The following is a 111,305-nucleotide window of genomic DNA, read 5'->3' on the forward strand; positions in this document are numbered from 1 at the left end:
ACAGGCGCTCATTACCTGGTGGATGGGGCCTATACTGCTCACTAGAGTAACCAGGAAAGGCTCTAGATGTGAGCTTTCGGGAGGTTGTCCGTTCATAGCCCGGCAAAGGTTTGCGGGAATTACCCAAGCTTGCCAGTTCGGCAGCTTACCCTAGATTGAAGTTGCGCGGGCTTCTCGCGACCGATGTACATGCCGTTGTTCTCAACACAAAGGGCTTCCATCATGTCGGACAAATCGAAGAAGGGCATCGATCGCCGCGATCTCCTGATCGCATCCATTGCCACGGTCGGCGCGTCGGCTGCCCTGGCCGTCAGCACCGGTGCTGCGAATGGCCAGGACGCAGCGAAACCCGCTGCCAATCCAGCCTCGGGAACGGTCTATACCGGCGATGTCATCCAGGGGAAAAAGGTCGTCAGCGCGCTCGACGTCGACGACCTGGAGCCCGGGCAGAAGCACCTCCTGTATTTTCAGGGTGCGCAGATGCCCACGGGGCAGCACTGGTACGTGTCGGTGACGGTCGCCAAGGGGGCAAAGCCGGGCAAGCGCGGCATCCTGACCAGCGGTGTGCATGGCGATGAAATGAGCAATATTCACACGGTCCAGACCGTGATGAACCAGCTCGATCCGGCGCAGATGTCGGGCACGGTCATGGCGGTCACCGACGTGGCACGCCCGGCCCTTGAAAGCATGCAGCGCAGGTGGCCCAATCAGGGCAGGGGCGTAGATCTGATCGATATGAACAGGGAATGGCCGGGGAACGAGAACGGTGCCTCCGCGCCCAGCCGGCATGCCGGGCTGCTGTTCAACCGGCTGCTGCGGCCGAACGCCGACTTCGCGATCGACTTCCACACCGGAACAACCGGGTTCGAAGTCACCGCATTCAATATTGGCGGCATGGATGTGCCCGAGGTCAAGGCCATGGTGGAGCTCTATCCCGTCGGCCAGATCTTCGACAACCATGTCTATCCCGGTGTCCTGCACAACGCGTTCATGGATGAGGGCATCCCCTCCTTTACGCCGGAGATCGGCGCAGCCCGCGTTCTGGACATCGAGATGATCGCGCTGTTCGTGGAAGGCACGATGAACGTCCTCAAGCATCACGGCATCGTTGCCGGGCCGATGGGCCGGACAGGCAAGGACGTGAATGTCTTCGTCGGCAACAGTGCATTCCCGATCCTGGCAACCCAGGGCGGGATCGTCGAGCATCTGGTCAAGCTCAACGACAAGGTCGAACCCGGACAGAAGGTGGCCATCCAGCGCAACAGCTTCGGCGAAGTGGTCGCGGAATATACGAGCGCCGTGGCCGGAGAGATAACGGGCCAGCGCAGTGATGCAATGTCCGAGCCCGGCAACCCCCTGGTCTTCATCCTCTTCCACAAGGCGGCGCTGGAGGGCGCTGAGGCCTATCCCGAGTAATCCGCGGTCACGCGGCGATCCGGCACCATTCCAGCATTGCGCTACGGCCTGTCTTTGCTGATCCGTTCGCCGCTTGCGCTTTTTTTCTCGCGGTATGCATGGCGTAACCGCGGTCGGCGGGCGATGGCGTTATCGCTAGCGGCGCTTCCGCTTTATGCGGGGCGGCATAGGGGAAGTGATATCAGGAGCCTGATTGAGGACACACGATTCCTGCCGGTTCCTAGCTGAAAAGACCTTGCCAATCCTGCCGACCGTGCAGGACGCGAACAATCAGAATGCCGTGCTCCCGGATTGTGTAGGCAATCATGTGTGCCTGATAGGGATGAAGCCGCATGGGCGGGTTCAGTTCCCGGCGCTCCCGGGCCATTTGCGGATTATCGGCAAGCAATTCGAACGTGCCGAACAACTCGTCCACATATCGCTCGGACTGCGCGACGCCGAACTGTTCGGCGCCGAGAACGTAGATATCGATTATATCCCGATCCGCTTCAAAGGTTGTGCGGTATTTCATGCCCGGCTGGCGGCCAACCGTTCACGCGCAGCCTGGAGAATATCTTCCTTCGTGCGGTCGCTGACGCCACTGTCCAAACCTTCGGTAACAAGCCGCTGCAGCTCTGCCAGCTTGTCCGATCGCTCCTGATCGCGCCGGATCAGATCACGGACATAATCGCTTGCGTTGCTGTAGCGCCCCGTCCTGGTCTGGGCTTCCACCCACTCCTTCATCGGGTCGGGAAGGGAAACATTCATGGTTGCCATATCAATCACCTCACTTGGATAGAATGGCATATTTTGGCAAGGATTGCCAATATTTGAAAGATGGCAACCGGCGATGCGTGCAGCCCTCCAGCATCGGCCCCAAAATCGTCCTTTGTGCATCCGAATGGACGGGCGGCGCTCACCCAATGGTCAGGTCGAGCGCAGAAACCGCACGATCAAAGAGATGCCTGCCAATCAAAATCGGTTATCGGATGCTTCCAAAGCAAACAAATTCGCCGGGATGATCAACTTATCCGTTTACTTGGGTCGGAATTGCGCAGAATATTAGCAAATGGGAGGATAAGCCTTCGGCCCCACTCTCGATACATTGCGCCCGACGGCTTTCCTCCCTTGGTTTCAAGGGAGGACCAATCATGAGGCGGGTATTGTTCTACGCGGCATCAGCCGCGATACTATCGCTCGGTGTCTCGCATGCATTTGCGCAGTCGGGCGGCGTCGAGAAAGCGGTTGGCGGCTACAACTTCGAGGAAGCCGCAAAAGAGGCCCCCGGCACGAAGGATTTCCATTCGGCTGACGGTCATCTGACCTTCGCGATCGTAACGCATACGGCAGGCAACGGCTTCTTTGACCCTGTCTATGTCGGCGCGACCGTCGCCGGCAATATGATCGGTGCCAAGATATTGCTGCTCGGTTCAGAATCGCCGGTGGACGACCCCGCCCGCGAGCTCGAGATCCTGAACCAGATCATTCAGGACCCGACGATCGACGGCATCATCATGACGACGCCGCAGGTCGGCGCCTATAACGACATCGTCAAGGCTGCCGAGGCGGCCGGCATCCCGATCGCGACGACCAACTCGTTCGACGGCAACATTCTGCACCGGAGCGCGATCAGCCACACCGGCCAGGATGCGTCGGCGGCGGCAATCGGCGGCGAGGCGCTTGCAAATTGCGTGCTTGCCAGTGGCGCGACCAGCGGCTCGATCGTGCTGCCGTCCTCCACGGCGATGGGCAATATCGAGGTGAACAACCGTGTCACCGCCGCCTTCAATGCCATCGTCAAGACGTTGAAGGACGCCGGCAAGCTCGATGCCTTCAAGGTTGACGCCGGTCCGGAGAATGTCGGCATCGACACGAACCCGAACGACCCCGTCAATGCACTTGTTTCGCTCTTCGAGTCCCGCGGCGACGTGGTCGGCGCCTTCACAGCCAACAACGTCTTTACGCCGCCGCTCGTCAAGGCGGTTGCCCAGATGGGGAAGACCGGCAAGTTGTGCGCTTATGGTTTCGATCTCGGCCCGGCACAGCAGGAAGGCATCGCAGCGGGGAATCTGACCGGCTCGCTCGGCCAGCAGCCCTTCCTGCAGGGCTTCTGGCCTGTCATGCAGCTCTATCTCCAGATCGATCGCGGTATCGCAGCTGCCAATCTCGACACGCGTGCCCAGCTCGTGACGAAGGAAACGGTCGCCAACGTCGGCAAGCGCTTCGAGAACTGACTGCCGTTCGAAACGTCTGAAATCAAGGCGGGAGGGTGCGAGCCGTCCCGCCACGTCAAAGCAAGGATCGGTCGGTAGAACTCATTCGGTAGAAACTCATGGAGCCCGCCACGACGACATCGCTCGGCCGTGCGCCGCCCCAGCTCGTCGGCGGCTGGGAGGCGGGGCTCCTCATGTTTCTTGCGCTGCTCTACTTCGGCGGGGCCATCGTCAATCCGGCCTTCTTCGGATCGACAGAGGCCCTTCACGCGCTTCTGCGCGATACGTCCCGTGTGGGGATCATCGCGGTCGGGATGACTTTCGTCATCGTCAACAGGGATCTCGATCTTTCGGTCGGTTCGACCTACGGTCTGATCGCCGTCGTCTTCGCCAGGCTTTTTTCCCCGAGCTTTCTCGATTTCGGCATGATCCAGTCGGCGATCCTCTGCGTGCTCTTGGGCACAGCGATCGGCCTGATCAACGGCGTGCTCGTCACGGTCCTGAAAGTGCCGGCCTTCATCGCGACGCTGACGATCCTCTTCATCGGTCGCGGCTTCGTGCTGGCGCTGACGCACGGTCAGGCAATCTATTATTCCGACAAGGCGAAAGACCATCCGCTGTTCTTCCACCTGGGAGAGACGAATATCCTCGGCTTCAACAACCAGATCGCGATCTTCTTCCTCATCGCCATGGTGGGGGCCCTTGTGCTTGCCAAGACCCGCTGGGGCTATGAGACTTTCGCCACCGGCGGAAACGAGCAGGCGGCGGTCTATGCCGGCATTCGCACACGCTGGGTGCGCATTCGCGCCTATCTGCTCTCCTCGCTTTGCGCGACCCTTGCAGCTCTCCTGTCGGCCGCGCAGGATAAGGGTGTCACCCCTCTCTATGGTGTCAGCTGGGAACTCACCGTTATCGCATCCGTCGTCATCGGCGGCGCATCGATCCTGGGCGGGCGCGGGCGCGTCATCGGGTCTTGCCTGGGTGCTGCGGTCGTCGTGCTGATCGACAAGGTGCTGCGCGAGGGATGGCCGATCACGCGCATCGTCGTGATCGACGGTGAAAGCATCGCAGTCGGCGCCAAGTTCACCCTGCCGGCCGGCGCCGTGCTGGTTTTCCTGGGTCTTCTTCTCGTCATCGCCGTGCTGATCGAGCCCTTCCTTATCCGGCGCCAGGTTGCGGCCCGGCTATGGGCATGGCTGCGCCGCCGGCCGCCCCCGCCGGCCTATGAGATGGGCGGCGTGGCGATCGAAGGTGTCCAGACCAAGGGGGCGATGGCGGCCGACATGGCGCTGTCTGCCACCGGGCTCGGCAAGTTTCTCGCCCGCCGCGACGCACTGGCCATCATCCTGACCGTCGTGTTGTGGCTGACGGGCCTCGCGCTCAGGCCGGATTACTGGTGGAACCTGCCCAATACCTTTGCCATCCTGCTCAATTACACGGAACTGGCCCTCATCACGGTCGGGCTCACCTATGTCATCGCAGCCGGCGATATCGATCTCTCCGTCGGCGCGGTGCTTGCCCTTGCCGGCAGCACGGCGGCCTATTTCCTGAAGGTGCTCGGCGCCGACCCGCTCACTGCCGTGGCGATGGGCCTGTTTGCAGGGACGTGTGCCGGCGCCGTCAACGCCATGGTCGTCGTCGGCTTCAAACTGCCTGCCTTCATCGCCACGCTCGGCATGTTCTACATTGCCCGGGGGCTCGCCGCCTGGTTCGTCGCGGGACAACAGCTGACCGGCTGGCCCGAGGGCTATAACCTGCTCGGGCGCAAGGTGAATGACGTTCTCCTGCATTTCGGCCTTGCGCTGCCGCCGGGGATCATTCGCTCGGTCGCCGAGGTCGTCAGCGTCCAGACGATCTGGATGTTTTTCATCGCCGTGATCGCCGGTATCGTGCTTGCCTATACGCCGTTCGGGCTGAAGGTCTGTGCGGCCGGCGGCAACGTGCGCGCCGCAGCCTATGCCGGTATCAACACCAACCGCGTGCGCTTCATCTCGCTCATGCTGTCGGCGCTCTGCGCAACCATGGCCGGGATCATCAATGTCGCCTACTTCCGCAGCTTCAACCCGGTCGCCGGCCAGTTTCGCGAGCTCGATGCGATCGCTTCCGTCATCATCGGCGGCGGATCGATCTTCGGCGGTTACGGCACGATGATCGGTTCGCTTGCGGGTGCCGCTGTCATCACGCTCGTCCGCGCACTGCTTCAACTCAACGTCCAGGGGTTCAGCATGCCGCAGCACTGGATCAACGTCTTTATCGGCGTCATCCTCATCGTCGCGGTGCTGATCGATATATGGGTGCGCCAGGCCAATATTTTCGGACGCCTGCGAGCCCGGCTGAGAAGAGGGGCGTCAACAGGGGACAGCAGTCATGGCTGAGGCGACACCATCCGCGCCGATCGTGGAAATGCGGGGCATCGAAAAAGCCTTCGGGGCCGTGCAGGCGCTTCGCAAGGTTGATCTGACGCTTTATCCCGGTGAGATTCTCGGCCTGGTCGGCGACAATTCCGCCGGCAAATCGACGCTCATGAAGATCCTGACCGGTGCTTACCAGCGCGATGCGGGTGATATCCTCGTTGCCGGGCAACCGGTGCGGTTCAAGAGCCCGCACGAGAGCCGCGGCGTCGGCATCGAGATGATCTACCAGGATTTCGCGCTCTGCGGCAACATGGATGTCGGCCAGAACATCTTCCTTGGCCGCTGGCCGCTCAAAGGCCCTTTCGTTAACAGGCGGAAGATGTATGCGGAAGCCGACAGCGTGCTGAAGCGGCTCAAGGTCGACGTGAACTCCGTCTATCAGAAGGTCGAAAGTCTGTCGGGCGGCCGACAGCAATCCGTCGCGATCGCCCGCGCAATCTCGTTCGAGCCGCGCGTCGTGATCCTCGACGAGCCGACCGCCAACCTTTCCGTGATGGCGACGGAACGGCTGCTCGAAACCATGCTGGAACTGAAGAGACAGGGCGTCGCCCAGATCATCATCTCACACCGCCTGGTCGATATTTTTGCCGTGGGCGATCGCGTCATGGTCCTCAAGCGCGGCGAATATGTCGGCGATCGTTACATCAGGAATACCGACGAGCATGAAGTGCTGGAGATCATCGTTTCCGGCACGCGAGAGAGCGCGCGGACAGCCGACGAGGCGAGAAAGATCTGATCGCTCGACCGCTCCGCTTGCGCCAGAGCGGACATTGCGGCCCTCAGCTGATCTCAGCGCATTTCGACAGGATATCGTCGACGACGGAGGCGAGCGGCCGGGTGGCGTCGATGGTCGTCGCATTCCCGGGAATGTCTTCCTTCGTCGCATGCAGGCGCAGGACCAGGTCCCGTTCGGCCGGTTTTCCGCCAAATTCGTCTTCGGCCCTGCCGGCGAGCCGGTTCTTCAGCGTGTCCGGATCGACATCGAGAACGAAGACCCCGTCAAACAGATCGATGAAGCGATGGAAATTCCGCGAGCCGCCGCAGAAGAAGGAGATCGGGTGGCTTTTATCGACCGCGAGCGACCTGACTTTGTCGACATGCCAGAGATGGTGCCTCTGCACAAAGGCCACATCGTTCTGCTCATGCCGAGAACCATCCAGCGGTTCACCCGTATGGGGATCGCCTCGATAGGCAAGCTCGCGGTCACCATGAATGACGTGATAACCGCGCCGCTGCAATTCGGTGGCGACCGAGGTCTTGCCGGTTCCGGAAACGCCTTCGATCAAATAGTTCCTGACGCCCATTTCGCTCTCGTTCGGTGAACCGCAGACCTTATGGCGCGGAATTGTAACGGATTTCCGACGCGCGATTCCAAGAGCTTGCATGAACCGGAAGCCCGGCAGCGCCGCGCATTCATCCAGCGCTGCTTAAGCGCGTTCAATGCAGGATCGATGCCTTCGCCTTGCGGTCGACCAATGCTTCCACCGTGCCGATGAGGCGTGCTGCGCGCCTCAGGATTTCGACGCCCGCATCGTTGATCGCGATGTCGTAGCTCATCCGGTCCATGCACCCGGCAATCTCCATCAGCTTCTCGCCGAGATCGCCGTGGCGCAGCCGGTCGGCCGAGCGCGAGAGCCGGCGCAGGCATTCCGCATATCTCGACGCGAGAACGAGCCTGTCGGTGATCGGGTTGCCTTCCGGAGCGGATGGAGACTGTGACGCCTTCTGTCGCATTCCGCCCTCCCTTATTCCAGCATGGTGCAGACCGGCTTGCGGGTCTGCCTTCTCATGGCGAAATCCCGCCGGCTGCCATCCAGGGCCTTCAAGGCAGAAAGGATGTCCTGGTAGCGGATGGAGCAGGCGACACCCGGAGGATGGCGCAACTCGGGACAGGATTCGACCGCGTGAAGGTCGGATGCCCAGGAGGCGAGGATCGCGCGCTTCTCTTCGGTCGTCATCGTGTCCGAGACAACCACTTCGTCCGGATGGGAAAAGTGCCGATGGGGATGCAGGATATGCGACGCCGAAATGGCGTCGAGGACATTGGCCGGGCCGGCTGTCGTCTTGCCTTCGATTGTCATGTTGGATCTCCTAAAAACTTTCGACGGTTGAGGAAAATCTCCAGGCGGATAAGAGATTGTTTCGCTGTTTTCGGCGTTCAAGTGGGCCGCTGCCGAACGTTCAAAAAAATTTTCGAAGCCTCTTGAAAGGCAAAAAAAGCCAAACCAAATCGATATTCGCCGGCAGCCCAAAGGGGGCCGGAAGCCGGGGACGCAGTTTCCGACGCGTCTCCTTTCCAACTCGCTTTACGGAGGATTTGGTCATGAGAAACGAATTCGACTTCGCACCCTTCTACCGCTCGAGCATCGGCTTCGACCGTGTGTTCAACCTTCTGAACAATCCGCAGCGTCTGCAGGCCATCGACACATGGCCGCCCTACGATATCGTCAAGTCCGGCGAGGACGACTACCGCATCCAGATGGCGGTCGCAGGTTTCGCCGACAGCGACCTCGACATCACCCAGGAACGCAACGTGCTGATCGTGAAGGGTCAGAAGGCGGAGGAGAAGCAGGGCGACTACCTGCATCGCGGCATTGCCGGCCGCTCCTTCGAACGGCGCTTTGAACTTGCCGATCATGTTCGGGTCGAGAATGCGTCGCTGACGAACGGCCTTCTGACGATCGAGCTGAAGCGCGAGATCCCTGAAGCGATGAAGCCGCGCAAGATCGCGATCGGCAGCGCCGAGGGTTCCGAGGCGCCGATGCAGATGATCGAGGGCGAAAAGAACGTCGCTTGATCGGAGGGGAGGGAGGAGCCGGCGCCACCGACGGCGCCGGCTTTTGAACGACATGAAGACCATCGATGTCCGAAAACCGCAGCCATTCGACGCCCGCGATCTTTCCGCGTGCCAGCCCGTTTTCGACACGCTTCTGAAAGAGGCGGGCGTCGATAAGGCTTCCGAAGAAGCCGCGCGCATTGCCGCAATCACCGTCGAGCTTTATCGGCAAGGCGTGCGCGACCCGGAGCATCTGCGTATCATAGTGGAAGCCGCGCGGGGGCTCTTTAACCGCGCGGTATAGTGCCTTCGGCGTGCAGCTTTCCGAAAATCCTGACGAGCGCCTCCAGATCGTCTGCCGACAGGCTTGCCAGTTCCGGCGGCGGCCGATGATAGGCCGCCAGCAATTCGGTCTTCGTTTCAGTCCCCTTTTCGGTTGCCCGCACGAGCTTCACACGTCGATCGCTGGGCGAGGGAATGCGATCGGCCAGGCCGGATCGCTCCAGCCGGTCTACCAGCCATGTTGCGGTCGAGGGATCGCAGCCCCATTCGCGCGCCAATGCCCCGATCGGCTTGCCGTCCGCGCCGAGCGAGAAAAGGGCGCGGGAATCGTTCGGCGTCAGCCCATATTTCTGCTGCGCAGCCAGACGCTGCGGCGCCGAACCCATCAGAAAGTTGAACATCAAGCGCCAGGCCTCATCGGCAAGGTTGGGCGCATCGCGAGGGGGTGTCATGTCTCGGCTCCGGTGCTGCTATCTTGACATATTTTGAGTCATCAAATATTTTTGTCAATCAAAGTAATAAACCTCCATTTGCAGCCTGGCTTTGCCGGGAGCGGACCTGTCGTGTCCCAAACATAGGAGAAACGCATGAGCACGCATATCCCGGTTCTGATTATCGGCGGCGGCCTGAACGGCCTCACGGCCGCTGCACTCCTTGCCCATCAGGGTGTCGGCTGCATGGTGGTGGAGCGTCATGCTGGCACCTCGATCCAGTATAAGTTCACCGGCATCTCGCCGCGCAGCATGGAGATATTCCGCAGTCTCGGGCTGGAGACGGAAATCCGCGCCAAACGCACCGGCGACCAGCAGGGCGGCGGTATTGCACGGGCAAGAAACCTTGCCGATCCGGATATTCGATGGAGCGATGCTGCATGGCCTGACGCCAGGCCCTACAGTCCCACACAGCCCGCGACCTGCGACCAGCATGTGCTGGAACCGATCCTGCGCAATTACGCGGAGAGGGCCGGCGCGGACATTCGCTTCAATACCGAGTTTTCATCCCTGGAGCAGGACCCCGCCTCGGTTCGTGCTGTCATCCGCAATCGCGAAACCGGAGAGGAGGAAACTGTTGTCGCCGACTATCTGATCGCCGCTGACGGCGCCAATGGCACGCTGCGCGAAAAGCTCGGTATCGACCGGAAGGGCCCAGGCGTGTTGCAGCACTGGATGAGCATCATCTTCGACACGGACCTGTCTCCCGAGATCGATGGCAGGCCGCTCACCTCCTGCTTCGTCAGCGATCTCAACGCCACCATCACGCCGCGTCCAGGCGGGCGTTGGCTGCTGGCGTTGCAATATTTTCCGGAAAGGGGCGAGCGACCGGAGGACTTCGACCGCGACCGTTGCCGGGAACTCGTCGAAAAAGCGGCCGGCCGATCCGGCGTCCAGGCGGAGTTGGTCGATGCGCGGTCCTGGGAGATGGCGGCGTTCGTTGCAGACCGTTTCTGTGCGGGCCGCTGCTTCCTGATCGGCGACGCTGCGCACCTCATGCCACCGACCGGCGCATTCGGGGGAAATTCGGGCATCCACGATGCGCACAACCTGGCCTGGAAGCTCGCGATGGTCGTTCGCGGCGAGGCGGATGCCAGCCTGCTCGACAGCTACGACGCGGAGCGCCGGCCGGTGATCGCCGCAACGCTGGCGCAGGCGCTCGCCCGTCTGCAGCAATGGTTCAAGGACCCTGCGGGGCGGTTGCCGCCTGCCGTCGCCATCGTGGATGACTACGATGTCGTGTTCGGACAGCGCTACGACGCCGGCGCATTGGTGTTCGAGGCTGCCGCTCGCGACCGGTCATTCGAACCGGTCGCGGAACTCGCCGGCGTTCCCGGCACCCGCGCGCCGCATCTCGTCATCGAGCGTGAAGGCGAAAGGCTCTCGACGCTGGATCTGTTCGGACGCGGTTTCGTGTTGCTGGCAAACGATGCGAACTGGCGCGCTGCGGCGGATCGCTTGCGCAAGGACGGCGGCATCCCGCTCGCTTGCCATGTCTTCGGCGCGCACGGCGATCTCGGCGACCCGGAAGAACGCTGGCCTCACGCTTATGGCGTGGGCGATGGCGGCGCCGTGATGGTTCGCCCCGACGGCTTCGTTGCGTGGCGTGCGCCAAGCGCGGAGATCGACATCGAAGGCCGGCTTGTCCAAGTTCTGGATGGGATCGGTATGCGTGTCGACCACCTCGAGGGCGTGTGTCGATGACCTGCTGAACTCAATTGCTCAACGTCCGTCGTCGCCCAGCATGTGATCCGCCAGCCTGTAACAGTGGCTCGCCTGATAGGCGTTCCGGCCACGGTTCATGTGCGTCAGGTTGAATGCCCGGATAGCCTGCAACGCAAGGGGTGTGGCGAGAAATTTGCCGATTGAGGAGAAGCCGCGGACCTTGACGCCGAAAATGTCCTCGCCCCTGGGAAAGAAATAGCTGACGTCATCAGGCATCATGACACAGGACCCGAGGAAATCCTCGTCCACCTGGCCGTGATCGAGCGAGTGGTCGGTGGTGAAATCGGAAAGATGCACCAGGAAGAGCGCGCGGATGTCCTCATCATCAGCATAGAGCGAGAAGAGCTCCATCCAGCTCGCATTGACGCGAACGAGGGCTTTGCCCGGTGTCGACGGCAGACAGGAAACCGACCAGTAGTCCCGCTCCGTCCGGCGCGGGATCGGAATGCAGTCGCTCCCGTAGCGCCTGACAATGTCCAGAACCGCTTGTGCCTGCGGCCGGCGCAGCAGCTTCTCAAACCTGGGGACGTACTTGAGACGCAATTCCAGGGACTCCGAGCGCTCGTCGGCATCGTGCAGGATCGTCTCACCGTGCATCCAATCGCGCTGCTGCTCAAGGTCGAGGAACCGGCGCAGACCGGCGGTGTTTTGGCGGCGCCCCGCGCTCACGTCATGTACCATTGAAGCAATCCCAGGCTCCGCTTCTGGACAGCTCTTCACCTTGTCGCGGCGACAGAGCTTTACGAATGTTTCCCTCTAGCAGCATATATCCATCATTTGCTGCGGGAGAACTACGGCCCCTATGCCGAGACACTTGTCGGACCTGCCGCTCAAGCGAAGCCGCAGACAGCCAGAAGCGGGTGTGGAACCACTCTATCTCTTTGTTTTTACGCAATTCCGGACGCAACACCGCTATGCACTTTTGCTGGAATTGCTCTAACCAGACAGGGTTCGAAAACTGTGATCGACAGGCCGGTTTCCCGAACCCATCGGTGGATCAGCTCTCAATGGAAATCAGCAGCTACTAATAGCCACCGATATTGCCGCGAACGGGACCAATCCCCAGTGGAGTTGCGTAGGTCGTGTTGTCGCCGCCGGTGCCGGTGGTCGCGCACCCTGAAAGGCTCAGAAGCGCGATCGTTACCGCGGCCAAAAGGTATTTTACAGGCATGACATTGTCCCCCTTATCAGTCACCGCGCAGGCCTTCAGGGCCAGAGCACGAGTATTCCCCAAACCATCGGCATCGGCAACTGCGGCGAGTACCTATTCGACGCAATTGCCTCAAGATATCGGGGCTGGGAATAAGCCCGTTCACTCTCGGCCCGATGGGCCTCTTCGGAAGGCGTGGAACGAATTCATTTCCAAGCTGGGGCCTGCCCGGTGGCGGTATTGAAGCCGTGGACGACGGCGTTTAGCGCCTGACAATCGTTTTTGATCGTGCACCCGGGACGGTCGAGCTATACCGGCGGATCGCGGCGCTTTCAGGAGCGTGCCCTAATTTTCAGCAGCGTACCCTGGGTTGAAGCCGTGCGGGACTTCGCGACCGCTGTGCATGCCATTGTTCGATATCCTCGTTTCCGGCACGCGAGAGCGCGCTGACCGCTGATGAGGCGAGAAGGGGCCTGACTGGCCGGCTATTCCGCCATCCACTTCGCCTTGGAGGCGTCGAACCCTGTCTCGCAGCGCGATTCTATCTGCCAACCGTTTTCCGAATAGGTCTGGCGACGTTCGAAACAGTCCACGTCGCCTTCTCTCCAGCGGGGGTCGAGCCACGGGTCGCGACCCGTCCTTCGGACCCCCGCCGGGGAGAAGGGAACGCCACTTCACCCTACGCGGAAAATCTCATGCCACATATGACCGCACACGAGCCGCCGCGCGACTGGCTCGCCATGCTCAAGACGAATGACAAAGGCAATCCCCATCCGGGACTCACGCTCAATTGGACCGTGATGCTGGAACACCATCCCGACGCGCGCGGAATGCTCGCCCTTGATGAATTCAGCGGCCAGACGATGTTGCTTGCCCGCCCGCCGTGGGATTTGCGCCAGGGCGACTGGAAGCCTCGTCCCGTCGGCAACAATGACCTTGCCGAAGCGGTGGAATGGCTGGAAGGCTTTGGCCTGACGCCGAAGGTTTTCAACATCAATCCAGTTATCGACAAGGTCGCCAGCCGGCATCCCTATCACCCCGTGAAAGGGTGGCTGTCATCGCTGCCGGCGTGGGATGGAATGCGGCGCGTCGATACTTTCCTGACCTGTTATCTCGGCGCCGAGGACACGCGCCTGAACCGCGCCTTCGCGCGCAAATGGCTCTCAGCGCTGGCCAGACGCGTGTTTCAGCCAGGGTGCCAGTTCGACCACGTGCTGACCCTGCAGGGCAGGCAAGGCCTCGGAAAATCATCCTTCGGCCGGGCTCTCGTTCCGATCGAGGAATGGGTGACCGACGGCGTCACGGTGGGCGATGGCGCGCGCGAAGCGATAGAGAACACGCGTGGGCGATGGCTTGTCGAGCTTGCGGAGCTTGCCGGCAGGTCGAACCGGGAGATCGAGGCGATCAGGAAGTTCATCACGGTTCGCACGGATACCGCGCGCGGGGCGTATAAGCAGAGGGTCGACGACGTGCCGCGCCAGTTCGTGTTCTACGCCACGACGAACGCCGACGAGTTTCTGACGGATACGACGGGCAATCGCCGCTGGTGGCCGGTCAAGCCGACGGCGATCGATATTGCGGCAATCCGGGCTGATCGCGCGCAGGTCTGGGCCGAAGTCATGACGATCTACGAGCGCGAGCCGCTGTGGCTGGATGACCCGGCATTGCGGGCCGATCTTGAAGCCCTGCACCAGGGCCTGATGGATTTTGGCCCCACCTACGAGATCATCCGCGACCTGATCCCCGATGGCGACATGATGGTGCCGTGCGCGGACGTGCGCAAGCTGCTGACGGGCGGAAGCGAGGATGCCAGCCGGTTGCCGGCAGGCTGGCGCGCCAATCTGCAGAGGGCGCTTGTCGGGCTGGGGTTCGAACCTCAGGCGGTGGTTTCCAATCGCGGGCGGGAAGCTGTGCGTGTCTATGTTCGCGGCGATGTGAGCAGCAGGCACTGGTCGAGATGGGTGGATGGACGGATTGAATTCGAGCACGGCCGGCGAGGGCGGGAACGGGTCTTCTGAAGTGTGCGAGCGTAACGCCTCGCAGACGCTGGCCTTCCGGCGGCTCTGTCGTGCCGGCCGACCTACAGATTTGCTTACGGCGCTTACGATTGCACACATAAACTTCGTAGGCGCGTTTCTCCAATGGTTTCAATGATTTATTGCTTCGCTTACGGACTTACGGAGATAATTGCGAAACACAGGTGCGGAGACAGACCGGTATTCCAGGACTGTCGGCTGTCCGCATGAGAGTTGGAGACATGCCGAAATATCGTAAGTTCGTAAGCGTAATTGTTAAGATACTGATTTTGCTTTTGGATCTTGCTTACGAAATTTGCGGATGAATGGCAGCGCTTACGAAATTCAGGCGTCAAGCCGTCGTTGTCGCGAAAGCGAAGGTTCAGTGAAGTACGGCGATAGCGGTAATCCCGGCCTCGTCTGCAGCGCGAATAATCGCCGCTCTCAATTCCCAAGGGACAGCGTTGCCGTGCACGACATCAAGACAGGTCTTGATCGCCGCAAGAAATTCCTCCTCGCAGTGGCGGTGCCGCCTGCGCCTGGGCCGGAAAGCACGCTGGCCTGTCGATGGCGACAGGTGTCACCCGGTACTGCCGGGTGACAGATCGTCCTGATGACGTTGGGTGACGGCCGCGGTCCGGTCGATGTCGTCAAGACCTGATGAACGAGAGCAGGTCGGGGTTGAGGACATCCGCATGTGTGGTCAGCATGCCATGGGGGTAGCCCGGATAGGTCTTCAGCGACCCGTTCTTGAGCAGGTCGACCGCACGCGGTACGGAACTTGCGAAGGGGACGACTTGATCGGCCTCGCCATGCATCACCAGCACCGGCACGGTGATCTTCTTGAGGTCTTCGGTATAATCTTCCAGCCAAGAGTCGACAGTCGCGTAGTGAGCCAGGGCACCACCGGCCATGCCCTGGCGCCACCAGTTCGCAATGATCGCCTCCGAAGGCTCGGCCCCGTCGAGGTTGTAACCGTAGAACGGGTTCTCAGGGACGAACCGGAAGAACTGCGACCGGTTGCCCAGCACACCCGCGCGGATCGCTTCGAACCACTCCGGCGGCTGACCGGACGGGTTGTCTTCGCTCCGGTACATGTTCGGCGTCAGGGAAGCGACCAGTACCGCCTTTGCGACCCGCTCCGGGTGGCGGGCGACATAGCGAGCTACCTCACCGCCACCCGTGGAGTGGCCGATGTGGATCGCGTCGCGCAGGTTGAGGTGCTCGGTCAGGGCCGCGAGGTCAGCAACCCAGTGGTCCATGTCGTTGCCGGTGCCGGGCTGGTCGGACCGGCCGTGGCCGCGCCGGTCGTGGGCGATCACCCGGTAGCCGTGGTGAAGGAAGAAGGTCATCTGGGCGTCCCAGTCGTCCGCCGACAGCGGCCAGCCGTGGCTGAAAACGATCGGCTGGCCTGAGCCCCAGTCCTTGTAGAAGATGTTTATGCCGTCAGTGGTAGTGATTGTAGGCATCGAGTCTCTCCATCTGCGCTGTTAAACATTCCTTTGAAGGTCAAAATAATCAATTAGAGCCATTCATCCACGCGCTACTGCAATAATCAACGCAAGATTGCCACGCATGCCTCATCTTTCTTTTCGACGTGCAGGCGAAATACTCCGGTGAGGCGCGTTCGATTATATCCCGAAATTGCGACGTTAATTAAATCCCCCTTCTATCGAAGACAAATACCTTGTACGTTCGAGCTATGCCTTAAAGGTATAGCGAGGACCCGATGGAACTGAGGCATTTGCGCTATTTTGTTGCTGTTGCGGAGGAGGGAAGCTTACTGACCGCAGCAGAGCGGCGGCTTCACACGTCCCAGCCCTCACTCAGCAGGCAAATTCGCGATCTGGAAACCGAAGTCGGTGTAAAGCTGCTGGAACGGCAGTCGCGCGGCGTGACGCTCACCGCCGCCGGTAAAGTGTTTCTTGATCACGCGCGGCTGGCCTTATTGCAAGTCGAGGCGGCTGCGGAAGGGGCCCGGCGGGCAGAACGGCCGGAAAAGCAGTCGTTCACTATCGGTTTTCTCGCAGGGCAAGAGATTGTGTGGCTACCCCATGCATTGCGTATTATTCGTGAGGAAGCGCCGGAGGTTGAAATCATATTGTCCAGTCAGTCTTCCCCGGACCTTGCTCTGGCACTGATGCGAGGCAAGCTGGACGTCGCTTTCCTTCGCCCCGAGACGCTGAGTGTTGGTGTGTCCTTCAAGTTTTTAGCCAAGGAGCCACTGATCGCCGTGCTGCCGGCGGACCATCGCTTGACGTCGCGCAAAAAGATCCAGCCGCAGGACCTTGCCCGCGAAACTTACGTCAGTGCGGCTAAAATTTCTCCCGTATTGCAATCCGTGATCCAGGATTACGCGTCGAACGTTGGGATCACGCTGAAGGCAGAGTACGAAGGTGACGGTCTACCATCAGCAATGTCGCTCGTCGTGTCTACAGGTGGAATAACGCTTATTCCGCTTTATGCGCAAAATATGCTGACGCCAAATGTCGTTGCTAGAGCACTTGAGGGTGTGCCTCCGACAATTGATCTCACCTTAGGATATAACGATTCAAATTCCTCACCCTTGCTCCGCCGATTTTTGTCTCGTTCTGATGAACTGGTCGCCAACGTCCAAAATCAGAGCATCATCCGCTATGCTGAAGTTCCATAATAGGGACCCCTTTACAAAGAAAAGCAGGCCCCCCCTTGCGGCAGCCGTGAAGAGTAGCGTCGCGGCGTTCACATCCTCGCCCCCGTGTAACCATAATCCATGTGTGGCGAACGCCCCTGTGATGTTGGGTGCTGCAGAATGCTTTCCCTGTTTTGCGACAAATCACTTTAAGCGGGCCGTCTGTGCGACATGCGCCCTGAAAGGCAAGGAGGCCTGTAAGGGGCGCTCGATCCCGATGGACAGGCTCGACAGGCTGGTGACGGAGCGCATCGTCGATCAGCTTCTCACAGCCGAACGGATCGGTCGCCTCCTGGGCGGTCTGATGGATCGGCAGGCAAAGGGGCGGTTTCCCGCTCCGTGGCTTCCGCACGCGCCGCATTCTATCTGGTCAAGAAACGGCCGGCTCAGTGCAATATGGCGATGGCGGTAATCCCGGCCTCGCCTGCGGCGCGAATAATCGCCGCTCGTAGCTCCTCGGGCTCAGCGTTGCCCTTCACGACATCGATACAGATCTTGATCGCCGCAAGAAATTCCTCCCCGTCATCGCAGGGGAATTCCTTCATGAGCGCATTGGCTGCTCCAATAGCCGTGCGGACGGACAGGAGCCTATCCGGATCGTGAAACATCAGGATCACGGGATCGAATTCGATTGGGGTGTCCCATTCCACTACACAATACTCCCGATGGGATGGCGTAGTGTTAACGAAGCAAGAGGCGTGCCAGGGGCGGTCGGGGGATGGCAACGCACTCGGCAAGACCGAAGGCGATAGAAGCCACGGTTCGCCGGCTTACGCCCTTTGCAAGCCTGCCTTATGGGCGCCTGCTGATGAATTGGACGCTTTTGCCGGAAGTGAAAGAGTCGGCGGGCGATTGAATCCGGCGCTCACAACTGCGACTAGCAGACGCTCGCCAACAGCTTTTGCAAAAGCCATTCCATGAAGTCACCCGCTTTCGTCAGACGGGTCGGTCGGGCTACGCACCCACACTGTCCAGCGTTTGCCGAAAGCGTCAGATATGTTGTTCGGAATGATCTGTTTGGGGAGTCTCTCATTAGGCGTCGTATGTGTTGGAGATCCCAACCCGGAATCTGGAAGTGACAGGTCATCTGTGGGTCGATCCAGGTAAGTTACTGCCTTTAAGCTCACTTCAAATCATGTAAAGCAGAAACGCTGAGCCCAAAAAAGCTATTAGCACGCCGAAAGTCGCGCGAACGTACCTATTGCCGATGGTTTTGAATAAATCGGTTACGATCCAGCGCCATACATACCAAACGATGACTAGCGCGATCGGGGCGGCAAGCACGACAATTGCGAACTTGTTGTAGCCAGAGAAGGCAAAGCGTATTGCCGCGCATGCCGTCGCAGCCCACACCAACATGAACGCATCTAGCGCCATATTAAACACCGTTTCGAACGCACGGACAGACCAGTCGACATTGAAGGCGAAATTGATACCCGTGGCGAAGCATACCGCCGCTGCGAGTATGATTAATAGGCTCGGGTCCGAAAGAGCCGTCAGCTTTTCGGTAAGGGGAGCGCCAGTCACGCGCTCGCAAGCCAATGCAACTACCCAAAGCACGACGCACACAAGAAGCGGTGGCCAGAGGCGTCCAAGCGGGGATGCTGCTGGAGACTTCGAAGATTCATTCATGATCAACAATCCTTTTAGTGAATGTCGTTGCTATTAAATCTTGCAAGTAAAAAGGTCGTATCGATATTCGGTCAAACACTACCGGACGCTTCCAGTATCTGCGGCCTCGCTCATGCGCGAAAGCTATAAACGGCCTTCTCGATATGAGCCTTGGGATCAGCAGGTTCGGAGCCGTTGACAGACTGTGGCATGGTAGTAACACGCATCCGGCCGACAATATCGCCTCCGATTCGACGAGCCGCTCGAGACATTGTTTGGCGGTCACGCTGCCGTACTTTCTTCGCTTGCATCGTTTGAATTTCCCCTTATAGTTGCAGTTCAATGAAGATATTCTGGCTCGTTATCGTATCCATTGTGATCATCATCGTGCCGGTGCTGGCGGTGTTCCAACCCGTCGGCATTGACTGGCCCGGTCGCTGGTGTGCAGCAGGTGAAATTCCGGGTCGCTGCTTGAGGGACTGGCTCGCAAGCTATTCTGGGTGGGCCGCAGCGGTTGGCGCCCTGGCCGCCGCCCTTATGACGCTCGATCCGCTCAGGGAGCAAGTTCGCGAGGCGAGACGCCAATCGGATTTCTTGGTCGGCGACGCGCAGCCCGAGTTCGTGCTTTTGCGAAATCGCAAAACAAAACGGGTAACACTTCAGGCTAACAACTGGAACCGAAGAACAGTGATGATCGAGGAAGTCACTTGTTTACATCCACAAGATGCAAAGGTGTTCAAGTTTGCCGAACGTATCAAAAGGCAATCTTGGGAAGAAGTCGCTGCCCCAAAACCTTGGGAGAACTATCGTATGAAAGGGTGGATCGATCGGACAGAACCCGCTCCAAGCCGCACTTTCAACGTGGTTCTTGAGCGGGGCGGTAAGGTTGACCAGTCAATTGCTGCAAATGGTGACAAGATCACTGTTCGCGTCAGATATCGTGTCGTCGGCCAAATTCATGAACGAACCTCCGCTGTAGCTACGGCTCTGGAAATCACCGACGAATCCGATGAGGAACCGTGATCGCGGGTCTACGACGGCCGGGCAAGCGATCGTTGCCTGCATAGCACGGCAGTCCTAGCCGCCCTGACCAAACTGGGGCGACCAGTTGCAAAGGAAGCCGTGGCCGACAGTGTCGACCACGTTCCAGAGCGGCTCGATGCTATGGAGCAAGCACGAAGTTCACCAGCCGTCCAGGGACAACGATTTCCTTCAGCACCGTCTTCCCCGTCAACCTCGAGCGAACGTCAGGATCTTCCGCAGCCAGTCTGACGAGTTCATCAGCGGCGAGCGTCGAGGGAGCCTGAATCCTGCCACGCAGCTTGCCGTTCACCTGAACGACAAATTCGCGGATATCATCGTCGGCGAGGGTGGGGTCGTATGTCGGCCAGGGTTCATGCGACAGACTTTCCGGATGCCCCAGCATTCTCCAGAGTTCCTCGGCAATGTGCGGCGCGAACGGTGCCAGCAGCAGAACGAAGGATTCGACCGCCGACCGTGGCTTGATGTCCAGCCCCGTCAATGCGTTTGACAGCTCCATCAGCTTTGAGATCGCCGTGTTGAAACGCAGGGCCTCGATGTCATCGCCGACAGCCTTGATCGTCTTGTGAAGAACGCGCGCGATCTCCGGGGACGGCTTCGCATCGATAATTTTGCTCGACAACATGCCATCCTCTCCAATTGCGATCCGCCATACGCGATGGAGGAAGCGGCTGACCCCGGCCACGCCGGACATTTGCCACGGCTTGGCAACGTCCAATGGCCCCATGAAGAGTTCATACAGACGCATGGCGTCTGCGCCGTATCGTTCGACCACCTCGTCAGGATTGACGACATTGAACTTCGACTTCGACATCTTCTCGACCTGGCGCTCGACCTCGATTTCTCCGACATGCCAGCGACCGTCGCGCTCGGCCGCGTCCTCGGGTCGATAGTACCTCCCAGTCGCATCCTTGTAGCTGAAAGCCAGGATCATTCCCTGGTTGAACAGCTTGCGGAACGGCTCTTTGGACGTCACGACGCCGATGTCGAACAGGACTTTGTGCCAGAAGCGCGCGTACAGCAGATGCAGCACCGCATGCTCGGCTCCTCCCACGTACAGATCCACGGGCAGCCAGTATTTCTCCTTCTCGGGATCGATCGGCGCGGTCACGTTCCAGGGATCGGCAAAACGCAGGTAATACCAGCACGATCCCGCCCATTGCGGCATCGTGTTGGTTTCCCGCAGAGCTTCCATGCCGGACTTCGGATCGGTCGTCCGAACCCAATCGTCCGCCCGTGCCAGCGGCGGCTCCCCGTCCGGCGTTGGCCTGTACTCGTCCAGTTCAGGAGGCAGCAGTGGCAGGGCGTCCTCTGGCAGGGGCACGACACTGCCGTCGGCGGCATGCAGGATAGGAAAGGGTTCTCCCCAGTATCTTTGCCGCGAGAACAGCCAGTCGCGCAGCTTGTATTCGACGCGCCCCACACCAACGCCCTGCTCGGTCATCCATGAGATCGCTGCCGTTCTCGCCGCTTTCGTCTCCATGCCATCCATGAACCCGGAGTTGACCATCAAGCCTTCCCCAGTCTGCGCAGCGGGCGGCACATCGCCGGAGGGGGAGCCAAATGCCGACACGACTTCGACGATCGGCAGCCCGAACTCCTGCGCGAAATCGCGGTCGCGGTCGTCATGAGCGGGAACGGCCATGATTGCTCCGGTGCCGTAGCTCATCAGTGCGTAGTCAGCGGCCCATACCGGAATCCGCGATCCATTCGCCGGATTGATCGCATAGGCTCCGGTGAATACTCCGCTTTTCGACTGGGATTGCGACTTCTCTATCGCGCTCATTGCCGCCGCGCGGGCGCGGTAGGCGTCGACTTCTCCGCGTTGGCCGACGGTGGCAATGGCATCGATAGCAGGGTGCTCAGGGGACAGGACCAAGAAGGTAGCGCCGAAGATCGTTTCCGGACGCGTGGTGTAAACCGTCAGGGAGCTCTCTCTATCCTCGACGTCGAAAGTCAGTTCAGCGCCTTCCGATCTGCCAATCCAGTTGCGCTGCATCGCCTTGATGCCTTCCGGCCAGTCCAGCTCGTCCAGATCCGCGAGCAGGCGGTCGGCATAGGCGGTGATTTTCAGCATCCACTGACGCATCGTGCGACGTTCCACCGGGTCTCCGGTTTCCACGTAGCGGCCGTCCTTCACTTCCTCGTTGGCGAGGACCGTACCTTGTGCCGGGCACCAGTTGACGGCAACTTCTGCCTGGTAGGCCAAGCCAGCCTTGTACATTTGCAGGAAGATCCATTGCGTCCATCGTACGAACTCGGGATCGGTGGTCGAAATCTCCCGACTCCAATCGTAGGAAAAGCCCAGACGCTGGACCTGCTTCCTGAAATTCGAGATGTTGCTCCGCGTGGTGATCGCTGGATGGACGCCTGTCCGCACTGCGTATCGCTCGGCGGGCAGCCCGTAGGCATCCCAGCCCATGGGATGCAGGACATTGAAGCCCATCATGCGCTTGTACCGAGCCACGACGTCGGTCGCGGTATAGCCTTCCGGATGACCTACATGCAGGCCGTCGCCGGACGGATAGGGAAACATGTCCAGGACATAATATTTCGGACGGCTTTGGTCGTCCTCGGTCCTGAACGTCTGGTTTTCCTCCCAGTATCGTTGCCATCGCGGCTCGATCGTCTTGGGGTCATATGGCATTGCGACTTCCCTTCTGTCTCGAAATCCGACCGAAGAGGAATGGCAACAAAAAACCCGCCTCTTCGGCGGGTTGCTGCATCTTTGAAACGCAAGCGCGTGCTAACCCACCATCGGAATGATGGCGAGTAGGAGCTTTGAATTGGTGCGCGCGGGGTTCATGCCTTTTTTGATGACACGGAACCGCTTTCCTGTCCAGACGCCGGCAGCGCGGTCAGTTTGACAATGTGCCAATGGACTATGCCGAGCGTGTTCCTCACGAGCTCTGTGTCTTCGGTATGGACATTTGAAAAATGGCGCACCCGACAGGATTCGAACCTGTGACCTTTGGAATCGGAATCCAACACTCTATCCAGCTGAGCTACGGGTGCATCCCTGACGATGTGACTCGTCGTCCGATGACGTGGTTCTTAGCCTAGCTTTGGCTCTGCTTCAATCGCGAAGTTCACGGAAATTCTGGGACTTGGCTTTTAAAGCGATTTCCGGCCAAGCTGTTGCCGAAATGAAAACTCCGCCGGTCCTTTCGGGCGGCGGAGTTTCCTTGTCGAGCTATCGGTCGATCGGACCTGCATGGCGCCGGGGCCGACCTTCGCCGTTTCCTGCGGACCCAGCGCTGCTGTCGGCTCGTCCATGATCAGGATGCGGGCGTTGAACAGGATGGCGCGGGCAATGGCGACGGACTGGCGCTGGCCGCCTGACAGTGCCTTGACCGGCTCCTTGAAGCGCTTAAAGTTCAGGTTCAGGCGGCCCATCACTTCGTCCCCGACGGTGCAACGGCCCGCAACGCGGTCCTGACGATCGCATCGCCGAACTCCGGCGAGACCGGGCGATGGCCGACCAGCAGCCGGAAGAAGACCGGTCCGTAGATCATGTCGAGCAGCGCCTCCATATCAAGCGGCGGAACGATCTCTCCCCGAGCCAGCGCCCCCTCCAGGATGACGCGACCCGCGTTGCGGCTCGACAGGATCACCTGATTGCGGAAGGCCTTGGTGAATTCGCTTTCCGGGTCGGCGGCAGCGAGTGCCATGGTGATCTGCCGCCCGCGCGTGCTCGCAAAGGCAGTCACCAGTCCGCTCATCTGCGCGCCGAGAGCCGCCTGCGCCGTGCCCCCTCCGACCTCCGCTTCCGGTAGCCGGTTGACCAGAAGGGCGGCCATCGCCAGTTCCTGCGCGTTGGCCCAGGAACGGTAGATCGTCGGCTTGCCGACACCGGACCGCGCCGCCACGGCTTCGATCGTCATGCGGCCAAAACCTTCGGCCATCAGGATTTCATGGGCGGCCTCCAAGGCACGCCTCTGCGCAGCAGCGCTTGGCGGCCGCCCTCGTTTCTTCGGTGTTGCGTTATTCTCTTGACTCATATCTTTACGATACGTAACGTTAATATAAGAACCAGTCAAGGAGGGTCATCCATGCCGAGTTTTGCCCGAAAAGTGAGCTCCTACTTCATCGTCAAGGATGCGGCGCGGGCCATCGACTTCTACAAGGAGGCTTTCGGCGCCACGGAAGTCTTCCGCATGACCGATCCTTCGGACGGGCGGATCGGCCATGCCGAGCTGCGTTTCGGAGAGACGCTGATGATGTTGGCAGACGAGTATCCGGACTTCGGCGCCCTGTCTCCCGATACCGTCGGAGGCTCTCCGGTGACCTTCCACATGGACACGGTGTCGACCGACGCAGCACTGGCGCAGGCGCTGTCGGCCGGGGCGACGATGTTGCGCCCGGCTACCGACCAGAGTTTTGGCGAGCGGGTGGCGCAGGTGCTTGATCCCTTCGGTTATCGCTGGATGCTGTCGCAAACCATCGAGCAGGTCACGCCTGAGGAGATGCAGCGCCGCTGGAACGAGGACATGTCGGCGTGAGTGCCGCAGCCCTTGAAGCGCTAGAGGAGGCTGAGCGCGCCTTCAACGCGGCGATGGTTTCCAACGATCCCGTCAAGATCGCCGCCTGCATCACGAAGGACTGGGTGCTGGTGACGCCTGAGCGTGGCCCAATCCCTGCACAGGCTATTCTTTCGGCGATCGGATCCGGTGTCCTGAGCCATGACACGATGACCAAGACGACGCATCACGTCCATCTGCTCGGCAATGTCGCCACGGTTACCGGTCGCGGGCAGAACACGGGAATGTTCCGTGGCGAACCGATATCAGCCGACGAATGGATCACCGACGTCTATCACCGGGAGGGCAACAGGTGGCGGTGCGTACTGACCCACCTCTCCCCGGCCAGGAGCGGTGCCTAGCGTCCCTTGCGGCGGATGCCGCCTGTCTCACTGATCCACGAAGAGGTCATGCGCGACGCCCGCAGCCCTTTCTTAGAGCCACGTAATCCATAAAAACTCCGCCGGCCTTGCGGGCGGCGGAGTGTGATTGTCGCAGCGCTGGTCGCCTTGCGGCGGTCAGACCTGCATGGCGCCAGGGCCGGGGATGGCCTTGGGGGGCACCTTGCCGAGGATGATCATGCCGAGGACTTCGTCCTTGGTGACATCTTCGGTGCGGGCGTGGCCGACGACCTGGCCGTTTTTCATCACCGAGACACGGTCCGCGAGGTCGAAGACGTCGTGGATGTCGTGGCTGATCAGGAAGATGCCGATGCCTTCCTTCTTCAGCTGCTTGATGAGCTCGCCCACCTGCGCCGTTTCCTGCGGACCAAGGGCTGCCGTCGGCTCGTCCATGATCAGGATGCGGGCGTTGAACAGGATGGCGCGGGCAATGGCGACGGACTGGCGCTGGCCGCCGGAGAGTGCCTTGACCGGCTCCTTGAAGCGCTTGAAGTTGGGGTTCAGGCGGCCCATCACCTCGCGGGCGGAATGTTCCATCGCGACGTCGTCGAGCGTGCCCCAGCGGGTCTTCAGCTCGCGGCCGAGATAGAGGTTGGCGGCGGCGTCGACATTATCGGCGACGGCCAGCGTCTGGTAGATCGTCTCGATGCCGAACTTCTTGGCATCGCGCGGATTGCGGATGTCGGCCGGTTCGCCATTGATCAGGATCTCGCCCGAGTCACGCTTGTAGGCGCCGGAGAGGATCTTGATCAGCGTCGACTTGCCGGCGCCGTTATGGCCGAGAAGGGCCACGACTTCGCCGGGATAGAGGTCGACCGAGGCATTGTCGACCGCGTGGATACCGCCGAAGGAGATCGAGATATTCTTCAGTTCGACAAGGGGAGTGCGTTGTTCAGCCATGGTTCGTACTCCTCTTACTTCGCACGGGAGCGATAGACAGTGTCGAGCCAGACGGCAATGACGAGCACCGCGCCGACGACGACGTTCTGGATGGGCGTATCGACATTTGCGAGACCCATGCCTGACTGGAGCGACTGCATGACGAGCGCGCCGAGCATGGCGCCGGCAATCGTGCCGGTACCGCCTGCCAGAGACGTGCCGCCGATGACGGCTGCTGCGATCGTATAGAGTTCGTAGGTCGTGCCCTGCGAATTGGCGGCGGCGTTGAGGCGTGCCGTGGAGATCGCGGCGGCCACCGCTGCGAGGAAGCCCATCAGCGCGAAGATGCGCACCGTGACCCAGCGGGTCTTGATGCCGGCGAGTTCTGCCGCTTCCGGGTTGCCGCCGATCGCGAAGACGTAGCGGCCGAAGCGCAGGCGCGTGGCGATGAAGGTCATCACGATGCCGACGAGGATGGCGATCAGCACCGGCACGGCGATGCCGTAGGGGATCATCAGGCCGGTTTCCGGCATGGTGATGTTATTGGCTTCGGCATAGCGCTTGGCGATGGCCGGCGGCCAGTAATAGATCGTGGAGACCCAGATGGCGCCGAGCACCATGGCACAGCCGAGCACGCCGAGGACATATTCGGCCCAGAGCGGACGGCGCGGGAAGTTGAAGCGCCGGCGCTGGTGACGCGAGCCGATGATGGAAATGACGATCAGCACGCAGGCAGCCGCACCGATGATCCAGCTCCAGGTGGCGCCGATTGCGCCTTCGGCGCCGCCGCCCATGATGCGGAAGGTGGTGTCGAGGGGGGCGACCGTCTGGCCGCTCGTGACATACCAGGCAAGGCCGCGCCAGGCGAGGAAGCCGCCGAGGGTGACGATGAAGGAGGGAACGCCCATGAAGGCGATGATGACGCCCTGGAACAGGCCGATCGCCGAGCCGACGATGAGGCCGCAGATCAGCGTGATGACCCAGGTGAAGGAATTGTCGAAGCCCAGATATTGCGGCAGGAACTTCGCCTGGACCACACCCATGATCATGGCGACGAAGCCAAGGATCGAGCCGATCGACAGGTCGATGTTTCTGGTGACGATGACCAGCACCATGCCGGTCGCCAGAACCGCGATTTCGGTCGTCTGGACGGAGAGGTTCCAGAGGTTTCTGGGCGTGAGGAACAGGCCGCCGGTATAGAAGTGGAAGCCGACCCAGATGACCAGCAATGCGCCGATCATGCCGAGAAGGCGGGTGTCTATTTCCGTTGCCCTGAGGAAGCGCGTGAAGGGGCCTTCAACTGCCGTGCGCGGGCCGGAGGAGGTCGATTGGGTGATGTCTGCCATGGGTTTGCCGTTTCCCCCATTTGTTTGGGCGCAGGCCTGCTCCTGAKAGGAATAGCTGGCCGATGACCGCCTGTTCTTGTTGTGACCACCGGGACGCTTCCGAAAATAGCCGATCACAACGGCACTATTCTGGCAGGGAATCAAAGCATCCGCGATGTGCGCGAGAACGGAGAAGCACCACTGAGCGGGCTTCATCCGCATCCGGCGCCGCAGCGGATGGCCGCTGCGGCGCCGGTATTTCAGATCGTCAGGCGAGGATTAGTCGCAAGCCTTGACGGAGCCGGCCTTGACGCCCTGGCAAGCTTCAGCCTTGGAGATCCAGCCGGCGTCGATGACGACGTTCAGGTTGTCCTTGGTGATGGCGAGCGGGGTCAGGAAGATGGACTGCATCTTCACCTTCTTCGGGCCGCCTTCGAAGGTCTGCACACCTGCAACCTTGTCGAGGGCCGTGCCGCCGGCGAGATCGAGAGCGACTTCGGCAGCGCGCTTGCCGAGTTCGCGGCTGTCCTTCCAGACGGAAACCGTCTGCGTGCCGAGAGCGATGCGGTTGAGTGCTGCCTTGTCGGCGTCCTGGCCGGAAACCGGAACGGTGCCGGCGAGGCCCTGTGCGTCGAGAGCGGCGACGGCGCCACCGGCCGTACCGTCGTTGGAAGCAACGACAGCGTCAACCTTGTTGTTGTTGGCGGTCAGGAACTGCTCCATGTTGCGCTGAGCGTTCTGCGGCAGCCAGCCGTCGGTATAGGCTTCGCCGACATTCTTGATCTTGCCGGCGTCGATTGCAGCCTTCAGGACTTCCTGCTGACCTGCGAAGAGGAAGTCAGCGTTCGGGTCGGAAGACGAGCCCTTGATGAAGACGTAGTTGCCTTCCGGCTTTGCCTTGAAGACGCCCTGAGCCTGCAGGCGGCCGACTTCCTTGTTGTCGAAGGTGATGTAGAAGGCAGACGGGTTTTCGATCAGGCGGTCGTAACCGACGACCGGGATACCTTCGCTGGCGGCCTTTTCAACCGCCGGACCGATGGCGTCGGAGTCCTGAGCGAGAATGATGAGGGCGTTTGCGCCCTGGGAGATCAGCGACTCAACGTCGGTGAGCTGCTTTGCAGCCGAAGACTGTGCGTCAGCGGAAATGTACTTTGCGCCCTTGGCTTCCAGAGCCTTCTTGATGGCGGCTTCGTCCGTCTTCCAGCGTTCTTCCTGGAAGTTGGACCAGGAAACGCCAACGACGAGGTCGGCAGCCATGGCAGCCGACTGCAGCGAAACGAGAATGGCAGCACCTGCCATCAGCTTATAAATAGACTTCATAATGTCCTCCCGAGTGAATTGCAGCCGGCCCAGCCTCTGCTCCTCCGGCCACCGCGAAAGCCTGTCCAGAAAGGTTCGGATTTTTTTCTCGACAGTCGAGAAATTTAGTGTCAGAGATTTTTTCAACTGTCAACACCGCACTACCGGCTTAATTTCCTTTGACTGGAGGGGCTGGAGATGCTGTGGCAAACCAAGGGCGGAACGAACGGGGAAGAGGCGGCGATAGATGCTGACCAAGTCGAGCACGGAGCTCGTACGGCAGAGAAACAGCGTGCTTGTGCTCGCCACTCTTCGCCGCCACGGGCCACTTGCTCACACTGAAATATCCGATTTCACGCGGCTTTCGTCCGCGACCGTTTCTGCGATCACGGCCGATCTCGAAAAGGCGCAGGTGATCGAAAAATCCGAGCACCAGGCAGCGAGCGGGCGAGGGCGCCCGCGCGTGCTTCTGCGCCAGCGCCGCGACTGCGGCTATCTCATCGTCGTCATCATCTCCTCGGACGCCGTGCAATATTCGCTCGTCGATTACTCGGGCAAGCTGATCGACCGTTTCAGCGAGGAAAGGTCGCATGATCCCGATGGGGCTGGCCGCTTCGTGAACGGGGTGCGGGCGGGGCTTGAGCGTATCCTGTCGCGCTCGCGGATCGAACGGGAGAAGGTGCTGCTCATTTCGATCAGCAGCAAGGGGCTGGTCAACTCATCCGAACCGGTTCTCGTCTGGTCGCCGATCTTCGGCAGCGACCAGATCGATTTCGAACTGGCGCTCAAGCCGGAATGGAAGGCGAAGGTCATTCTCGACAACGAGACGCTGCTGGTCGCTGCCGCCCTCGGCGCGCGTGAGGAGAATGTCAAAGGCGCGGATTTCCGCTCGCTGGCCGCCCTTTCGCTCGGCCACAGCATCGGGCTTGGGATCGTGCGGCGGACGACCCATGGCGGGCATGAAGTCTCCGCGCCCAATTTCGGGCATATGCTGCATATGGCCAATGGCGGGCTTTGCCGGTGCGGCACGCGCGGCTGCATCGAAGCCTATGCCGGTTTCTACGCGATCCTGCGCACCGCCTTCGAAGTGCCGCTCGATACGATCCCGGCAAAGTTCGTGCCAGTGGCCGAGCTCGACAAGATCGCGGCGCGGGCCCGGCAGGGCCATCGTATCTCGGGCTTTGCCTTCCGGCAGGCGGGGCTGGCACTCGGCAACGGGCTGTCGCGCATGCTGAGCCTGACGGAGCGCATGCCGATCGCGATCACCGGACCCGGCACGCGCTATTACGATCTGCTGCGGCAGGGGATCGAGGAGGGGCTCGGCCAATCTCATATGGTGCGCATGGAGGGCATGCCGGAACTCAGGGTCGTCGCGGACGAACAGATTCTCGTCTTCGAAGGACATCTGAACCGGGCGCTGGCCGTCATCGATGAGGATATCGTCGTGGCCGGTCTCCAGGGAACGGATTGAAACGCAGGATACTGCTTAAACGAGAAATGGCCGGGCAAGAGCCCGGCCATCTCATTATGGCGACCGTCGGGAGAGGGCGGTCAGCCGATCTTGATGAGCTTGCCTTCCTTGACCGACTGGACGGCGGCATCTGCGAGCGCGAGAGCAGCCAGGCCATCGGCGCCGGAGGGGGAAATCTTCGAGCCCTTTTCGATCGCGGCGATGAAGCTTGCGATCTCGTTGGCATAGGCTTCGGTGTAACGGGTCATGAAGAAGTCATGCAGCGGCGGGCGGGTATAGCCTTCGCCATTGGCGACTTCGATCGAGACCGGACGCTGGTTTTCGGCCGAAACGAGACCCTTGGAGCCGTGAGCCTCGATGCGCTGGTCGTAGCCATAGGTGGCGCGACGCGAGTTCGAGATCACGGCCTGCTTGCCGGATGCGGTCTGCAGGATGACGGAGACGCTGTCATAGTCACCGGCTTCGCCGATCGCCTTGTCAACGAGCACTGCGGCCGTTGCAAAAACGGAGACCGGCTCTTCGCCGAGCAGGAAGCGGGCCATGTCGAAATCGTGGATCGTCATGTCGCGGAAGATGCCGCCCGAACGCTTGATGTAATCGACCGGCGGGGCGCCGGGATCGCGCGAGGTGATCGTCACCATCTCGACATCGCCGATCTTGCCTTCGTCGATGACCTTGCGCACCGCCATGAAATGCGGGTCGAAGCGGCGGTTGAAGCCGACCATCAGCTTGGCGCCGGTTTCTTCCACGACCTTGATGCAGGCTTTTACGCGCGCAACGTCGAGATCAATCGGCTTTTCGCAGAAGATCGCCTTGCCTGCGCGGGCAAAGCGCTCGATCAGGTCGGCATGGGTGTCGGTCGGCGTGCAGATGACGACGGCGTCGATATCCTTGGCGGCCTCGATCGCTTCAATGGTGCGCACTTCGCAGCCATAGGCGGAAGCGATCGCTTCGGCAGCCTGCGGGAAGGCGTCGGCGACGGCCACGAGCTTTGCATTGGCATCGCCGCTGACGGCCTTTGCATGGACCTTGCCGATGCGGCCGGCGCCGAGAAGACCAAATCTCACTGTCATTACTGCCTCCCTATATTCGGAACAAATAAACCGAATTGATATAAGTTTGGAATTTTCATTCCATTTTCCAATCGCCGCGTCAAGTCCGCGGGCCTTTCACATTTGTGAAATCCATCCTAAAGACAAGTGACGTCATCACAACAGTGAGACGTGCGTCATCACAAGAGTGAGACGGCGTTATCACGACAATAGGACAGAGATGCAGCTGATCGATCCTAACCATCCGACCTATCGACACCTTTGGGTTCGTGTCCTCATCGTCGTGGTCTGTTTCGGATGGGCGATCTTCGAATTCATCGGCGGCGACCCCTTCTGGGGCGTGCTTGCGGGCGGCGCCGGCGCCTATTCCTTCTATATGCTGATCTGGACCTTCGATCCGAAGCCGCCGGAAACGGCAGCAGTTGTCACACCCGATGATGAGGACGGGGACAAGCCGGCAATAGAAGAAGAGAAGAAGGCCGAATAATTAAGGCGTGCCGCGATCTTTCGGATGCGCGGCACGCTTCAGGTCCTTGTTTTCACGCATATCGTGCTTGCAAAACCGCTGCACAGTTTTGCGTGACACGAGTTCTCCGGCCCTCCGATTCGGCGCGGAAGGCCCGCAGCTGGTCAGAGCGACAGCTCTTTGGCTTGTGCGTCGATCTTTTTGCAGGCATCCCCGAACGGATCGCGCATCGGCACCAATGGCGAAGCACCAAGGAGGAGAAGCGCTTTCAAGTGTTTCCAGCCGCCTTCCTCGCCCAGCACCGGCGCATAGGACGTCATCGTGGTGCGTTCCTCACCGTAGAGGCGCTTGTATTCCGCAAAATTGGAGAAGTCCTCGTGATTGCTCCCCAGGAGATGGAAGGTCTCGGCCGCGGCACCTTCGGCAAGGATGACTTCATGCGTGTCGAGCAGAACGGCATAGTACTCGATCGACATGTCGTCGGCCGGGGTGACCGGTGCAATGGTGGTACCGTTCACGAGATCGTTCACGCGGATCAGAACGCCGTTCAGATACAGCGCATGGTCCGGTGACAGGTAGAGATCGGAATGTGGTGTGCGGCTATCCAGCGCGTGGCGGGAAACCCGGATCGGCACGACGCCTTCATGCCAGCGTGCGCCGCTCTTCTTGAAGACCTGGCGGCCGACCCATTTGATGGGACGGGTGCTCCCGTCCGGAAGGGCAACGCGATCGCCGATGCGCAGATCCTCGACGGGCTTTTCACCGCAATCCGTGAGGATCGCCGTCCCGCGTAGGAAACACTGCGGGCCGCCGCCACCGCCACCGTTTCCGCCAGAGCCTCCGTGTCCACCGGAGCCGCCGTGTCCGCCAGAGCCTCCATGTCCACCGGAGCCGCCCCGCCCCCAAAGCCGCCCCAATGCATTCGCGGGAGAGGTGGAAATTGCCGTCGCCAATGCCGCAACGCCGGCAAGCCGGGCACCGGCCGCAGCGGCAACACCTAGAAAATGTCTGCGCGCGGTATTGCGTGGCAGCTTAGGATCTTGCGTGGATGACATGCTGGTGTCCTTCGATAACATTAACACCGGCCTATGTTACAAAAGGTTGTATCGCATTCAATTTCGCTAAATAGCGTTGAGGCCTAATGAAAAGGGAGTAGGCACGGTATGTTGGCGTGCCGAAATATGCTGTCGCCTGTACCAAAAAGCTGAGGAATTATCTGCTACTAAAACGCGAAATATTCAATCGGGCTGCTATCAGTACCGGTTGAGTTGTCAGAAAAAAGCAGTGTAGACAAGCCGCAAAGCGAGCCGGAAACGCCAGCCGTCCAAAGCCTGGAACGCGTCAGATCGTTCGACGGCGGACAGGGAAGCTTCAGCTGCGCGGCAGGCGGCGCATCGCCTCGTCGATCAGCAGGTTGGCGATCATCATGCGTCTGTTGGCATTGGCGCGGAAAGGCTCTGCGACACCATCAGGATGATTGGCCTTGGCGAAAGCGCGCCGTTTCTCGTTCAGCGTCTGTTGCGTATCGGCAGATGAAATCGACAGGTCCGCGGCAATCTCTTCCGGTGCAATGCGGGCGAGGTGATCGGGCATGATCGGTTCGGGCGCCAGCGGGGGAGGCGCCGCAATCGCCGGCTCGGGGCGGAGATTGTCGAAATAGGCTTGCCCGACCCGCTGCGAAGCAGCCGAAACACCCTCCATCACATCGAAGGCGAGGCCTGTCGGAAAGCCGGGAACGCGATGGGCGGCCGGCTCTTCCGCTTCCCCGGCGTCTTCCTCTTTCAACCGTTCGAGAACGGATTGGAATATCGATTGTCCGAACAGCATGCGCCTTCCTTTTCGAGCGGCGCATTAGACGGCGCCAAGTTGGCGCCGGGCTGGATTTCGATACACGATCCTGAGCCTGTCCCGGTCAGATTGAAGCATTCTGGTGGCCACAGTAAATCTTGGCGTGGTGCCGGCCTGGTGAAATCCCATGCCTGGCGAACTGTCCGCAATGTATTGTGTCCAGAGCCGGTCGCCACGACAGGGGCAGTATTTGTGGACAAGGAAATGGGGGCGCGTATGACAGCGTGGAAGCGGACAATACAATGGACCGATTGGGACGGAGACGGACTTGAGCGTCTTTCCATCCTCCACAATGATGAGGGTGTGCTTGCGGAAGGTGTGGTGACCGGACAGTTCGAAGCCGGCAAATATGATCTGACCTACCGGTTGGTGATCGACCCGCATTGGCGGGTGCGCGAAGTTGGGGTTCAGATCGCCAAGGGTCCAAGACTGCACATTCTGTCTGACGGCCGCGGTCGTTGGGTCAACGGGAATGGCTCGGAGATTTCCGATTTGGCCGGGTGCATCGATGTCGATATTGCAGCAACACCCTTCACCAACACCCTGCCAATCCGGCGGCTTGAACAAAGAATAGGTGTCGCCGAGGGCATCAATGCTGCCTATGTTTCCTTGCCGGACCTGATCGTCGAACCCGTCAAACAGCGCTATACCAAACTTGCCGAGAACCGTTTTCTCTATGAGGGCCTATCAACCGGATTTTCCGCTGAACTCGAGGTCGACGGCGACGGCATCGTGCTGGATTACCCGGGCGTTTTCAGAAGATTGTCGTAGCATGCGTGTCGTTCAGTCCGGGTATCTTGAAGGCCCCAGCCCTCAGCCTGCCGGATGCTCTCTTCCAGAATGAGATCGTAGAGCAGCCGGGCGCTCGGCGGCAGGGCGCGCTCGCGGACGGTGATCAGGCTGTAGGGCTTGACGTTGATCTCGAAATCGATCGGCAGGATGCGCACGTCGGAGGCGTTCGAGCTCTGAGAGGCGAGAAACTGGGCGACATCGACGGCGACGGGGGCAATGGCATCCGTCTCGCAGATGATCGCGCAAGTCAGCAGCAGCGAAGAGGTGTTAACGATGTTTTCCGGAAGCCGAACGGCGCGCGACAGGAAGATATCCTCTATCGTGCGGCGTAGCAGCGTGCCCGGCGGCTGGAACACCCAATCGTAATCCTTGATCTCCGACAGGCTGCTTGGGCTCTTCTTCTTTAAGAGGGGATGGCGGCTGCGCACGATCAGGCAGGCTTTCTCGACGCCGATCTCGCGGACCTCGAAAAGGCGCGGGTTGAGGTCATCGGGGATGSGGCTGATGATGAAGTCGTGGCGGGCGGCGAGAAGTTCGCGCGCCAGCACATTGCTGGTCTCGACCTGGATGTTGACCTCGATGCCGGGAAAGGTCTTGCGCACCGTGTTGATGGCGGGAACGACGAGGCTCATGGCGGGCGCGGTGACGGCGCCGATGAAGACCGAGCCGCCCTTGCCGCTCTTCAATTCGCCGATCTCGCGGCTTGCCTCACGCAGCTCCAGAAGGATCTTGCGCGCACGCCTGGCGAGAGCTTCGCCGAAGGTGGTCAGCACCACGCCGCGGGCAACCCGCTCATAGAGCGGAGTCTTCACAATCGACTCCATTTCGGACAGCATTCGGGAGGCCGCCGGCTGCGATATGTTCAGCACCTCTGCGGCAGCCGAAATCTGCCCGCTATCTTCGATTGCGACAATCATACGCAGGTGATTCAGCTTAAGTCCTGCACGTAGAAGGCCGTCATCGCCAAAATTGTCGCTGTTAATGTCGACATGTTCCAAAGAAAATGGCTCGGAGATAATCGTCATGGTTGCAGCCTCCCCACTGCGCTCCATCAAAAGTAATACTTTTTAACGATATACCAAATTTGTTATGCACATTACCAGTTATTCTATTTGACAGTTATAGGAATCCATACCAGTTTGCCGCCGTGTGCTGGTTGGCACTCAACACGTGTGAGATCGTGGAGGAGACCTACTTCGTTTCTCACCATCTGAAGTAACTATCCAATACGGAACCTGCCACAGTTTCGGGGCGGGCGATTTTTCGTCCGCTAATCTTTAACAAGGGAGAGAGAAATGAAATCCATTATCTCATTGATGGCTGCGGCTGCTTTCGGCGTCGCATCGTTCGTTATGCCGGCTATGGCGGCCGACAAGGGCCTGGTTGGCATCGCAATGCCGACGAAGGCTTCGGCTCGCTGGATCGACGACGGCAACAACATCGTCAAGCAGCTCCAGGCTGCCGGCTACCAGACCGACCTGCAGTATGCTGACGACGATATTCCGAACCAGCTTTCGCAGATCGAAAACATGGTCACGAAGGGCGCCAAGGTTCTCGTCGTCGCTTCGATCGACGGTACGACCCTTTCCGACGTTCTCCAGAAGGCTCATGACGCCGGCATCAAGGTCATCGCTTATGACCGCCTGATCCGCGACTCGGCCAATGTCGACTACTATGCCACGTTCGACAACTTCCAGGTTGGCGTTCTCCAGGCTGGCACGATCGTCGACAAGCTCGGCCTCAAGGACGGCAAGGGCCCGTTCAACATCGAACTCTTCGGCGGTTCGCCGGACGACAACAACGCCTTCTTCTTCTATGACGGCGCAATGTCTGTCCTGCAGCCCTACATCGACTCCGGCAAGCTCGTCGTGAAGTCCGGCCAGACCGGCATGGACAAGGTCGGCACGCTGCGTTGGGATCCGGCAACGGCCCAGGCCCGCATGGACAACCTGCTCTCGGCTAACTACACCGACGCCAAGGTTGACGCTGTCCTGTCTCCTTACGACGGTCTGTCGATCGGTATCCTCTCGTCGCTGAAGGGCGTCGGCTACGGTTCGGCTGGGCAGCCGCTGCCTGTCGTCACCGGCCAGGACTCGGAAATCCCGTCGATCAAGTCGATCATCGCTGGCGAACAGTATTCGTCGATCTTCAAGGATACCCGCGATCTGGCGAAGGTCACCGTTTCGATGGTTGATGCCGTCATGTCCGGCAAGGAGCCTGAAGTCAACGACACGAAGACCTACGACAACGGTGTCAAGGTCGTTCCGTCCTACCTGCTGAAGCCGGTCGCCGTGACCAAGGAGAACTACAAGGCAGTTCTCGTTGATGGCGGTTACTACAAGGAAGACCAGCTGAAGTAATATGAATGGCCGGAACCCGCGCGATTGCGGGTTCCGGTCTTCGATTCTATGATCGCCGGGTCATTTCTGGTCGCGGCGTTGGGTTTTTAGTCATGGAAAATACAATCCTCGAAATGCGGAACATCACCAAGACGTTCCCGGGCGTCAAGGCGCTCGAGAATGTGAACCTCAAGGTTCGTCAGGGTGAGATCCATGCATTGGTGGGCGAAAACGGGGCCGGCAAGTCGACCCTGATGAAGGTGCTCTCCGGCGTCTATCCGGCAGGAAGCTATGATGGCGACATCGTCTATGAAGGCGATGTGCGCAACTTCAGGGTCCTGAAGGATTCCGAAGAAATCGGTATCGTCATCATCCACCAGGAACTGGCGCTGGTACCTCAGCTTTCAATCGGCGAAAACATCTTCCTCGGTAATGAAAACGCCAAGAACGGCGTCATCAGCTGGGGCGATACATTCAATCGCACGAAGCAATTGCTCGCCAAGGTGGGCCTGGCGGAATCTCCGAACACGCTCGTCACCGACATCGGCGTCGGCAAGCAGCAGCTCGTCGAGATCGCCAAGGCATTGTCGAAGAGCGTCAAGCTGCTCATTCTCGACGAGCCTACCGCATCGCTGAACGAAAGCGATTCCGATGCGCTGCTCACCCTGCTGATGGAATTCCGCAAGCAGGGCATCACCTCGATCATCATTTCCCACAAGCTGAACGAGATCCGCAAGGTCGCCGACCAGATCACGGTCCTGCGCGACGGCATGACCGTCAAGACGCTCGACTGTCACAAGGACGAGATCAGCGAAGACATCATCATCAAGAACATGGTGGGCCGAGACCTCGCGGACCGTTATCCGCCGCGCTCCGTGCCGATCGGCGAGACGATCTTCGAAGTCAAAAACTGGAATGCCTTCCACCAGCAGCATCGCGACCGCCAGGTCCTGCACGACATCAACGTGAATGTCCGCAAGGGCGAGGTCGTCGGCATCGCGGGCCTGATGGGCGCCGGCCGCACCGAATTCGCCATGAGTGTCTTCGGCAAGTCCTATGGGCACAAGATCACCGGCGACGTCTTCGTCGACGGCAAGAAGGTCGATACGACGACGGTGCGCAAGGCGATCGACGCCGGTCTCGCCTATGTGACCGAAGACCGCAAACACCTTGGCCTCGTGCTGGGCGAAACAATCGTTCACAACACGACGCTTGCCAATCTGGAAGCGGTGTCGAATGCCACCGTTATCGACAGTGTCAGGGAATCGCGCGTCGCCTCCGACTATCGGTCGAAGCTGCGCATTCGTTCCTCCAGCATCTTCCAGGAAGCGGTCAACCTGTCGGGCGGCAACCAGCAAAAGGTCGTTCTGTCGAAATGGTTGTTCTCGGATCCCGAAGTGTTGATCCTGGACGAACCGACGCGCGGCATTGATGTTGGCGCCAAATATGAAATCTATACTATCATCAACCAGCTCGCGGCTGACGGTAAAGGCGTTCTGATGATTTCATCGGAAATGCCTGAGCTTCTTGGTACGTGCGACCGCATCTACGTCATGAACGAAGGACGTATCGTTGCGGAACTGCCGAAGGGAGAAGCGAGCCAGGAAACCATCATGCGCGCCATCATGCGCTCAGGAGAGAAGAAACAATGACGCCGATCAATCAACCCATCACCGAGCAAGGGCGTGTCGTCTCCATCGGCGAATTTGTTCGAGGCAACATCCGTGAATACGGCATGTTCATCGCGCTCATCGCGATCATGGTGTTCTTCCAGATCTCGACCGGCGGCGTTCTCTTCAGGCCGCTCAACCTGACGAACATCATCCTGCAGAACTCGTTCATCGTCGTCATGGCGCTGGGCATGCTGCTGGTGATCGTTGCCGGCCATATCGATCTTTCGGTCGGCTCCGTCGTCGGTTTCATCGGCGCCATCGCCGCCGTCATGACGGTGCAGTGGCATATGAACTATGTGCTCGCGACCGTTATTTGTCTGGCCGTGGGTGCGCTGGTCGGCGGCGTTCAGGGTTATTTCGTCGCCTATCACAAGATCCCGTCCTTCATCGTTACGCTCGCCGGCATGCTGGTCTTCCGCGGCCTGACACTGACCGTGATGACGGGAGCCGGAACGGGCACCAGCATCGGTCCGTTCCCTCCGGCCTTTCAGCTGATCAGCATCGGCTTCCTGCCCAACCTTTTCGATATGGGCGGCATCAACTCGACCTCGATCATCCTGACCGTCATCGGCGCCGTGACCCTCGTCTATCTGGCATGGCGCGCGCGCAAGTCGAACGAAAAGCACGGCAACGACGTCGAGCCTCTGGGCTTCTTCATTGCGCAGAACGGCATCGTCGCTCTCGCCATCCTGGCGCTCGGCTATCAGCTGTCGATCTACAAGGGCTTCCCGAACGTGCTCGTCATCATGCTGGTGCTGATCACGGCTTACGCTTTCATCACGCGTCGCACGACGATCGGCCGCCGTATCTACGCGATGGGCGGTAACGAGAAGGCAACGAAGCTCTCCGGTATCAACACCGAGCGGCTGACCTTCCTCACTTTCGCAAATATGGGTCTGCTTGCCGGTCTGGCTGGTCTGATCGTTGCGCTGCGTCTCAACTCGGCAACGGCGAAGGGCGGCTTCGGCCTCGAGCTCGACGTGATCGCGGCCTGCTTCATCGGCGGCGCATCGGCACAGGGCGGCGTGGGCAAGGTGACCGGCGCTGTCATCGGCGCTCTGATCATGGGTATCATGAACAACGGCATGTCGATCCACGGCCTTGGCACTGACTCCCAGCAGATGGTCAAGGGTGCAGTGCTTCTCGCTGCCGTCTTCTTCGACGTCTATAATAAGAACAAGGGCTGAGTTTAGGCTCAGCCCCCGCATCGCAGTCATATGAAAATTGAATTCCGGCTCCGGATGGAGCCGGAGCGGCGAAGCTTTGTCATCGCCAAACGAAAAGGATGAAGACCGTGCTTATTTCGCAGATCAAGGGCGCAAACGGAGAGATCATCGTCGCCGTGCGCGAACCGGGTGCCGCCGCCAAGGCCGTCAAGGGTGCTGTGAGCGTCTACGCTCTGGCGATGGAAGCCGCAGATAGTGGCAAGTCGCTCGTTTCCGTTATCGAGGCTCGCGGATATGGCGAACCCGTCGATCTTGAAAAGGCCTATGCCGAGGGACGCTTCCTGCCGCCGATCACCCATCCGGATGCCGCGCATCTGCACCTGACCGGTACGGGCCTGACGCATCTGGGCTCCGCCGCGACGCGCGATTCCATGCACAAGAAGACCTCCGAGGCGGCAGAGGAAACGCTGACCGACTCCATGAAGATGTTCAAGATGGGTCTTGAAGGCGGCAAGCCGGCTGCCGGCCAGAAGGGCGTGCAGCCCGAATGGTTCTACAAGGGCAATGGCTATGGCGCTGCTGCTCCGGGCGCCCCGCTTGTTTCGCCGTCCTTCGCGCTCGACGGCGGCGAAGAGCCTGAGATGGCCGGCATCTATGTCATCGCCAAGGACGGCACGCCGTTCCGTATCGGCTTTGCACTGTCGAACGAGTTTTCCGACCACGTCACCGAGCGGATCAACTATCTCTTCCTCGCCCATTCCAAGCTGCGTCCGGCAAGCTTCGGTCCGGAAATCCGCATCGGTGTGGCTCCAGAGGATATCCGTGGCACCTCGCGCATCAAGCGCGGCAACCAGGTAATCTTCGAGAAGCCGTTCCTGTCGGGCGAAGCGAACATGTCGCACACTTTCGTCAATCTGGAATATCACCATTTCAAATATGGCCTCTTCCGCGTGCCGGGTGATGTGCATGTACATATGTTCGGTACGGCGACGCTTTCCTTTGCCGATGGCATCAAGGCGGAAGAGGGCGATGTCTTTGAAATCGAGGTGGCCGAATTCGGCCTGCCGCTGCGCAACCCGCTGAAGGTTGCTGCCGAAGAAGAGATCGCCGTCAAGCAGCTCTGATTTCCAAGACCGGCCGCCATGCAAGCGGCCGGTCATTTGTCTAGAGGAGGCTCCAAGGCCCATGACCGTCCATCAGAATCTCATCGCCGGTGAATGGACCGGCACCAATGCCGCCGAGAATATCAATCCGTCCGACACGAACGAGGTCGTCGGCCTCTACGCTCAGGCGAGCGCCGAGGATGCCAAGGCTGCGATCGCTGCTGCCAAGGCCGCCTTTCCGGCCTGGTCGCGCTCCGGCATCTGGGAGCGCCACGTCATCCTGAAGAAGGCCGGCGACGAGATCATGGCACGCAAGGACGAGCTTGGTGCTCTGCTTGCCCGCGAGGAAGGCAAGACGCTTCCCGAAGCGATCGGCGAAACGATCCGCGCATCGCAGATCTTCGAATTCTTCGCAGGCGAAGCACTGCGCCTTGCCGGCGAGGTTGTTCCCTCGGTGCGTCCCAACATTGGCGTCGAGATCACTCGCGAGCCGCTCGGTGTCATCGGCATCATCACGCCCTGGAACTTCCCGATCGCCATCCCGGCCTGGAAGATCGCTCCGGCGCTTTGCTATGGCAACACTGTCGTCTTCAAGCCGGCGGATCTGGTTCCTGGCTGTTCCTGGGCGATTGCGGATATCCTGCACCGCGCGGGCCTGCCGAAGGGCGTCCTGAACCTCGTCATGGGCAAGGGCTCGGTCGTGGGGCAGGCCATGCTCGACAGCCCCGACATTGCCGGCATCACCTTTACCGGTTCGACAGGCACGGGCAGGCGCGTCGCCACCTCCTCCATCGAGCATAACCGCAAGTTCCAGCTGGAAATGGGCGGCAAGAACCCGATGGTCGTGCTCGACGACGCCGACCTGACCGTGGCCGTCGAGGCCGCTGCCAATTCCGGCTTCTTCTCCACCGGCCAGCGCTGCACGGCGTCGTCGCGGCTGATCGTCACCGAGGGCATCCACGACAAGTTCGTTGCAGCACTCACCGAAAAGCTGAAGACCGTCGTCGTCGACAATGCCATGAAGCCCGGCACCCATATCGGCCCTGTCGTCGATGCCCGCCAGCTTCAGACCGATACCGATTATATCAAGATCGGCAAGGAAGAGGGCGCCAAGCTTGCCTTCGGCGGCGAGCTCATCTCGCGCGAAACACCCGGCTTCTACCTGCAGCCGACGCTCTTTACCGAAGCGACCAACCAGATGCGCATCTCGCGCGAAGAGATATTCGGACCTGTCGTTTCCGTGATCCGCGTGAAGGATTACGAAGAGGCGCTGGCAACTGCCAACGACACGCCGTTCGGCCTGTCGGCGGGCATTGCCACGACGAGCCTCAAGCATGCGACGCATTTCAAGCGCAACTCCGAGGCCGGCATGGTGATGGTGAACCTGCCGACCGCCGGCGTTGATTTCCACGTTCCCTTCGGCGGCCGCAAGGGCTCGTCCTACGGCCCGCGCGAGCAGGGCAAGTACGCCGCCGAATTCTACACAACCGTCAAGACCGCCTACACGCTGGCTTGAGACGAAGTGCGATAACCCTGATCGTACGAGGCGATCAGGGGATATCCTGAAGGACAGAAATTATGAAGAAGAAAGCAGAATGGCCGCGCAAGCTGAGGTCGCAGGAATGGTACGGCGGCACGAGCCGCGACGTGATCTACCACCGCGGCTGGCTTAAGAACCAGGGATATCCGCACGACCTGTTCGACGGCCGCCCGGTCATCGGTATCCTTAATACCTGGTCGGATATGACGCCGTGCAACGGTCATCTGCGCGAGCTTGCCGAAAAGGTGAAGGCAGGTGTCTGGGAGGCCGGCGGCTTCCCGCTCGAGGTGCCGGTCTTCTCGGCATCCGAAAATACTTTCCGCCCGACCGCGATGATGTATCGCAACCTTGCCGCACTCGCCGTCGAAGAAGCGATCCGCGGCCAGCCGATGGACGGCTGCGTGCTGCTCGTCGGCTGCGACAAGACCACGCCGTCGCTGCTGATGGGCGCTGCCTCCGTCGACCTGCCATCGATCGTCGTCACCGGCGGTCCGATGCTGAACGGCTATTTCCGCGGCGAACGCGTCGGCTCCGGCACGCATCTCTGGAAGTTCTCCGAAATGGTGAAGGCCGGCGAGATGACGCAGGCCGAATTCCTCGAGGCCGAAGCGTCGATGAGCCGTTCGTCGGGCACCTGCAACACGATGGGCACGGCTTCCACCATGGCATCCATGGCTGAAGCGCTCGGCATGGCACTCTCCGGCAATGCCGCGATCCCGGGTGTCGATTCCCGCCGCAAGGTGATGGCGCAGCTGACCGGCCGCCGCATCGTGCAGATGGTCAAGGACGACCTGAAGCCTTCCGATATCATGACCAAGCAGGCCTTCGAAAACGCCATCCGCACCAATGCGGCCATCGGCGGTTCGACCAATGCCGTCATCCACCTGCTGGCCATGGCCGGCCGTGTCGGCGTCGACCTGACGCTCGACGATTGGGACCGCTGCGGCCGCGACGTTCCGACCATCGTCAACCTGATGCCGTCGGGCAAGTACCTCATGGAAGAGTTCTTCTATGCCGGCGGCTTGCCTGTCGTGCTGAAGCGTCTCGGCGAAGCCGGCCTGCTGCACAAGGATGCGGTGACGGTTTCGGGCGAGACCGTCTGGGATGAAGTCAAGGACGTCGTCAATTGGAACGAGGACGTCATTCTTCCGGCCGAAAAGGCGCTGACCTCATCGGGCGGCATTGTTGTGGTGCGCGGCAATCTCGCGCCTAAGGGCGCGGTGCTGAAGCCGTCTGCCGCCTCGCCGCACCTGATGGTGCACAAGGGCAGGGCGGTCGTCTTCGAGGACATCGACGACTACAAGGCCAAGATCAATGATGACAATCTCGACATCGACGAGACCTGCATCATGGTCATGAAGAACTGTGGTCCGAAGGGCTAYCCSGGCATGGCCGAAGTCGGCAACATGGGTCTGCCGCCCAAGGTGCTCAAGAAAGGCATTACCGACATGGTGCGCATTTCCGACGCCCGCATGTCCGGCACCGCCTACGGTACCGTCGTGCTGCATACCTCGCCGGAAGCCGCTGTCGGCGGCCCGCTTGCTGTCGTCAGAAATGGCGACATGATCGAGCTCGATGTGCCGAACCGTCGTCTGCATCTCGACATTTCCGAAGAGGAACTGGCGAAGCGTCTCGCCGAGTGGCAGCCGAATCATGATCTGCCGAAGTCCGGCTACGCCTTCCTGCATCAGCAGCATGTCGAAGGCGCCGACACCGGCGCCGACCTCGACTTCCTCAAGGGATGTCGTGGAAGTGCTGTCGGCAGGGACAGCCACTAACGGACGTATCGACCGTAGATTGATGGAAGGCGGGGTGAGAACCCCGCCTTTTAGCTGAAATGTTCGCAAATATCTGTCGCGAAACTCCGGCTCTTACGGGTGGTTTTGCGACAGAAATTTACGGGAAAGTTCGGTGCTGGCCGCCTTGTCTTGAAAGTCAGGAACTCCGCTAGAGGCTGAATGCGCGAAATGCCAACCRTCATTTTGACCGCGCAGCGCAATCGCCGATTTTGTCATCGACAATCGTCAGCCAAGGCCATCGCTGCAGGTACTGATTGCACTTATCCAGAAATAAGCCACGCTGAGGATTGAGAGGGTTCAGGCGCAGGATGCCATTCCACATGTCATCCAAGCCATCGGGCGCATAAAGGCTGCCGTCGCTAAGGCGAATACCGATCCTTGTGCAAAGGGTGAGGTAACGGTCGATGCCATCCTCCGCCTTTTGCAACGTCGGATATTCCGCCCCAAACTTGTCCTTGTACCAGAGATGGACCCGAGCTTGGTTCTTGATCTCCACCTTTACAGGTAGATCGGCGACGGCCTGCTGCACCCGGCGAATGACAGCGTCTTCGGCGTCCCATGACAGGTCGGAGTCGTCGAAGTAGAAGACGTCATAGTCCTTTATCCCGTGCTGAGGATCATAACCCGACTTTAGATTCCAAACCGTCTGCACGAGGCAGCCGGCGGTCAGAATGCCTTGAGGAATCCGGAGGAGGCCCAGCCGGCTTAGCAATTCGGCGTTTATCGGGTTCCGGCGGACAGACTCGATAAATTGCTGCTCGCTAAGCGACATAGCCTCTCCTATTGTCCAATAGCTTCCCCAAATCGGTTATCCCGAAAATCCCAACTGTTCGAAAGTCAGGGATTTTGCGGGGAGATAGAGACTTGACCGGCGGCACCGGATCGCCGGTCTGTGGAAGAAGGCGTTATGGAAGCCGATCGGGTGTCAACCGCTGGAGCGCAGGCGGTCTTCTTCCACCTCAAGCTGTTCGAAGAGCATACGGATCGCCGGCCATTTGCGGTGGAAGGCGGCGACGCAAGCCGGATCGAAATGCGTGCCGCTGCAGGCGATGATTTCCCGGTAGGCCTTGTCGATCGGCCATGCCTGCTTGTAGGGCCGCTCGGAGCAGAGCGCATCGAAGACATCGGCAACGGCGACGATGCGGGCCTCGATCGGTATCTGTTCGCCGGCAAGGCCCTGCGGGTAGCCGGTGCCGTCCCATTTTTCGTGGTGGCCGCCGATGATGGCGGTGGCGACGCGCGAAAGCTCGGCGGAACTGTTGCGCAGGATCGAAACGCCGATCGGCACATGCTCGCGCATCTTCTCGATCTCGTGCGGCTCCAGCTTGCCGGGTTTCTGCAGGATGGCGTCGGGAATGCCGATCTTGCCGATATCGTGCAGGGGCGCGGCGAGATAGATGTTGCGGCGCTGGATGCGGTCCATGCCGAGGCCTTCGGCAATCAGTTCGGCGATGTTGGCGACACGTTCGATGTGATCGCCGGTATTGCCGTCACGCGAGGCCATGGCCTGCGCCAGACACCAGACGATCTCCTGCTCGCGGATATCGGCTCGTTCGGTGGCACGGCGGAAAGCCTGATCGAGCGAGCGGGCACGGTCGACGAGGGCAAGCTGGGCGCTGCGCAGGGCGAGAAGATTGAGGATGCGAGCCTCGAGTTCCAGCGGATCGAAGGGTTTTGCCAGGAAGTCCGTGGCGCCGGCCTCCAGCGCTTCCAGACGCACGGAGCGTTCCGTCTGGGAGGTCACCATCACGATGGGTACGGTTTCATAGCCGCGCTGGCTGCGCAGGCGGTGGATCACGGTGATACCGTTGAGCTCGGGCATCATGTAATCGACCAGCACGAGATCGAATTCGACTGTTCTCGTGCGCTCGAGGGCTTCCAGCGGATTGGTGAAGCTTTCGATCTCGCAGCTGGCGAAGCGGCGGACGGCGGTTTCAAGGGCAAGCAGGCTGGATTTGCTGTCATCGATAATAAGAAGAGACATAAAACGACCTGCTGAAATCTCAAAACAGGCCGGCGCGCTGTGCGCCGGTGCCCACAAATGCGGGCCTTATGAGCGCACAGCTTCCGCCAGCCGGTTTAAGATCGGGTTAGCTCGAAGTAGAGAATTGGTTGCAACAGCAATTATTGCGTGTTTCGGCACGCAGAGAAGCCGCGGCAAATTGGCTGCTTTTGTCAGCTCTGGCTTTGGCTCTGCATCTGGTCGCTGTCCTCGACCTTTACGGTGACCGACAGTTTTTCACCTGGAGTGCCGATGCGCATGCCCGACACGGGAGCCGCATCGCGATAGCAGAGGCCGGAGGCCATGCGGACATAGCGGTCATCCGGGCAGATCTCGTTGGCAGGATCGAAGCCGACCCAGCCGAGGCCTGGAATATGCGCCTCGCCCCAGGCATGGGTGGCAGCCTGATCGACCTTTTCTTCCATCATCAGATAGCCGGAGACGTAGCGCGCCGGAATATCCAGGGCGCGCGCCGCGGTGACGAAGATATGGGCATGGTCCTGGCAGACGCCGGTCTTCCTCTCCAGCGCCTGTTCGGCAGTGGTTTCGGTGCTGCTGGTGCCGGGCTTGTATTCCACTGCCTCGTGGATCGCCGCCATCAACGCATGCATGCGGGCAAGATCGTTCTCACCGCTCACGCCCTTGGTCAGTTCCTTTACCAGTTTGCCTGCCTTGGTGAGCGGCGTATCGCGCAGGAAGAGCCAGAGCGGGCAGAAGCCGGTATGGGGGCCGGTCACGCCGTTGCGGTCTTCGGTCTCGATCTCGCCTTCGGCGACAATGCGCGTCACCTGCTGTTCGCCTTCCAGCGAGACGAGGTTCACATGGTTGCCGAACTGGTCGTCATATTCGACTTCCGGCTTGGCGCCTTCGACATGGAGGGACCAGTTGAGCACGGTCTGGCCGATCGCGGTCGGTGGTGTCAGGCGCAGCCGCTGCAGGGAAAACTGCGCCGGTTCGTCGTAGCGGTATTCGGTGAGGTGGCTGATCTTCAGTTTCATGATCTGACCCGCTTAAGCATAGAACCGGTAGCCATCGGAGATTTCGCTGCCGAGCTTGTTGTTTTGAGCGACGAAATCCTCGAGAAACTCATGCAGACCCTGATCCATGACATCCTTTATCTTCAATGTCTGCAGCGTGGCGCGAATGGCATCCGCCGTATCATGTGCGGCCAGCCGCTCGCCGTAATCCTTGGCGATGTAACCGAGGTTGCTGACGATCTTCTCGTAGCTATAGGCGAGCGAACGCGGCATCTGACCGTTCAGGATCAGGAAGTCGGCAATGTTCATGGCGCGGTATTCGCCGTCATAGGCCCAGCTATAGGAACGGTGGGCGGAGACCGAACGCAGGATCGACTCCCACTGAACGTTGTCGACCGAAGAGCCTACCTGCGAGATCGAGGGCAGCAGCACGTAATATTTCACGTCGAGGATGCGGCTCGTATTGTCCGCACGTTCGATGAAGGTGCCGATGCGGGCGAAATTATAGAGCTCGTTGCGCAGCATCGAACCATGGAAGGCGCCGCGGATGAGGCCGGCGCGATGCTTGATGACATCGATGACCTCGGGCAGTTCTGCTGCCTTCAGTTTTTTCGACAGCAGTTCCTTGAGATCGATCCAGCATTCGTTGGTCGCTTCCCAGGTCTCCCGCGTCAGCGCGGTGCGCACCATGCGGGCGTTGTTGCGGCCGAAATCAATGCAGGACATGACGCTCGACGCGTTCTGGCGGTCGCGCAACATGTAGTCGATGACATCAGGACCGGTCAGCTTCGAATGGGTCTCGTCATAGAGTTCGCGCACGCCGGCGCTTTGCAGCACGCCGTCCCAATTGTCATCACCGGCGTCGCTGCGCGTCAGCGACATGCGCAGGCCGGCATCCACGAGACGTGCAATATTCTCGGCGCGCTCGATATACCGGAACATCCAGTAGAGCCCGTTTGCAGTTCTTCCGAGCATCAGTCCTCCAATACCCAGGTGTCTTTGGTGCCGCCGCCCTGGCTGGAATTGACCACCAGCGAGCCTTGCTTCAGCGCCACGCGGGTGAGCCCCCCCGGAATGATCTGCACCTTGTCGGAGACCAGCACGTAAGGGCGCAGGTCGACATGGCGGGGTGCGATACCCTTGTTGACGAGGATCGGAACGGTGGACAGCGAAAGTGTGGGCTGGGCAATGTAATTGCTGGGCTTTGCCTTCAGCTTCTCGGCGAAATCGACGCGTTCCTTCTTGGAAGCGGTCGGGCCGACGAGCATGCCGTAGCCGCCGGAGCCGTGCACTTCCTTGACGACCAGTTCTTCCAGGTGCTCCAGCACATATTTCAGGCTTGATGCTTCCGAACAGCGCCAGGTCGGCACGTTCTCGAGGATCGGCTTGCGGCCCGTATAGAACTCGACGATCTCGGGCATGTAGGAATAGATCGCCTTGTCGTCGGAAATACCGGTGCCGGGTGCATTGGCGATGGTGATATTGCCGGAGCGGTAGACATCCATGATGCCGGGAATGCCGAGGGCCGATTCCGGGCGGAAGGTGAGGGGATCGAGGAAGTCGTCGTCGACCCGGCGATAGAGCACATCGATCGCCTCATAGCCTCGCGTCGTGCGCATCTTCACCTTGCCGTCGATGACGCGGAGATCCGAGCCTTCGACGAGCTCGACACCCATCGTGTCGGCGAGGAAGGAATGTTCATAATAGGCGGAATTATAGATACCGGGCGTCAGAACGGCGACGCGCGGCTTGCCCTTGCAGCCGGGAGGTGCCAGCGAAGCCAGGCTCTGGCGCAGGAGATAGGGATAGTCCTCGACTCGCTGCACCTTGTTCTCATGGAAGAGCTCCGGGAACATCTGCATCATGGTTTCCCGGTTTTCCAGCATGTAGCTGACGCCCGAGGGCGTGCGGGCATTATCCTCCAGCACATAGAACTGGTCCTCGCCGGTGCGCACGATATCCGTGCCGACGATATGAGTGTAGACGCCGCCGGGCGGCCGGAAGCCGATCATCTCGGGCAGGAATGCAACGTTCTTTTCGATCAGCTCGCGCGGGATGCGGCCTGCGCGAATGATTTCCTGCTTGTGGTAGATATCATCGAGGAAAGCGTTGAGCGCGATCACCCGCTGCTCGATACCCTGAGCGAGCTTTCGCCATTCGCGGGCGGAGATGATGCGCGGGATAATGTCGAAGGGGATGAGCTTTTCGGAACTGTCGGCGTGGCCGTAAACCGCGAAGGTGATGCCGGTTTTGCGGAAGATGTTTTCAGCGTCGCGGGACTTTGAAATCAGATGTGCCCGGTCTTGGCTGTTGTACCACTCAAAGTATTTTTCATATGGCGTACGGGGACTTTCGTCTCCGGTGATCATTTCATCAAATGCCAAAGGTGTGGCTCCCCTTTTTTCTTCATTTGAATACAACGCAAAAGGCAATGCAAGAACCATGCACAGTTCGCATGGAAGATTCATAAAATCTTCTGCAGTGCGAAAAACCGGTGAAAAACTGGGCATTTATCAAAATCTGGCGCGAGGCGGATTCCTGTCAATCCTGACGTCGCGCACAAAAGATGAGCAGGTGATTATTTCCTGCCCGGGCGACGGATCAAACTCTGCCCGTGCCGGTGACCGAAGGACGGCCAAAAGAAAAGGGCCGGATCGCTCCGGCCCTCACTGATATCACTAGCTTAAGCGCGTTCGCGACGCGGGCCGCCGCCATTGCGGCCCTTGCGGCGCAGACCGCCATTGCCCTCGCGGCGTTGTTCGCCCTGCGGCTGCTGGTCGCCGTGATTGCGCGGCGGGCGGCCATGGACGTGCTGCTTGTTACCGCGATGATGACCGGTTGCCTCAGCCGGCTGAGCCAGGCGCTGCTGCTGATTGCGGGCAGGGCGGAAATCCGAGGTCGAAACCAGATCATTGTCCGGGCCGTGATCCGGAGCCTGCTCATTGCGGCGCTGGCCACGGAAATCCTGATTGCGGTTGTTGTGCTGAGGGCGCGCGCGGCGCTCTTCGCCGGCGCGCACTTCAGTGACGTCGCCATCGTTACGCGGACGGCGGTCACCATGGCCGGCGGGACGGCCGCCATTGCGGGTTTCGCTGCGTCCGCCTTCACGACGGCCACCTTCGCGACGCTCGCCACCTTCACCACGGCCACCTTCACCACGACCACCTGGGCCGCGCTGCTGGTTCTGGCCACGGCCGCGATTGTTGCTACGGGGAGCGGCACGCATGTCAGCCGGCGGTTCGCCGCTGGCAACGGCAATGTCGATACCCATCAGCTTTTCGATGTCGCGCAGCAGGCGGGCTTCGTCGGGTGCGCAGAAGGCAATCGCAATGCCGTCGCGGCCGGCACGGGCCGTGCGGCCGATGCGGTGGACGTAGGCTTCCGCCACTTCCGGCAGGTCGTAGTTGAAGACGTGGCTGACGGCAGGGATATCGATGCCGCGAGCGGCGACGTCGGTTGCGATCAGCGTCTTGATGGCGCCGTCGCGGAAGCCCTTCAGCGCACGTTCGCGCTGGCCCTGGCTCTTGTTGCCATGGATGGAGGCGACGGAATAGCCGACCTGCTCCAGATGCTTGGCGAGCTTTTCAGCGCCGTGCTTGGTGCGCAGGAAGACGATGGCGCGGCCATCAGGGTTTTCGGTCAGCGACTTCTTCAAGAGAACCGTCTTGTCGTTCTTGCCGGGAACGAAGTGCACATACTGCTCGACCTTGTCGGCAGCCTTGCCCGGAGGCGTCACTTGGACCGTAACCGGATCGGTCAGGTAGTCGCCGGCGAGATCGGCAATCGCCTTCGGCATGGTTGCCGAGAAGAGCATGGTCTGGCGGCGCTTCGGCACCATCTTGGCGATCTTGCGCAGGTCATGCACGAAGCCGAGATCGAGCATCTGGTCGGCTTCATCGAGCACGAGGTAGCGCACAGCCGTCAGTGTAATGGCATTGCGGTTGCAGAGATCAAGCAGGCGGCCGGGAGTGGCAACGAGGATGTCGGAGCCGCGCTCGAGTTGAAGCTGCTGCTTGTTGATGGAGACACCGCCGACGACGACGTTGATGCGCAGCGGCGACTTGCGGATGAAATTTCTGAGACTGTCGGCGATCTGGTTCACCAGTTCGCGTGTCGGCGCCAGGATCAGCGTGCGGACGGAGCGGTTGTCGGGACGCTTTTCTTCCTTGAGCAGGCGCTCGATGAGCGGCAGGCCGAAGGCGGCCGTCTTGCCGGTGCCGGTCTGGGCAAGGCCGATCAGGTCACGGCCCTGAATGAGGAGTGGGATAGCCTGTTCCTGGATGGGCGTCGGCGTTTCGATGCCGAGCTGGAACAGAGTGGCGACGACCGGCTTGGAGACACCGAGCGATTCAAAATTGGTCAAGTCATAACCTTTTAGGGCGCGCCAAACGAAAACGCCGGATCGCCGAATGCGGTCCGGTGTTAATCTGGCGTCAAGAACCCCGCGTGAAATGGGAACTTGTAAGTTGGAAAAAGCTTCCAGCGCGTCTTGCCGCTCTTGGGTGCGGCATTATCAGAATGCGCTCTGTCCTTCTTCAGCGTCTATCGCAGTGGCACGCTCACGCGGCGGCCGGAAGGTGAAAGCTGAGCGCCATGTGGTCTATTTCCCACTGAAAGTCAAGGGGATCGGCCGACAATGACCTCAGAGGGCATGGAAAGGACGAAATTTCCCGAGGCCGTCTCGGTGCCGTTGACGAGAATGACGATGCGATGCTCGCCGGGATAGTAGCGCCGCGTCGTGATCGGCCGCATGGCGTGGCGGCGCTGCACGATATGGTCTTCGCCCGCTTCCAGCGTGACGGTCTTCCATTTGAAGACCTTGGGAGAGAGCGAGCCGTCGGCCTTCACATGGTGGATCGCGTAGTCGATCATCAGGGATTGCGCGATATCGCCGGCATTGCGCAGGCGGATCTCGAAATCCAGCCCTTCGCCGAAAAGCACTGCCGGGTTCGCGAGCAGCAAATTGCACTCCAGCGAAGCGGCCGCGCCGAAGCCGAAGTTGGCGAGCGCCCGGGCATGGCCCTTTTTCAGAAGGGTGCGGGAAGCATGTTTCAGCAGCCAGCGGCGCTCGGCAGAAGCGCCTTCGATATGCTCGGCGATGAAGGACGCGACGAGATCCGGATGATTCTTGGCGATATCGTTCAGGCTGTTTGCCACTGAACGGCGAACATAGTCTTCGGGATCGTCCATCAGCGCAGTCAGAATCGGCAGGATGGGAGAAGGGTCCTTGATCAACTGCGGCAGGCGCATCGCCCAGGGCAGGCGCGGGCGGGTGCCTTCGCTCGCCAGCCGGCGGACATGGTGGTTGGCGTCATCGACCCAGCGAGCGATCGTCGCCAGCGCTCGCTGTTGATCCTGATGGATGAACTGGCGGATGCCGAACTCCGCCGTGAAATGCGGCGTCAGCGCTTTCAGAAGGTCAAGACCGATATCGAAATCTCTGATGCCGCGCGCCGCGATGAACTGATTGATGGGCAGCAGCATCCAGCCCGTCAGCCCAATCTTGCCGGTGGTCGGCAGGCTTGCAGCGAGAATGGCTGCCGCCTCGGGGAAGTTTTCGGGCAGGGTCGCAAAGAGCGCGTCGCGGATCAGTGCTGCGCGCTCCATGAGCTCCAGCGATTCGATGCCATCAGTTGCAAGTGCGGTGAAGCGGTCGCGGTCGAAGGAGGGCGCGTTGGCGGCGATGATCTCAGCCATCGCGCGTACGAGCGCCGGGTGGAGAAGGTTCTTGAGTGGTTCCGGCATCACATTCCTCCCTCGGGTCATGCGATGCATGGCCCGATGCTGGTGGGAGGTCAAGCGGAGCCGGGAAAGCCCTCAGCGCCTGCAGACTTCAATGCGATAGGGCTGGCCCCAGCGATCGTAACGCCATTCGGGATGGCAGTAGCGCGGACCGTAATAGGCGGGATAGGCCGGATAGTAGGCATAAGGTCGTGGATAATAAGCATAGGGTCCAGGGTAAGCGGGACGCGAGGCGATCGCTCCACCCACAACGCCGCCGACGACACCACCGGCAAGGCCGCCCCAGAAGGCATTGCCGGAATGGGCGTTTGCAGTCCCGGCCGTTGCCAGCGAAGCGCCGGCAAATGTCAGTGCAATCAGGCCCGCCGCCATTGTCTTATGAAGAACGGACATGTCGAATTCCTTTCGTGGTAGGCTCGTCATTGAAGCCATTGCCAGAATCGGCGCCGATCGCGGCGCGCTGATGGTCGCGCAAGCCGCGTCGGGATTAAATTTTCTCCATGCTTGACCATTGCCGGGCCGGGATCCACCCTGTGGCCCGGTGGCGGGTTTCTTGGTGAATCTTCAAATCATTTCAGTTTCGTGCAAGCCTTTATTGTCACTCTGATTCATCAACTTCATGAGCCGGCTTGGAATTTTTGCCAGTGGAATTTTATGGTTAACAGCTTGTTAAAAGCCTTGGCGTTATAGTTGTTCTAGGAGATATTTCGTTCATTGCGGGAGTGAAGATTTTTTGAATTTTACCGGGGAACTCTTGGAGCTGGCCTGCCGCCGGATCGCTGATCTGGATACCCCGGCCTATGTCAAAAACAGCGAACTCCGCTATGTCGCCGTCAACGAGGCCTATGCCCGCTTCTTTGGTCGCGAGATTTCCGATTTCATCGGGCGGCGCAGCCGCGAACTCTTCGACCGGCCGGAAGAAGAGGAGCGCGAGGATCGCGAACGCCGTGCGCTGGTGTTCGGTACGGAAGAGAGCGCCATTTCATTCGATGCCGCAGGCCTCAGCCATGAGCGCGTGCTGATCGAGAGCTTTTCGCCTTCCCAGGACCGGGCCTATGTGCTCGGCATCTTCGATGCACGCGAACCGCGCCGCGCCATTCCTGAGGTGGCGGATACGATGGCGACCGATCTCGGCCGCATCCGCGAGGCGCTCGAAAATCTCGATCATCCGATCGGCATCTTTGCCGATGACGGCCGGCCGCTGATCGTCAATGCCGCCTATCGGAGTGGCAGCAAGTATGCGCCTGATGGCAGCAGGTATGCGCCAGACGGCAGCAAGTCTGCGCCTGGTGGCAGCAAGCCTGCGCCTGTGGGTGAGACCGCCTGGCATGAAAGTGTGCGGGAGCGCGATCTGCTGCGCACCATCATGGAGGATCTCCCGGTCGCCGCCTTCGTGCGAGACGAGGACCACCGGCTGGTCTATGCGAACCAATATTACGAGACCTTCACCGGCCATGCCCGCTCCAAGGTGCTCGGCCTGACCGAGCACGACATGTTCGGGCAGGAGGCGGGTGAGGCGATCTACCGGGAAAACCTGCGGGCGCTGAAAAACGGCGCGCTGATCGAGGTCGAGAGCTACCTGCCGAATACCGACGGCGAAATCTTCCAGGTGATCTCCCGTGTCAACCGGGTCGTAACACCTGATGGCAAGCACTATGTCGTCGGCTCCTTCTCCGACATCACGCCCCTGAAGGCGCGCGAGAAGGAACTGATCGAGGCGCGCAAGCATGAGGAAGTGCTGCATCAGGAAATCGAGAGCATCCTGCGCTCGCTTCCGGTCGGCGTGCTCATCCTCGACAACGACCACACCATTCTCTACGTCAATGATGAGTTCTACAGCATCTGGGAGCTGCCGCTCGACGACCGTTTCGATGGGCGGCCGTTCATCGATGTCATCAAGCGCAATTACGAACTCGGCCGCTATGGTGAGACGCAGACACCGGAAGAGATCTACGGATTTCGCAAGGGGCTTTTCGAGGCTGATAATCCGGAGCCGATCGAGCTTGACTGGGCCGCGGGCAAGTCGGTCATTTTCGACAGCCGGCGCATTTCCAGCAACCGTATCCTGCTGACCTATTCCGATATTTCCTCGGTGCGTGAGCGCGAGAGGGAAATCCACGAGGCTCGTGCGGCGCTGGAAAATCTCGGCGAAATGATGCGCGATGCGACGCATGCCATGCCGCAGGGGCTTGCGATCGTCCAGGACGGCCTGATCAAGCTTTCCAATGACGGGCTAGCCGAGGTGCTGCGCATTCCGGCCGAACTGACGGAAGTTGGCCGGGAATGGATCGATCTCTTCCACTTCTGCGCCAATCGCGGCGATTTCCACGACCAGGCGGTCGAAACGCTGGAGGGGTGGCGTGCCAATATCGCCGCGCGTCAGCCGATCTCCACTGTCTTCCACGTCGGCGGCGAGCGCTGGGTGAACATGGAAGCCACCATCAGCGAACGGCAGCACTGGGTGGCACTATTCACTGACGTTACCGAGCTCAAACGGCGCGAGGAGGAACTGACGCAGCTTCTGTCGCGCGCCGAGGCCGCAGACCGCGCCAAGTCGGAATTCCTTGCCAATATGAGCCATGAGATCCGCACGCCGATGAACGGCGTGCTCGGCATGGCGGAACTGCTTGCCAAGACCAATCTCGATACCCGCCAGAAGACCTTCGTCGACATCATCGTCAAGTCGGGCAATGCGCTGCTCACGATCATCAACGACATCCTTGATTTCTCGAAGATCGATGCCGGGCAGATGAAGCTGCGCAAGGCGGCCTTCGATCTGATCGAGGCTGTCGAGGATGTGGCGACGCTGCTTTCCTCGCCCGCAGCCGAGAAGGATATCGAGCTTCTGGTGCGCGCGGCACCCGATCTGCCTGCAGCCGTCATCGGCGATGCCGGGCGTTTCCGCCAGATCGTTACGAACCTCGTCGGCAATGCGGTGAAATTCACGGAGCGCGGCCATGTCTTCGTCGATATCGGCTCGGAGCAATCCGCCGGCGGCGAGATCATGATCAGCATCCGCATCGAGGATACCGGCATCGGCATTCCGCCCGAGAAGGTGGAAACGGTCTTCGACAAATTCTCGCAGGTCGATGCCTCATCGACCCGGCGGCATGAGGGCACGGGCCTAGGCCTGGCAATCACCGCCGGTCTCGTCGATCTCTTCGGCGGTTACATCGATGTTGAAAGCGAATGGGGCAAGGGCTCGGTCTTTACCGTCAAGCTGCCTTTCGCCGTTGCCGCCGCCCGCATCGAGCCGAAGCCTTTGCCGATCAACGTGCAGGGTGCGCGCATCCTCGTCGTCGACGACAATGAGGTCAATCGCCGGATCCTCACCGAACAGCTCGGCCTCTGGGGCTTTGACGGCGTTGCCGCAGAGGGTGGCGCCACGGGCTTTGCCATTCTGGAGGCTGCCACTGATCTCGGCATCAAGGTCGATGCCGTCGTGCTCGATTATCATATGCCCGACATGAACGGCGCCGAAGTCGCCCGCCGCCTTCGCGCTGATAGCCGTTTCGTGGAGCTGCCGATCATCTTCCTGACCTCGATGGATATTTCCGGAACGGAGAAGGAGTTTGCGGCGCTGAACGGCCATGCGCATCTGATGAAACCGGCGCGCGCCAACTTGTTGCGCAATACGGTCGTCGAGGTGGTGCGGGCAAGCCGCGTCAAACAGGCCTCCGAGGCCGAGATTGCGCGGCTGCAGAAAGAGATCGAGGTGCCGCCGCCGGCACCCGCACCTGCACCTGCTCCGCAAAGACGAGCTGCCGATTTCGTCGATGTGCTCGTCGCCGAGGATAATGAGGTCAACCAGATCGTCTTCACGCAGATCCTGCAGGGAACCGGGCTTTCCTTCCTCGTCGTCAACAACGGCGAGGAAGCGGTGGAGGCCTGGGAGCGTCATACTCCGCGGCTGATCATGATGGATGTCTCGATGCCCGTCATGAACGGCCATCAGGCGACCAGGCTGATCCGCGAGAGGGAACAGGGGCAGGGGCATCGCGTGCCCGTTATCGGTGTCACCGCGCATGCGCTGGAAAGCGACCGCGAGCTTTGCCTCGATGCCGGCATGGACGATTACATGTCCAAGCCGATCAGCCCGGAACTTCTGGAAGACAAGATTCGCCAGTGGCTTGGTGGTGGCGAATTGCAGCCGGGCCGCTCCGGCTACTGAGGCTTTACCCCGCAGAGCATTTCCCGCTTGCCGGCGAACCCCTTGCGACGCTCGACAATAAAGCCGGCGGCCGCGAGATTGCGGCGCACGAAACCCGCGGCGGCATAGGTCGCGAAACTTCCGCCAGCAGCAGTCTTTTCGCAGACGAGACGCATCAGTTCTTCCGACCACATATCGCTGTTGCGCGATGGGGCGAAGCCGTCGAGATACCAGGCGTCGAATCCGGGAGCGGCTTCAGAAACCCCATCGATCGCACGGCCGCAGACGACGCTGAGCCTCGTCTGCTCATCCAGATCGAGCGAGACGATGCCTTTGGGAATATCCGGCCAGATGGCGGCGAGCGCCTGCCGCTCGGCATCGATTTCCGGCCAATGTGCCAGCGCGCGGTCGATTTCCGCGCGGCGCATCGGATAGAGCTCGAAGGACATGAAATGCAGATGCTGTCCGGGCTGGCGGTAGAGTTTCCATTGCCGCCAGGTCTCGGAAAAATTCAGCCCGGTGCCGAAGCCGAGTTCGCCAATGAGAAACGTTGGGTGGCCGCTCCATCGATCAGGCAGGCCGTTTCCCGAGAGGAAGACGTGGCCGCATTCCAGCCTTCCATCGGTCTGGCAATAAAAATGGTCGCCAAAGGCGGTCGAATAGGGCATATCGCCGTCGCGCCATTCGAGGGGCTGCGGCTTGCCCGCGCCGATCTGATCGGGATTGATGTCTGTCATGGAAAAAGCCGATAATCCCGCCCCGGCCTCGGGTCAATCATCGATCGATCTCCTCATTGTCGGCGGCGGCATTATGGGCCTGTGGGCAGCCGTTCATGCCGAGCGCCGCGGCATAAAAACGGTGCTTGCCGACGCCAGGCATCTCGGCAGTGGCGCAAGCGGCGGACTGCTCGGCGCCCTGATGCCGCATATGCCGAATCGCTGGTCGGAAAAGAAGCAGTTCCAGTTCGATGCGCTGGTTTCGCTGGAGGCGGAAATTGCCGCTATCGAGGAGGCGACCGGGCTCTCGGCCGGCTATCGGCGCTCCGGCCGGCTCATCCCGCTGCCGAAGCCGCATCTGCGCGAGATCGCCCTTGGCCATTCCAAGGATGCGGAGGCTCACTGGAGAGCGGGAGAGCGGCGTTTCCATTGGCATGTGCTGGATAGACCACCCGGTGAAGGCTGGATCGATCCGGCCGCTGGCGAGAGCGGTTTCGTGCATGACACGCTTGCCGCTCGTGTCGCGCCACGCTCGCTGGTGGCAGCACTTGTCGCCTTTCTGGGCAACGCAGGGCATGTGCGGATGCTGGAGAATACGGAAATAGCAGAGCTCGATCCGGCGCGGGGAACGGCCTCGATCGACGGCGGGACGATCGCCTTCGGCCGCTGCATCCTCGCAGCGGGATATCGCTCGTTTCCCTTTCTGGAAAAACTGACGCCCGGGTTGCGGAAACCTCTCGGGCAAGCCGTGAAAGGGCAGGCGGCGCTGCTTGCCGCCGATATCGACCCCGCCTTGCCGACAATCTTCCGCGATGGGCTCTATGTCGTCGCGCATGAGGGCGGGCATGTGGCTGTCGGCAGCACCAGCGAGAACAGCTTTGCCGATCCGTTTTCCACCGATGAGCAACTCGACGCGCTGATCGAAGCCGCCCGCGACATGGTTCCTGTGCTGCGCGATGCGTCTGTCATCGAGCGCTGGGCCGGATTGCGTCCCAAGGCGATCGACCGCGATCCAATGGTCGGCGCGCATCCGGAGAATCACAATCTCATCGCCCTGACGGGTGGTTTCAAGGTCAGTTTCGGGCTCGCGCATCGGCTGGCGGAAGCGGCGATATGCATTGCAAGCGATGCAAATGCAGAATTTTTGTTGCCGGAAAGCTTTGCAATTTCAAACCACATCACAATCTCTTCACGTTAAACGTGAATTAGAGGCCGCTCCGCTTCGTTATTCTGTCATGCAAATCACCTATCTGCTTGCGCATCGACGGCGCGGGACGTGATCCTGCGCTCATTTCATCCGATGGAGGAAATCGCATGCGCTATGCCATTTGCTTCACGCCCCCCGCGAGCGATCCGCTCTCGCATGTGGCGGCCAATTGGCTTGGCCGCAACGTATTTTCAGGCGATATGGTCGAGCCCCCGGCAATCCGCGGCCTCGGGATCCATGAGATCGCCTTTCATACGGCAGTGCCGCGTCGCTATGGGTTTCACGGCGTGCTGAAGGCCCCTTTCCACCTCTCGCCCGAGGTTTCCGAATCGCAACTGCTGCGCGATCTGATGCGCTTTTGCGGGACGCTTTCGCCCTTCCAGATTCCGCGTCTGGAAGTTGCGCGCCTCGGCACGTTCTACAGCCTGTCACCGATCCGTCCTTGCGATCAGGTTCACTACCTCGCATCTGCTATCGTCCAGGAGTTCGACCGGTTTCGTGCGCCGCTCTCCGAGGCGGATATCGAGCGCAGCGATCCGGATGGACTGTCGGCCGCGCAATTCACGAACCTGCATCGCTGGGGTAATCCCTACGTGATGGACGAGTTCCGCTTTCATATGCCGGTCACAGGTCCGGTCAACGCGGTCGACATGCCGCGTATCGAGCAGGCACTGCGGTCACTGTTCGATCCGGTGCTTGCCGAACCGGTGACGGTCTCGAATGTCGCGCTGATGATCGAGGAGGGCACCGGCGGCCCGTTCCGTGTGCACTCGCTGCATCCGATGGGCAAGGTCAGCGCGCGCAAAATCGCCTGAGGCGCGCGCCTCGGGCCGAAGGCCAGTTACGCACTTTTACGGCTCGACATTCCGCTCACGGATGCTACCGTTTCACCTGTCTTTTCAAAAGGTGATTTGATGGTATCCGAGACCTATCCGCGCAATCTCATCGGCTACGGGCGCAATACGCCCGATCCGAAGTGGCCCGGCGAGGCACGCGTCGCAGTGCAGTTCGTCATCAATTACGAGGAGGGCGGCGAGAGCTCCATCCTCGACGGCGATCCGGCTTCGGAAAACCTGCTGTCTGAAATCGTCGGCGCGCAGCCCTGGCCGAACCAGCGCAATCTCAACATGGAGTCGATCTACGAATACGGCTCCCGCGCCGGCTTCTGGCGGCTCTGGCGTCTTTTCACCGATCTCAAGGTGCAGGCGACCGTCTATGGCGTGACGCTTGCCATGGCCCGCAATCCGGAAGCGGTGGCCGCCATGAAGGAAGCGGGCTGGGAGATTGCCAGCCACGGCTACCGCTGGCTGGAATACAAGGATTTCCCCGAGGATCTGGAGCGCAAGCACATTCTCGAAGCCGTGCGTCTGCATACCGAGCTGACGGGTGAGCGGCCCTATGGCCTGTATCAGGGCAAGCCCTCCGACAATACGCTGAAGCTGGTGCAGGAGGAGGGCGGGTTCCTTTATTCGTCGGACTCTTATGCAGACGATCTGCCCTATTGGGTGAAGGGCATCGACGAAAATCCCTTCCTCATCATTCCCTATACGCTCGAAACCAACGACATGCGCTTTGCCACGCCGCAGGGCTTCAATTCCGGTGACCAGTTCTTCACCTACCTCAAGGACGCCTTCGATACGCTCTACGAGGAAGGCAAGGAGGGGAGTCCGAAGATGATGTCGGTCGGTCTGCACTGCCGTCTCGTCGGCCGGCCGGGACGCGTGGCGTCGCTGAGGCGCTTCATGGAATATGTGCTGAAGCACGACAAGGTCTGGATCCCTCACCGTATCGAGATCGCGCGGCACTGGCATGCGAACCACAAGCCGGAAACAGTCTGATGATTTCGCGCAACGAATTTGTATCCCGTTTCGGCGGGGTGTTCGAGCATTCGCCCTTCATCGCCGAGCGGGCTTATGACGATGGCTTCGTCGGCGACAAGCTGACGGTGGATCGTGTGCACACGGAGCTCGTCGCCATTTTCCGCGCCGCGAGCAGGGAGGAGCGCCTCGGCGTCTTGCGTGCTCATCCCGATCTTGCCGGGCGGCTGGCGATATCGGGTGAGCTGACTGAAGACAGCAAAAAGGAACAGGCTGGTGCCGGGCTCGACCGGTTGAGCCCTGCCGAGCATGCGCGTTTCACCGAGCTCAATTCCGCCTATACGCAGAAATTCGGCTTTCCCTTCATCATCGCGGTGAAGGGGCTGAACAAGGACGATATCCTTGCCGCTTTCGAAAAGCGGATCGACAATACCAGCGACGAAGAATTCGTGACTGCGGCAGCGCAGGTCGAAAAGATCGCGTTGCTGCGCCTGACATCCATGCTTCCGGAGACCTGAATGACCGCTACGACCGATACCAGCCTGCCAGCTTTCGCCACGGGCGCCATCAATCTTGCCTCGGCCCGTCTCGGCGCCAAAGGTCTCTACGCCACGGACGAATTCTTCGCGCCGCTGGAGCGCATGCTGCAGGATGTGCCGGCAAGCTTCGATCCGGATCTCTATGACGATAACGGCAAGTACATGGACGGCTGGGAAAGCCGTCGCAAGCGCGTTCCCGGCCATGACTGGGCAATCGTGAAGCTCGCCATGCCGGGTCGCATCTTTGGCTTCGATGTCGATACCAGCTATTTCACCGGCAACTATCCGCCGCATTGCTCGATCGAGGCGGCCTTCGTCGAGAGCGGCGATCCGACTGACGCGACCGCATGGACGGAAATCCTGCCCAAATCGCCGCTCGGCTCCAGCGCCCACCACTTCTTCGAGAATGCCGACAAGGAGAAGATCTGGACGCATCTTCGCCTGCATATTTACCCGGACGGTGGCGTGGCGCGTCTGCGCGTCTATGGCTCGGCCTATTTCGATTGGTCTAAGGTCGGCGCGGGCGAGGAGATCGACCTTGCCTATATCTTCAATGGCGCGAAGTCGCTTGCCTGGTCGGATGCGCATTACGGCCATCCCGACAAGCTGCTCGGCCCCGGCCGCGGCCTCAACATGGGCGACGGCTGGGAAACCAAGCGTCGTCGCGGCCCGGGTCACGACTGGGCGATCATCCGCCTCGGTCATGCCGGCACGATCAAGCGCGTGATCGTCGACACCGCCTTCTACAAGGGCAATTTCCCCGACACTTGCGAACTGTTCGGCGCCTATCTGCCTGATCTCGGCGATACGCTCTCGGAGGCCGATATTGCCGCTTCGGAAAACTGGAAGCCGATCCTTCCGCGCAGCAAGCTGCAGATGGATCACATCCATGAATATGGCAGCGATACGATCGCCGATATCGGCCCCATCACGCATGTGCGCTACGCCATGCATCCGGATGGCGGCACGATGCGCCTCAGGCTCTATGGGGTGAAGGCTTGAGTTCTTTCCTCTTTCAGCCACGTCCCTTATATTCGCGGCATCAGGGTTGACGCCGCGATGAGACCGTCGGAAGTGCTGGAAAAGAACAGGCAGGCGATCCGCGAAGCGACCAAACGCTTCAACGCGGCGAACCCGCGTGTCTTCGGCTCCGTTGCCCGCGGTGAGGATCGGCCGGATAGCGATCTGGATATTCTGGTGGATGCGCTGCCAGGCAGCACATTGCTGACGCTTGGTGGTTTGCAGGATGCTTTGGAGCAGATGATGATTGGCACGTCGATCCACTTGCTGACCCCCGGCGATTTTCCTGAATCGATCCGGACCCGGGTTCTTTCCGAGGCCAAGCCCATATGAACGAGAGCCGTATCCCGTATCTTCTGGAGCGGATGCGCTCGGCGGCGGCCGATGCTCATGCAATGATCGCAGATGTCAGCAAGCAGCGGTTTCTTGAGGATATCATTTTGCAGCGTGCCGTCGGGATGAGCCTCCTGATGGCATCGGAGACGGCTGCTCAATTGATGAGGATCCATCCTGAATTCGCTGTCGAGCACCCCGAGTTTCCCTGGGGTGCGATGCGCGGCATGCGTAACCGCATTGCCGATGGCTATTTCGACATTGATCTGGAGAAGGTCTGGGCGACAGCCAAAGACGACGTGCCTGATCTGCTCGACAGGCTTGATCTTGTCCGCCACTGGCGTGCGCAAGGCGAGTAGTCCCAATGTCCCGCTTTATTGACGTCTCTCGCCTTACCAAATCTGCCTTCGCCCCGTTCGGTGACGTGATCGAAGCCGATCCCACAAGCATGCGGCTGATCAATGGCGGCAACACCGAGCGTTTCCATGCGCTTGCCACGCCTGAAGCTGCAGGCGAGGGCGCTCGTATCATCATCAATCTCTTCCGTGGCCAGCCGCGCGGTTTTCCCTACGAGCTCGGCATGATGGAACGGCATCCGTTCGGCAGCCAGAGCTTCTCGCCGATATCAGGCCGTCCCTTCCTCGTCGTCGTTTCGGAAGATGAGGGCGGTCGTCCCGGTCGTCCGCAGGCCTTTCTCGCGCGCGGCGATCAGGGCGTCAATTACAGGCGCAATGTCTGGCACCATCCGCTGATGGCGCTCGGTGAGCCGAGCGATTTTCTCGTTGTCGATCGTGACGGGCCGGGCAACAATCTGGAAGAATTCTTTTTCGACGAACCCTTCATCATCAAAGAGCCAGGCCTATGACCGGACTGACCACTCATGTTCTCGATACTGCGCTGGGCAAGCCGGCACAGGGGTTGAGGATCGATCTCTTTCACATCGAGGGTGAGCTTCGCCACCTTATCAAGACGGTCGAGACCAATGCCGATGGTCGCGTCGATGGCGGACCGATCCTCACCGGCGAGAGCTTTCGTGCCGGCACCTACGAACTGCTCTTTCACGCCGGCGATTATCTGAGGGCAAATGGCACGCCTCTGCCGCATCCGGCCTTCCTCGATCTCGTGCCGATCCGCTTTGGCATTGCCGATATCGCGGCGCATTATCATGTGCCGCTGCTGATCTCGCCCTATGGCTATTCCACCTATCGCGGGAGCTGACATGCGCTTTGCCGCTATTGCCGATATCCATGGAAACTACCCCGCACTGGACGCTGTGCTGGCTGACATCGCTGCCCAAGGGATTACAGATATTGTCAATCTCGGCGATTGTTTCAGTGGCCCGCTGGAGGCGGGCAGGGTGGCCGACCGGCTGCTATCGCTCTCCATTCCGACCGTGCGCGGCAATCACGACCGCTATCTGATCGAAGGACCGCCGGAGGAGATGCATATCTCGGACGCTGCAGCCTATGCGCAGCTTGGTGCAGCCCATTTCGATTGGCTACGGTCGCTGCCGGTYGACCTGATCTACAGGGATGAGGTCTATCTCTGCCACGCGACGCCTAAGGATGACAACCTCTACTGGCTGGATATGGCCGTTGCCGACGGCAGCGTGGTGCTGCGGCCGCAGGCAGAGATCGAAGCGCTGGCGGAAGGTATCGAAAGCCCATTGATCCTGTGTGGTCACACGCATATTCCGCGCATGGCAGCACTTTCAGGCGGCCGTCTTATCGTCAATCCCGGCAGCGTCGGCGGCCCTGCCTATGACGATGACAAGCCCTATCCGCACAAGGTCGAAACCGGCCACGCGATGGCGAGCTATGCGGTGCTGGAAAAATCGGCCAGTGGATGGACGGCACAATTCCGCAATGTCCGATACGACAACATGGCGATGTCGGCACTGGCGGAAGCCAATGGACGCGCGGAGTGGGCATCCGCGCTCGCGACAGGCCGAATGCCGCCGCAATCTTACTGACGGCCGGCGATGATCGAGGAGTCGACATCCTTGATATCGCGTTTGCCGCACAGCGCCATGGTGACGTCCATTTCCTTACGGATGATCTCGAGCGCCAGCGTAACGCCGTCCTTGCCCATGGCGCCGAGGCCATAGAGGAAGGGGCGGCCGATATAGGTGCCGCGCGCCCCGAGTGCCACGGCCTTCAGCACATCCTGACCGGAGCGGATACCGCCATCCAGATGCACTTCGAGACGGTCGCCGACGGCATCGACGATCCGCGGCAGCATGCTGATCGTAGAGGGGGCGCCATCGAGTTGGCGGCCGCCATGATTGGAGACGATGATGGCGTCGACGCCGGTTTCGGCGGCCTGCCTCGCATCCTCGACATCGAGAATGCCCTTGATGATCAGCGGACCGCCCCATTGTTCCTTGATCCAGGCGACATCTTTCCACGATAGCTGCGGGTCGAATTGTTCATTCGCGAAGGTCGTGATCGAGGGAAGGTCGTCGAGGCCCTTGGCGTGGCCGAGGATGTTGCCGAAGCTGCGACGCTTCGTCTTCATCATCTCCATGCACCAGAAGGGGCGCGTCGCCATCTGCCAGATATGTTTCGGCGTGAATTTCGGCGGGGCCGAGAGACCGTTGCGCAGATCCTTGTGGCGCTGGCTGAGGATTTGCAGGTCGGCGGTCAGCACCAGCGCGGAGCATCTGGCTGCCTTGGCGCGGTTGATGAGGTCAAGCACGAAGCCCCTGTCACGCATGACATAGAGCTGGAACCAGAAGGGTTTCGTCGTGACGGAGGCGACATCCTCGATCGAGCAGATGCTCATGGTCGACAGCGTGAAGGGCACGCCGAATTCTTCCGCCGCGCGCGCCGCCAGCATTTCACCGTCGGCATGCTGCATGCCGGTCATGCCGGTGGGCGCAAGCGCCACCGGCATCGACACCTTCTGGCCGATCATCGTCGTCTCAAGCGTGCGGTTGGTCATGTCGACCAGCACCCGCTGGCGCAGCTTGATGTCCCGAAAGTCGGCTTCGTTGGCGGCGTAGGTCGATTCCGTCCAGGCGCCGGAATCCGCATAGTCGAAGAACATCTTCGGGACGCGGCGCTGAGCCATTTTCTTGAGATCGGCGATGGTCAGCGGCTTGGCCATGGATCGAACCTTCACATCTGGTGATGTGGTCGAATACCACGCTTTCTCTTTCTCTGGTATTTGATTTCAGAGGAGTTTTACCATCAAGCCATCGCCTTGCTAAAGCCCGCTTTTCATTGCGACGCCCGCCACATAAGTCTCCGCCACAGCGCGGTCGTCGCCCATGGTTTGCAGCAGGAACAGTTCCTCCGGAAGCGTCTTCACCACTTCCATCTTCAAAGCCATAGCAGGTGTCGCTGCGGCGTTGAGAACGACGAGGTCGGCATCCGTGCCAGGCTCCAGTGTGCCGATTTTGTCAACCAGCGACAGCGCCTCGGCATTGCCGAGCGTCATGTAGTAATAGCTGTCCAGCGGGTTCAGTCGTTCGCCGAGAAGCTGCTGGATTTTGTAGGCTTCGTCCATGGTCCGCAGCATGGAATAGCTCGAGCCCCCGCCGATATCCGTGGCGACACCGATGCGAACGGGCTTCTCACGGCGGGCGAGCGTCTTCAGCGGGAAGAGGCCGGAGCCGAGGAAGAGGTTGGATGTCGGGCAATGGACGGCGACCGCGCCGCTCTCGCTCATGGCGTCGGCTTCACGCTCCGAAAGATGGATGGCGTGACCGAACAGGCTCTTCGGCCCGAGCAGGCCATAGCGGGCGTAGATATCGGTATAGTCGATCGCTTCCGGGTAGAGCTCGCAGGTGAATTTGATCTCGTCGTGGTTTTCCGACAGATGCGTCTGGATGTGCAGATCGGGGAATTCGCGGGCGAGTGTTGCCGTCGCCTCCATCTGGGCGGGCGTCGAGGTGATCGCGAAGCGCGGCGTGATGGCGACGTGGTTGCGGCCCCTGCCGTGCCAGTCGGCAATCACCTGCCGGGTCTCGTCGTAGCCCATCTCAGGCGTGTCGAGCAGGCCTTGCGGTGCGTTGCGGTCCATCATCACCTTGCCGCCGACCATGCACATGTTGCGGCGCATGGCCTCCGCGAAATAGGCATCGGCCGAAGTCTTATGAACAGAGCAATAGGCAACGGCCGTCGTCGTGCCGTGGCGGATCAGCTCGTCGTAGAAATGCGTCGCGATCCTCTGCGCATGGGCGCTTTCGACGAAGCGGCATTCCTCCGGGAATGTGTAGGTGTTCAGCCATTCCAGCAGATTTGCGGCATAGGAGGCAATGACCTGCATCTGCGGGAAATGCAGGTGCATGTCGATGAGGCCAGGCATGATCAGATGCGGACGGTGATCGATTTCGGAGACCTCGGCAGGTGCTTTGGCCTTGACATCAGCATAGGTGCCGACAGCGGCGATGATGCCATCCTCGATCAACAGACCGCCGTCTGTCTCGTAGAGATAGCTCTCGCTATCGGCGAGGCTGAGCGGGGCACGGCGAAAGGAGAGCAGGCGCCCGCGCAGGAGTATCGTGGTCATTCTTGTTTGCCTTCGACTGCGCTTTCGAACCAGGCGACGAGCAGCTTGCGCTCATCGGGGGTAATGTCGGTCACGTTACCCGGCGGCATGGCATGGCTGCGGCCGGCCTGTATATAGATTTCGCGCGCATGAGCGGCAATTTCCGCGTCATTTTCCAGAATCACACCATTCGGCGGTCGGGCGATGCCCTCATAGACCGGTTCCGCCGCATGGCACATGGAACAGCGCGTGCCGACCAGCTGCTTCACGGCGGGAAAATGCGGATCGCCGGCAAACTGCTGGAAGGCCGGGGCGACGGATGCGTTTTCGGTCTCGCCGGTTAAAAGCTTGGGAACCGTCGACAGCCACATGATGAGGATGAAGAGCACGACCGTGACGATCCAGGTCCAGGTCGGCCGGCCCTTGCGAGCATGGGTGGTGTTGAACCAGTGGCGGATCGTGACGCCCATCAGGAAGACGAGTGCTGCAATCACCCAGTTGAAGGTGGTGCCGAAAGCGAGCGGATAGTGGTTCGACAGCATGAAGAAGATGACGGGCAGCGTCAGGTAGTTGTTATGAAGCGAGCGCTGCTTGGCCATGTAGCCATATTTGGCATCCGGCGTGCGGCCGGCGATCAGGTCGGCGACGACGATCTTCTGGTTGGGAATGATGATCATGAAGACGTTGGCCGACATGATCGTGGCGGTGAAGGCGCCAAGATGCAGGAAGGCGGCGCGGCCGGTGAAGACCTGCGTGTAGCCCCAGCCCATGAAGACCAGCACGACATAGAGCACGGCCATCAGGCCCCAGGTGTTCTTGCCGAGCGGCGACTTGCAGAGCAGGTCGTAGATGATCCAGCCGCCGGCGAGTGATGCAAGCGAGATCAGGATCGCCACCGGCCTCGAGATATCGAGCACGTGGCGATCGATGAGGAACAGGTCAGCACCGCCGTAATAGACGATGCAGAGCATCAGGAAGCCGGAGAGCCAGGTGAAATAGCTCTCATATTTGAACCAGGTCAGGTGTTCCGGCATCTCAGCCGGCGCCACCAGATATTTCTGGATGTGGTAGAAGCCGCCGCCATGCACCTGCCATTCCTCGCCGTGAACACCGGCGGGCAGATGCGGGCGCTTCACCAGGCCGAGGTCGAGCGCGATGAAATAGAAGGACGACCCGATCCAGGCGATCGCGGTGACGACATGGAACCAGCGCGCCGCAAAGGCCAGCCACTCCCAGGCTATTGCATATTCATACATTCAGTTCCCCTGTTCTTCTTCCCGACTCGTGAGATTGCGAGAAATTCCGGCGCGAGGAAAGGGGGCACGTGGGGTTTCTCGCCGCAGCGGAGATTGCAGGAAGAGCTTGCCGGGTGCGGCATTTGTGCTAAGGCATCGCCGACGACGCTATTAAGGAGCCGCTGAAACATGCAGATCGAAGTCCCTTGCCCGAAGTGCCGCAACACGCGCATGAAGTTTCCGCGCCCGCAGCCGATCGACAGCGACATCATCACCTGTTTCAGCTGCAATTTCGAACTCGGCACCTATGGCTCGATCAAGAAAAAGATGGTGGCGATGCTGAACCGCGTCGCGGCTGCCGAACAGCAGCAGAAGAAGCACTAGTTTACGGCTTAAGCCGGTGCAGTTGCGCCGGCCGCGGCACGGGCCGTTCACAGGGTCCTTTAGCGACAGCCTGAAAGATCAGCCCGCTTCGATCAAAGCGTCTTTTCCGACCGGGCGTCCGTCGGCGTCGAGCAGCACCTTGAGCAGTGAAATCGCGCGCTGGCCGAKCGGGACTGGCTGGCCATCCCGCCGCAGCACGCCGCTGCCGGGGTCAAGCATGAAACGGCCGAAAGCATAGCGCTGCTCTTCCATCACAACACTTATATCCGCGCAATTTGAGGTGGCAATCTGGTTGATTGCTGTGCTGTCGGGCGGATGTGGCATTCGCATGCCTTAAAAAACATCAGATTTCTGCGACATTTTATCCACCGCGGGTGTTCCGATGTGGAGCAGCCGATTCCTTGAAATGTGAAGATCGGGTTACAGTTTTGAAACACAGGCCGCCGGGAAAGGGTGGAAACCGCTAAAGACCGGCGGCGCATTCATCGACGGAGAAGATGCCCATGCGCAGCATTCTGACATGCGTGATGATTGCATATGCGTCGTTCGCGGCAGCCCACGACGCCGGTACGGGGTGGAGTTACGACCCCTACTGTTGCAATGGAAATGCCGAAAACGGCGATTGCCAGATGATCCCGTCCAAGACTGTGGCCATAACGCCGGATGGCTATCGCGTGACGCTGAGGCCCGGCGATCACCGGCTGGTGACGCGGAGCCATGTCTTCCTGCTGCCGATGACCAGGGCGATGCATTCAGGCGATAGCGATTATCATATCTGCCTGTTCCCGAACGAAGATACCCCGCGATGTTTCTATGCGCCCGATATGGGTTACTGAGAGGATTTTAAGCCCTGTCGTCTTTGCGTGACATGTTCAGTCCTGCTCCACATCGAATTTCTGCAGCAGCCATTTCCGAAAATTCCTGATTTTCGGCACGTTTCGCCTGTTTTCCGGATAGGCGAGCCAATAGTCGCGTCCGTCATTGCCGGTCAGTTCGAAGGGTTGGTAAAGCCTGCCGGCGGCGACATCGTCTTGGAAATGGCCGGGATTGAGCATGGCGACACCGCCGCCGGCAATCGCGATGCTGGCATCGAGGATCTGGGTGCCGAATTCGCTTTTCGGATAGCGGGAAAGATCGGCATCCTTGACGCCGGCCGCGGAGAACCATTCTGCCCACCAGGAATCGCCGGCGCTGATCAGGAACAGTTTCAGAAGATCGGCGGGCTCGTGGATGCCGCCGATTTCGGCCGCGAGCTTGGGGCTCAGCATGGGGGAGTAGTCAAGTTTCATCAGCCGATGACTGATCAGGCCGGGCCAATCGCCGCGTCCCCAACGGATCGCCACGTCGGCAGCCTCTTTCTGGAAGTCGACGATCGTGCCTGAGGTGACGAGCCTGACGGCAATGTCCGGAAACTGCAGCTGGAAAGCGCCGATGTAACGCGAGAGCCATTGCTGGGCGAAGGTCGCCGTCGAATGGATCGTCAGCGTTTCCCCGGTCGTCTTGCGCATCGAGGCCATGGCTTCGATCAGAATGTTGAATGCTTCGGAGACCCTGGGGGCCAGATGTTTGCCTGCTTCTGTCAGCTCGATCTGGCGGGGCAAGCGCAGGAAGAGCGGCTCGCCGATATTCTCCTCCAGAAGCTTGATCTGGTAGCTGACGGCCGTCTGCGTCATGCCGAGCTCATCGCCGGCCCGGGTGAAACTGCCGAGCCGGGCCACGGCTTCGAAGACGCGCAGCGCATTCAGCGGGAACTGCTTCGACAGTTTCATGGATAAGTTCTCTTTATGGATGCAGACGGTTGTTCGATTGGAATTGCAGCATTTTTCCCGGCAAACTGCAATCATCTCATCAAACCATCAAGGTGATGTCATGGATTGCCAAGCTATCGAAGAGAGCCGTTCTCCTACAAGAGAGGCATTGTTCACCGTCATCGTTCGCCGGCTGGCCCGGGGGATTGGCAGCCGGAGGCCGCGGCTGGATATCGACGTCACACCCGATCGCATCAAGCGCGATCTCGGTTTCCTGGATGGACGCGACCCGCGCTACGAGGATGACCGGTCGCGGTAGGCGGCAAGTGCGGTCAGGATTTCGGCCGCTGTCATGGCGGCGATTACTTCGGGGCGTTTGTCCTTCACGAAGGAGCCGCCGATCGGCAAGGTAAGGCGCTCCAGCCAAGAGCGTTCGCCGCCGGCTTCGCGGGAAAGCCAGCTTGCAAAGGTCGCTCGTTTGGTCGCCGAGCCGATCATGCCGGTATAGGCGAGGTCGGTGCGGGCAAGTGCTTCACGGGCGATCAGGAAATCAAGGGCATGATCGTGGGTCAGGATGACGAGTGCTGCGCCGGCGGGCATGTCCTTCACCAATGCCTCGGGCATCGGCACCAACAGGCTCTTCGTCGAGACCGGAAGATTGGCGAGTTCATCCCGCCGGGTCTCGATGACGGTGATGGAAAGCGGTAGTGGCGCGAGCGCCGTTGCAAGGGCGCGACCAACATGGCCTGCGCCGAAGACATAGACTTCCGGCAGGCGTTCAGCTTCACTTTCCTGCTTTTTCCCCAGTTCGTCCCTGACGGCATCGGTCACACGGCGGAAATGCAGTTGGGTGCGGCCGCCGCAGCACTGGCCGATTTCCGGCCCGAGCGGAATGTCCATCACATCAGTGCCGCCGGTGCCGGCAAGCAATTCCCGGGCATTGGCGATGGCGATGAATTCGAATTGGCCGCCGCCAATGGTGCCCCAGAGGCTTGCTGCCGAGACCAGCATGAAGGTGCCTGCCTCGCGCGGTGTCGAACCCTGCGTGCCTGATATCTCGATCAGGACCGCTTCCGGCTGGACGGCCAGGAAGGCGCGGAAGTCGCTGCCGGGCACAAAACCGGAAAGGATTTCGCGCCGTGTCATGGCTACACCCTCTTCATCCTCTCGACCGCCATCAGCACGCGTTCAGGCGTTGCGGGCGCATCGAGATGGGGGCAGACGCGATAGTTGGCGACGCTGGCGACGGCCATGGAGAGCGCTTCCAGCACTGAAATCGCCAGCATGAAGGGCGGTTCGCCGACGGCCTTGGAGCGGCCGATGGTGGCTTCCGCATTCTCGGACCATTCGGCGAGCCGCACGTTGAAGATCTTCGGTCGGTCGGAAGCGAGCGGGATCTTGTAGGTGGAAGGCGCATGCGTGCGCAGGCGGCCCTTGTCATCCCACCAGAGCTCCTCGGTCGTCAGCCAGCCCATGCCCTGGACGAAGGCGCCTTCGACCTGGCCGATATCGATTGCCGGGTTCAGCGAGCGGCCGACATCGTGGAGAATGTCGGTGCGGTCGATCAGATATTCGCCGGTCAGCGTATCGATCGTGACCTCGGTGCAGGCGGCGCCATAGGCGAAATAGTAGAAGGGCGTGCCGCGGCCGGCCTGGCGATCCCAGTGGATCTTCGGCGTCTTGTAGAAGCCGGCGGCGGACAGCTGAACGCGAGCGAAGTAGGCCTGCTTTATGAAATCGGGGAAGGGGATTTCAATCTCGCCGACCCGCACGCGGTTCGGCAGGAAGACGATTTCCGAAACCGGAACCTCCCACTTTTCCGCCGCGAAGGCGACCAGCCGTTCTTTGAGCTGGCGGGCGGCATCATAGGCGGCCATGCCGTTCAGGTCCGAACCGGAAGAGGCGGCGGTCGCCGAAGTGTTCGGGACCTTGCCCGTCGTGGTCGCTGTGATCTTCACGCGGTCGATATCGACCTGGAAGCTGTCCGCCAGCACTTGCGCCACCTTGGTATAGAGGCCCTGGCCCATTTCAGTCCCGCCATGGTTCAGGTGGATCGAGCCATCCTGATAGATATGGACGAGGGCGCCGGCCTGGTTGAAGGCGGTCATGGTGAAGGAGATGCCGAATTTCACCGGCGTGAGCGCAATGCCCTTGCGGATATAGCGGCTATCGCGGTTGAAGGAGACGATGGTGTTGCGTCGGGCGCGGTAGTCGGCGCTGTCCTCCAGCTCCTCGACCACGCGCGCGATGATATTGTCCTCGACTTCCTGATGATAGGGCGTGGTCGTGCGCCCCGAGCCTGGCTGGCCGTAGAAATTCAGCTTGCGGATATCGAGCGGATCCTTGCCGACGGCATAGGCGATCTCTTCGATGAAGCGCTCGGCGCCGAGCATGCCCTGCGGGCCGCCGAAACCGCGGAAGGCGGTGTTGGAGACGGTATGCGTCTTCAGCGGCTGCGAGGTCAGATGCACATGCGGATAGAAATAGCTGGAATCGGCGTGGAAGAGCGCACGGTCGGTCACCGGGCCCGACAGGTCCGACGAGAAGCCGCAGCGCGCCGAATAGGTGGCGTCGACAGCGTGGATGCGGCCTTCGTCATCGAAGCCGAGTTCATAATCGACGCGGAAATCATGGCGTTTGCCGGTGGCGCTCATGTCCTCGTCGCGATCGGGGCGGAACTTGATGGCGCGCTTAAGCTTCTTGGCCGCGACCGCGGCGAGGGCTGCGAACTGGTTGCCCTGCGTCTCCTTGCCGCCAAAGCCGCCGCCCATGCGGCGCACATTCACGGTGACAGCATTCGAGGGAATATGCAGCACATGGCCGACGATATGCTGGATTTCGCTCGGATGCTGGGTCGAAGACCAGACGGTGACCTCGTCGTCCTCGCCTGGGATCGCCATGGCGATATGGCTTTCGAGGTAGAAATGCTCCTGACCGCCGATGCGCATACGGCCTGTCAGCCGGCGAGGGGCGTTTTCCATTTCGGTTTTCGCCTCACCGCGTTTCAGCGTCATCGGGGTGATCACAAGCGGGCTGCCGTTTTCGACGGCGCCGTCGATGTCGCTCCAGTGCGGCAAGTCGCGATATTCGATTTTTGCCATGCGGGCCGCACGACGAGCAGCCTCGCGGGTTTCGGCTATGACGGCGAAGATCGGCTGGCCGTGGAATTGAACCAGGGTTTCGGCAAGCAGCGGCTCGTCATGGCTGCCATTCGAGCTGACGTCGTTGATGCCGGGGATGTCCTTGCCGGTGAAGACCCAGACCACGCCGGGATGGGCCGCGACCTCCGACAGGTCCATCGAGATGATCTCGGCATGGGCGCGATCGGACATGCCGATAGCACCGTGCAGGAGATCGGCGGGTTCGGGAATATCGTCGATATAATCGGCACTTCCGGTGACATGCTTATGCGCTGAATCATGGCGCAAGGACACATGCATCTGGCCGTTGATGAGCTTGCGGTCTTCGAAGGTGGATTTGTCCATCAGGCAACCTCCTCGAACCGCTTCAGTTCGGCAGGTGCGCCGACGGTTTCGAGATAGAAGCGCGTCAGCAGGTTCTTGGCCGTCAACTGGCGGTATTCCGCCGTAGCGCGCCAGTCCGTCAGCGGCTGGAAATCGGCATCAAAGGCAGGGCGTGCGGCCTCTATGGTTGCTTCCGTCCAGGGTTTGCCGATCAACTCGGCTTCGACGCTGCGGGCGCGCTTCGGCGTTGCCGCCATGCCGCCGAAGGCGATGCGGATCTCGGTCACGCGCTCGGCCTCATTAAGCACCAGATAGAAGGCGCCGAGCACGGCGGTGATATCCTCGTCGCGGCGCTTGCTGATCTTGTAGACGGCGAATTTGGCGTCCGCGACCGGGTGGGGCACGAAGACGCTTTCGACGAATTCGCCCGGCCGGCGATCCTGCTTGCCATAGGCGATGAAGTAATCTTCCAGCGGCAGAGTACGGGCGCCTCCGGCCGAGCGCAGCGTCAGCTGCGCGCCAAGCGCAATCAGCGGCGGTGGGCTGTCGCCGATCGGCGAGCCATTGGCGATATTACCGCCGATCGTGCCCATGTTGCGCACCTGATCGCCGCCGATGCGGGTGATGAGGCGGGCAAAGGCGGGGATCTTCCGGGCGATGGTGTCGAGCGCGCGGGTATAGGTGACGCCGGCGCCGATCGCGATGCCATATTCACCTGCAGTGATCGTCTGAAGCTCCGCCAGATGATTGATGAAGACCACGGGATTCAGATGCTGCATCTGCTTGGTGACCCAGAGGCCGACATCTGTGGAGCCGGCAATGACGGTTGCGGTCGGCTCGGCCGCCAGCACCCGCGCAAGCGCATCGATGGAGCGCGGCACGATGAGGCGGCCTTCTTCTGACACAATCGAAATCGTATCGGATGCCTGCATGACCCAGAGGCGAGAGATGATTTCGGCACGGGTCTTTTCGAGCGGATCGAAGAGGGTGCTCGGCCGCTGCAGGCTCACCTGTTCGGCGGCCTTGACGATCGGCTCATAGCCGGTGCAGCGACAGAGATTGCCTTGCAGCGCCTTTTCGATCTCGGCACGGTCCGGCTTCTCGTTGGAGAGCCAGAGGCCGTAGAGAGACATGATGAAGCCCGGTGTGCAGAAGCCGCATTGCGAACCATGGCAATCGACCATGGCCTGCTGCACCGGATGCAGCGTGCCGTCCTTGGCTGCCAGATGCTCGATCGTCACCACATGGGTCGCGTGCAGCGAGCCGATGAAGCGGATGCAGGCATTGACGGATTCATAGAAAAGCTTGCCGTCGATCAGCCGGCCGACCAGCACGGTGCAGGCACCGCAATCGCCTTCGGCGCAGCCTTCCTTGGTGCCCGTCAGCCGCCGCTTCAGCCGGAGAAAATCGAGAAGAGTCTCCGTCGGCCGGACCTTACTCAAGGAAACGTCCTCGCCATTGAGGATGAAGCGGATGCTGTCGTTCATGATATTCCCGGTTGTTTTTCTTAAAATGGTTATGCCGCCGTCCAGCCCCCGTCAATCGAGATATGCGTACCGGTTACCTGCCGGGCTTCCTCGCTTGCAAGGTAAAACGCCAGCGTGCCGATCTCCTCGGCCTTGACGAATTCATGCGTCGGCTGCGCCTTGAGGATGACCTCGGTCTTGACCTGCTCCTCGGTCATGCCGCGCGCCTTGGCGGTATCGGGGATCTGCTTTTCGACCAGCGGGGTCAATACATAGCCGGGGCAGATGGCGTTTACCGTCACGCCGAATTCGGCAAGCTCCAGGGCAGCCGTCTTCGTCAGGCCTAATATACCATGCTTTGCCGCTACATAGGCAGATTTGAAGGGCGAGGCGACCAGGCCATGGGCCGAGGCAATATTGATGATGCGGCCATATTTCCTCGCCTTCATCAGCGGGATCGCAGCCCGCATCGTATGGAAGGAGCTGGAGAGATTGATGGCGATGATCTGGTCCCACTTCTCGATCGGGAAATCCTCGATCTTTTCAACATGCTGGATGCCGGCATTGTTGACGAGCACATCGACAGTTCCGAAGGTCTTGCCGGCAGTCTCGATCAGATCGGCAATCTCTGATGGCTTCGTCATGTCGGCCGGATGATAGAGTGCCTTCGCTTTCGACGATGATTCAAGGCGTTCGATTATCGCCTTGATTTCGTCGTCCTTTCCGAAGCCGTTGATGACGACGTTGTCGCCCCTGGCAGCAAAGGCAGTGGCGATCGCAAGCCCGATGCCGCTGGTGGAGCCGGTGACGACGATTGATCTGCTCATGCTTCTTCCTCCCTGACTGTGATATGCTGCATTGCAGCGTCAACGCGAGGTTATGCCCAAAGGCGGCGAGCTGGCAATCGGGAAGTGACTGAGGGGCGTGGCTGCCACTTACGCCCTTCCAAGCCAGGCGGACCTGCCCTATTGATTTGCCACGACAACAGCATGCAGCGGGAGGAATCGCATGGGTGGATATGTTCTGGCGGTCGATCAGGGAACGACCTCGACGCGGGCGATCGTCTTCGACGGCGACATGAAGATCGCCGGCATGGGCCAGAAGGAATTCACACAGATCTATCCGCGCTCCGGCTGGGTGGAGCACGATCCCGAGGAGATCTGGGATTCGGTCGTTTCCACGATCCACATGGCGCTGCGCGAAGCCAAGGTGACGGCCAAGGATATTGCCGCACTCGGCATCACCAACCAGCGTGAGACCGTCGCCGTCTGGGAGCGCGAAACCGGCAAGCCGATCCAGAACGCCATCGTCTGGCAGGACCGGCGCACGGCAAGCTATTGCGACAATCTCAAGCGGCAGGATCTCGAGCGCACCTTCACGAAGAAGACCGGCCTTATCCTCGATCCCTATTTCTCGGGAACGAAGCTCTCCTGGATGCTCGCCAATGTGAAGGGCGCAAGGGCGAGGGCAGCGCGGGGCGATCTCTGCTTCGGCACGATCGACACGTTCCTCATCTGGCGGCTGACTGGCGGCAAAAGCTTCGTGACCGACGCGACCAATGCATCGCGCACGCTGATGTTCAATATCGCGACCAATGAGTGGGACGAGGATCTGCTCGACATCCTGCGCGTGCCGGCCGCTATGCTGCCCGAGGTGAAGGATTGCGCCGATGATTTCGGCACCGTCGATCCGGAGCTGTTTGGTGCAGCCATCCCGATCCTCGGTGTTGCCGGCGACCAGCAGGCGGCGACGATCGGCCAGGCCTGCTTCGAGCCGGGCATGCTGAAATCGACCTATGGCACCGGTTGCTTCGCGCTGCTGAATACAGGCAGCGATATGGTGCGATCGAAGAACCGTCTGCTGACGACGATTGCCTATCGCCTTGATGGTGAGACGACCTATGCGCTGGAGGGCTCGATCTTCATTGCCGGGGCGGCGGTTCAGTGGTTGCGCGACGGCCTTGGCATCATCGACAGGGCATCCGAAACGAATGACCTCGCGGAGAAGGCTGATCCGACACAGGACGTCTATCTCGTGCCGGCCTTCACCGGCCTCGGCGCCCCGCATTGGGATGCCAAGGCACGCGGTGCGATCTACGGCCTGACCCGCAACAGCGGCCCGGCGGAGCTTTCCCGTGCCGCACTGGAAGCCGTTTGCTACCAGACACGCGACCTACTGGAGGCGATGCAGAAGGACTGGAAGAATGGCACCGACGACACGGTACTGCGCGTCGATGGCGGCATGGTCGCCTCGGACTGGACGATGCAGCGGCTTGCCGATCTGCTGGAAGCTCCCGTTGATCGTCCCGTCATCCTGGAAACGACGGCGCTCGGTGCTGCCTGGCTTGCCGGCAGCAGGGCTGGGGTGTGGCCGGACAGGAAGAAGTTCTCGGCGACCTGGAAGCGTGACCGGCGCTTCGAGCCCTCGATGGACGAGAAGACCCGTGCCGCTAAGCTCAAGGGTTGGAAGAATGCGGTGAAGCGGACGCTGAGCGAGCTTTGATTGCTCAGTTTGGCGAGCTCATATGAGCATACTGCTTGCGGTATTCCGCCGGCGTCACGCCGAGATGGCGCGTGAAGGCCCGGCGTAGCGTATCGTCATCGGCAAAGCCGCATGCGCTTGCCACCTGTTTCGGCGCGTGGCCGCTTTCGAGCAGGCGACGGGCAGCCGTGATACGAGTGAATTCGACCCAGCTTGCCGGTGTCATTCCGACCTCTTCGCGGAAAAGGCGGGCGAAATGGCGTGGGCTCAGTTCCATCCGGCGGGCCAGTTCCACCACACTGTGATCGGCAGCCGGATTGGCTGCGACCCAGCGCTGCACCTCCTGCAATGCCGAGCGTCCGGCGGGGGCGCCTTCACCTTTGCGGCTGAATTGCATCTGGCCGCCGGGGCGCTTGAAGAACATGACGAGCTGGGCGGCGGTGCGCATCGCCACATCGCGACCGAGATCCTCTTCGACGAGGGAGAGGGCAAGATCCAGTCCTGCAGTGACGCCAGCCGCTGTCCTCAATTCTCCATCGGCTACATGGATGGCATCTTCCTCGACAGTCACCGAAGGGTAGGCCTCCCTCAGCCTCTCGGTGACAGCCCAATGGGTCGTTACTCGCCGGCCGTCGAGCAATCCTGCAGCGGCGAGCAGAAATGCGCCGCTGCAGACTGAACCGTAGCGCGGGGCGCGCGGTGCGGTCTTGCCGAGCCAATCCAGCAGCCTTGCATCGGGTCTGATCTCAGCCGCGTTCGGGCAGCCGGCGACGAGAAGCGTATCCAGCGGACCGATCTCATCTTCGATCGTGTAATCGGCGACCAACCGCACACCGGAGGAGCTGCGGATATGGCCGTGGCTGCTGGCGATGACGATGGGTCGATAGGCTTCCGTGCCGCTTTGCAGATTAGCTTCGGCGAAGACGTCGAGCGGGCCGGAGACATCCAGAAGCTGGACGCCGGGAACGGCGAGGATGGCGATGTTCCTGGGTTTCATCTGATGGCCTCATGTCCGCATCGGAATGGTTTTGGCAGGAAATGACGGATAGCGTCTATTGCTGCCATCGTTGGCAGCTTTTACTCTCCCTGACATTCACCAGCAAGGAGAAAGACGATGACATTGACAATAGGCGATATCAGTATTCCCGACAGCAAGCTGGCACGCGACATTACCGAAGTTGTCAGGGACACGGAGTCGCCGCTGCTCTTCCACCACTCCAGCCGTGTCTTCTATTTTGGTGCGCTTGCGGGCAAGCGCCGCGGACTGCACTTCGATCCCGAACTGCTTTATGCCGGCGCCATGTTCCACGATATGGGGCTGACGCATCGGCACAGTTCGGAGCATGAGCGTTTCGAGGTCGATGGCGCCAATGCCGCCCGTGATTTCTTGAAGAGTTACGGTATCGCGCAGGCCGATATCGATACGGTCTGGACGGCGATTGCGCTGCACACGACGCCCGGCATTCCGCAGCACATGCATCCGGTCGTAGCCCTGGTGACGGCGGGTGTGGAAATGGACGTGCTCGGGATCGACTATCACGGCTTCCATGATTCCGACCGCGAGGCGGTGGTGCATGCCCATCCGCGCACGCGGCATTTCAAGGAGGATATCCTCCAGACTTTCTATGACGGCATCATGCACAAGCCGGAAACGACCTTCGGCAATGTGAAGGCGGATGTACTGGCTGATAAGGATCCGCATTTCCACGGAGGCAATTTCTGCAGCGTGATCCGCAATTCAGCCTGGATCGGTTAAGTCTCAGGCAGGCGGCGTCGATGCCGTCTGCCTCTTTCGTCTCCCAAATTAAAACAACTCTATTTTGTGGTGTGGAAAAATATACGCTTTAATGTAGAATTTCCTAAGGTATTGGCTTATACTCTTGCGCTGCATCTGTGGGGGATAATGCCATGAACAGCATACACCCAATAGCGACTGCACTTGTACTGTCTCTGCTGTCAGACATTGTTGGGCCGACTTTGCTCTATGCGCAGACGCGCGTGCAGGCGAAGTATTTCGCAGCCTTCACGATGGATGGGCGGCCTACGTCGCGGCCATATGCAAGTTGTCAGCGGGTTCAGATCCGCAGCAGGACATTATGGGCATGCCCCTTGTCCGCACTTCGTTCCGACACGGCCGAGCGCAACCGCAGTGGATCGGATATGGGCAGCATGAGCAATTCGAGTTCCTCTTCTGGATCGAGTGGCAATGGCGGTATGGGTGGATCGAACGATAATGGCAGCATGGGCGGACCGGGCGGCTCTATGGGCAACTGAAGAATGATGCGCGATGTTGGCCAATTTTGCTTATGGGGGTGAGCCGTCGGAATGAGCGAAAACTGGGCCGTCTGCATCGGCATCAACAGTTATGACAGTCTGAAGCCGCTCGATTGTGCCCGGCGGGATGCCGAGGCTGTGAATGACTTTTTCAAGGACACGCTCCATTTCAAGAACGTCTATTTCCTTGCCGAGGACGCACCGCCGCTAAAGGCGGATTTTGGGCAGACGCTGCATTCACGGCCGACATTCGGCAATCTTATGCGGTTCCTGCGCGTGCGCTTCGAACAACCGTTTCTGCAGCCGAGCGATAATCTCTGGTTCTTCTTCGCGGGTCATGGCCGGCGCGAGCGCGACCAGGACTATATCCTGCCGCTGGATGCGGATCCGGGCAATGTCGAGGAAACCGGCATACCCGTGAGATATGTCGTCGAAAGGCTGCGTAAAAGCGGCGCCGAAAACGTCGTTCTATTGCTCGATGCCTGTCGCAACGAAGGAGCGCGCGACGGTCAGGGTGTCGGTCTGGACAACCAGCGCGGCACGGTGACGATCTGCTCCTGCAGTCCCACCGAATTTTCCTACGAGATCGATGACCTGGGGCACGGAGCGTTCACTTACGGGTTGATCGAAGGGCTGCGGCTGCATGGAGAGCAGAACTGCGCAACCGTCGAGCGGCTGGATGCCTATCTTCAGACGCGTGTGCCGGAAATATGCCGGCTGCACGGCAAGCCGCGGCAGACGCCGTGCACTTTTGCCGAACCCCTGTCCAAACGGCATTTCATTCTGTTGCCGGACATTGCCCTGCCGGAAGACCTGGAGCCGCTCAAACTGGAGGCGCTGGAGGCGGAGGCCAATGACGATCTGGCGCTTGCCGAGCAGCTCTGGTGGCGGATCAACGCGGTCGAGCCTACGGACGCGCAATCGAGAGCTGCCATCAGGCGTATCGCGCTGAAGTTCGAACATCTGGCGGCACAGCCAAAGAAGCCCGAGCCGCCGGCGCCAGATCCCCCTACACCTCCGCTGCCGCCGGACGATCAGACTGTGAAGACCTCACGGCGCAGGCTGGTGATTGGTGCGGCCGCCGGGGCTGCCGCGCTTGCTGTTGGCGGGGGCCTTCTGGTTCTGCCTCGGCTGATGAAGCCGCGATTTCCCGTGCTTCGGGAAGAGATGCTGCAGATTGAAACGGTGGATAGCGAGGGCAGGCCGCAGCCGACGGCCTGGCAGCAGGCAAATTGTTTCGATCAGCCGCTTGGTGGCGATAACGCCATCGAATTCAGCATGATACCGGCCGGCGAATTCACCATGGGATCGCCCGACGGAGAATTGTTGCGCAGCGACGACGAGGGACCTATGTTCGTCAAGGTCGGACATTTCGCGATCAGCCGAACGACGATTACGCAGGCACAGTGGCGCAGTGTCGTGCTGGCGCGACCCAGCACGATCCGCTGGGCGATGCCGGTCGATCCATCCTCCTTCAAGGGGGACGACCTGCCGGTAGAGACGATCACCTGGCAGCATGCGTGGGAATTCTGCGCACGGCTTTCGGCATGGACCGGCCACACCTACCGTCTGCCGAGCCAGGCCGAATGGGAATATGCGTGCCGGGCGCGTACGACGACACCCTTTCATTTTGGACAGACCCTGACGCCGAAGCTCGCCAATTATTGCGGCACGGGTGGCGCGGTCTGCGGGGTGAGCGACGGAAGAGACATCTCCGACCTCGCCTATGATGGAAATGTTTATCCTGATGGCGCCTATGGCAGCGGCCCTGCCGGCATCTTCATCGGCCAGACAAAACCGGTACGGTCCTACCCGACGAACCGCTTTGGTCTCTTCGAGATGCATGGCAACGTCTGGGAATATTGCAGCGACAACTGGAGCGACCGGCTCGAGGACATTCCGGATAATGGCAGTCCCTATGTGGGCGGCCGGATGGACCTTCATGTGCTTCGCGGCGGTTCATGGTCGCACAATCCGGCCATTTGCCGGTCGGCTTACAGGGATCGCGTGAATGAAACCTCCCGAGGCTGGTCCGGACGGATCGGTTTCAGGATCGTTTGTGAAGTCTGAGTGCAAAGGGAGCTGAATTACGATGGACAGGCAGATCCAGGTTATTACCGACGCCGAACCCCTTGTTGCGAGCGGCGCAAGGGGCAGCGAAGACGTGGGCGGCGGTTTCGGCGCTCGCTCTGATGGCGGGCTCTTCCGGACGATCACGCTCAGTGCCGATGGGTTGCGCGATCAGGTTTCCAATCTCGTCGAGGTCGTCCAGTATGTCTTTAGCCATACGTTGGAGAAGCCCGATCTTTCACTCGATCAGATCGAGCTTTCTGTGGAAATCAGTTCGGAAGGGCAGATCAGTATTCTCGGCACTGGAGGCAAGGCCGGCGGCCGAGGCGCGATCAAGCTTGTCTTCAAGCGTCCTCCCCAGCCGGTCGCCAAAATTGCGGTTGCGGCAGGAGAGGGGCATGCAGGAGCCGAAGCCGTGGTCAGCAAACCGCAATAGCTGCCGACGAGGCTCGGGTTCCCGTCATTTCTTCAGCCAGGGTGTCGCCGTGCTCCAGAAGATCACGTTGGCGCCGAGATAGTCCTGGGCGAAGGCGGTGAACTCTTCCTTGGTGAAAGGCTTCTTGGTCGCCGGGTTCTTGTAGGTCAGCGTCGGTTCCTGCACGGCGAGGCCGACATAGGAGAGCTTGCCCTTGTACTTGTTGAAGAAGGGGTAAGAGTTCTTCATCTGCGCCTTGCGGTTCGGCACGATATCGGGGCCGCCGAGGCCGACATTGTTCTTGGCGGCGTAATCGAAGAGACGGCCCATGTAATTGTGGTCGTTCTCCCATTCGCAGGGCCAAAAGTTCACATATTGCACGACCAGTGACTTTTCGAAGGCCTTGCGGGCGAACGCAAGGTTCTTCATCTCGGCGGAGAAATAGGCGTCGCACGAGAAACCCTTCGGCTCATGCTTGGGATCGAGATCGATAGAAGTTTCCGGCAGGTTGATGCCGTAGACCTCGCCGTCGAACTTTTCGGCAAGCGCCTTCAGCAGCGCCTGGTACCGTTCGCGAACGGCGGGGTTCCACTGCTGGGCGACCCAGCCGGAACCGACGGGCTTGTTCTCGCCGGGATTGTCGAATTGCGGGGTCAGGCCACCGTCATATTCCGGTTCGGTCAGCATGTAGTCCGGTATGTTGCGCGCCTTCGGATCAAAAAAGCGGTCCTGCACCTGGATAAACATCTTCTTGTTGAGGCTTTTGGCAATGGCCAGGTCCTGCTCGATTGCCGAAAAATCATACTGGCCCTTCGCCGTTTCCAGGCTCTTCCAATTATAGACGACCTGTACGCCACTGATATCGGGCCGGGCGAGCCTCGCCTTTGCGGCGGCGAGGTCGCCGGAGCCCATATAGAGGAAGTTTTCCGGGGCGGGGGCGGCATGGGCAGCCTGCGTCGACAACACGAGGGTGGCAAGCGCAACGAGAAGTCTCTGAGATTTGTTCATGGGTTCTCGAATGGAAAGGTGATGGAAAGCGCGCAGAGCTCTCTGGATCAAATTGGGCAACTCAATGGCGGCGATTGCAGAGCCCTTGTGGATAGTTAACCGCGCTGCATTCATCAGATTTACCAATTTTCCCATTCGTAATTTTTTGATGCGGCCTGTCGGCCAAACGGTTACTCCTTCGTCATTCGGAAAGAGGAGCTACCGATGCTTTACGCAATCCTTTGCTACGCCAATGAGGAAACCGTCTTCGCCTGGACCGAGGAGGAAGAGGCTGCCGTCATGGGAAATCTCCATGCCGTGATCGAGCCGCTCGCCGCTGCCGGCAAGCTCGGCCCGACCGGCCGGCTGATGCCGACGACGACGGCAACGACTGTGCGCAAGGGCAGGGACGAGGCCTTCGTTGTCGATGGTCCGTTTGCTGAAACGAAGGAGGCGCTTCTCGGCTTCTATACGGTTGATTTCGAAACGCTGGATGAGGCGATCGGCTTCACGAAACAGCTTTCGGCGGTCAATCCTGGTTCCACCTCTTACGAAATTCGGCCGTTCTACACATTCCGGCCGGGAGATACAGCATCATGACAGACATTGCCTGGATCGACCTCGCGCTTGCCTCGGCCCGGCCGAAGGCGCTCGGTGCGCTGCTGCGCTACTTCCGCAATCTCGATACGGCGGAGGAAGCGTTTCAGGAGGCGTGCCTGAGGGCGATCCGGACATGGCCGGAAAAGGGGCCGCCGCGCGATCCGACCGCGTGGCTGATCTTCGTCGGCCGCAACAGCGGCATCGATGCGGTGCGCAAGCGGGCGAAGATCCAGGCGCTGCCGGACGAGGACCAGATTTCAGATAAAGAGGACGCTGAAAGCGACATCGCCGACCGGCTGGACGATTCCCATTATCGCGACGATATCCTGCGATTGCTTTTCATCTGCTGCCATCCGGACCTGCCGGCCACCCAGCAGATCGCGCTGGCCCTGCGCATCGTCTCCGGCCTGTCGGTGACGCAGATTGCCCGTGCCTTCCTCGTCTCCGAAAGCGCCATGGAGCAGCGCATCACTCGAGCCAAGGCGCGGGTGGCAAAGGCTGGCGTGCCGTTCGAGACGCCCAGCCCGCAGGAGAGGGCCGAGCGACTGATAATCGTCAGCACGATGATCTATCTGATCTTCAATGAGGGCTACAGCCAGGCTGATCCGGAGCAGGAGGCGGCAGCCTTTAGCGATGAGGCGATCCGGCTGGCGCGGCTGATACTGCATATCTTCCCCGCCGAACCGGAACTGATGGGGCTGCTTTCCCTGATGCTGCTGCAGATTTCCCGCCGGCAGGCGCGCTTCAGTGCCGAAGACGAGATCGTGCTGCTCGAGGATCAGGACCGCTCGCTCTGGAACCAGCCGTTCATCAACGAGGCGTTGGCGCTGCTCGACAAGGCGCTGCGTCACCGCAAGCCTGGTCCCTATCAGTTACAGGCGGCAATCGCTGCCGTTCATTCCCGTGCCAAACGCGCCGAGGATACCGACTGGGTGGAAATCGATCTGCTTTATCGTGCGCTCGAACGTGTCCAGCCATCACCTGTCGTGACACTGAACCGCGCTGTCGTCATTTCCAAACTTCATGGCCCGCAGGCGGCGCTCGACCTCATGGAGCCGCTCGGCGAAAAGCTCGACGGTTACTTCTATTATCACGGCCTGCACGGCAATCTCTTGAAACAGCTCGGCCGCATCGCCCAGGCACGGATCGCCTTCGACCGCGCGATTGCACTTGCCCATTCGGCTGCGGAAGCGGCCCATATCCGCCGGCAGATCGACAAGATGCAGGAAGAGGCGGGGCGGTCGGTGGTAAAGTAAGCCGTGTGTCCATGGGATACCGCGTCTTGCGACTCTCAGTGAATGGGCATCGAAATCATCGATACCCGGGTGTCGTCCGCCTGACGCGGCTATCAACTTTATCGAACGATCCATTCCAGAATTTCCGTTTGCTCCAAGCCCTGCCGGACCTTATCTCAGGGGCAAGTCAAACAGGATGCCGACCATGGAATTGGGCCTTTATACATTCGCAGACGTCAATCCCAACCCGTCCCGCAGCAAGGGAGAGGAGGGGGCCGAGCGGATCAAGCATCTGATCGAAGAGATCGAGCTTGCCGATCAGGTCGGGCTCGATGTCTTCGGGCTCGGCGAACATCATCGGCCTGATTATGTGGCCTCGGCGCCGGTGGTTGCGCTGGCGGCGGCTGCTGCGAAGACGAAGAACATTCGCCTCAGCAGCGCCGTCACGGTTCTTTCCTCCGACGATCCGGTGCGGGTGTTCCAGCAATTTGCGACGCTCGACCTGATCTCCAATGGCCGTGCTGAAATCATGGCGGGGCGCGGCTCCTTCATCGAATCCTTCCCGCTCTTCGGCTACAATCTCGAAGATTACGACCAGCTCTTCGAGGAGAAGCTCGATCTTCTTCTGGCCCTGCGCGATAACGAGGTCGTCAACTGGAAAGGCGAGCTTCGTGCGCCGATCCAGGGACGCGGCGTCTACCCGCGACCGCTGCAGGATCCGTTGCCGCTGTGGATCGCGGTGGGCGGTACGCCGCAATCCGTTGCCCGCGCGGGCGCTCTCGGCCTGCCGGTGGCGCTTGCCATCATCGGCGGCGAATATCCGCGCTTTGCGCCATTGTTGGATCTCTATCGGGAAGCTGCTCGCCGGGCAGGGCAGGATGCGGCGAAGCTGAAGACCAGCATCAACGTGCATGGTTTCATTGCCGATACGACTGAGGCTGCAGCAGACCAGTTTTACGGCCCGCAGGCCGAAGTGATGAACCGCATCGGCCGCGAGCGCGGATGGGGTCCGACGAGCCGGGCGCAGTTCGACATGTCACGCGGCCCGACCGGCAATCTCTTCCTCGGCGATCCCGAACTCGTGGCCGAGAAGATCATTGCCGCACACAAGGTTTTCCGCAACGACCGTTTCCTGCTGCAGATGGCGATCGGCCTGATGCCGCATGACCAGATCATGCGCGGGATCGAACTCTACGGTACAAAAGTGGCGCCGATCGTCAGAAAGGCATTGACTGAGGCTTCCGAAGGCGCGAAAGCCACGGCTTGACGCAGAGCCTGTCGCTCTCGGGTAAAATCCGGAACGGTCTATGGTTATCGAGAACGACGAAGAACTTACCAAGCTCAAGGATATCGGCCGCATCTGTGCCAATGCCATACAGGTGATGGCGGCGGCCATGGAGCCGGGCATGACGACGCTGGAACTCGACCAGATCGGCCGCAAGGTGCTGGAAGATTCCGGCGCGCGTTCCGCTCCGGAATTCTGCTACCAGTTTCCGGGCGCGACCTGTATCAGCGTCAACGAGGAAATCGCCCACGGCATTCCCGGGCCGCGGGTCATCCGACCGGGCGATCTCGTCAATATCGATGTTTCGGCGGAAAAGGACGGCTTCTTTGCCGATACCGGCGCCTCCTTCGCCGTGCCGCCGGTCAAATCGAGGATTGAGAGGCTCTGCCGGGACGGCAAGCGGGCGCTCTGGGTCGGTCTCAACCAGATCAAGGCTGGCGAGCCGCTGGCAAAGATCGGCAATGCCGTCGGCGCCTTCGCGCAGAAGAACCGCTATACGCTCGTCGCCAATCTTGCGAGCCACGGCGTCGGCCGCTCGCTGCATGAAGAGCCGGCCGAGCTTTCCACCTGGCCGGATCCCTCCGAACGGCGCATGATGACGGAAGGCCTCGTCTTTACCGTCGAGCCTTTCCTGTCGCTCGGCGCAACATGGGCAGAAGGTGGAGATGACGCTTGGACGCTTTATGCCGATCCCAAGGCCCCGACGGTGCAGTATGAACATACCGTCGTTGCAACCCGCAACGGGCCGATTATTCTGACATTGGCGGCTTGAGGGGCAACGCCCTTCACTGTTGGAGGTCGAGATGGCTGTTGCCTTTACCAAGGAAGAAAGTGCCGAAACCGCAGCGGAAACGCTGCTGCCAGATCGCACGATTTCTCCTCATCCAAATCTCGTGACTGATGCAGGGCTAAAGGCGCTGGAACTGCAAGTGCAGGAAGCGCGGCAAGCCTATGAGGCTGCGAGCACGATCGAGGACGTCAATGAGCGGCGGCGGCAGGCAGCAAATCCGCTGCGTGATCTGCGTTATTTTGTCGAACGCGTCCGCACAGCCCAGCTCGTTCCTGCTCCGGCTTCGACTGAAATCGTTGCCTTCGGAAGCACTGTAACCTTCAGCCGTGACGATGGGCGGGTCCAGACATATCGCATCGTCGGAGAGGATGAAGCCGATCCGAAAACCGGGTCGATTTCCTATGTTTCGCCGGTTGCCCGTATTCTCATGGGCAAGGCCGTCGGCAATGTCGTTGCTGTCGGCGATCAGGAACTTGAGGTCATGAAGATTTCGTAGAGCGCCGCGCGCTTCATACGCGACGCTCATGTCTGCGTCAGGCGGCCTGCGGCAGGCGGGCGATGACCTTGATCTCAAAATCGAAGCCGGCTAGCCAGTTCACGCCGACGGCCGTCCAGTTCGGGTAGGGCGCCTCGCCGATTTCCTTCATTCTGATGCCCGAAATTACCGGCCACTGTGCCTCGGGATCGGTGTGGAAGGTCGTGACGTCGACGACGTCGTCGAACGTAGCGCCGGCAGCTTTCAGCACGGCTTTCAGATTATCGAAGGCAAGCTGTACCTGCTTTGCGAAATCGGGCTCGGGCGAACCGTCTTCGCGGCTGCCGACCTGGCCGGAGACGAAGAGAAGGTCACCGGAGCGGATTGCCGCCGAATAGCGGTTGATCTCATAGAGCGCCTGCCGGCCGGCGGGGAAAATCGCATTGCGCTTGGTCATTGTTTTACTCCTGTTCAGACAAAAGGATACCGATCGCCGAACTTGCGTTCGTCGAGAGAGGTGAGGCCTTTATGGGTGCGGGGTTGGCCCGTTACGCGGAGCCGCAATTGATATACGCTCCGTATGTGGATATATCATGAGATACGCCGCGTATGTCAATATGCATACGGGGCGTATGTGAGTTTTGGAGATGGTAATGGCCGCAAAAACCCGGGCACAGATGATGGAGAAGACGAGGGCGAAGCTTATCCATGCGGCCCGGAAGGCTTTCGCAGTCAAAGGCTATGCGGCAGCCTCCATGGACGACTTGACCGCCGATGTCGGTCTGACGCGCGGCGCGCTCTATCATAATTTCGGAGACAAAAAGGGCCTACTGCAGGCCGTCATCGACCAGATCGATGGCGAGATGGTGGAGCGGTTGCGCATCGAGCGCGATCGGGCGGAGACGAGCTGGCTCGGGCTATTGGCGGAATATACCGCCTATATCGAGATGTCGCTGGAGCCGGAAATCCAGCGCATCATGCTGCTCGACGGGCCGGCGGTGCTGGGAGATCCCTCGCAATGGCCGAGCCAGAATGCCTGCCTTCGCACGACGACGCAGACCATCCAGGCGCTGATCGATGAAGGCACGGTCAAGTCAGTCGATGCAGAGGCCGCCGCCCGCCTGCTCAATGGGGCGGCGCTCAATGCGGCACTCTGGATCGCCGCAGAGAATGATCCTCATCCTTATCTGGCAAAGGTCATCGAAGCGTTCCGATGCCTTGCGGGCGGTCTATTGAAAACCGAAAGCTGACGAGGGCGGCGATTTAGGCCGTCCTCGTCAGGTGAGATTACTCCTGCTGCGGGTCGGTCTTGCCGCCCTGCAGGATCTCCATGGCAGCGCGCTCCAATATGCCTGATATCCTGACGGCTTCGCTTGCCGACCAGGGATGGCGCATGCGTAGCGCTGAGCGCAGCAGCTGGCGTGCGGCATGTACGTTGCTGTGGTCGCGGCCGAACTCATCGTCCTCATGATCGCGGCGGTGCTGGCTGCGGCCACCGCCACCTCTGCCATGGCCACCCTGCGGCTGGTCTGGGTCGAACATGCGGTTGACGAAGGCCATGCCCTCGGCAACGCGCTCCAGCTTGGCAAGCGTCTCGTCGATCGCTGCGCGGTTATCTTCCACCTTCTGGCGGCCGGTCTCGGTGATCTTGTAGAGCTTCTTTGCGCCGTCGTTTTCGACTTCGGCCAGTCCGGTTTCTTCCAGATAGGTCAGTGCCGGATAGATGACGCCTGGGCTCGGCACGTAAAGGCCGCCGGAGCGCTCTTCCAGCGTCTTGATCAGCTCATAGCCGTGGCTGGGACGCTCTTCCAGAAGCGCCAGCAGAATCGTCTGCAGTTCGCCTGCGGAAAACCTGCGGCCCATTCCCATACGCATCGCCTCACCGACGAAACCACCTCGAAAACCTCTCACGACATGCTCCTTTATATCTGATGTATCGCTCACTATGTCGTAAAACATATATCGTAAGATATGTCGTTCAAGAGGTGAGCGCGAAAAATCTGTTCGCGAAATTGAAGCACCCATCAGAATTACTCACTTGTGRCRSYAATGYTGCAGCGCGATAARCGMGCCATGTTGGCTCCGAATAACGACCGSCCGGTCRATCTCCTCACCACMGCGCTTGCAGGCGCCGTCGCCATGGCGGCGGCCATGGGTTTCGGGCGCTTTTCCTTCACGCCGATCCTGCCCGGCATGATGGTCGGCGTGCCGCTTTCGGCCGCCGATGCGGGCTTCATCGCTTCCGCCAATTTCGTCGGTTATCTCGTCGGCGCTGTTCTTGCCGCCTATGGCTGGGCGGCGGGGCGCGAGCGGTTGGTGGCGCTTCTCTCGTTGCTTGCGACCGCAATCCTGCTGGCCGCCATGGCGGCGACGGATTCAGTCTTGCTCTTTGCCATCATCCGCTTCCTGGCGGGCGTGGCGAGCGCCTTCACGCTGGTCTTCAGTTCGGCAATCGTGCTGAGCCATGGTGCTGCTGCAGGCAATGATCACGTTCAGGCGACGCATTTTGGCGGGCCGGGGGCGGGGATTGCGATTTCATCCGTCATGGTGCTTGCGCTCGGCTACGTTTTCGACGACGCGGCCGGCGGCTGGCGCGCGGACTGGATCGGTGGAGCGCTCTTCTGCCTGGTCAGCCTCGTTATCGTCTGGTCATTGCTGCCAAAGGCACTGGTGCACAATGGGCAGGTGAAGGAGCCGGCGCTAATCTGGAGCCGGCCGATGGTGCTGCTGACTCTGTCCTATGGCTTGTTCGGCTTCGGCTATGTCATTACCGCCACGTTCCTCGTCGCCATCGCCCGCGCGAGCGCGTCCGGGCCGATCGTCGAGTTCCTCTGCTGGTTCATCGCGGGGCTGATGGCGACGGTCGCGCTGTTCATCTGGAAGCCTTTCGTGCGCTTGCTCGGTCTTGGCGGCGTCTATGTCGCGGCGCTCATCATCGAGGCTATCGGCGTGCTCGCAACGGTCGAACTGCCGCATTCGGTGGCACCATTGATCGGTGGCGCGCTGTTCGGCGCCACTTTCCTTGCCATCACCGCCTATGGATTGCAGATCGGCCGCCGGCTCTCACCGGAAAGCCCGCGCCGCATCCTGGCGCTGATGACGGCGGCTTTCGGTGTCGGCCAGATTATCGGCCCAGTCGTTGCTGGGTGGATCGCCGAGGCAACCGGAAATTTCGTGCTGCCGACCATTATTGCTGCCATCGTGCTGGTTTTCTGCGCACTACTCGTCATGCCTGTGATGAAGAAAATCCCTTAAGTGGTTACAAGTGCGTAACAATGGGCTGAACCCATTGCCGCTTTCTTCGAACTGCCTTAATTTCCGGGCAATCAGTGGTTCGCCACTCTTCCGTGACTCCAGTTCAGGAAAGCAAATCCTCCCGTGTTCCATTCCTTCTTTCCCCAGCCAAAGGCGTTCTTTACTTCGCTCGTAGTCTGGACGTTGGCCGCAATTTTCGGCTGGTATTTCTTCGCCGCCGGTCTTGGTGCTTCCCTTGGTTTTGCGCCGGTTCCTGAAGAGCAGCAACCGATCGATCTCTCGTTCTTTCTGCTGCCGGAAAATCTCTGGTTTTACGGCTACTTCCTTTTAGCCGCGCTGATCTTTTGCGGTGCCTGGCATTTGAAGGCACTCAGCCATCCGTGGAAGATGTGGTCCATCTGGGGCTCGGCGCTGATTATCTTCGTGACCTATTTTGGCGTGCAGATCACAGTCGTCATCAACAACTGGCGCCGGCCGTTCGGTGATCTGCTGGTTAATGCGCTCAATAAGAAGCCGGGTATCACAGTCGAAAACTTCTACGACTTGTTTCTGATCTTCGCGCAAATCGCGTTCCTCAGCATGCTCGTGTCGATCCTGACCGACTTTTTCACTAGCCACTACATCTTCCGCTGGCGGACGGCGATGAACAATTTCTACATGGCCAATTGGGAAAAGCTTCGCCACATCGAAGGCGCATCCCAGCGCGTGCAGGAAGATACGATGCGCTTTTCCAGCACCCTGGAAGGTCTCGGCATTAACCTGATCAATTCGGTGATGACGCTGGTCGTCTTCCTGCCGATCATGTTGGCGCTCTCACATTACGTGACGAGCCTGCCGATACTCGGCGAAGTGCCGAACTCTCTTTTCTGGCTTGCTATCTTCTGGTCGGCCTTCGGTACCGTCCTGCTGGCTGTCGCGGGTATCAAGCTGCCTGGCCTGAACTTCAAGAACCAGCGTGTGGAGGCCGCCTACCGCAAGGAATTGGTCTACGGCGAGGATCATGCCGACCGAGCGCAGCCACCAACGGTTCAGGAACTGTTCTCAAGGGTGCGGAAAAACTATTTTACGCTCTATTTCCACTACATGTATTTCAATATCGCCCGCTCGTTTTATCTGCAGGCGGACAATCTCTTTGTCTACTTCTTCATGACGCCGACTCTTGTTGCGGGCGCCATCACCTACGGCATCTTCCAACAGATCTCGACCGCTTTCGGCCAGGTCAGCAATTCCTTTCAATATCTCGTCAATTCCTGGACGACGATCATCGAACTGCTTTCCATCCACAAGCGTCTCAGGGCCTTCGAGGCGGCAATCGACAACGAGCCGCTGCCTGATATCGACCAGCGCTACCTGGAGCGCGAGGCCGGTGTCGTCCACGTCGACGGCTGATCACAAGAGTAAGGGCCACCGCTTCGGTGGCCCTTTTCTTTTGGGGATCCGACGAGGATCGTCAGTTCGAGCGCGTACAGCCCGTATTTTTCCGGTCCATATCAATCAATGCCTCCAGAATATGGTCGGCGACGGCCCTGTTGCCTTCCCTGAGGGCAATATCGTAGGCCGCCAAACAATGATCGAGCAGCGGTGTAGCCACCGGCGCTTCCTCGGGAAGTGGAAAGACAATGCCGCCGTAAAGAGACGGAATGCCGTTCTTGTCGCGGAAGCATCGCCCAAATGCCATGACCTGGTGGAAGGAGCCGTTGGCGCGACGTACGCGGTAGCTCTGTTGCTCTGGCTCCTGCGTCAGGATTGTATCATGGATGATCTTGGCTGCGGCCGGCTGATCCTCCGGATGGATACGGGCGACATAGGCTTCGAGTGGAAGGCCACTTGCCGTTTCGGCGAAATCAAGTCCGAACATTTCAGCGACCGCTCCGTCGCCATAGAGGAGGTTCGCAACGATATCCCAAGTGAAAAAGCCAGTTTCACAGGCGGGAAATTCGTCCTTGTCAACCAGGCACTCCGGGTTCTCAATAAATGTCATGACGTTACCTCCCATGCTTGCCACGCATTTGTGAGGTAATGCTTATCGAAGTGCAGGCTCGATGCAGTCAATAGGTGCAGGTGGTTTTTGATATCCAACAGTTTGAGCGGTAAGTGCGCCTTACAACCCGGAGGTCTCCTGCAGCTTGCCGCGGGCCTCGATCATGGGGATCGCTTCGGAATAGCTGACGCAGGCAACATCTGATCTGTGGCAAACGTCGCTGACCAGCCTGTCGAGCGCGCGCCAATAGGCGCCGCCGTTCATTTCCACGAAGTGGAAGCCGAGCTGCAGGGGAATGCGGCTACCGGTATATTGCTTGTCGAAGGCTTCCTTAAAGGCGGCATAGGCACGCTCTTCGAAAGCGGCGCTGTCAGCTGCATCCTCCTCGCCCTTGGAGTGGCGAACGAAGAGATTGTAATCCATGCCGATGATTGGCTTTTCGCCAGGGCCTTCGGGAATGAGCGGCAGGCCGAAGCGGATGACGCCGTCTTCCTCGACGGGCATGGCCGGCCCCCTGGTGACGAGGCTTGCATCATAGGTAAAACCGGCCTTCTTCTCGGCGGCGATCATGTCCGCGCCGCCGCCGGTCGAAAGGTAAGGGGCGCGAAACCCCTTGATGCCGTGATCGACGAGATCCTGCCAGCCGGCTGGCTCTTCCAGGCCGACGCTTTTCCAGGCGTTCTTCAACGTTTGTTTGAAGGTCGCATATTCGGCTGACCAGTCCGCCTCGCCCCATTGCCGGCCATCGAAATGGCCGCAGGCATGGCTGGAAATATCATGGCCCTCGAGGTGAGCGTGCCAGATATTGCCGAGGCGTTCACGGATTTCGTCGTCGCTCTGTGCGAAGCCGACATTGGATTTTCCACGTTTCTGATGAGGGGCCTGGTAAGCCTGCTTGGCTTCCTGGTTCATCAGAAAGGTGCAGGAGAGGAAATAGGTGAAATGTGCGCCGTTCTTGGCTGCCATCTCGCGGCTCTTCTGCCAGAGCGCATTGTCGTGCGCGCCGTCAAAGGAGATGATGACAAGCTGTTTCGGCTTGTCGGCGGCGTCCGCAACAGCAGGAAAAATCGAGGAGAGAGCGAGGGACGCAGAAAAAATAAGACGAAACATGGGCACCGCGACAATTTGCATTGCGGTTTTCCTGTTACAGAAATGCGGCGAAGCTGCGGTCTTGCTGGCATTTTTCGCCGTCTGCCGGTAATTCATGGCTGACCGTCAAAATAGGAAAACCAGATCATCATGGCTCTGCTCGTCCTCAGCCTCATTCTCTTCCTCGGCCTGCATCTGATCCGTGTCGTCGTTCCGGGCTTCCGGCAGGCGATCATTGACAGGGTGGGCAAGCCCGCCTGGATCGCCTTCCACTCGATTGCCAGCATTCTGACGCTGATCTTCGTGATCTATGCCTTTGGCGTTGCTCGCAGCGAGCCGATCGGCATGCTTTACAATCCACCCATGGGTATGGCGCATCTCACCGTCACCCTGATGCTGATTGCAGTGATCTGTCTCGTCGCCGGTTTCCTGCCTGCCGGTTATATCAAGACGAAGACGAAACATCCGATCGTTCTGTCGGTGAAGATCTGGGCGTTGGCCCATCTTCTGTCGAATGGCGAGGCCTATTCGGTGCTGCTCTTTGCTGCATTCCTTGCCTGGGGCGTGGTGGTGCGCATTTCGCTGAAGCGGCGCCAGCGCCGCGGCGAGATCATGCTGCCGATCTTCGTTTCGGCCAAATATGACATCTATGCCGTCATCATCGGCGTGGTCGTCTGGGCGCTGATGATCTGGCGTGTTCACGAATGGCTGATCGGTGTCGCGCCGCTGCCGATGCTTGCTTCGTGACGATTCTGCGATATCCCCCTTACAACTGCTGCAAAATGGAGTAGAAGGCCCGACAATGTGCGTTTTGCATTGTATATGGGTATCCGCGGCCGGAGACGAGAATGGCATTCAACGACGATAGCTTCATTCGTGAAGTCAATGAGGAACTGCGTTCCGACCAGATGAAGGGCGCGGTGCGCCGGTTTGGACGCTATATCATTGCCATTGCCGTTCTCATCGTGCTCGGAACCATCGGCAAGGTCGCCTACGAATATTGGGACAATACCCGTTCCTCCGGCGCCGGCGACCAGTTCCTGGCGGCGATGAAGCTTGCCGACGAGAACAAGACTGACGAGGCGCTCGCCGCTCTCGACAAGCTGGAGAAGGAAGGCCACGGTGCTTACCCGGTCCTGGCGCGCATGCGCGCCGCGACCGTCCAGTCGCAGAAGGGCGACAATGCCGGTGCGATCGCGTCCTTCCAGACCATCGCCAAGGATAAGTCCGTTCCTGCTGCCGTGCAGGATGCCGCCAAGATGCGCGCCGGCTGGCTGCTGATCGAAAACGGCGCCTATGAGCAGGTTTCTGCCGCCGTCGAGGAAATGGCCGTTCCGGGCAATGCCTTTCGCCACTCGGCGCGCGAGGCGCTCGGTCTTGCAGCCTACAAGGCCGGCAACATGGCGCAGGCGCGCCAGTGGTTCCAGTCGATCGTCGACGATGTGGACAGCCCGCGCGGTGTTGCCAATCGTGCCCATATGATGCTTGATCTCATCACCGCATCCGGCAAGGCGCCCGCCGCGCAGGGCTGAGCTTAAGGGAAAATAATGAGTTTTACGGTCGCCATCGTCGGACGCCCGAATGTCGGCAAGTCGACGCTTTTCAACCGGCTGGTCGGGAAGAAGCTTGCGCTTGTCGATGATACGCCGGGCGTGACCCGCGACCGCCGTCCGGGTGAAGCGCGGCTAATCGACCTGCGTTTTACAATTGTCGATACTGCAGGCCTCGAAGAGATGACGGATGAGAGCCTGCAGGGCCGCATGCGCCAGCAGACGGAGACGGCAATCGACGAGGCTGATCTATCGCTCTTCGTCGTCGATGCTAAAACAGGTCTGACGCCGGTCGATACGGCGCTCGGCGAGATGCTGCGCCGTCGCGGCAAGCCGGTCGTGCTCGTTGCCAACAAGTCTGAGGCGCGCGGTTCCGACAGCGGTTTCTACGATGCCTATTCGCTGGGGCTTGGCGAACCCGTGCCGATTTCGGCCGAACATGGGCAGGGCATGCTCGATCTGCGCGACGCCATCGTTGCCGCGCTCGGCGAGGATGTCGCTTATCCGTCGAAGGACGATGTTGCCGTCACCGACGTCGATCTGCCGCAGCCGACCGGTGAAGAGGGCGAAGAAGACGAAGAGCCCGCCTATGACGACACCAAGCCGCTGCGCGTGGCAATTGTCGGTCGTCCGAATGCCGGCAAGTCGACGCTGATCAACCGCTTCCTCGGCGAAGACCGGCTGCTGACCGGACCGGAAGCCGGCATTACGCGCGATTCCATCTCGGTGGAATGGGACTGGCGTGGCCGCACCATCAAGATGTTCGACACGGCCGGCATGCGCCGCAAGGCCAAGGTGATCGAGAAGCTGGAAAAGCTTTCCGTTGCCGATGGGCTGCGCGCCATCCGCTTTGCCGAGACCGTCGTCATCGTCTTCGACGCGACGATCCCCTTCGAGAAGCAGGATCTGCATATCGTCGATCTCGTGCTGCGCGAAGGCCGCGCGGCCGTGCTCGCTTTCAACAAGTGGGATATGATCGAGGATCGCCAGGCCGTGCTTGCCGACCTGCGCGAAAAGACCGACCGGCTGCTGCCGCAAGCGCGCGGCATCCGCGCCGTGCCGATCTCCGGCCAGACCGGCTGGGGCCTCGACAAGCTCATGCAGGCGATCATCGATACGGACCGTGTCTGGAACAAGCGCATCTCCACCGCCAAGCTCAATCGCTGGCTGGAGCAGCAGCAGGTCCAGCATCCGCCACCGGCCGTTTCCGGTCGCCGCATCAAGCTCAAATATATGACGCAGGTAAAGGCGCGCCCGCCGGCCTTCATGGTGTCCTGTACCCGGTCGGATGCCCTGCCGGAATCCTATACGCGCTATCTGATCAACGGGTTGCGGGCGGATTTCGATATGCCGAGCGTACCGATCCGGATCCATTACCGGTCGCCGGACAATCCCTTCGAGGGCAAGAAGAGGCGGACTTAGTCCGCTTCTTGTTGTCGCCTTACCGCTTGGGCCAGAGTGGGTCTTCCGGACGCGCCGGTAGACCTCAAGACGTGCTCTTATTCAGCGCTTCCCGCAGCGCGACGATCTCCGCCTGCAGCCGGGCAAGCTGATCCGCGCCGCGGCCGCTTGCGTCGATGATGCAACCCGGCACGGTCTCAGCTCTTTCCTTCAGCCGCTTGCCTTCCTCCGTCAGGCGCAGCACGACGACGCGCTCGTCCTGCCTGCTGCGTTCGCGGCGGATGTAGCCTGCCGTTTCCAGGCGCTTGAGGAGAGGGGTCAGCGTGCTCGATTCCAGGAAGAGCTTTTCACCGAGGCCGCCGACGGTCTGGCCGTCTTCTTCCCAAAGGGAAACCATCGCCAGATATTGCGGATAGGTGAGACCGAGTTCGTCCAGCAGAGGCTTGTAGACGCGGTTAAAGGCGTGGCTTGCGGTATAGACGGCAAAGCAGATGAAACTGTCGAGTTTCAGTTGGTTCGACATGGCACGATCTCCAAAACCGCTGGATATTATATCGCGCGATAAATAATCGTAACCGCTTTTAATGCATGGCAGCTATGTAATAATTTCTATCGTGCGATAATTAGTCGTGTGCGATATAAATCTCGTGTTCAGGACGAACGCAACAAACCCGAAGAGGACACGACAATGTCGACGATCAAGACCGCAGTTTCCGCAGCAGCAATCCTGGCAGCTTCCGCCATTGGAGCGTTTGCCGATCCGGTACTGGAACCGACAACGCAGAAATTCATCGATAGCCTGGCCGGCTCCAAGCCGATCTACACGTTCTCGCCTGCCGATGCCCGCAACATTCTCGCCGGTGCCCAGAAGGGCGACGTGAAGAAGTTGGCGGCTCAGGAAGAGGATAAGGTGATCAAGGTCGGCCCGACGGGCAGTGTCAAGCTGCGCGTCGTTCGCCCTGAGGGCGCTAAGGGCACATTGCCTGTGATTATGTATTTCCATGGCGGCGGCTGGGTATTGGGCGATGCCGATACACATGACAGGCTGGTGCGCGAAATTGCCAATGGCGCGAAAGCCGCTGTCGTCTTTGTCGACTATGATCGTTCGCCGGAAGCGCGTTACCCGATCGCCATCGAACAGGCTTATGCCGCCACCAAATATGTCGCCGATCATGCCAAGGAATTCCACGTGGATGCAAGCCGTCTTGCCGTTGCCGGCGATAGCGTCGGAGGCAATATGGCGGCTGTCGTGACGCTGCTTGCCAAGGAACGTGGCGGTCCTGCTATCGACCAGCAGGTGCTGTTCTACCCTGTCACCGACGCTAATTTCGACACTGGCTCCTACAACCAGTTCGCCAATGGCCCGTGGCTGACCAGGGAGGCCATGAAGTGGTTCTGGAACGCTTACCTGCCGGACGAAGCCAAGCGCAAGGATCCGACCGCTTCGCCGCTGCAGGCCTCACTCGAGCAGCTGAACGGCCTGCCGCCGGCCCTCATCATCACAGATGAAAACGACGTGCTGCGCGATGAAGGCGAAGCCTATGGCCGCAAGCTCACTCAGGCCGGCGTGAAGGTCACATCGATCCGCTACAACGGCACGATCCACGATTTCGTGCTCTTGAATGCGATTGCCGAAACGCCGGCCGTGCGTGGCGCCATCTCCGTCGCCAACGATACGCTGCGCGCCGCCCTTCACAAGTAAGGGTCAATCAGCTGAAGAGAGAGACCCGGCGGTATCGCCGGGCTTTCTGCTTCTTGGAAGGGATTTGGTGGCATATTGCCACGCCTTCTTCCATTTCGGCGTGATGACGCCGTTGGCGGCGCGGATATTGTTGATGAATTGCAGCGTTGCCGCTTCCCAGGAATATTGCAGGGCAAGCTCGCGTGCCTTCTCCCGCGAGCTGGAGAGGGCAGCAATGCAGGCAGCCTGCAGGTTCTCGTCCAGCGCGCCGACAAGGCTTTCTTCGCCGATGATATCCAGCGGGCCGGTAACGGGATAGGCCGCGACCGGGACGCCTGATGCGAGCGCCTCCAGAATGGTGTTGCCGAACGTATCCGTCAGCGACGGGAAGACGAAGACATCGGCCTGCGCATAGGCATTTGCCAGTTCTTCGCCGAATTTCACGCCGGTGAAATGCACATCCGGATAGCGTTCTTCGAGTTCGGCGCGTGCGGGGCCGTCGCCGACCACCACTTTCGAGCCGGGCAGATCGAGATCCAGAAAGGCCGGCAGGTTCTTTTCCAATGCCACGCGGCCGACTGTCATGAAAATCGGCCGGGGAAGGCCAAAGGGCTTTTCCTCCTGCGGCATCGGATGAAATTGCGTGGCATCGATGCCGCGGCTCCAGGGCATCAGGTTCTTGAGCCCCTTGGCAGCCAGTTCGCGGGCAAGGCTGGGCGTCGCCACCATGCAGCCGGCGCCGCCATTATGGAACCAGCGCACGAAGGCGTAGAGCCAGCTCTCGGGGATCGGCAGGCGAGCCGACACATATTCCGGAAAGCGGGTGTGGTAGCTGGTGGAAAAGGGCATGCGCTTGCGGATGCACCACCGCCGCGCCGACAGGCCGAGCGGGCCTTCCGTCGCGATGTGGACGTAGGAAGGATTGTGCTTTTCGATCTCGCGGGCGACGCGGCGGTACCAGGCGATCGACAGGCGGATCTCAGGGTATGTGGGGCAGGGGATGCTGGCGAAACGCTCGGGCGTCACCATCGAGACTTCGACGCCCATCCTGGCCAGTTCGCGATTGGTGTTTTCGATCGAGCGGACGACGCCATTGACCTGCGGATGCCAGGCATCGGTGACGATCACAAGCCGCTCCGGCACAGCCCCAGCGGCACTAGCCCAGCTTTCGCCGCTATACGAATTTGACGGACGTTGCAGCATGTTTCCATTTCCATCAGCGTCGCTTAGTTTTGGCAACGCACAACCCCTGGCGGGGTTTCCGGAATGGCGATTCCCGCATTCTTATTTTGGCGGAAGTGCATGATGGAAATATTACAGCCCTGTACGAGTATTTACAGGAACTTGCGGCAGCCGGGGCCAGCAATTATGTCGGCGATGAATGGCCGAAAGGCGTTTGCGCCTTGAAAAGGAACGGCGCCGACGGGGAAGTCGGCGCCGCAGTAAAACTTAGGCTGCAGCCGAAGCGAAACCGGAAGTCGGGACTTCCGAGATCGTCTTCAGAACCTGCGAAGCGATCTGGTAGGGGTCGCCCTGGGAGTTCGGGCGGCGATCTTCGAGGTAGCCCTTGTAGTCGTTCTTGACGAAGGAATGCGGAACACGGATCGAGGCGCCACGGTCAGCAACGCCGTAGGAGAACTTGTTCCACGGAGCCGTCTCGTGCTTGCCGGTCAGACGCTTGTCGTTGTCGGGGCCGTAAACGTTGATGTGGTCCATCAGGTTCTTGTCGAACTGCGCCATCAGCGCTTCGAAATAGGCCTTGCCGCCGACTTCGCGCATGAACTTGGTCGAGAAGTTGCAATGCATGCCCGAACCGTTCCAGTCGGTGTCGCCGAGCGGCTTGCAGTGATACTCGATGTCGATGCCGTATTTTTCGGTCAGGCGCTGCAGGAGGTAGCGCGCCATCCAGATCTGGTCGGCGGCCTTCTTGGAGCCCTTGCCGAAAATCTGGAATTCCCACTGGCCCTTGGCCACTTCGGCGTTGATGCCTTCGTGGTTGATGCCGGCAGCGAGGCAGAGGTCGAGGTGCTCTTCAACGATTTCGCGGGCAACCGAACCGACATTCGAGTAGCCGACGCCGGTGTAGTAAGGACCCTGCGGAGCCGGGTAGCCGCTCTCGGGGAAGCCGAGCGGACGGCCGTTTTCGTAGAAGAAATATTCCTGCTCGAAGCCGAACCAGGCATCTTCGTCGTCGAGGATGGTCGCACGAGCGTTGCTTGCATGCGGTGTCACGCCATCCGGCATCATGACTTCGCACATGACGAGCACACCGTTGGTGCGGGCCGGATCGGGATAGATGGCAACCGGCTTCAGCACGCAGTCAGAGCTGCGGCCTTCAGCCTGCATCGTCGACGAACCATCGAAGCCCCAGAGCGGGAGCTGTTCGAGCGTCGGGAAACTATCGAATTCCTTGATCTGCGTCTTGCCACGCAGGTTCGGTACCGGGGTGTACCCATCGAGCCAAATATACTCGAGCTTATACTTTGTCATCGCGACTCTCTCTGCTGCGAACTTGAGCAAATCCTGAGGCAGTAGACGCAAGGGTGCGCTCTCCCGCCAGGGGATGCCTCTTGTGAAGCACGTAGCGTGCCAGATCGGGCGGTCGACATAAAAAATTTACGAATCATCCCGCGATCGCAATTTCGGAGCGGACGCGGCAGGGAGGCGGATGGAGCCGGTATGTGGCTATCCCGCCTAGAGATGAGCATTTTCCGCGTTGGAACCAGATGAAAATTCTGGCGTTGAGGCTGACGGATTAAGTTTTAAACAAATCAGCGCAAGCTTAATCAGGAAATGCTGCATCGATCGTTTATAATTGCAACATTGCTGTTATTTTGTGCAATTTGCATAAACTATGTGCATTGTGCTATTATACAGACCGTGAATGTTGATAGGCCGAACTGAAGAAAGGCTATCTCATGGCAATCGGTTTCCATCGTGAATCCGCGACAATCTACCAGTTTCCCGTCAAGGCCGTTCAGGCACAGAACCGCTTCGAGCGCTTTCGCATGATGGAGCGGGAGGCCGCTGATGTGTGTGACGCTGCGCTCGACAGCTGCTGGTATCACGACGAAGCCGTTCGCGCCGACGACAAGAAGCCCAATTCCTGATCTGACGATCGATGATGAATGACCGCTTAGGCGGGGGCCGGCCTGCGCGTGGCCGCGCGATAAGCGACATGCGCAGGCTTCATCATTATATCAGAGGCCGAGCTTTTCCTTCGGCACGAGTGCGCCATGTTCGCTGACCACGCGGGCGGCGATTTTAGCCCCGAAGCGAGCGGCTGCCGGGGCGTCCCGGTTTTCCAGATAATGAGCAAGGAATGCGCCGTTGAAACTGTCGCCCGCGCTCGTCGTGTCGACGACCTTTTTGACCTTTTCCGCCGGCACGTAAGCTTTCTCGTTGGCGAAGCTCAGCGTTGCACCTTCGGCGCCGTTCTTGACGACGACATGCGAGGCACCAAGCGCAAGATAGCGCGCAATGGTGGCGTCGATGGAAGCGTCTCCGAAATGGGCGGCCTCATCATCGAAGCTCGGCATGACCAGCGAGGAGGAGCGTGCGCCTTCATTGATTGTGATGTGCATCACGTCGTAGCTCGACCATAGGCGCGGGCGAATGTTGGGATCGAAGACGACGAATTTGCCGATGGCCTTAGCACGGCGGATTTCCGCGAGCAGCGTCTCGGCATCGTCTTGGGAGAGGATGGCAAGCGTGATGCCGGAGAAATAGACGACATCGGCACTTTCCACTGCTTCGCGCAGGCGGTCGGGATCGGTCGCGAGGCTGCGGGCGGCCGAACTGTCGCGCCAGTAGCTGAAGGAGCGCTCGCCGTTCCTCAGATTGATCATGTAAAGGCCGGGCGTCTTGCCCTTGATACGGCGGATGAGATCCGTGCCGATGCCGGCCTTGCCCATGAAGGCGACCATCTCGTCGGACATCGGATCATCGCCGAGCGCGGTGAAGTAATCGACCGACCAGGCGGGGGGCAGGCAGGCGCGGGCATACCATGCGGTGTTGAAAGTATCGCCGGCAAAGCCTTTCCGCAGCAGGCCTTCACCCGCCTGCGAGAGCTCCACCATGCATTCGCCGATCGACAGAAACCGTCCGCTCAAGCCATCCTCCCGGATTTTTTCTGCTCTTGCGGATACGCGAAGAGGCGGGATGAGACAAGTCAACGAAAGCGGAAAGTCCATCGCCCCGATGCCGGGGCGATGGGGAATTCAGGTCAGGGCCTGTCCATATGATAGCAGGCAGCCGTCTGGCCGGGACGAACCAGTTCCGTCGGCGGCATCTCGGTGCGGCAGATATCCGTCGCCTTCCAGCAGCGGGGCGAAAAGACGCAGCCCTTCGGCGGATTGAGCGGCGAGGGCGGGTCCCCCTGCAGGCGGATGCGGCTGCGCAGGCGCGCAAGTTTAGGATCCGGGATCGGAGCCGCCGAGAAGAGCGCCTGCGTGTAGGGATGGGCCGGGTGTTCGAAGACCGTCGCGCAATCACCGGCTTCCACGACCTTGCCAAGATAGAGCACCAGCACGTCATCCGAGATCAGACGTACGACCGAGAGGTCGTGGCTGATGAAGATCAGCGTCAGGCCGAACTCCTTGCGCAGCTTGCGAAGCAGCGTGATGACCTGGCCCTGGATCGACACGTCGAGAGCGGAGACCGGTTCGTCGCAGATGATGAGCTTCGGCCGGGTGACGACAGCGCGGGCGATGCCGATGCGCTGCGCCTGACCGCCCGAGAATTCGTGCGGATAACGGTTGATCATTTCCGGCACCAGACCGACGGCGGTCATGATCTCCCGCACGCGCTCAAGACGCTGAGACCTTGTCAGCTTCGGCTCGAAGACGGTGAGCGGCTCGGCAATGATATCGCCGACCGTCATGCGCGGATCGAGCGACGCGATCGGATCCTGGAAGATGATCTGCATGTCGCGGCGTGCGGCACGCATTTCCTCATCCGTCAGATCGAGCAGGTTGCGGCCCTGCCAGAGGATACGGCCCTTCTGCGCCTTCAGAAGACGCAGGATAGAGCGGCCGAGCGTCGACTTGCCGCAGCCGGATTCGCCGACAATGCCAAGCGTGCGGCCTTCGGCGAGATCGAAGCTGACATTGTTGACGGCCGTCAGCATCAGCGGCGGCTTGAAGAAGGATTTCGAGGGGATCTCGAACTGGGTTGTCAGGTTCTCGACCCTCAGAAGCGAGCGTTCAGCCATGGATCAGCAACTCCTCGCGGCGGGGGAAGGGATGGAAACAGGCGGCGCAATGATTTGCGCCCTGCTGTTGAAGCTGCGGCGGGCGGTCGATGCAATCGTCCTGGACCTGCGAACAGCGCGGCGAGAAATTGCAGCCCTTCGGCAGGTGCTGCAGGTTCGGCGGGCGGCCGGGAATGACGACGAGGTCGTCGACGTCCTGGTCCGGGCGCGGGATCGAAGCATGGAGCGCGGCCGTATAGGGGTGGGCCGGGTTTTCGAAGAGCTCATCGACCGGAGCTTCCTCGACGATGCGGCCGGCATACATGACGGCAACCCTATCCGCGAGACCGGCCACGACGCCGAGGTCGTGGGTGATCATCAGAAGCGCCGTGTTCATCTCGGCCGTCAGATCATTGAAGAGATCCAGGATCTGGGCCTGGATGGTCACGTCGAGCGCCGTGGTCGGCTCGTCGGCGATCAGCAGTTTCGGCTTGGTGAGCAGCGCCATGGCAATGACGATGCGCTGGCGCATGCCGCCCGAAAGCTCGTGCGGATAAAGATTGAAACGGCGTGTCGGATCGGGAATGCCGACGCGCTTCAACATCTCCAGAGCCGCGGCAGAGGCCGCCTTGGCGGTAAAGCCGCGATGAATCTCAAGCTGTTCCGTCAACTGCCGGGAAATCCGGAGCGACGGGTTCAGCGCCGTCATCGGGTCCTGGAAGACCATGGCCATATCCTTGCCGCGGACATGGTCGAGCTCGCGGGGTTTAAGCGCCAGCACGTCCTTGCCTTCGAGCAGAGCCTGACCGGTCGTTTTACCGTTCTTGGCGAGCAGGCCCATGATGCCGAGGAAGGTCTGGCTCTTGCCCGAACCGGATTCGCCGACGATGGCGATGCGCTCGCCGCGGCGCACCGTCAGGTTCATGTTGGAGACCGCCTTCACCTGCCCCTCGGGCGTTTCGAAGGTGATCGAATAGTCCTTCAGTTCGAGAAGGATATCGTTTTGTTTTTCTTTTTGATTTTCTGGGGTCATCCTATCGATCCTTCGGGTCGAACGCATCGCGCAGGCCGTCGCCGATGAAGAGCAGGCTCAACAGCAGAGCAACGAGGAAGCTTGCCGGGAAAATCAGCAGCCACGGCATGCTTTCCATGGCATCGGTACCTTCGGCAATCAGTGTGCCGAGCGAGGTCAGCGGTTCCTGAACGCCGAAACCGAGATAGGAGAGGAAGCTCTCGGTCGCGATGATCTCAGGCACGGTCAGGGCGGCGAAGATGACGACGGGGCCGACGAGGTTCGGGATGATGTGCTTGGTGATGATCTTGAAGGGCTTCTGACCCGAGGCGCGGGCAGCCTCCACGAATTCGCGGTGCTTGAGCGACAGGGTCTGGCCGCGCACGATGCGGGCCATGGTCAGCCATTCGAGCGCGCCGATCGCCGCAAAGAGCAGGTAGACGTTGCGGCCGAAGATGACCATCAGCAGGATGACGAAGAGGATGTAGGGGAGCGCATACATGATGTCGACGAAGCGCATCATGATGGAGTCCAGCCGGCCGCCAATATAGCCGGAGACCGCACCGTAGAGCACGCCGATGACGACGGAGACGAGGGTTGCCGTCAGCGCCACGGCCAGCGAAACGCGCGTGCCATAGAGCACGCGGGCGAGCAGGTCGCGGCCGTTCGGGTCGGTGCCGAAATAGTGGCCGCTTTCGAAGGAGGGCGGGGTGCGGAAGGCGGCCCAGTCCGGGTCTTCATAGTTGAAGGGGATGAAGTTCGGGCCGAGGAAGGCAGCGAGGATCAGCAGCACCAGCACGCCGATGGAGATGACTGCCGCCTTGTTGCGGGAGAGACGGCGCAGGGCGTCTTTCGTCAGCGAGCGACCTTCCGGAGCCAGGCCTTCCGCTTCCAGCAATTCGGCTGCGAGCAGCTCTCTTTTTGCAGGATTGAGGATCATCTGTTTCTCACTTTCGGGTCCAGCCAGGCATAGGCGATGTCGACCAGAAGGTTCAGGAACACGATCAGCACCATGTAGAAGATGACCGTACCGAGAACCATGCCGTAATCGCGGTTCAGCGCTGCGTTGACGAAATAGCGGCCGATGCCGGGCAATCCGAAGATGCTTTCGACAACCAGCGAGCCGGTGAGAAGGTAACTTGCCGCCGGGCCCAGATAGGAGACGACGGGCATCATGGCGGGCTTCAGCGCGTGGCGCATGACCGTCAGGCGCGGGCCGATGCCCTTTGCCTTGGCGGTGCGGATGAAGTTCTGGTTCATCACCTCGATCATCGAGCCGCGGGTGATGCGCGAGATGCGGCCGGCATGCGGCAACGCCAGAACGAAGATCGGCAAGACGAGGTATTTGGTCGAGCCGTCACCCCAGCCACCGACTGGAAACCACGCGAGGTGGATGCCGAAGACGAGCTGCATGATGGGCGCGATCAGGAAGTTCGGGAGAACGACGCCTACGAGAATAAGGGCACCCAGAATATAATCCGGTGCCTTGTTCTGATAGAGCGCCCCAAGACAGCCGACACCCACGCCGACGATGATGGCGATCAGGAAGGCAGCCGTACCGATGGTGAAGGTGTAGGGCAGGCCGATCATGATCTGCTGGGTGACGGTGAAGTCCTCGCTCGCGAAGGAGGGGCCGAGGTCACCTTTCAGCAGGTCGCCGACATAGATCAGGTACTGCTGAATGAGCGGCTTATCCAGATTGTAGTGGGCCGCAAGGTTTTTCAGGATCACCGGCGGCAATGGCCTTTCGCCATCGAAGGGGCCGCCGGGGGCAAGGCGCAAAACGAAAAAGCAAGCTGTGACGGCGATCCACAGAACGGGGATCGTCGACAGCAATCGACGGAGTGCATATTTGATCATGGGCGTGGAGCGGCTCTTCCCGGGAGAACCGGGAAGAGCCTTTCATCCTTATTCCTTGATGGACAGCCAGCGGGTGCGGTGGATGTCCTGAACGTTGTCGACGAAGCCCTCGATCTTGGGCGAGACGACGTTCTTGGAGACGTAGTAATAGATCGGAAGTGCGGCGGAATCGTCCAGCGCGAGCTGTTCGGCCTTCTTGAAGATTTCGGCGCGCTTCGTCAGATCGGTCTGAGCGTTGCCGTCCTTGATCAGCTTGTCATAGTCGGCATTCGACCAGCGGCCGTAGTTCATCTGAACGCCCGTGACGAGCAGGTTCAGGAAGTTGTCCGGATCGTTGTAGTCGGCGAGCCAGCCGGCACGTCCGATCTGCACTTCACCACGCTGCAGCTGGTCGTAGTGGACCTTCGTCTCAGCGTTGACGAGCTCAACATTCACGCCCAGCGGCTTCCACATGGAGGCGATCGCGACGGCGATACGCTTGTGGTTGTCGTTGGTGTTGTACTTGAGCTCGGTGGTCAGCGGATGATCCGGGCCGAAGCCGGCTTCCTTCAGCAGCTTCTTGGCTTCTTCAACCTTGTCCTTGTAAGGAAGGTCCTTCCAGGAAACGTAGGCCGGTTCGCCGTAATTTGCCGTGCCCGGCGGAACCCAGGAGTAAGCCGGCAGTTCGCCGGTGCCGAGGATCTGCGGGCCGATGACTTCGCGGTTGATCGCCATCGAGAGAGCCTGACGGACGCGCTTGTCGTTGAAGGGCGGCTTGGTCGAGTTGATGACGTAGTAGTAGAGGCCGGAGAAGGGGGCGACATGCGCCTGGCCCGGCAGGTTCTTCTTCATCCACTCGTACTGGTCGGTCGGGAAGTCGGTGAGGATGTCGAATTCGCCGGCGCGGTAGCGCTTCAGCGCGGCTTCCTGGTCTTCAAGCACGAAGAACTTCGCGCCGTCGATCTTCACATCCTTGGCACCGTAATACTGGTCGTTCTTGACGGTCGTGACGTGCGAACCGGGGACCCACTCGACCGGCTTGTACGGACCGTTGGTGACGATGTTGCCAATCTTGACCCAATCCTGACCTTTGGCCTCGACGACATGCTTCGGCAGCGGATAGGCCGTGTAGTGCATCAGGGCGTTGATGAAATAAGGGGTCGGGTTTTCAAGGGTGATCTCGAGCGTCTTGTCATCGATTGCCTTGACGCCGAGCTCGTTGAGATCGGTGATCTCGCCCTTATTGATCTTTTCTGCGTTCTTGACGGTGAACTGCAGATAGGCGTAGTCGGCCGCATTTTTCGGATCGATGAGGCGCTGGAAGGCGAACACAAAGTCGCCGGCCGTTACCGGTTGGCCATCGGACCACTTGATGCCATCACGGAGCTTGAAAGTGTAGACCTTGCCATCAGGGGAAATGGTCCAGCTTTCGGCCTGGCCGGGAACCGGGTTGTCCTTGGCGTCTTCGGTGACGAGGCCTTCGAAGATGTCGCCGGCAATACGGTTTTCCCAGTCGCCGGAGAGTTTTTGCGGATCCAGCGAGGTGGGGTCGCCACCATTATGGATATTCAGCGTGGCCGCGTGGGCCGAAAATGCGAGCAATGAGCCAACCATTGCAGACGCGAGAAATTTTTTCGTGAAAAAGGACATACTGGGTCCACCTTTCTAGGCTTTTCGCCTTTTCTTTAGTCATTTGTTCCCGATTTGACCTGTTACGTGCAGGTCAACGGCACCTTAACGCAAAGGTTTGGCGTTGCAACCCCTAAACCGGTGGGTAGCATTCGGGTGTGGACAAGCTTATAAGCGTCTCCCTTTTGTCTGATCGCGACCGTCCATCATTCAAGTCCAAATGCGCCATTGCGCTGTTGTTTTTTGCTTCGCCGCTTAAAGCGCGCCGCGATCTTTCAGATTCGCCTGCCACGCTTTAAGTCTTTGTTTTGCGCATGTCGTTATCGCAAAACCGCTGCACACTTTTGCGCGACATGCTTTAGTGTTGCGGGCGAAATGAAGCAGGAGGCGGTGGTCAATGGTGCTGCAGACAGGCGGGAATGCGGATTGGTGGCGCGGTGCGGTGATCTATCAGGTCTATCCGCGATCGTTTCAGGATACGAATGGCGACGGGCTCGGCGATCTCAAGGGGATAACCCGGCGCCTCTCCCATATCGCAAGCCTTGGCGTCGATGCCATCTGGCTCTCTCCCTTCTTCAAATCACCCATGGCCGACATGGGTTATGACGTCTCCGACTATTGTGACGTCGACCCGATTTTCGGCACGCTCGACGATTTCGATGCGATGATGGCAGAAGCTCACAGGCTCGGCATAAGGGTCATTATCGATCAGGTGATTTCTCATACATCAGACCGGCATCCGTGGTTTGTGGAAAGCCGTTCCAGCCGCACGAACGACAAGGCCGACTGGTATGTATGGGCCGACCCGAAGCCCGATGGGACAGCGCCGAACAACTGGCTGTCGATCTTCGGCGGGCCTGGCTGGGAATGGGACGGCGTGCGCCGGCAATATTACCAGCATAACTTCCTGACCTCGCAGCCCGACCTGAATTTTCACAGCACGCCGGTTCAGGATGCGCTGCTGCAGACGGTGAGGTTCTGGCTGGACCGCGGCGTGGACGGTTTTCGGCTGGATACGGTGAATTATTACTTCTGCGACAAGCAGTTCCGAGACAATCCGCCGCATGAGCCAGACCCGGATCAGCCCGGCCTCGATGCGCCCGACAGCAATCCCTATGGCATGCAGAACCACCTTTACGACAAGACGCAGCCGGAAAACCTTGAATTCCTCAAGCGCTTTCGGGCTTTGCTCGACCAGTATGAGGGGCGCACGACCGTCGGTGAAGTCGGTGACGGTGCGCGCTCGCTGAAGACTGTTGCGGCCTATACGACCGGCGGCGACAAGCTGCATATGTGCTACACCTTCGACCTGCTTGGTCCGGACTTCACGGCAGATCATATCCGCGGCTGTGTCGAGAGTTTCCAGCATATGGTGAAGGACGGCTGGGTCTGCTGGGCCTTCTCCAATCACGACGTCAACCGCCACGTCAGCCGTTTCGCGCTGACGGAAGAGGAGCGTCCGGTCATCGCCAAGCTGGCGATTTCCGTTCTGGCAGCACTTCGCGGTTCGATCTGCCTCTATCAGGGCGAGGAGCTGGGGCTGCCGGAGGCGGAGCTTGCCTTCGAAGACCTACGCGACCCCTATGGCATTCGCTTCTGGCCGGCCTTCAAGGGCCGCGACGGGTGCCGCACGCCGATGCCATGGGAAGCCGGCAAGGCGCATGCCGGTTTCACCAGCGCCGAGAAGAGCTGGCTGCCGGTGCCCTACGAACAGGCGGCGCTTTCCGTGGACACCCAGGAAAACAATGACAGTTCCGTGCTGCACCATTACCGGCGTACGCTGGAATTCCGGAAAACCTATCCGGCGCTCGTCGACGGCAGCATGGAATTCGTTGGCAGCAATCAGGATCTCCTCGCCTTCGTGCGCGAGAAGGGAGACGAGAAACTGCTCTTCGTCTTCAACCTGACGCGTGAGCCTGCGGAATTTCAACTTCCTGCCGGCATGGTGCTGGGCGCTCCATTGTCCATGCCCGGGTTCAAAGCCGTCGCCAGCATCAAGACAGTGCAGCTCGATGCGCTTGATGCCTTCTGCGCTCGTATCAGCTAACGCAGTCGTCAGCTGATCAGCGCGAAGCGATCGACGTCCACCATCCCCTTGTCCGAGATCTTCAAATGCGGGATCACGGGCAGGGGCAGAAATGCGACCTGCAGGAAGGGTTCTTCCAGCGTCGTGCCCAGCGCATAAGCCGCCTTGCGCAGATGGTGCAGCGTGTCGCGCACCGCCTCATAGGGTTCCAGGCTCATCAGGCCGGCGACCGGCAGGGCAATCTCGCCGGTGACCTTGCCGTCTTCGACGACGACGAAGCCGCCCTTGATCTCGCCGAGACGATTGGCCGCAAGCGCCATGTCATCCTCGCTGACGCCGACGACGCAGATATTGTGGCTATCGTGGCCGACTGTCGAGGCGATGGCGCCTTTCTTCAATCCAAAACCCTGGACGAAGCCGTTGGCGTGATTGCCGTTCTTGCCGTGACGCTCGATGACTGCGACCTTGATGATGTCATTGCCGAGATCAACGATGGTCTGGTTGCCCCTGGCCGGCAGGCGGTAGCGACGATGCTCGGTGATGATCTTGCCGGGCATGACGCCGATGACAGGCGTTTCGCCTTCCGAAACGGGTACGCCGAAGTGGGCCGCATTGACCGGCCGCGCCTTGACGCTGTCGAGGCCGACAGGCGAGACAGGCTTGCGGGTGGCAAAGAGCGCATCGGTGACGCGGCGGCCGGCCGAAAAGACCATCTCTGCCTTGCAATTCTCCAGGCTGTCGATAACGACGAGGTCTGCCTTCCAGCCGGGGGCAACGAGGCCGCGGTCACGCAGACCGAAGGCGCGGGCGGCGGAGATCGATGCGGCCCGGTAGATCGCCAGCGGCTCGACGCCAGCAGCGATCGCCGTGCGGATCATGTAGTCGAGATGGCCCTGCTCGGCGATGTCGAGCGGGTTGCGGTCATCGGTGCAGAGCGCGAGGTATGGCGAGAGGCGTTCGGTGATGATGGGCATCAGGGCGTACAGGTCCTTGGAGACGGAGCCCTCGCGCACGAGGATATGCATGCCCTTGCGGATTTTCTCCAGCGCTTCGACTGCACTCGTGCATTCATGCTCGGTGCGAATGCCGGTGGAGAGATAGCCGTTGAGATCGTTGCCTGAGAGCAGCGGTGCATGCCCATCGATATGGCCGCCCTGGAAAGCATCGAGCTTTGCCATGCAGACGGGATCCTTGTGGATCACACCGGGGAAATTCATGAATTCGGCAAGGCCGATGACCTTGGGATGGTCGCGATAGGGCAGGAGGCTTTCGACCGGCAGATCGGCGC

The 111,305-nt window shown here is 60.2% G+C and carries 108 protein-coding genes, 1 tRNA gene and 3 pseudogenes (2 of these 112 cut by a window edge); 55 read left to right on the forward strand and 57 right to left on the reverse strand.

The window, feature by feature from the left end; translation table 11 throughout:
- On the forward strand, window positions 1–45 hold the end of the coding sequence (locus tag AC1DTN_RS04135) for an SDR family NAD(P)-dependent oxidoreductase (protein WP_477920018.1). Its footprint begins 711 nt before the window's first position; only the last 45 of its 756 coding nucleotides appear in the window; its start codon lies off the left edge, out of view; it ends in the stop codon at window positions 43–45.
- Between the two features lie 177 nt (window positions 46–222).
- Window positions 223–1,416, forward strand: coding sequence for a peptidase M14 (locus AC1DTN_RS04140; protein ID WP_442206859.1), 1,194 nt, complete (start codon window positions 223–225; stop codon window positions 1,414–1,416).
- Window positions 1,417–1,636: 220 nt separating this feature from the next.
- Here the strand turns inward: AC1DTN_RS04140 and AC1DTN_RS04145 are convergent, their stop codons facing one another.
- Both AC1DTN_RS04145 and AC1DTN_RS04150 read right to left on the reverse strand, forming a co-directional pair.
- On the reverse strand, window positions 1,637–1,927 hold the full coding sequence (locus AC1DTN_RS04145; protein ID WP_439016164.1) for a type II toxin-antitoxin system RelE/ParE family toxin: 291 nt from the start codon (window positions 1,925–1,927) through the stop codon (window positions 1,637–1,639).
- Window positions 1,924–2,172, reverse strand: a complete 249-nt coding sequence (locus AC1DTN_RS04150) for a type II toxin-antitoxin system ParD family antitoxin (RefSeq protein WP_113322497.1) — start codon at window positions 2,170–2,172, stop codon at window positions 1,924–1,926. Before AC1DTN_RS04150 ends, AC1DTN_RS04145 begins: the two co-directional genes overlap by 4 nt.
- A 374-nt stretch (window positions 2,173–2,546) precedes the next feature.
- On the opposite strand from AC1DTN_RS04150, the gene AC1DTN_RS04155 reads away from it, so the two are divergent.
- The 3 genes from AC1DTN_RS04155 (at window position 2,547) to AC1DTN_RS04165 (ending at window position 6,758) form a co-directional block, all read left to right on the forward strand.
- Complete coding sequence (locus tag AC1DTN_RS04155) at window positions 2,547–3,629, forward strand: substrate-binding domain-containing protein (RefSeq protein WP_113322496.1); 1,083 nt, start codon at window positions 2,547–2,549, stop codon at window positions 3,627–3,629.
- A gap of 98 nt (window positions 3,630–3,727) precedes the next feature.
- Window positions 3,728–5,983 carry an ABC transporter permease gene (locus AC1DTN_RS04160; protein ID WP_442206858.1) on the forward strand — a complete coding sequence of 752 codons (2,256 nt, stop codon included), beginning with the start codon at window positions 3,728–3,730 and terminating at the stop codon, window positions 5,981–5,983.
- Window positions 5,976–6,758 carry an ATP-binding cassette domain-containing protein gene (locus AC1DTN_RS04165; RefSeq protein ID WP_007815323.1) on the forward strand — a complete coding sequence of 261 codons (783 nt, stop codon included), beginning with the start codon at window positions 5,976–5,978 and terminating at the stop codon, window positions 6,756–6,758. The genes AC1DTN_RS04160 and AC1DTN_RS04165 overlap by 8 nt, the downstream gene beginning before the upstream one ends.
- Before the next feature lie 43 nt (window positions 6,759–6,801).
- Here AC1DTN_RS04165 and AC1DTN_RS04170 read toward each other — a convergent pair whose 3' ends face one another.
- From AC1DTN_RS04170 to AC1DTN_RS04180, 3 genes are all read right to left on the reverse strand, one after another.
- On the reverse strand, window positions 6,802–7,326 hold the full coding sequence (locus AC1DTN_RS04170) for an AAA family ATPase (RefSeq protein WP_442206857.1): 525 nt from the start codon (window positions 7,324–7,326) through the stop codon (window positions 6,802–6,804).
- Window positions 7,327–7,459: 133 nt separating this feature from the next.
- Window positions 7,460–7,756: a hypothetical protein gene (locus AC1DTN_RS04175; protein WP_113322493.1), complete on the reverse strand. Its 297-nt coding sequence runs from the start codon at window positions 7,754–7,756 to the stop codon at window positions 7,460–7,462.
- Between the two features lie 11 nt (window positions 7,757–7,767).
- Window positions 7,768–8,103, reverse strand: a complete 336-nt coding sequence (locus AC1DTN_RS04180) for a hypothetical protein (RefSeq protein ID WP_439016159.1) — start codon at window positions 8,101–8,103, stop codon at window positions 7,768–7,770.
- Between the two features lie 242 nt (window positions 8,104–8,345).
- Between AC1DTN_RS04180 and AC1DTN_RS04185 the strand changes: the two genes are divergently transcribed.
- Complete coding sequence (locus AC1DTN_RS04185) at window positions 8,346–8,819, forward strand: Hsp20 family protein (RefSeq protein ID WP_442206856.1); 474 nt, start codon at window positions 8,346–8,348, stop codon at window positions 8,817–8,819.
- Between the two features lie 52 nt (window positions 8,820–8,871).
- On the forward strand, window positions 8,872–9,102 hold the full coding sequence (locus tag AC1DTN_RS04190) for a hypothetical protein (protein ID WP_113322539.1): 231 nt from the start codon (window positions 8,872–8,874) through the stop codon (window positions 9,100–9,102).
- Here AC1DTN_RS04190 and AC1DTN_RS04195 read toward each other — a convergent pair.
- Window positions 9,086–9,532: a MarR family transcriptional regulator gene (locus AC1DTN_RS04195; RefSeq protein WP_442206855.1), complete on the reverse strand. Its 447-nt coding sequence runs from the start codon at window positions 9,530–9,532 to the stop codon at window positions 9,086–9,088. The two genes, AC1DTN_RS04190 and AC1DTN_RS04195, sit on opposite strands and share 17 nt — an antisense overlap.
- 135 nt (window positions 9,533–9,667) lie before the next feature.
- Between AC1DTN_RS04195 and AC1DTN_RS04200 the strand changes: the two genes are divergently transcribed.
- Window positions 9,668–11,275, forward strand: a complete 1,608-nt coding sequence (locus tag AC1DTN_RS04200) for an FAD-dependent oxidoreductase (protein WP_442206854.1) — start codon at window positions 9,668–9,670, stop codon at window positions 11,273–11,275.
- Between the two features lie 18 nt (window positions 11,276–11,293).
- Here the strand turns inward: AC1DTN_RS04200 and AC1DTN_RS04205 are convergent, their stop codons facing one another.
- Window positions 11,294–11,977: a hypothetical protein gene (locus tag AC1DTN_RS04205; protein ID WP_442206853.1), complete on the reverse strand. Its 684-nt coding sequence runs from the start codon at window positions 11,975–11,977 to the stop codon at window positions 11,294–11,296.
- 343 nt (window positions 11,978–12,320) lie between these two features.
- On the reverse strand, window positions 12,321–12,467 hold the full coding sequence (locus AC1DTN_RS04210; RefSeq protein WP_439016154.1) for a hypothetical protein: 147 nt from the start codon (window positions 12,465–12,467) through the stop codon (window positions 12,321–12,323).
- 674 nt (window positions 12,468–13,141) lie between these two features.
- Here AC1DTN_RS04210 and AC1DTN_RS04215 point away from each other — a divergent pair.
- Entirely contained in the window at window positions 13,142–14,464 is a 1,323-nt protein-coding gene (locus tag AC1DTN_RS04215) for a virulence-associated E family protein (protein ID WP_442206852.1), read from the forward strand.
- A 379-nt stretch (window positions 14,465–14,843) separates the two neighbouring features.
- Here the strand turns inward: AC1DTN_RS04215 and AC1DTN_RS04220 are convergent.
- Together AC1DTN_RS04220 and AC1DTN_RS04225 are read right to left on the reverse strand one after the other, a co-directional pair.
- Window positions 14,844–14,975: pseudogene (locus tag AC1DTN_RS04220) on the reverse strand (DUF982 domain-containing protein); the annotation flags it as partial.
- Window positions 14,976–15,111: 136 nt separating this feature from the next.
- Window positions 15,112–15,930: an alpha/beta fold hydrolase gene (locus tag AC1DTN_RS04225; RefSeq protein ID WP_439016151.1), complete on the reverse strand. Its 819-nt coding sequence runs from the start codon at window positions 15,928–15,930 to the stop codon at window positions 15,112–15,114.
- Window positions 15,931–16,190: 260 nt separating this feature from the next.
- Between AC1DTN_RS04225 and AC1DTN_RS04230 the strand changes: the two genes are divergently transcribed.
- Window positions 16,191–17,114, forward strand: a complete 924-nt coding sequence (locus AC1DTN_RS04230) for a LysR family transcriptional regulator (protein ID WP_007815334.1) — start codon at window positions 16,191–16,193, stop codon at window positions 17,112–17,114.
- 404 nt (window positions 17,115–17,518) lie between these two features.
- Here AC1DTN_RS04230 and AC1DTN_RS04235 read toward each other — a convergent pair whose 3' ends face one another.
- On the reverse strand, window positions 17,519–17,782 hold the full coding sequence (locus AC1DTN_RS04235; protein WP_439016150.1) for a DUF982 domain-containing protein: 264 nt from the start codon (window positions 17,780–17,782) through the stop codon (window positions 17,519–17,521).
- Between the two features lie 478 nt (window positions 17,783–18,260).
- The gene (locus tag AC1DTN_RS04240) at window positions 18,261–18,764 is read right to left on the reverse strand and encodes a hypothetical protein (RefSeq protein ID WP_439016149.1); all 504 of its coding nucleotides are present in this window, start codon (window positions 18,762–18,764) and stop codon (window positions 18,261–18,263) included.
- A gap of 321 nt (window positions 18,765–19,085) precedes the next feature.
- Between AC1DTN_RS04240 and AC1DTN_RS04245 the strand changes: the two genes are divergently transcribed.
- Window positions 19,086–19,766 (forward strand): hypothetical protein, encoded by a 681-nt coding sequence (locus AC1DTN_RS04245; RefSeq protein ID WP_439016148.1) that lies wholly within the window; start codon window positions 19,086–19,088, stop codon window positions 19,764–19,766.
- A gap of 139 nt (window positions 19,767–19,905) precedes the next feature.
- Here the strand turns inward: AC1DTN_RS04245 and leuS are convergent, their stop codons facing one another.
- The 4 genes and pseudogenes from leuS to AC1DTN_RS04265 form a co-directional block, all read right to left on the reverse strand.
- Window positions 19,906–22,431, reverse strand: a complete 2,526-nt coding sequence (gene leuS, locus AC1DTN_RS04250) for a leucine--tRNA ligase (RefSeq protein WP_439016147.1) — start codon at window positions 22,429–22,431, stop codon at window positions 19,906–19,908.
- A gap of 291 nt (window positions 22,432–22,722) precedes the next feature.
- Window positions 22,723–22,799, reverse strand: a tRNA-Arg gene (locus tag AC1DTN_RS04255).
- Between the two features lie 189 nt (window positions 22,800–22,988).
- Window positions 22,989–23,186 (reverse strand): annotated as a pseudogene (locus AC1DTN_RS04260) (ATP-binding cassette domain-containing protein); the annotation flags it as partial.
- Complete coding sequence (locus tag AC1DTN_RS04265; RefSeq protein WP_439016146.1) at window positions 23,180–23,785, reverse strand: TetR/AcrR family transcriptional regulator; 606 nt, start codon at window positions 23,783–23,785, stop codon at window positions 23,180–23,182. The gene AC1DTN_RS04265 and the pseudogene AC1DTN_RS04260, both read right to left, overlap by 7 nt.
- Before the next feature lie 51 nt (window positions 23,786–23,836).
- On the opposite strand from AC1DTN_RS04265, the gene AC1DTN_RS04270 reads away from it, so the two are divergent.
- Window positions 23,837–24,286, forward strand: a complete 450-nt coding sequence (locus AC1DTN_RS04270; protein WP_439016145.1) for a VOC family protein — start codon at window positions 23,837–23,839, stop codon at window positions 24,284–24,286.
- The gene (locus tag AC1DTN_RS04275; protein ID WP_439016144.1) at window positions 24,283–24,666 is read left to right on the forward strand and encodes a nuclear transport factor 2 family protein; all 384 of its coding nucleotides are present in this window, start codon (window positions 24,283–24,285) and stop codon (window positions 24,664–24,666) included. The genes AC1DTN_RS04270 and AC1DTN_RS04275 overlap by 4 nt, the downstream gene beginning before the upstream one ends.
- Before the next feature lie 156 nt (window positions 24,667–24,822).
- Here the strand turns inward: AC1DTN_RS04275 and AC1DTN_RS04280 are convergent, their stop codons facing one another.
- The 3 genes from AC1DTN_RS04280 to xylF form a co-directional block, all read right to left on the reverse strand.
- Window positions 24,823–25,605, reverse strand: coding sequence for an ATP-binding cassette domain-containing protein (locus AC1DTN_RS04280; RefSeq protein ID WP_007815343.1), 783 nt, complete (start codon window positions 25,603–25,605; stop codon window positions 24,823–24,825).
- A gap of 14 nt (window positions 25,606–25,619) precedes the next feature.
- The gene (locus tag AC1DTN_RS04285) at window positions 25,620–26,930 is read right to left on the reverse strand and encodes a sugar ABC transporter permease (RefSeq protein ID WP_439016143.1); all 1,311 of its coding nucleotides are present in this window, start codon (window positions 26,928–26,930) and stop codon (window positions 25,620–25,622) included.
- Window positions 26,931–27,188: 258 nt separating this feature from the next.
- A complete protein-coding gene (gene xylF, locus AC1DTN_RS04290) occupies window positions 27,189–28,229 on the reverse strand; it encodes a D-xylose ABC transporter substrate-binding protein (protein ID WP_007815345.1) in 1,041 nt (346 codons plus the stop codon).
- A gap of 226 nt (window positions 28,230–28,455) precedes the next feature.
- Here xylF and AC1DTN_RS04295 point away from each other — a divergent pair, with 226 nt between their 5' ends.
- On the forward strand, window positions 28,456–29,679 hold the full coding sequence (locus tag AC1DTN_RS04295) for an ROK family transcriptional regulator (RefSeq protein ID WP_113322473.1): 1,224 nt from the start codon (window positions 28,456–28,458) through the stop codon (window positions 29,677–29,679).
- A gap of 80 nt (window positions 29,680–29,759) precedes the next feature.
- Here AC1DTN_RS04295 and iolG read toward each other — a convergent pair whose 3' ends face one another.
- A complete protein-coding gene (gene iolG / locus AC1DTN_RS04300; RefSeq protein WP_007824705.1) occupies window positions 29,760–30,752 on the reverse strand; it encodes an inositol 2-dehydrogenase in 993 nt (330 codons plus the stop codon).
- Window positions 30,753–30,951: 199 nt separating this feature from the next.
- Between iolG and AC1DTN_RS04305 the strand changes: the two genes are divergently transcribed.
- Complete coding sequence (locus AC1DTN_RS04305) at window positions 30,952–31,218, forward strand: hypothetical protein (protein ID WP_113322472.1); 267 nt, start codon at window positions 30,952–30,954, stop codon at window positions 31,216–31,218.
- Between the two features lie 143 nt (window positions 31,219–31,361).
- Here AC1DTN_RS04305 and AC1DTN_RS04310 read toward each other — a convergent pair whose 3' ends face one another.
- Both AC1DTN_RS04310 and AC1DTN_RS04315 read right to left on the reverse strand, forming a co-directional pair.
- Complete coding sequence (locus AC1DTN_RS04310; protein ID WP_477920027.1) at window positions 31,362–32,252, reverse strand: Hint domain-containing protein; 891 nt, start codon at window positions 32,250–32,252, stop codon at window positions 31,362–31,364.
- Between the two features lie 316 nt (window positions 32,253–32,568).
- On the reverse strand, window positions 32,569–33,024 hold the full coding sequence (locus tag AC1DTN_RS04315; RefSeq protein WP_113325145.1) for a hypothetical protein: 456 nt from the start codon (window positions 33,022–33,024) through the stop codon (window positions 32,569–32,571).
- Between AC1DTN_RS04315 and AC1DTN_RS04320 the strand changes: the two genes are divergently transcribed.
- Window positions 33,010–33,816: a putative glycolipid-binding domain-containing protein gene (locus tag AC1DTN_RS04320; RefSeq protein WP_442207050.1), complete on the forward strand. Its 807-nt coding sequence runs from the start codon at window positions 33,010–33,012 to the stop codon at window positions 33,814–33,816. The two genes, AC1DTN_RS04315 and AC1DTN_RS04320, sit on opposite strands and share 15 nt — an antisense overlap.
- 44 nt (window positions 33,817–33,860) lie before the next feature.
- Here AC1DTN_RS04320 and AC1DTN_RS04325 read toward each other — a convergent pair.
- A pseudogene (locus AC1DTN_RS04325) lies at window positions 33,861–34,862 on the reverse strand (LysR family transcriptional regulator); the annotation flags it as partial.
- A gap of 270 nt (window positions 34,863–35,132) precedes the next feature.
- Here AC1DTN_RS04325 and chvE point away from each other — a divergent pair.
- From chvE to araD, 6 genes are all read left to right on the forward strand, one after another.
- Window positions 35,133–36,197 carry a multiple monosaccharide ABC transporter substrate-binding protein gene (gene chvE / locus AC1DTN_RS04330; protein WP_007824697.1) on the forward strand — a complete coding sequence of 355 codons (1,065 nt, stop codon included), beginning with the start codon at window positions 35,133–35,135 and terminating at the stop codon, window positions 36,195–36,197.
- A 92-nt stretch (window positions 36,198–36,289) separates the two neighbouring features.
- Window positions 36,290–37,828 (forward strand): multiple monosaccharide ABC transporter ATP-binding protein, encoded by a 1,539-nt coding sequence (gene mmsA, locus AC1DTN_RS04335; protein WP_310386720.1) that lies wholly within the window; start codon window positions 36,290–36,292, stop codon window positions 37,826–37,828.
- The gene (gene mmsB / locus AC1DTN_RS04340; protein ID WP_113325148.1) at window positions 37,825–39,036 is read left to right on the forward strand and encodes a multiple monosaccharide ABC transporter permease; all 1,212 of its coding nucleotides are present in this window, start codon (window positions 37,825–37,827) and stop codon (window positions 39,034–39,036) included. The genes mmsA and mmsB overlap by 4 nt, the downstream gene beginning before the upstream one ends.
- A gap of 107 nt (window positions 39,037–39,143) precedes the next feature.
- Window positions 39,144–40,139 (forward strand): AraD1 family protein, encoded by a 996-nt coding sequence (gene araD1 / locus AC1DTN_RS04345; RefSeq protein ID WP_162748148.1) that lies wholly within the window; start codon window positions 39,144–39,146, stop codon window positions 40,137–40,139.
- Window positions 40,140–40,200: 61 nt separating this feature from the next.
- Window positions 40,201–41,634: an aldehyde dehydrogenase family protein gene (locus AC1DTN_RS04350; protein WP_007824693.1), complete on the forward strand. Its 1,434-nt coding sequence runs from the start codon at window positions 40,201–40,203 to the stop codon at window positions 41,632–41,634.
- A gap of 62 nt (window positions 41,635–41,696) precedes the next feature.
- Window positions 41,697–43,436 carry an L-arabinonate dehydratase gene (araD, locus tag AC1DTN_RS04355; RefSeq protein ID WP_113325151.1) on the forward strand — a complete coding sequence of 580 codons (1,740 nt, stop codon included), beginning with the start codon at window positions 41,697–41,699 and terminating at the stop codon, window positions 43,434–43,436.
- A gap of 199 nt (window positions 43,437–43,635) precedes the next feature.
- On the opposite strand, the gene AC1DTN_RS04360 is transcribed toward araD, so the two are convergent.
- The 5 genes from AC1DTN_RS04360 to AC1DTN_RS04380 form a co-directional block, all read right to left on the reverse strand.
- The gene (locus AC1DTN_RS04360; RefSeq protein WP_442207049.1) at window positions 43,636–44,229 is read right to left on the reverse strand and encodes a nucleotidyltransferase family protein; all 594 of its coding nucleotides are present in this window, start codon (window positions 44,227–44,229) and stop codon (window positions 43,636–43,638) included.
- Between the two features lie 153 nt (window positions 44,230–44,382).
- Window positions 44,383–45,441 (reverse strand): HD domain-containing phosphohydrolase, encoded by a 1,059-nt coding sequence (locus AC1DTN_RS04365; protein ID WP_442207048.1) that lies wholly within the window; start codon window positions 45,439–45,441, stop codon window positions 44,383–44,385.
- 191 nt (window positions 45,442–45,632) lie between these two features.
- The gene (locus tag AC1DTN_RS04370; protein ID WP_113325155.1) at window positions 45,633–46,457 is read right to left on the reverse strand and encodes a transglutaminase family protein; all 825 of its coding nucleotides are present in this window, start codon (window positions 46,455–46,457) and stop codon (window positions 45,633–45,635) included.
- Window positions 46,458–46,469: 12 nt separating this feature from the next.
- Window positions 46,470–47,411, reverse strand: coding sequence for an alpha-E domain-containing protein (locus AC1DTN_RS04375; protein ID WP_113185317.1), 942 nt, complete (start codon window positions 47,409–47,411; stop codon window positions 46,470–46,472).
- Window positions 47,411–48,820 (reverse strand): circularly permuted type 2 ATP-grasp protein, encoded by a 1,410-nt coding sequence (locus tag AC1DTN_RS04380; RefSeq protein ID WP_113185316.1) that lies wholly within the window; start codon window positions 48,818–48,820, stop codon window positions 47,411–47,413. The genes AC1DTN_RS04375 and AC1DTN_RS04380 overlap by 1 nt, the downstream gene beginning before the upstream one ends.
- On the opposite strand from AC1DTN_RS04380, the gene AC1DTN_RS04385 reads away from it, so the two are divergent.
- The gene (locus tag AC1DTN_RS04385; RefSeq protein ID WP_442207047.1) at window positions 48,798–49,109 is read left to right on the forward strand and encodes a hypothetical protein; all 312 of its coding nucleotides are present in this window, start codon (window positions 48,798–48,800) and stop codon (window positions 49,107–49,109) included. The two genes, AC1DTN_RS04380 and AC1DTN_RS04385, sit on opposite strands and share 23 nt — an antisense overlap.
- A gap of 10 nt (window positions 49,110–49,119) precedes the next feature.
- Here the strand turns inward: AC1DTN_RS04385 and AC1DTN_RS04390 are convergent, their stop codons facing one another.
- From AC1DTN_RS04390 to AC1DTN_RS04400, 3 genes are all read right to left on the reverse strand, one after another.
- Window positions 49,120–50,847, reverse strand: a complete 1,728-nt coding sequence (locus tag AC1DTN_RS04390) for a DEAD/DEAH box helicase (protein WP_477920068.1) — start codon at window positions 50,845–50,847, stop codon at window positions 49,120–49,122.
- A 206-nt stretch (window positions 50,848–51,053) separates the two neighbouring features.
- Window positions 51,054–52,181, reverse strand: coding sequence for a DNA alkylation repair protein (locus AC1DTN_RS04395; RefSeq protein WP_439016132.1), 1,128 nt, complete (start codon window positions 52,179–52,181; stop codon window positions 51,054–51,056).
- Window positions 52,182–52,253: 72 nt separating this feature from the next.
- Window positions 52,254–52,571, reverse strand: coding sequence for a hypothetical protein (locus AC1DTN_RS04400; protein ID WP_439016131.1), 318 nt, complete (start codon window positions 52,569–52,571; stop codon window positions 52,254–52,256).
- 340 nt (window positions 52,572–52,911) lie between these two features.
- On the opposite strand from AC1DTN_RS04400, the gene AC1DTN_RS04405 reads away from it, so the two are divergent.
- Window positions 52,912–56,349: a response regulator gene (locus AC1DTN_RS04405; protein ID WP_442207046.1), complete on the forward strand. Its 3,438-nt coding sequence runs from the start codon at window positions 52,912–52,914 to the stop codon at window positions 56,347–56,349.
- Here AC1DTN_RS04405 and mnmC2 read toward each other — a convergent pair.
- Window positions 56,343–57,065 (reverse strand): tRNA (5-methylaminomethyl-2-thiouridine)(34)-methyltransferase MnmC2, encoded by a 723-nt coding sequence (gene mnmC2 / locus AC1DTN_RS04410; RefSeq protein ID WP_439016129.1) that lies wholly within the window; start codon window positions 57,063–57,065, stop codon window positions 56,343–56,345. The genes AC1DTN_RS04405 and mnmC2 overlap by 7 nt on opposite strands.
- On the opposite strand from mnmC2, the gene AC1DTN_RS04415 reads away from it, so the two are divergent.
- The 10 genes from AC1DTN_RS04415 (at window position 57,064) to AC1DTN_RS04460 (ending at window position 63,932) form a co-directional block, all read left to right on the forward strand.
- The gene (locus AC1DTN_RS04415; RefSeq protein ID WP_442207045.1) at window positions 57,064–58,242 is read left to right on the forward strand and encodes an NAD(P)/FAD-dependent oxidoreductase; all 1,179 of its coding nucleotides are present in this window, start codon (window positions 57,064–57,066) and stop codon (window positions 58,240–58,242) included. The genes mnmC2 and AC1DTN_RS04415 overlap by 2 nt on opposite strands.
- A gap of 116 nt (window positions 58,243–58,358) precedes the next feature.
- On the forward strand, window positions 58,359–59,066 hold the full coding sequence (locus tag AC1DTN_RS04420) for a DUF1045 domain-containing protein (protein ID WP_310386749.1): 708 nt from the start codon (window positions 58,359–58,361) through the stop codon (window positions 59,064–59,066).
- A 99-nt stretch (window positions 59,067–59,165) separates the two neighbouring features.
- Window positions 59,166–60,089, forward strand: coding sequence for an allantoinase PuuE (gene puuE / locus AC1DTN_RS04425; protein ID WP_442207044.1), 924 nt, complete (start codon window positions 59,166–59,168; stop codon window positions 60,087–60,089).
- Window positions 60,089–60,586, forward strand: a complete 498-nt coding sequence (gene uraD, locus AC1DTN_RS04430; RefSeq protein WP_442207043.1) for a 2-oxo-4-hydroxy-4-carboxy-5-ureidoimidazoline decarboxylase — start codon at window positions 60,089–60,091, stop codon at window positions 60,584–60,586. Before puuE ends, uraD begins: the two co-directional genes overlap by 1 nt.
- Entirely contained in the window at window positions 60,587–61,609 is a 1,023-nt protein-coding gene (alc, locus tag AC1DTN_RS04435; protein ID WP_310386754.1) for an allantoicase, read from the forward strand.
- A 57-nt stretch (window positions 61,610–61,666) separates the two neighbouring features.
- Window positions 61,667–61,960: a nucleotidyltransferase family protein gene (locus AC1DTN_RS04440; protein WP_442207042.1), complete on the forward strand. Its 294-nt coding sequence runs from the start codon at window positions 61,667–61,669 to the stop codon at window positions 61,958–61,960.
- Window positions 61,957–62,319, forward strand: a complete 363-nt coding sequence (locus AC1DTN_RS04445; protein WP_113323248.1) for a HepT-like ribonuclease domain-containing protein — start codon at window positions 61,957–61,959, stop codon at window positions 62,317–62,319. The genes AC1DTN_RS04440 and AC1DTN_RS04445 overlap by 4 nt, the downstream gene beginning before the upstream one ends.
- A 5-nt stretch (window positions 62,320–62,324) precedes the next feature.
- Window positions 62,325–62,825 (forward strand): ureidoglycolate lyase, encoded by a 501-nt coding sequence (locus AC1DTN_RS04450; RefSeq protein ID WP_442207040.1) that lies wholly within the window; start codon window positions 62,325–62,327, stop codon window positions 62,823–62,825.
- The gene (gene uraH / locus AC1DTN_RS04455) at window positions 62,822–63,178 is read left to right on the forward strand and encodes a hydroxyisourate hydrolase (protein WP_113323246.1); all 357 of its coding nucleotides are present in this window, start codon (window positions 62,822–62,824) and stop codon (window positions 63,176–63,178) included. Before AC1DTN_RS04450 ends, uraH begins: the two co-directional genes overlap by 4 nt.
- 1 nt (window position 63,179) lies before the next feature.
- Window positions 63,180–63,932, forward strand: coding sequence for a metallophosphoesterase family protein (locus AC1DTN_RS04460; RefSeq protein WP_113323245.1), 753 nt, complete (start codon window positions 63,180–63,182; stop codon window positions 63,930–63,932).
- Here AC1DTN_RS04460 and AC1DTN_RS04465 read toward each other — a convergent pair.
- From AC1DTN_RS04465 to AC1DTN_RS04475, 3 genes are all read right to left on the reverse strand, one after another.
- Complete coding sequence (locus tag AC1DTN_RS04465; RefSeq protein WP_442207039.1) at window positions 63,926–65,068, reverse strand: alpha-hydroxy acid oxidase; 1,143 nt, start codon at window positions 65,066–65,068, stop codon at window positions 63,926–63,928. The genes AC1DTN_RS04460 and AC1DTN_RS04465 overlap by 7 nt on opposite strands.
- 99 nt (window positions 65,069–65,167) lie before the next feature.
- Window positions 65,168–66,475: a guanine deaminase gene (gene guaD / locus AC1DTN_RS04470; protein WP_442207038.1), complete on the reverse strand. Its 1,308-nt coding sequence runs from the start codon at window positions 66,473–66,475 to the stop codon at window positions 65,168–65,170.
- A complete protein-coding gene (locus AC1DTN_RS04475; RefSeq protein ID WP_442207037.1) occupies window positions 66,472–67,710 on the reverse strand; it encodes a urate hydroxylase PuuD in 1,239 nt (412 codons plus the stop codon). Before AC1DTN_RS04475 ends, guaD begins: the two co-directional genes overlap by 4 nt.
- Window positions 67,711–67,878: 168 nt before the next feature.
- On the opposite strand from AC1DTN_RS04475, the gene AC1DTN_RS04480 reads away from it, so the two are divergent.
- Window positions 67,879–68,073: a hypothetical protein gene (locus AC1DTN_RS04480; RefSeq protein WP_113323241.1), complete on the forward strand. Its 195-nt coding sequence runs from the start codon at window positions 67,879–67,881 to the stop codon at window positions 68,071–68,073.
- A 78-nt stretch (window positions 68,074–68,151) separates the two neighbouring features.
- Here AC1DTN_RS04480 and AC1DTN_RS04485 read toward each other — a convergent pair whose 3' ends face one another.
- A complete protein-coding gene (locus AC1DTN_RS04485; RefSeq protein ID WP_477920032.1) occupies window positions 68,152–68,397 on the reverse strand; it encodes a winged helix-turn-helix domain-containing protein in 246 nt (81 codons plus the stop codon).
- A gap of 179 nt (window positions 68,398–68,576) precedes the next feature.
- Between AC1DTN_RS04485 and AC1DTN_RS04490 the strand changes: the two genes are divergently transcribed.
- The gene (locus AC1DTN_RS04490) at window positions 68,577–68,909 is read left to right on the forward strand and encodes a hypothetical protein (RefSeq protein ID WP_113323240.1); all 333 of its coding nucleotides are present in this window, start codon (window positions 68,577–68,579) and stop codon (window positions 68,907–68,909) included.
- Between the two features lie 36 nt (window positions 68,910–68,945).
- Here the strand turns inward: AC1DTN_RS04490 and AC1DTN_RS04495 are convergent, their stop codons facing one another.
- Entirely contained in the window at window positions 68,946–69,842 is an 897-nt protein-coding gene (locus tag AC1DTN_RS04495; RefSeq protein ID WP_442207035.1) for a LysR substrate-binding domain-containing protein, read from the reverse strand.
- Between the two features lie 100 nt (window positions 69,843–69,942).
- On the opposite strand from AC1DTN_RS04495, the gene AC1DTN_RS04500 reads away from it, so the two are divergent.
- The gene (locus AC1DTN_RS04500; protein ID WP_113323251.1) at window positions 69,943–70,140 is read left to right on the forward strand and encodes a hypothetical protein; all 198 of its coding nucleotides are present in this window, start codon (window positions 69,943–69,945) and stop codon (window positions 70,138–70,140) included.
- Here the strand turns inward: AC1DTN_RS04500 and xdhC are convergent.
- Genes xdhC through AC1DTN_RS04520 form a run of 4 tightly spaced genes read right to left on the reverse strand, consistent with a single transcriptional unit; the run spans window position 70,116 to window position 75,578 of the window.
- The gene (xdhC, locus tag AC1DTN_RS04505; RefSeq protein ID WP_442207034.1) at window positions 70,116–70,967 is read right to left on the reverse strand and encodes a xanthine dehydrogenase accessory protein XdhC; all 852 of its coding nucleotides are present in this window, start codon (window positions 70,965–70,967) and stop codon (window positions 70,116–70,118) included. The genes AC1DTN_RS04500 and xdhC overlap by 25 nt on opposite strands.
- A 2-nt stretch (window positions 70,968–70,969) precedes the next feature.
- Complete coding sequence (gene xdhB / locus AC1DTN_RS04510) at window positions 70,970–73,306, reverse strand: xanthine dehydrogenase molybdopterin binding subunit (protein WP_442207033.1); 2,337 nt, start codon at window positions 73,304–73,306, stop codon at window positions 70,970–70,972.
- Complete coding sequence (gene xdhA / locus AC1DTN_RS04515; protein WP_442207032.1) at window positions 73,306–74,772, reverse strand: xanthine dehydrogenase small subunit; 1,467 nt, start codon at window positions 74,770–74,772, stop codon at window positions 73,306–73,308. Before xdhA ends, xdhB begins: the two co-directional genes overlap by 1 nt.
- Before the next feature lie 29 nt (window positions 74,773–74,801).
- The gene (locus AC1DTN_RS04520) at window positions 74,802–75,578 is read right to left on the reverse strand and encodes a 3-hydroxybutyrate dehydrogenase (RefSeq protein WP_442207031.1); all 777 of its coding nucleotides are present in this window, start codon (window positions 75,576–75,578) and stop codon (window positions 74,802–74,804) included.
- A gap of 181 nt (window positions 75,579–75,759) precedes the next feature.
- Between AC1DTN_RS04520 and glpK the strand changes: the two genes are divergently transcribed.
- On the forward strand, window positions 75,760–77,253 hold the full coding sequence (gene glpK, locus AC1DTN_RS04525; RefSeq protein ID WP_477920033.1) for a glycerol kinase GlpK: 1,494 nt from the start codon (window positions 75,760–75,762) through the stop codon (window positions 77,251–77,253).
- A 4-nt stretch (window positions 77,254–77,257) separates the two neighbouring features.
- Here the strand turns inward: glpK and AC1DTN_RS04530 are convergent, their stop codons facing one another.
- The gene (locus AC1DTN_RS04530; protein ID WP_442207029.1) at window positions 77,258–78,229 is read right to left on the reverse strand and encodes a GlxA family transcriptional regulator; all 972 of its coding nucleotides are present in this window, start codon (window positions 78,227–78,229) and stop codon (window positions 77,258–77,260) included.
- Window positions 78,230–78,346: 117 nt separating this feature from the next.
- Between AC1DTN_RS04530 and AC1DTN_RS04535 the strand changes: the two genes are divergently transcribed.
- The 3 genes from AC1DTN_RS04535 (at window position 78,347) to AC1DTN_RS04545 (ending at window position 82,012) form a co-directional block, all read left to right on the forward strand.
- The gene (locus AC1DTN_RS04535) at window positions 78,347–78,988 is read left to right on the forward strand and encodes an HD domain-containing protein (protein ID WP_442207028.1); all 642 of its coding nucleotides are present in this window, start codon (window positions 78,347–78,349) and stop codon (window positions 78,986–78,988) included.
- A gap of 569 nt (window positions 78,989–79,557) precedes the next feature.
- Window positions 79,558–81,576, forward strand: a complete 2,019-nt coding sequence (locus tag AC1DTN_RS04540; RefSeq protein ID WP_442207027.1) for an SUMF1/EgtB/PvdO family nonheme iron enzyme — start codon at window positions 79,558–79,560, stop codon at window positions 81,574–81,576.
- 22 nt (window positions 81,577–81,598) lie between these two features.
- Window positions 81,599–82,012, forward strand: a complete 414-nt coding sequence (locus AC1DTN_RS04545) for a Pepco domain-containing protein (protein WP_442207026.1) — start codon at window positions 81,599–81,601, stop codon at window positions 82,010–82,012.
- Between the two features lie 24 nt (window positions 82,013–82,036).
- On the opposite strand, the gene AC1DTN_RS04550 is transcribed toward AC1DTN_RS04545, so the two are convergent.
- Window positions 82,037–82,999 (reverse strand): hypothetical protein, encoded by a 963-nt coding sequence (locus AC1DTN_RS04550; RefSeq protein ID WP_442207025.1) that lies wholly within the window; start codon window positions 82,997–82,999, stop codon window positions 82,037–82,039.
- A gap of 204 nt (window positions 83,000–83,203) precedes the next feature.
- Between AC1DTN_RS04550 and AC1DTN_RS04555 the strand changes: the two genes are divergently transcribed.
- From AC1DTN_RS04555 to greA, 5 genes are all read left to right on the forward strand, one after another.
- Window positions 83,204–83,578: a YciI family protein gene (locus AC1DTN_RS04555; protein WP_113325623.1), complete on the forward strand. Its 375-nt coding sequence runs from the start codon at window positions 83,204–83,206 to the stop codon at window positions 83,576–83,578.
- Entirely contained in the window at window positions 83,575–84,834 is a 1,260-nt protein-coding gene (locus AC1DTN_RS04560) for an RNA polymerase sigma factor (protein ID WP_442207024.1), read from the forward strand. The genes AC1DTN_RS04555 and AC1DTN_RS04560 overlap by 4 nt, the downstream gene beginning before the upstream one ends.
- A 184-nt stretch (window positions 84,835–85,018) precedes the next feature.
- Window positions 85,019–86,080 (forward strand): LLM class flavin-dependent oxidoreductase, encoded by a 1,062-nt coding sequence (locus AC1DTN_RS04565; protein ID WP_442207023.1) that lies wholly within the window; start codon window positions 85,019–85,021, stop codon window positions 86,078–86,080.
- Window positions 86,081–86,120: 40 nt separating this feature from the next.
- Window positions 86,121–86,870 (forward strand): type I methionyl aminopeptidase, encoded by a 750-nt coding sequence (gene map / locus AC1DTN_RS04570; protein ID WP_442207022.1) that lies wholly within the window; start codon window positions 86,121–86,123, stop codon window positions 86,868–86,870.
- A 31-nt stretch (window positions 86,871–86,901) separates the two neighbouring features.
- Window positions 86,902–87,384, forward strand: a complete 483-nt coding sequence (greA, locus tag AC1DTN_RS04575; protein WP_442207021.1) for a transcription elongation factor GreA — start codon at window positions 86,902–86,904, stop codon at window positions 87,382–87,384.
- A gap of 37 nt (window positions 87,385–87,421) precedes the next feature.
- Here greA and AC1DTN_RS04580 read toward each other — a convergent pair whose 3' ends face one another.
- Window positions 87,422–87,820, reverse strand: coding sequence for a RidA family protein (locus tag AC1DTN_RS04580; RefSeq protein ID WP_113321951.1), 399 nt, complete (start codon window positions 87,818–87,820; stop codon window positions 87,422–87,424).
- Between the two features lie 196 nt (window positions 87,821–88,016).
- Between AC1DTN_RS04580 and AC1DTN_RS04585 the strand changes: the two genes are divergently transcribed.
- Complete coding sequence (locus tag AC1DTN_RS04585; protein WP_113321952.1) at window positions 88,017–88,613, forward strand: TetR/AcrR family transcriptional regulator; 597 nt, start codon at window positions 88,017–88,019, stop codon at window positions 88,611–88,613.
- Window positions 88,614–88,650: 37 nt separating this feature from the next.
- Here the strand turns inward: AC1DTN_RS04585 and AC1DTN_RS04590 are convergent, their stop codons facing one another.
- Window positions 88,651–89,274: a PadR family transcriptional regulator gene (locus tag AC1DTN_RS04590; protein ID WP_113321953.1), complete on the reverse strand. Its 624-nt coding sequence runs from the start codon at window positions 89,272–89,274 to the stop codon at window positions 88,651–88,653.
- 138 nt (window positions 89,275–89,412) lie between these two features.
- Between AC1DTN_RS04590 and AC1DTN_RS04595 the strand changes: the two genes are divergently transcribed.
- The gene (locus AC1DTN_RS04595; protein ID WP_477920036.1) at window positions 89,413–90,618 is read left to right on the forward strand and encodes a YbfB/YjiJ family MFS transporter; all 1,206 of its coding nucleotides are present in this window, start codon (window positions 89,413–89,415) and stop codon (window positions 90,616–90,618) included.
- 123 nt (window positions 90,619–90,741) lie between these two features.
- A complete protein-coding gene (gene sbmA / locus AC1DTN_RS04600; protein ID WP_113321955.1) occupies window positions 90,742–92,007 on the forward strand; it encodes a peptide antibiotic transporter SbmA in 1,266 nt (421 codons plus the stop codon).
- Window positions 92,008–92,068: 61 nt separating this feature from the next.
- Here the strand turns inward: sbmA and AC1DTN_RS04605 are convergent, their stop codons facing one another.
- Window positions 92,069–92,599, reverse strand: coding sequence for a PAS domain-containing protein (locus AC1DTN_RS04605; protein ID WP_113321956.1), 531 nt, complete (start codon window positions 92,597–92,599; stop codon window positions 92,069–92,071).
- 120 nt (window positions 92,600–92,719) lie between these two features.
- Entirely contained in the window at window positions 92,720–93,709 is a 990-nt protein-coding gene (locus AC1DTN_RS04610; protein WP_113322020.1) for a polysaccharide deacetylase family protein, read from the reverse strand.
- A gap of 129 nt (window positions 93,710–93,838) precedes the next feature.
- Between AC1DTN_RS04610 and AC1DTN_RS04615 the strand changes: the two genes are divergently transcribed.
- The 3 genes from AC1DTN_RS04615 to der all read left to right on the forward strand — a co-directional run bounded on the left by AC1DTN_RS04615 (window position 93,839) and on the right by der (window position 96,660).
- A complete protein-coding gene (locus tag AC1DTN_RS04615; RefSeq protein ID WP_113321957.1) occupies window positions 93,839–94,435 on the forward strand; it encodes an NnrU family protein in 597 nt (198 codons plus the stop codon).
- A 101-nt stretch (window positions 94,436–94,536) separates the two neighbouring features.
- On the forward strand, window positions 94,537–95,220 hold the full coding sequence (locus AC1DTN_RS04620; protein WP_113321958.1) for a tetratricopeptide repeat protein: 684 nt from the start codon (window positions 94,537–94,539) through the stop codon (window positions 95,218–95,220).
- Between the two features lie 15 nt (window positions 95,221–95,235).
- Entirely contained in the window at window positions 95,236–96,660 is a 1,425-nt protein-coding gene (der, locus tag AC1DTN_RS04625; RefSeq protein ID WP_113321959.1) for a ribosome biogenesis GTPase Der, read from the forward strand.
- Between the two features lie 64 nt (window positions 96,661–96,724).
- On the opposite strand, the gene AC1DTN_RS04630 is transcribed toward der, so the two are convergent.
- Entirely contained in the window at window positions 96,725–97,162 is a 438-nt protein-coding gene (locus tag AC1DTN_RS04630) for a MarR family winged helix-turn-helix transcriptional regulator (protein ID WP_113321960.1), read from the reverse strand.
- Window positions 97,163–97,327: 165 nt separating this feature from the next.
- On the opposite strand from AC1DTN_RS04630, the gene AC1DTN_RS04635 reads away from it, so the two are divergent.
- Window positions 97,328–98,341, forward strand: coding sequence for an alpha/beta hydrolase (locus AC1DTN_RS04635; RefSeq protein ID WP_113321961.1), 1,014 nt, complete (start codon window positions 97,328–97,330; stop codon window positions 98,339–98,341).
- Between the two features lie 3 nt (window positions 98,342–98,344).
- Here the strand turns inward: AC1DTN_RS04635 and AC1DTN_RS04640 are convergent, their stop codons facing one another.
- Together AC1DTN_RS04640 and AC1DTN_RS04645 are read right to left on the reverse strand one after the other, a co-directional pair.
- Window positions 98,345–99,523, reverse strand: coding sequence for a glycosyltransferase family 4 protein (locus tag AC1DTN_RS04640; protein WP_442207020.1), 1,179 nt, complete (start codon window positions 99,521–99,523; stop codon window positions 98,345–98,347).
- A 246-nt stretch (window positions 99,524–99,769) separates the two neighbouring features.
- Entirely contained in the window at window positions 99,770–100,810 is a 1,041-nt protein-coding gene (locus AC1DTN_RS04645) for a glutamine synthetase beta-grasp domain-containing protein (RefSeq protein ID WP_113322021.1), read from the reverse strand.
- Between the two features lie 428 nt (window positions 100,811–101,238).
- On the opposite strand from AC1DTN_RS04645, the gene gstI reads away from it, so the two are divergent.
- Window positions 101,239–101,430, forward strand: coding sequence for a glutamine synthetase translation inhibitor GstI (gstI, locus tag AC1DTN_RS04650; RefSeq protein WP_113321963.1), 192 nt, complete (start codon window positions 101,239–101,241; stop codon window positions 101,428–101,430).
- Window positions 101,431–101,520: 90 nt separating this feature from the next.
- Here the strand turns inward: gstI and AC1DTN_RS04655 are convergent, their stop codons facing one another.
- The 6 genes from AC1DTN_RS04655 to AC1DTN_RS04680 all read right to left on the reverse strand — a co-directional run bounded on the left by AC1DTN_RS04655 (window position 101,521) and on the right by AC1DTN_RS04680 (window position 108,012).
- Entirely contained in the window at window positions 101,521–102,432 is a 912-nt protein-coding gene (locus tag AC1DTN_RS04655) for a sugar kinase (RefSeq protein ID WP_113321964.1), read from the reverse strand.
- Between the two features lie 113 nt (window positions 102,433–102,545).
- Window positions 102,546–103,532 carry an ABC transporter ATP-binding protein gene (locus tag AC1DTN_RS04660; protein ID WP_113321965.1) on the reverse strand — a complete coding sequence of 329 codons (987 nt, stop codon included), beginning with the start codon at window positions 103,530–103,532 and terminating at the stop codon, window positions 102,546–102,548.
- Entirely contained in the window at window positions 103,525–104,544 is a 1,020-nt protein-coding gene (locus tag AC1DTN_RS04665) for an ABC transporter ATP-binding protein (RefSeq protein WP_113321966.1), read from the reverse strand. Before AC1DTN_RS04665 ends, AC1DTN_RS04660 begins: the two co-directional genes overlap by 8 nt.
- Before the next feature lies 1 nt (window position 104,545).
- Window positions 104,546–105,463 carry an ABC transporter permease gene (locus AC1DTN_RS04670; protein ID WP_007824543.1) on the reverse strand — a complete coding sequence of 306 codons (918 nt, stop codon included), beginning with the start codon at window positions 105,461–105,463 and terminating at the stop codon, window positions 104,546–104,548.
- Window positions 105,460–106,383 carry an ABC transporter permease subunit gene (locus AC1DTN_RS04675; protein WP_442207019.1) on the reverse strand — a complete coding sequence of 308 codons (924 nt, stop codon included), beginning with the start codon at window positions 106,381–106,383 and terminating at the stop codon, window positions 105,460–105,462. Before AC1DTN_RS04675 ends, AC1DTN_RS04670 begins: the two co-directional genes overlap by 4 nt.
- A 48-nt stretch (window positions 106,384–106,431) precedes the next feature.
- Window positions 106,432–108,012 carry a peptide ABC transporter substrate-binding protein gene (locus AC1DTN_RS04680; RefSeq protein ID WP_442207018.1) on the reverse strand — a complete coding sequence of 527 codons (1,581 nt, stop codon included), beginning with the start codon at window positions 108,010–108,012 and terminating at the stop codon, window positions 106,432–106,434.
- A gap of 376 nt (window positions 108,013–108,388) precedes the next feature.
- Between AC1DTN_RS04680 and bglA the strand changes: the two genes are divergently transcribed.
- Window positions 108,389–110,038, forward strand: coding sequence for a beta-galactosidase BglA (gene bglA, locus AC1DTN_RS04685; RefSeq protein WP_442207017.1), 1,650 nt, complete (start codon window positions 108,389–108,391; stop codon window positions 110,036–110,038).
- An 8-nt stretch (window positions 110,039–110,046) separates the two neighbouring features.
- On the opposite strand, the gene ade is transcribed toward bglA, so the two are convergent.
- On the reverse strand, window positions 110,047–111,305 hold the 3' portion of the coding sequence (gene ade, locus AC1DTN_RS04690; RefSeq protein WP_442207016.1) for an adenine deaminase. It continues 439 nt past the right edge of the window; only the last 1,259 of its 1,698 coding nucleotides appear in the window; its start codon lies off the right edge, out of view; it ends in the stop codon at window positions 110,047–110,049.

It is taken from the genome of Rhizobium sp. 01T444, from assembly GCF_056398305.1.

What these genes read in the sequence shown, in the direction of transcription:
- AC1DTN_RS04565 (WP_442207023.1), top strand. Translation starts at nt 85,019, where the DNA reads ATGGAATTGGGCCTTTATACATTCGCAGACGTCAATCCCAACCCGTCC.
- leuS (WP_439016147.1), bottom strand. Translation starts at nt 22,431, where the DNA reads ATGCCATATGACCCCAAGACGATCGAGCCGCGATGGCAACGATACTGG.
- iolG (WP_007824705.1), bottom strand. Translation starts at nt 30,752, where the DNA reads ATGACAGTGAGATTTGGTCTTCTCGGCGCCGGCCGCATCGGCAAGGTC.
- AC1DTN_RS04185 (WP_442206856.1), top strand. Translation starts at nt 8,346, where the DNA reads ATGAGAAACGAATTCGACTTCGCACCCTTCTACCGCTCGAGCATCGGC.
- AC1DTN_RS04180 (WP_439016159.1), bottom strand. Translation starts at nt 8,103, where the DNA reads ATGACAATCGAAGGCAAGACGACAGCCGGCCCGGCCAATGTCCTCGAC.
- AC1DTN_RS04360 (WP_442207049.1), bottom strand. Translation starts at nt 44,229, where the DNA reads ATGTCGCTTAGCGAGCAGCAATTTATCGAGTCTGTCCGCCGGAACCCG.
- AC1DTN_RS04555 (WP_113325623.1), top strand. Translation starts at nt 83,204, where the DNA reads ATGCTTTACGCAATCCTTTGCTACGCCAATGAGGAAACCGTCTTCGCC.
- AC1DTN_RS04530 (WP_442207029.1), bottom strand. Translation starts at nt 78,229, where the DNA reads ATGAAACCCAGGAACATCGCCATCCTCGCCGTTCCCGGCGTCCAGCTT.
- mmsB (WP_113325148.1), top strand. Translation starts at nt 37,825, where the DNA reads ATGACGCCGATCAATCAACCCATCACCGAGCAAGGGCGTGTCGTCTCC.
- AC1DTN_RS04240 (WP_439016149.1), bottom strand. Translation starts at nt 18,764, where the DNA reads ATGAATGAATCTTCGAAGTCTCCAGCAGCATCCCCGCTTGGACGCCTC.
- chvE (WP_007824697.1), top strand. Translation starts at nt 35,133, where the DNA reads ATGAAATCCATTATCTCATTGATGGCTGCGGCTGCTTTCGGCGTCGCA.
- AC1DTN_RS04665 (WP_113321966.1), bottom strand. Translation starts at nt 104,544, where the DNA reads ATGACCCCAGAAAATCAAAAAGAAAAACAAAACGATATCCTTCTCGAA.
- AC1DTN_RS04670 (WP_007824543.1), bottom strand. Translation starts at nt 105,463, where the DNA reads ATGATCCTCAATCCTGCAAAAAGAGAGCTGCTCGCAGCCGAATTGCTG.
- AC1DTN_RS04420 (WP_310386749.1), top strand. Translation starts at nt 58,359, where the DNA reads ATGCGCTATGCCATTTGCTTCACGCCCCCCGCGAGCGATCCGCTCTCG.
- AC1DTN_RS04350 (WP_007824693.1), top strand. Translation starts at nt 40,201, where the DNA reads ATGACCGTCCATCAGAATCTCATCGCCGGTGAATGGACCGGCACCAAT.
- AC1DTN_RS04645 (WP_113322021.1), bottom strand. Translation starts at nt 100,810, where the DNA reads ATGACAAAGTATAAGCTCGAGTATATTTGGCTCGATGGGTACACCCCG.
- AC1DTN_RS04200 (WP_442206854.1), top strand. Translation starts at nt 9,668, where the DNA reads ATGAGCACGCATATCCCGGTTCTGATTATCGGCGGCGGCCTGAACGGC.
- AC1DTN_RS04615 (WP_113321957.1), top strand. Translation starts at nt 93,839, where the DNA reads ATGGCTCTGCTCGTCCTCAGCCTCATTCTCTTCCTCGGCCTGCATCTG.
- AC1DTN_RS04140 (WP_442206859.1), top strand. Translation starts at nt 223, where the DNA reads ATGTCGGACAAATCGAAGAAGGGCATCGATCGCCGCGATCTCCTGATC.
- puuE (WP_442207044.1), top strand. Translation starts at nt 59,166, where the DNA reads ATGGTATCCGAGACCTATCCGCGCAATCTCATCGGCTACGGGCGCAAT.
- AC1DTN_RS04155 (WP_113322496.1), top strand. Translation starts at nt 2,547, where the DNA reads ATGAGGCGGGTATTGTTCTACGCGGCATCAGCCGCGATACTATCGCTC.
- AC1DTN_RS04550 (WP_442207025.1), bottom strand. Translation starts at nt 82,999, where the DNA reads ATGAACAAATCTCAGAGACTTCTCGTTGCGCTTGCCACCCTCGTGTTG.
- AC1DTN_RS04175 (WP_113322493.1), bottom strand. Translation starts at nt 7,756, where the DNA reads ATGCGACAGAAGGCGTCACAGTCTCCATCCGCTCCGGAAGGCAACCCG.
- AC1DTN_RS04305 (WP_113322472.1), top strand. Translation starts at nt 30,952, where the DNA reads ATGCAGCTGATCGATCCTAACCATCCGACCTATCGACACCTTTGGGTT.
- AC1DTN_RS04535 (WP_442207028.1), top strand. Translation starts at nt 78,347, where the DNA reads ATGACATTGACAATAGGCGATATCAGTATTCCCGACAGCAAGCTGGCA.
- AC1DTN_RS04450 (WP_442207040.1), top strand. Translation starts at nt 62,325, where the DNA reads ATGTCCCGCTTTATTGACGTCTCTCGCCTTACCAAATCTGCCTTCGCC.
- guaD (WP_442207038.1), bottom strand. Translation starts at nt 66,475, where the DNA reads ATGACCACGATACTCCTGCGCGGGCGCCTGCTCTCCTTTCGCCGTGCC.
- mmsA (WP_310386720.1), top strand. Translation starts at nt 36,290, where the DNA reads ATGGAAAATACAATCCTCGAAATGCGGAACATCACCAAGACGTTCCCG.
- alc (WP_310386754.1), top strand. Translation starts at nt 60,587, where the DNA reads ATGACCGCTACGACCGATACCAGCCTGCCAGCTTTCGCCACGGGCGCC.
- AC1DTN_RS04370 (WP_113325155.1), bottom strand. Translation starts at nt 46,457, where the DNA reads ATGAAACTGAAGATCAGCCACCTCACCGAATACCGCTACGACGAACCG.
- uraD (WP_442207043.1), top strand. Translation starts at nt 60,089, where the DNA reads ATGATTTCGCGCAACGAATTTGTATCCCGTTTCGGCGGGGTGTTCGAG.
- AC1DTN_RS04440 (WP_442207042.1), top strand. Translation starts at nt 61,667, where the DNA reads ATGAGACCGTCGGAAGTGCTGGAAAAGAACAGGCAGGCGATCCGCGAA.
- AC1DTN_RS04585 (WP_113321952.1), top strand. Translation starts at nt 88,017, where the DNA reads ATGGCCGCAAAAACCCGGGCACAGATGATGGAGAAGACGAGGGCGAAG.
- mnmC2 (WP_439016129.1), bottom strand. Translation starts at nt 57,065, where the DNA reads ATGACAGACATCAATCCCGATCAGATCGGCGCGGGCAAGCCGCAGCCC.
- AC1DTN_RS04310 (WP_477920027.1), bottom strand. Translation starts at nt 32,252, where the DNA reads ATGTCATCCACGCAAGATCCTAAGCTGCCACGCAATACCGCGCGCAGA.
- AC1DTN_RS04630 (WP_113321960.1), bottom strand. Translation starts at nt 97,162, where the DNA reads ATGTCGAACCAACTGAAACTCGACAGTTTCATCTGCTTTGCCGTCTAT.
- xylF (WP_007815345.1), bottom strand. Translation starts at nt 28,229, where the DNA reads ATGAAGTCTATTTATAAGCTGATGGCAGGTGCTGCCATTCTCGTTTCG.
- AC1DTN_RS04150 (WP_113322497.1), bottom strand. Translation starts at nt 2,172, where the DNA reads ATGGCAACCATGAATGTTTCCCTTCCCGACCCGATGAAGGAGTGGGTG.
- AC1DTN_RS04365 (WP_442207048.1), bottom strand. Translation starts at nt 45,441, where the DNA reads ATGTCTCTTCTTATTATCGATGACAGCAAATCCAGCCTGCTTGCCCTT.
- AC1DTN_RS04605 (WP_113321956.1), bottom strand. Translation starts at nt 92,599, where the DNA reads ATGACATTTATTGAGAACCCGGAGTGCCTGGTTGACAAGGACGAATTT.
- AC1DTN_RS04560 (WP_442207024.1), top strand. Translation starts at nt 83,575, where the DNA reads ATGACAGACATTGCCTGGATCGACCTCGCGCTTGCCTCGGCCCGGCCG.
- AC1DTN_RS04145 (WP_439016164.1), bottom strand. Translation starts at nt 1,927, where the DNA reads ATGAAATACCGCACAACCTTTGAAGCGGATCGGGATATAATCGATATC.
- glpK (WP_477920033.1), top strand. Translation starts at nt 75,760, where the DNA reads ATGGGTGGATATGTTCTGGCGGTCGATCAGGGAACGACCTCGACGCGG.
- AC1DTN_RS04490 (WP_113323240.1), top strand. Translation starts at nt 68,577, where the DNA reads ATGCGCAGCATTCTGACATGCGTGATGATTGCATATGCGTCGTTCGCG.
- AC1DTN_RS04635 (WP_113321961.1), top strand. Translation starts at nt 97,328, where the DNA reads ATGTCGACGATCAAGACCGCAGTTTCCGCAGCAGCAATCCTGGCAGCT.
- xdhC (WP_442207034.1), bottom strand. Translation starts at nt 70,967, where the DNA reads ATGACACGGCGCGAAATCCTTTCCGGTTTTGTGCCCGGCAGCGACTTC.
- map (WP_442207022.1), top strand. Translation starts at nt 86,121, where the DNA reads ATGGTTATCGAGAACGACGAAGAACTTACCAAGCTCAAGGATATCGGC.
- der (WP_113321959.1), top strand. Translation starts at nt 95,236, where the DNA reads ATGAGTTTTACGGTCGCCATCGTCGGACGCCCGAATGTCGGCAAGTCG.
- gstI (WP_113321963.1), top strand. Translation starts at nt 101,239, where the DNA reads ATGGCAATCGGTTTCCATCGTGAATCCGCGACAATCTACCAGTTTCCC.
- AC1DTN_RS04195 (WP_442206855.1), bottom strand. Translation starts at nt 9,532, where the DNA reads ATGACACCCCCTCGCGATGCGCCCAACCTTGCCGATGAGGCCTGGCGC.
- AC1DTN_RS04205 (WP_442206853.1), bottom strand. Translation starts at nt 11,977, where the DNA reads ATGGTACATGACGTGAGCGCGGGGCGCCGCCAAAACACCGCCGGTCTG.
- AC1DTN_RS04545 (WP_442207026.1), top strand. Translation starts at nt 81,599, where the DNA reads ATGGACAGGCAGATCCAGGTTATTACCGACGCCGAACCCCTTGTTGCG.
- AC1DTN_RS04660 (WP_113321965.1), bottom strand. Translation starts at nt 103,532, where the DNA reads ATGGCTGAACGCTCGCTTCTGAGGGTCGAGAACCTGACAACCCAGTTC.
- AC1DTN_RS04500 (WP_113323251.1), top strand. Translation starts at nt 69,943, where the DNA reads ATGGATTGCCAAGCTATCGAAGAGAGCCGTTCTCCTACAAGAGAGGCA.
- bglA (WP_442207017.1), top strand. Translation starts at nt 108,389, where the DNA reads ATGGTGCTGCAGACAGGCGGGAATGCGGATTGGTGGCGCGGTGCGGTG.
- AC1DTN_RS04190 (WP_113322539.1), top strand. Translation starts at nt 8,872, where the DNA reads ATGAAGACCATCGATGTCCGAAAACCGCAGCCATTCGACGCCCGCGAT.
- AC1DTN_RS04675 (WP_442207019.1), bottom strand. Translation starts at nt 106,383, where the DNA reads ATGATCAAATATGCACTCCGTCGATTGCTGTCGACGATCCCCGTTCTG.
- AC1DTN_RS04480 (WP_113323241.1), top strand. Translation starts at nt 67,879, where the DNA reads ATGCAGATCGAAGTCCCTTGCCCGAAGTGCCGCAACACGCGCATGAAG.
- AC1DTN_RS04215 (WP_442206852.1), top strand. Translation starts at nt 13,142, where the DNA reads ATGCCACATATGACCGCACACGAGCCGCCGCGCGACTGGCTCGCCATG.
- xdhA (WP_442207032.1), bottom strand. Translation starts at nt 74,772, where the DNA reads ATGAACGACAGCATCCGCTTCATCCTCAATGGCGAGGACGTTTCCTTG.
- AC1DTN_RS04395 (WP_439016132.1), bottom strand. Translation starts at nt 52,181, where the DNA reads ATGCCGGAACCACTCAAGAACCTTCTCCACCCGGCGCTCGTACGCGCG.
- AC1DTN_RS04620 (WP_113321958.1), top strand. Translation starts at nt 94,537, where the DNA reads ATGGCATTCAACGACGATAGCTTCATTCGTGAAGTCAATGAGGAACTG.
- AC1DTN_RS04640 (WP_442207020.1), bottom strand. Translation starts at nt 99,523, where the DNA reads ATGCTGCAACGTCCGTCAAATTCGTATAGCGGCGAAAGCTGGGCTAGT.
- AC1DTN_RS04495 (WP_442207035.1), bottom strand. Translation starts at nt 69,842, where the DNA reads ATGAAACTGTCGAAGCAGTTCCCGCTGAATGCGCTGCGCGTCTTCGAA.
- AC1DTN_RS04680 (WP_442207018.1), bottom strand. Translation starts at nt 108,012, where the DNA reads ATGTCCTTTTTCACGAAAAAATTTCTCGCGTCTGCAATGGTTGGCTCA.
- AC1DTN_RS04280 (WP_007815343.1), bottom strand. Translation starts at nt 25,605, where the DNA reads ATGGCTGAACAACGCACTCCCCTTGTCGAACTGAAGAATATCTCGATC.
- uraH (WP_113323246.1), top strand. Translation starts at nt 62,822, where the DNA reads ATGACCGGACTGACCACTCATGTTCTCGATACTGCGCTGGGCAAGCCG.
- AC1DTN_RS04540 (WP_442207027.1), top strand. Translation starts at nt 79,558, where the DNA reads ATGAGCGAAAACTGGGCCGTCTGCATCGGCATCAACAGTTATGACAGT.
- AC1DTN_RS04475 (WP_442207037.1), bottom strand. Translation starts at nt 67,710, where the DNA reads ATGTATGAATATGCAATAGCCTGGGAGTGGCTGGCCTTTGCGGCGCGC.
- AC1DTN_RS04415 (WP_442207045.1), top strand. Translation starts at nt 57,064, where the DNA reads ATGGAAAAAGCCGATAATCCCGCCCCGGCCTCGGGTCAATCATCGATC.
- AC1DTN_RS04210 (WP_439016154.1), bottom strand. Translation starts at nt 12,467, where the DNA reads ATGCCTGTAAAATACCTTTTGGCCGCGGTAACGATCGCGCTTCTGAGC.
- greA (WP_442207021.1), top strand. Translation starts at nt 86,902, where the DNA reads ATGGCTGTTGCCTTTACCAAGGAAGAAAGTGCCGAAACCGCAGCGGAA.
- AC1DTN_RS04160 (WP_442206858.1), top strand. Translation starts at nt 3,728, where the DNA reads ATGGAGCCCGCCACGACGACATCGCTCGGCCGTGCGCCGCCCCAGCTC.
- AC1DTN_RS04610 (WP_113322020.1), bottom strand. Translation starts at nt 93,709, where the DNA reads ATGTTTCGTCTTATTTTTTCTGCGTCCCTCGCTCTCTCCTCGATTTTT.
- AC1DTN_RS04315 (WP_113325145.1), bottom strand. Translation starts at nt 33,024, where the DNA reads ATGCTGTTCGGACAATCGATATTCCAATCCGTTCTCGAACGGTTGAAA.
- AC1DTN_RS04265 (WP_439016146.1), bottom strand. Translation starts at nt 23,785, where the DNA reads ATGAGTCAAGAGAATAACGCAACACCGAAGAAACGAGGGCGGCCGCCA.
- AC1DTN_RS04580 (WP_113321951.1), bottom strand. Translation starts at nt 87,820, where the DNA reads ATGACCAAGCGCAATGCGATTTTCCCCGCCGGCCGGCAGGCGCTCTAT.
- AC1DTN_RS04375 (WP_113185317.1), bottom strand. Translation starts at nt 47,411, where the DNA reads ATGCTCGGAAGAACTGCAAACGGGCTCTACTGGATGTTCCGGTATATC.
- AC1DTN_RS04170 (WP_442206857.1), bottom strand. Translation starts at nt 7,326, where the DNA reads ATGGGCGTCAGGAACTATTTGATCGAAGGCGTTTCCGGAACCGGCAAG.
- xdhB (WP_442207033.1), bottom strand. Translation starts at nt 73,306, where the DNA reads ATGGACAAATCCACCTTCGAAGACCGCAAGCTCATCAACGGCCAGATG.
- AC1DTN_RS04245 (WP_439016148.1), top strand. Translation starts at nt 19,086, where the DNA reads ATGAAGATATTCTGGCTCGTTATCGTATCCATTGTGATCATCATCGTG.
- AC1DTN_RS04225 (WP_439016151.1), bottom strand. Translation starts at nt 15,930, where the DNA reads ATGCCTACAATCACTACCACTGACGGCATAAACATCTTCTACAAGGAC.
- AC1DTN_RS04445 (WP_113323248.1), top strand. Translation starts at nt 61,957, where the DNA reads ATGAACGAGAGCCGTATCCCGTATCTTCTGGAGCGGATGCGCTCGGCG.
- AC1DTN_RS04400 (WP_439016131.1), bottom strand. Translation starts at nt 52,571, where the DNA reads ATGTCCGTTCTTCATAAGACAATGGCGGCGGGCCTGATTGCACTGACA.
- AC1DTN_RS04520 (WP_442207031.1), bottom strand. Translation starts at nt 75,578, where the DNA reads ATGAGCAGATCAATCGTCGTCACCGGCTCCACCAGCGGCATCGGGCTT.
- AC1DTN_RS04270 (WP_439016145.1), top strand. Translation starts at nt 23,837, where the DNA reads ATGCCGAGTTTTGCCCGAAAAGTGAGCTCCTACTTCATCGTCAAGGAT.
- AC1DTN_RS04465 (WP_442207039.1), bottom strand. Translation starts at nt 65,068, where the DNA reads ATGGCCAAGCCGCTGACCATCGCCGATCTCAAGAAAATGGCTCAGCGC.
- AC1DTN_RS04230 (WP_007815334.1), top strand. Translation starts at nt 16,191, where the DNA reads ATGGAACTGAGGCATTTGCGCTATTTTGTTGCTGTTGCGGAGGAGGGA.
- AC1DTN_RS04295 (WP_113322473.1), top strand. Translation starts at nt 28,456, where the DNA reads ATGCTGACCAAGTCGAGCACGGAGCTCGTACGGCAGAGAAACAGCGTG.
- AC1DTN_RS04165 (WP_007815323.1), top strand. Translation starts at nt 5,976, where the DNA reads ATGGCTGAGGCGACACCATCCGCGCCGATCGTGGAAATGCGGGGCATC.
- AC1DTN_RS04285 (WP_439016143.1), bottom strand. Translation starts at nt 26,930, where the DNA reads ATGGCAGACATCACCCAATCGACCTCCTCCGGCCCGCGCACGGCAGTT.